Source organism: Bizionia sp. (genome assembly GCF_048259285.1).
GTDB classification, from domain to species: Bacteria; Bacteroidota; Bacteroidia; order Flavobacteriales; family Flavobacteriaceae; genus Algorimicrobium; species Algorimicrobium hallyeonense.
Map to the genome: position 1 here is coordinate 1 of NZ_JBLXHU010000003.1, position 115343 is coordinate 115343.

At 34.0% G+C, this 115343-nt stretch carries 98 protein-coding genes and 2 tRNA genes (1 of these 100 running past the window's edge); 55 read left to right on the forward strand and 45 right to left on the reverse strand.

The genetic code is table 11. From position 1 onward, the window contains the following. Nucleotides 1-101 precede the first annotated feature (101 nt). The 16 genes from tsf to ACN0QX_RS01985 all read left to right on the forward strand — a co-directional run bounded on the left by tsf (nt 102) and on the right by ACN0QX_RS01985 (nt 16605). Nucleotides 102-1067, forward strand: coding sequence for a translation elongation factor Ts (gene tsf / locus ACN0QX_RS01910; RefSeq protein ID WP_417195237.1), 966 nt, complete (start codon nt 102-104; stop codon nt 1065-1067). Nucleotides 1068-1369: 302 nt separating this feature from the next. Further along, nucleotides 1370-2926 (forward strand): hypothetical protein, encoded by a 1557-nt coding sequence (locus tag ACN0QX_RS01915; RefSeq protein WP_417195238.1) that lies wholly within the window; start codon nt 1370-1372, stop codon nt 2924-2926. Between the two features lie 21 nt (nt 2927-2947). Next, nucleotides 2948-3538: a DUF6705 family protein gene (locus ACN0QX_RS01920; RefSeq protein WP_417195240.1), complete on the forward strand. Its 591-nt coding sequence runs from the start codon at nt 2948-2950 to the stop codon at nt 3536-3538. A gap of 51 nt (nt 3539-3589) precedes the next feature. Then, nucleotides 3590-4192, forward strand: coding sequence for a DUF6705 family protein (locus ACN0QX_RS01925; protein ID WP_417195241.1), 603 nt, complete (start codon nt 3590-3592; stop codon nt 4190-4192). 234 nt (nt 4193-4426) lie between these two features. Continuing rightward, entirely contained in the window at nt 4427-5053 is a 627-nt protein-coding gene (locus ACN0QX_RS01930; RefSeq protein WP_417195242.1) for a glycoside hydrolase family 19 protein, read from the forward strand. 15 nt (nt 5054-5068) lie between these two features. Then, the gene (locus ACN0QX_RS01935; RefSeq protein ID WP_417195244.1) at nt 5069-5485 is read left to right on the forward strand and encodes a hypothetical protein; all 417 of its coding nucleotides are present in this window, start codon (nt 5069-5071) and stop codon (nt 5483-5485) included. 79 nt (nt 5486-5564) lie between these two features. Then, nucleotides 5565-6143, forward strand: coding sequence for a DUF6705 family protein (locus tag ACN0QX_RS01940; protein WP_417195245.1), 579 nt, complete (start codon nt 5565-5567; stop codon nt 6141-6143). A 124-nt stretch (nt 6144-6267) separates the two neighbouring features. Further along, a complete protein-coding gene (locus tag ACN0QX_RS01945) occupies nt 6268-6885 on the forward strand; it encodes a DUF6705 family protein (protein ID WP_376858758.1) in 618 nt (205 codons plus the stop codon). Nucleotides 6886-6930: 45 nt separating this feature from the next. Next, on the forward strand, nt 6931-7527 hold the full coding sequence (locus tag ACN0QX_RS01950; protein ID WP_417195246.1) for a DUF6705 family protein: 597 nt from the start codon (nt 6931-6933) through the stop codon (nt 7525-7527). 176 nt (nt 7528-7703) lie between these two features. Continuing rightward, nucleotides 7704-8411 (forward strand): UMP kinase, encoded by a 708-nt coding sequence (gene pyrH / locus ACN0QX_RS01955; RefSeq protein WP_417195247.1) that lies wholly within the window; start codon nt 7704-7706, stop codon nt 8409-8411. A gap of 63 nt (nt 8412-8474) precedes the next feature. Then, complete coding sequence (frr, locus tag ACN0QX_RS01960) at nt 8475-9029, forward strand: ribosome recycling factor (protein WP_417195249.1); 555 nt, start codon at nt 8475-8477, stop codon at nt 9027-9029. 57 nt (nt 9030-9086) lie between these two features. Beyond that, entirely contained in the window at nt 9087-10364 is a 1278-nt protein-coding gene (locus ACN0QX_RS01965) for a hypothetical protein (RefSeq protein ID WP_417195251.1), read from the forward strand. Between the two features lie 59 nt (nt 10365-10423). Next, nucleotides 10424-12850, forward strand: a complete 2427-nt coding sequence (locus ACN0QX_RS01970) for an efflux RND transporter permease subunit (RefSeq protein WP_417195253.1) — start codon at nt 10424-10426, stop codon at nt 12848-12850. Between the two features lie 81 nt (nt 12851-12931). Then, on the forward strand, nt 12932-14365 hold the full coding sequence (asnS, locus tag ACN0QX_RS01975; protein WP_417195255.1) for an asparagine--tRNA ligase: 1434 nt from the start codon (nt 12932-12934) through the stop codon (nt 14363-14365). A gap of 174 nt (nt 14366-14539) precedes the next feature. Beyond that, the gene (rpoN, locus tag ACN0QX_RS01980) at nt 14540-16000 is read left to right on the forward strand and encodes an RNA polymerase factor sigma-54 (protein WP_417195257.1); all 1461 of its coding nucleotides are present in this window, start codon (nt 14540-14542) and stop codon (nt 15998-16000) included. After that, nucleotides 16000-16605: a hypothetical protein gene (locus ACN0QX_RS01985; protein ID WP_376858744.1), complete on the forward strand. Its 606-nt coding sequence runs from the start codon at nt 16000-16002 to the stop codon at nt 16603-16605. The genes rpoN and ACN0QX_RS01985 overlap by 1 nt, the downstream gene beginning before the upstream one ends. On the opposite strand, the gene ACN0QX_RS01990 is transcribed toward ACN0QX_RS01985, so the two are convergent. From ACN0QX_RS01990 to ACN0QX_RS02035, 10 genes are all read right to left on the reverse strand, one after another. Then, on the reverse strand, nt 16600-17277 hold the full coding sequence (locus ACN0QX_RS01990) for a porin family protein (protein WP_248397531.1): 678 nt from the start codon (nt 17275-17277) through the stop codon (nt 16600-16602). The two genes, ACN0QX_RS01985 and ACN0QX_RS01990, sit on opposite strands and share 6 nt — an antisense overlap. A 122-nt stretch (nt 17278-17399) precedes the next feature. After that, nucleotides 17400-17882, reverse strand: coding sequence for an ExbD/TolR family protein (locus tag ACN0QX_RS01995; protein ID WP_248397529.1), 483 nt, complete (start codon nt 17880-17882; stop codon nt 17400-17402). A 16-nt stretch (nt 17883-17898) separates the two neighbouring features. Then, nucleotides 17899-18534: an ExbD/TolR family protein gene (locus ACN0QX_RS02000; protein WP_248397527.1), complete on the reverse strand. Its 636-nt coding sequence runs from the start codon at nt 18532-18534 to the stop codon at nt 17899-17901. A 2-nt stretch (nt 18535-18536) separates the two neighbouring features. Further along, nucleotides 18537-18989: a hypothetical protein gene (locus ACN0QX_RS02005; protein ID WP_248397524.1), complete on the reverse strand. Its 453-nt coding sequence runs from the start codon at nt 18987-18989 to the stop codon at nt 18537-18539. Nucleotides 18990-19016: 27 nt separating this feature from the next. Beyond that, on the reverse strand, nt 19017-19793 hold the full coding sequence (locus tag ACN0QX_RS02010; protein WP_248397522.1) for a MotA/TolQ/ExbB proton channel family protein: 777 nt from the start codon (nt 19791-19793) through the stop codon (nt 19017-19019). 226 nt (nt 19794-20019) lie between these two features. Next, nucleotides 20020-20107 (reverse strand) — tRNA-Ser (locus ACN0QX_RS02015). 72 nt (nt 20108-20179) lie between these two features. Further along, complete coding sequence (locus ACN0QX_RS02020; protein WP_248397520.1) at nt 20180-21211, reverse strand: asparaginase; 1032 nt, start codon at nt 21209-21211, stop codon at nt 20180-20182. A gap of 2 nt (nt 21212-21213) precedes the next feature. Then, nucleotides 21214-21981: a TatD family hydrolase gene (locus ACN0QX_RS02025; RefSeq protein ID WP_248397518.1), complete on the reverse strand. Its 768-nt coding sequence runs from the start codon at nt 21979-21981 to the stop codon at nt 21214-21216. A 90-nt stretch (nt 21982-22071) separates the two neighbouring features. Then, nucleotides 22072-22809: a tetratricopeptide repeat protein gene (locus tag ACN0QX_RS02030; protein ID WP_417195262.1), complete on the reverse strand. Its 738-nt coding sequence runs from the start codon at nt 22807-22809 to the stop codon at nt 22072-22074. Nucleotides 22810-22811: 2 nt separating this feature from the next. After that, complete coding sequence (locus ACN0QX_RS02035) at nt 22812-23393, reverse strand: RNA polymerase sigma factor (RefSeq protein WP_248397514.1); 582 nt, start codon at nt 23391-23393, stop codon at nt 22812-22814. Nucleotides 23394-23537: 144 nt separating this feature from the next. On the opposite strand from ACN0QX_RS02035, the gene ACN0QX_RS02040 reads away from it, so the two are divergent. The 6 genes from ACN0QX_RS02040 (at nt 23538) to ACN0QX_RS02065 (ending at nt 31137) form a co-directional block, all read left to right on the forward strand. Further along, complete coding sequence (locus ACN0QX_RS02040) at nt 23538-23981, forward strand: hypothetical protein (RefSeq protein WP_417195265.1); 444 nt, start codon at nt 23538-23540, stop codon at nt 23979-23981. A gap of 296 nt (nt 23982-24277) precedes the next feature. Further along, the gene (locus ACN0QX_RS02045; protein WP_417195267.1) at nt 24278-25303 is read left to right on the forward strand and encodes a hypothetical protein; all 1026 of its coding nucleotides are present in this window, start codon (nt 24278-24280) and stop codon (nt 25301-25303) included. Between the two features lie 75 nt (nt 25304-25378). Beyond that, complete coding sequence (locus ACN0QX_RS02050; RefSeq protein ID WP_417195269.1) at nt 25379-27337, forward strand: PKD domain-containing protein; 1959 nt, start codon at nt 25379-25381, stop codon at nt 27335-27337. 39 nt (nt 27338-27376) lie between these two features. After that, nucleotides 27377-30007, forward strand: a complete 2631-nt coding sequence (locus ACN0QX_RS02055; RefSeq protein ID WP_417195271.1) for a CHAT domain-containing protein — start codon at nt 27377-27379, stop codon at nt 30005-30007. Next, on the forward strand, nt 29979-30434 hold the full coding sequence (locus tag ACN0QX_RS02060; RefSeq protein WP_248397504.1) for a retropepsin-like aspartic protease: 456 nt from the start codon (nt 29979-29981) through the stop codon (nt 30432-30434). The genes ACN0QX_RS02055 and ACN0QX_RS02060 overlap by 29 nt, the downstream gene beginning before the upstream one ends. Before the next feature lie 64 nt (nt 30435-30498). Beyond that, complete coding sequence (locus tag ACN0QX_RS02065; RefSeq protein WP_248397502.1) at nt 30499-31137, forward strand: response regulator transcription factor; 639 nt, start codon at nt 30499-30501, stop codon at nt 31135-31137. Nucleotides 31138-31779: 642 nt separating this feature from the next. Here the strand turns inward: ACN0QX_RS02065 and odhB are convergent. Both odhB and ACN0QX_RS02075 read right to left on the reverse strand, forming a co-directional pair. Continuing rightward, the gene (gene odhB, locus ACN0QX_RS02070; protein WP_248397500.1) at nt 31780-33060 is read right to left on the reverse strand and encodes a 2-oxoglutarate dehydrogenase complex dihydrolipoyllysine-residue succinyltransferase; all 1281 of its coding nucleotides are present in this window, start codon (nt 33058-33060) and stop codon (nt 31780-31782) included. Between the two features lie 27 nt (nt 33061-33087). Continuing rightward, nucleotides 33088-35865: a 2-oxoglutarate dehydrogenase E1 component gene (locus tag ACN0QX_RS02075; protein ID WP_417195274.1), complete on the reverse strand. Its 2778-nt coding sequence runs from the start codon at nt 35863-35865 to the stop codon at nt 33088-33090. Between the two features lie 113 nt (nt 35866-35978). Between ACN0QX_RS02075 and ACN0QX_RS02080 the strand changes: the two genes are divergently transcribed. Then, nucleotides 35979-36521 carry an alpha-ketoglutarate decarboxylase gene (locus ACN0QX_RS02080; RefSeq protein WP_417195276.1) on the forward strand — a complete coding sequence of 181 codons (543 nt, stop codon included), beginning with the start codon at nt 35979-35981 and terminating at the stop codon, nt 36519-36521. Nucleotides 36522-36529: 8 nt separating this feature from the next. Here the strand turns inward: ACN0QX_RS02080 and ACN0QX_RS02085 are convergent, their stop codons facing one another. Both ACN0QX_RS02085 and ACN0QX_RS02090 read right to left on the reverse strand, forming a co-directional pair. Next, nucleotides 36530-36880, reverse strand: coding sequence for a hypothetical protein (locus tag ACN0QX_RS02085; protein ID WP_417195277.1), 351 nt, complete (start codon nt 36878-36880; stop codon nt 36530-36532). After that, nucleotides 36880-37854: a polyprenyl synthetase family protein gene (locus ACN0QX_RS02090; RefSeq protein ID WP_417195278.1), complete on the reverse strand. Its 975-nt coding sequence runs from the start codon at nt 37852-37854 to the stop codon at nt 36880-36882. Before ACN0QX_RS02090 ends, ACN0QX_RS02085 begins: the two co-directional genes overlap by 1 nt. Before the next feature lie 122 nt (nt 37855-37976). Here ACN0QX_RS02090 and ACN0QX_RS02095 point away from each other — a divergent pair, with 122 nt between their 5' ends. The 9 genes from ACN0QX_RS02095 to ACN0QX_RS02135 all read left to right on the forward strand — a co-directional run bounded on the left by ACN0QX_RS02095 (nt 37977) and on the right by ACN0QX_RS02135 (nt 49978). Continuing rightward, on the forward strand, nt 37977-38594 hold the full coding sequence (locus ACN0QX_RS02095) for a TetR/AcrR family transcriptional regulator (RefSeq protein ID WP_376858711.1): 618 nt from the start codon (nt 37977-37979) through the stop codon (nt 38592-38594). A gap of 8 nt (nt 38595-38602) precedes the next feature. Then, on the forward strand, nt 38603-39946 hold the full coding sequence (locus ACN0QX_RS02100) for a TolC family protein (RefSeq protein WP_417195279.1): 1344 nt from the start codon (nt 38603-38605) through the stop codon (nt 39944-39946). 22 nt (nt 39947-39968) lie between these two features. Next, the gene (locus ACN0QX_RS02105; protein WP_248397487.1) at nt 39969-41159 is read left to right on the forward strand and encodes an efflux RND transporter periplasmic adaptor subunit; all 1191 of its coding nucleotides are present in this window, start codon (nt 39969-39971) and stop codon (nt 41157-41159) included. 10 nt (nt 41160-41169) lie between these two features. Further along, nucleotides 41170-44649, forward strand: a complete 3480-nt coding sequence (locus ACN0QX_RS02110) for an efflux RND transporter permease subunit (protein WP_417195280.1) — start codon at nt 41170-41172, stop codon at nt 44647-44649. A 143-nt stretch (nt 44650-44792) separates the two neighbouring features. Then, on the forward strand, nt 44793-46547 hold the full coding sequence (aspS, locus tag ACN0QX_RS02115; protein ID WP_417195281.1) for an aspartate--tRNA ligase: 1755 nt from the start codon (nt 44793-44795) through the stop codon (nt 46545-46547). A 56-nt stretch (nt 46548-46603) separates the two neighbouring features. After that, nucleotides 46604-47152 carry a hypothetical protein gene (locus ACN0QX_RS02120; protein ID WP_248397482.1) on the forward strand — a complete coding sequence of 183 codons (549 nt, stop codon included), beginning with the start codon at nt 46604-46606 and terminating at the stop codon, nt 47150-47152. Continuing rightward, a complete protein-coding gene (locus tag ACN0QX_RS02125) occupies nt 47124-47936 on the forward strand; it encodes a tetratricopeptide repeat protein (protein WP_248397480.1) in 813 nt (270 codons plus the stop codon). The genes ACN0QX_RS02120 and ACN0QX_RS02125 overlap by 29 nt, the downstream gene beginning before the upstream one ends. Beyond that, on the forward strand, nt 47937-49739 hold the full coding sequence (locus tag ACN0QX_RS02130; RefSeq protein ID WP_417195283.1) for a chloride channel protein: 1803 nt from the start codon (nt 47937-47939) through the stop codon (nt 49737-49739). Between the two features lie 2 nt (nt 49740-49741). Further along, nucleotides 49742-49978, forward strand: a complete 237-nt coding sequence (locus tag ACN0QX_RS02135) for a hypothetical protein (RefSeq protein ID WP_417195285.1) — start codon at nt 49742-49744, stop codon at nt 49976-49978. Here the strand turns inward: ACN0QX_RS02135 and ACN0QX_RS02140 are convergent. Together ACN0QX_RS02140 and ACN0QX_RS02145 are read right to left on the reverse strand one after the other, a co-directional pair. Beyond that, entirely contained in the window at nt 49975-50424 is a 450-nt protein-coding gene (locus tag ACN0QX_RS02140) for a nucleoside deaminase (RefSeq protein WP_376858696.1), read from the reverse strand. The two genes, ACN0QX_RS02135 and ACN0QX_RS02140, sit on opposite strands and share 4 nt — an antisense overlap. A gap of 64 nt (nt 50425-50488) precedes the next feature. Next, nucleotides 50489-53170, reverse strand: a complete 2682-nt coding sequence (locus tag ACN0QX_RS02145; protein ID WP_417195287.1) for a T9SS-dependent M36 family metallopeptidase — start codon at nt 53168-53170, stop codon at nt 50489-50491. Nucleotides 53171-53307: 137 nt separating this feature from the next. Between ACN0QX_RS02145 and ACN0QX_RS02150 the strand changes: the two genes are divergently transcribed. Beyond that, on the forward strand, nt 53308-55080 hold the full coding sequence (locus ACN0QX_RS02150) for a 1-deoxy-D-xylulose-5-phosphate synthase (protein ID WP_417195288.1): 1773 nt from the start codon (nt 53308-53310) through the stop codon (nt 55078-55080). On the opposite strand, the gene ACN0QX_RS02155 is transcribed toward ACN0QX_RS02150, so the two are convergent. Both ACN0QX_RS02155 and ACN0QX_RS02160 read right to left on the reverse strand, forming a co-directional pair. Continuing rightward, nucleotides 55077-55208: a hypothetical protein gene (locus tag ACN0QX_RS02155; RefSeq protein WP_256476089.1), complete on the reverse strand. Its 132-nt coding sequence runs from the start codon at nt 55206-55208 to the stop codon at nt 55077-55079. The two genes, ACN0QX_RS02150 and ACN0QX_RS02155, sit on opposite strands and share 4 nt — an antisense overlap. 100 nt (nt 55209-55308) lie before the next feature. Then, nucleotides 55309-56652, reverse strand: coding sequence for a deoxyguanosinetriphosphate triphosphohydrolase (locus tag ACN0QX_RS02160; RefSeq protein ID WP_417195291.1), 1344 nt, complete (start codon nt 56650-56652; stop codon nt 55309-55311). 185 nt (nt 56653-56837) lie between these two features. Here ACN0QX_RS02160 and ACN0QX_RS02165 point away from each other — a divergent pair, with 185 nt between their 5' ends. The 3 genes from ACN0QX_RS02165 (at nt 56838) to ACN0QX_RS02175 (ending at nt 63415) form a co-directional block, all read left to right on the forward strand. Beyond that, nucleotides 56838-59651: a TonB-dependent receptor domain-containing protein gene (locus tag ACN0QX_RS02165; protein WP_417195292.1), complete on the forward strand. Its 2814-nt coding sequence runs from the start codon at nt 56838-56840 to the stop codon at nt 59649-59651. 40 nt (nt 59652-59691) lie between these two features. After that, entirely contained in the window at nt 59692-60888 is a 1197-nt protein-coding gene (locus tag ACN0QX_RS02170; RefSeq protein WP_417195294.1) for a multidrug transporter, read from the forward strand. Nucleotides 60889-61114: 226 nt separating this feature from the next. Continuing rightward, nucleotides 61115-63415: an anion permease gene (locus ACN0QX_RS02175; RefSeq protein WP_417195296.1), complete on the forward strand. Its 2301-nt coding sequence runs from the start codon at nt 61115-61117 to the stop codon at nt 63413-63415. Between the two features lie 283 nt (nt 63416-63698). On the opposite strand, the gene ACN0QX_RS02180 is transcribed toward ACN0QX_RS02175, so the two are convergent. The 5 genes from ACN0QX_RS02180 to ACN0QX_RS02200 form a co-directional block, all read right to left on the reverse strand. Next, the gene (locus ACN0QX_RS02180; protein WP_417195297.1) at nt 63699-64430 is read right to left on the reverse strand and encodes a hypothetical protein; all 732 of its coding nucleotides are present in this window, start codon (nt 64428-64430) and stop codon (nt 63699-63701) included. Between the two features lie 274 nt (nt 64431-64704). Then, nucleotides 64705-65190, reverse strand: a complete 486-nt coding sequence (locus ACN0QX_RS02185) for a hypothetical protein (protein ID WP_417195299.1) — start codon at nt 65188-65190, stop codon at nt 64705-64707. A 9-nt stretch (nt 65191-65199) separates the two neighbouring features. After that, nucleotides 65200-66969: a hypothetical protein gene (locus ACN0QX_RS02190; RefSeq protein ID WP_417195301.1), complete on the reverse strand. Its 1770-nt coding sequence runs from the start codon at nt 66967-66969 to the stop codon at nt 65200-65202. Nucleotides 66970-67458: 489 nt separating this feature from the next. Beyond that, nucleotides 67459-69945, reverse strand: coding sequence for a ribonucleoside-diphosphate reductase subunit alpha (locus ACN0QX_RS02195; RefSeq protein ID WP_417195303.1), 2487 nt, complete (start codon nt 69943-69945; stop codon nt 67459-67461). A 178-nt stretch (nt 69946-70123) separates the two neighbouring features. Beyond that, nucleotides 70124-71104, reverse strand: a complete 981-nt coding sequence (locus ACN0QX_RS02200) for a ribonucleotide-diphosphate reductase subunit beta (RefSeq protein ID WP_248397458.1) — start codon at nt 71102-71104, stop codon at nt 70124-70126. Between the two features lie 633 nt (nt 71105-71737). On the opposite strand from ACN0QX_RS02200, the gene ACN0QX_RS02205 reads away from it, so the two are divergent. The 4 genes from ACN0QX_RS02205 (at nt 71738) to ACN0QX_RS02220 (ending at nt 76062) form a co-directional block, all read left to right on the forward strand. Further along, complete coding sequence (locus tag ACN0QX_RS02205) at nt 71738-72472, forward strand: LytR/AlgR family response regulator transcription factor (protein WP_248397456.1); 735 nt, start codon at nt 71738-71740, stop codon at nt 72470-72472. Between the two features lie 6 nt (nt 72473-72478). Then, a complete protein-coding gene (locus ACN0QX_RS02210; RefSeq protein WP_417195305.1) occupies nt 72479-74431 on the forward strand; it encodes a tetratricopeptide repeat protein in 1953 nt (650 codons plus the stop codon). Nucleotides 74432-74780: 349 nt separating this feature from the next. Continuing rightward, nucleotides 74781-75329, forward strand: a complete 549-nt coding sequence (locus ACN0QX_RS02215; RefSeq protein ID WP_248397452.1) for a sigma-70 family RNA polymerase sigma factor — start codon at nt 74781-74783, stop codon at nt 75327-75329. Between the two features lie 4 nt (nt 75330-75333). After that, on the forward strand, nt 75334-76062 hold the full coding sequence (locus ACN0QX_RS02220; protein WP_417195306.1) for a tetratricopeptide repeat protein: 729 nt from the start codon (nt 75334-75336) through the stop codon (nt 76060-76062). 3 nt (nt 76063-76065) lie between these two features. Here ACN0QX_RS02220 and ACN0QX_RS02225 read toward each other — a convergent pair whose 3' ends face one another. Together ACN0QX_RS02225 and ACN0QX_RS02230 are read right to left on the reverse strand one after the other, a co-directional pair. Continuing rightward, nucleotides 76066-79101: a CHAT domain-containing protein gene (locus ACN0QX_RS02225; protein ID WP_417195307.1), complete on the reverse strand. Its 3036-nt coding sequence runs from the start codon at nt 79099-79101 to the stop codon at nt 76066-76068. Between the two features lie 105 nt (nt 79102-79206). Next, a complete protein-coding gene (locus ACN0QX_RS02230; RefSeq protein ID WP_248397447.1) occupies nt 79207-79773 on the reverse strand; it encodes a DUF3109 family protein in 567 nt (188 codons plus the stop codon). 158 nt (nt 79774-79931) lie between these two features. On the opposite strand from ACN0QX_RS02230, the gene ACN0QX_RS02235 reads away from it, so the two are divergent. Continuing rightward, nucleotides 79932-80135: a hypothetical protein gene (locus tag ACN0QX_RS02235; RefSeq protein ID WP_248397445.1), complete on the forward strand. Its 204-nt coding sequence runs from the start codon at nt 79932-79934 to the stop codon at nt 80133-80135. Further along, nucleotides 80135-80737 carry an FAD-dependent oxidoreductase gene (locus ACN0QX_RS02240; RefSeq protein WP_417195309.1) on the forward strand — a complete coding sequence of 201 codons (603 nt, stop codon included), beginning with the start codon at nt 80135-80137 and terminating at the stop codon, nt 80735-80737. Before ACN0QX_RS02235 ends, ACN0QX_RS02240 begins: the two co-directional genes overlap by 1 nt. Nucleotides 80738-80799: 62 nt before the next feature. Here the strand turns inward: ACN0QX_RS02240 and ACN0QX_RS02245 are convergent, their stop codons facing one another. The 9 genes from ACN0QX_RS02245 to ACN0QX_RS02285 all read right to left on the reverse strand — a co-directional run bounded on the left by ACN0QX_RS02245 (nt 80800) and on the right by ACN0QX_RS02285 (nt 90510). Next, nucleotides 80800-82389 (reverse strand): S41 family peptidase, encoded by a 1590-nt coding sequence (locus ACN0QX_RS02245; RefSeq protein ID WP_248397441.1) that lies wholly within the window; start codon nt 82387-82389, stop codon nt 80800-80802. After that, nucleotides 82386-82820 (reverse strand): deoxycytidylate deaminase, encoded by a 435-nt coding sequence (locus tag ACN0QX_RS02250; RefSeq protein ID WP_248397439.1) that lies wholly within the window; start codon nt 82818-82820, stop codon nt 82386-82388. Before ACN0QX_RS02250 ends, ACN0QX_RS02245 begins: the two co-directional genes overlap by 4 nt. Nucleotides 82821-82913: 93 nt before the next feature. Continuing rightward, nucleotides 82914-83504 (reverse strand): HupE/UreJ family protein, encoded by a 591-nt coding sequence (locus tag ACN0QX_RS02255; RefSeq protein ID WP_248397437.1) that lies wholly within the window; start codon nt 83502-83504, stop codon nt 82914-82916. A gap of 114 nt (nt 83505-83618) precedes the next feature. Continuing rightward, nucleotides 83619-84518, reverse strand: a complete 900-nt coding sequence (locus ACN0QX_RS02260) for a mechanosensitive ion channel family protein (protein ID WP_248397435.1) — start codon at nt 84516-84518, stop codon at nt 83619-83621. 131 nt (nt 84519-84649) lie between these two features. Then, entirely contained in the window at nt 84650-86104 is a 1455-nt protein-coding gene (gene cls, locus ACN0QX_RS02265) for a cardiolipin synthase (RefSeq protein ID WP_417195312.1), read from the reverse strand. Nucleotides 86105-86244: 140 nt separating this feature from the next. After that, the gene (locus ACN0QX_RS02270; RefSeq protein ID WP_248397431.1) at nt 86245-87636 is read right to left on the reverse strand and encodes a flavin-containing monooxygenase; all 1392 of its coding nucleotides are present in this window, start codon (nt 87634-87636) and stop codon (nt 86245-86247) included. Nucleotides 87637-87967: 331 nt separating this feature from the next. Beyond that, nucleotides 87968-88870 carry a DMT family transporter gene (locus tag ACN0QX_RS02275; protein WP_376858658.1) on the reverse strand — a complete coding sequence of 301 codons (903 nt, stop codon included), beginning with the start codon at nt 88868-88870 and terminating at the stop codon, nt 87968-87970. A 103-nt stretch (nt 88871-88973) separates the two neighbouring features. Then, entirely contained in the window at nt 88974-89750 is a 777-nt protein-coding gene (locus tag ACN0QX_RS02280) for a glucose 1-dehydrogenase (RefSeq protein ID WP_417195314.1), read from the reverse strand. 13 nt (nt 89751-89763) lie between these two features. Beyond that, nucleotides 89764-90510, reverse strand: a complete 747-nt coding sequence (locus ACN0QX_RS02285; RefSeq protein WP_417195316.1) for an SDR family NAD(P)-dependent oxidoreductase — start codon at nt 90508-90510, stop codon at nt 89764-89766. A gap of 254 nt (nt 90511-90764) precedes the next feature. Between ACN0QX_RS02285 and ACN0QX_RS02290 the strand changes: the two genes are divergently transcribed. Then, nucleotides 90765-92843, forward strand: a complete 2079-nt coding sequence (locus ACN0QX_RS02290) for an amino acid carrier protein (protein WP_417195317.1) — start codon at nt 90765-90767, stop codon at nt 92841-92843. A 48-nt stretch (nt 92844-92891) separates the two neighbouring features. Here the strand turns inward: ACN0QX_RS02290 and ACN0QX_RS02295 are convergent, their stop codons facing one another. The 9 genes from ACN0QX_RS02295 to ACN0QX_RS02335 all read right to left on the reverse strand — a co-directional run bounded on the left by ACN0QX_RS02295 (nt 92892) and on the right by ACN0QX_RS02335 (nt 101016). After that, nucleotides 92892-94631, reverse strand: a complete 1740-nt coding sequence (locus ACN0QX_RS02295; protein ID WP_417195319.1) for an amidohydrolase — start codon at nt 94629-94631, stop codon at nt 92892-92894. Next, nucleotides 94628-95077, reverse strand: a complete 450-nt coding sequence (locus ACN0QX_RS02300; RefSeq protein WP_417195321.1) for a GNAT family N-acetyltransferase — start codon at nt 95075-95077, stop codon at nt 94628-94630. Before ACN0QX_RS02300 ends, ACN0QX_RS02295 begins: the two co-directional genes overlap by 4 nt. Nucleotides 95078-95288: 211 nt before the next feature. Continuing rightward, a complete protein-coding gene (locus tag ACN0QX_RS02305; protein WP_376858648.1) occupies nt 95289-95927 on the reverse strand; it encodes an HdeD family acid-resistance protein in 639 nt (212 codons plus the stop codon). Nucleotides 95928-95983: 56 nt separating this feature from the next. Beyond that, nucleotides 95984-96400 (reverse strand): DUF2141 domain-containing protein, encoded by a 417-nt coding sequence (locus ACN0QX_RS02310; RefSeq protein WP_376858646.1) that lies wholly within the window; start codon nt 96398-96400, stop codon nt 95984-95986. An 11-nt stretch (nt 96401-96411) separates the two neighbouring features. After that, on the reverse strand, nt 96412-97419 hold the full coding sequence (locus tag ACN0QX_RS02315) for an NAD-dependent epimerase/dehydratase family protein (protein ID WP_248397415.1): 1008 nt from the start codon (nt 97417-97419) through the stop codon (nt 96412-96414). Nucleotides 97420-97534: 115 nt separating this feature from the next. After that, on the reverse strand, nt 97535-98347 hold the full coding sequence (locus ACN0QX_RS02320) for an SDR family oxidoreductase (RefSeq protein WP_417195323.1): 813 nt from the start codon (nt 98345-98347) through the stop codon (nt 97535-97537). 37 nt (nt 98348-98384) lie between these two features. Next, complete coding sequence (locus ACN0QX_RS02325; protein ID WP_417195325.1) at nt 98385-99458, reverse strand: hypothetical protein; 1074 nt, start codon at nt 99456-99458, stop codon at nt 98385-98387. A 100-nt stretch (nt 99459-99558) separates the two neighbouring features. Further along, complete coding sequence (locus ACN0QX_RS02330; protein WP_417195327.1) at nt 99559-100416, reverse strand: META domain-containing protein; 858 nt, start codon at nt 100414-100416, stop codon at nt 99559-99561. 108 nt (nt 100417-100524) lie between these two features. Beyond that, a complete protein-coding gene (locus ACN0QX_RS02335) occupies nt 100525-101016 on the reverse strand; it encodes a GbsR/MarR family transcriptional regulator (protein WP_417195329.1) in 492 nt (163 codons plus the stop codon). Nucleotides 101017-101216: 200 nt separating this feature from the next. Between ACN0QX_RS02335 and ACN0QX_RS02340 the strand changes: the two genes are divergently transcribed. The 3 genes from ACN0QX_RS02340 to ACN0QX_RS02350 are packed head-to-tail and all read left to right on the forward strand — an operon-like array spanning nt 101217 to nt 102134. After that, nucleotides 101217-101615: a VOC family protein gene (locus ACN0QX_RS02340; RefSeq protein WP_417195331.1), complete on the forward strand. Its 399-nt coding sequence runs from the start codon at nt 101217-101219 to the stop codon at nt 101613-101615. A gap of 50 nt (nt 101616-101665) precedes the next feature. Further along, entirely contained in the window at nt 101666-101968 is a 303-nt protein-coding gene (gene hpf, locus ACN0QX_RS02345) for a ribosome hibernation-promoting factor, HPF/YfiA family (protein WP_376858632.1), read from the forward strand. 19 nt (nt 101969-101987) lie between these two features. Then, the gene (locus ACN0QX_RS02350; protein WP_248397403.1) at nt 101988-102134 is read left to right on the forward strand and encodes a hypothetical protein; all 147 of its coding nucleotides are present in this window, start codon (nt 101988-101990) and stop codon (nt 102132-102134) included. A 241-nt stretch (nt 102135-102375) separates the two neighbouring features. On the opposite strand, the gene ACN0QX_RS02355 is transcribed toward ACN0QX_RS02350, so the two are convergent. Continuing rightward, a tRNA-Leu gene (locus tag ACN0QX_RS02355) sits at nt 102376-102455 on the reverse strand. A gap of 157 nt (nt 102456-102612) precedes the next feature. Between ACN0QX_RS02355 and ACN0QX_RS02360 the strand changes: the two genes are divergently transcribed. From ACN0QX_RS02360 to pth, 3 genes are all read left to right on the forward strand, one after another. Continuing rightward, a complete protein-coding gene (locus tag ACN0QX_RS02360) occupies nt 102613-103554 on the forward strand; it encodes a ribose-phosphate pyrophosphokinase (protein WP_248397376.1) in 942 nt (313 codons plus the stop codon). A 53-nt stretch (nt 103555-103607) separates the two neighbouring features. Then, nucleotides 103608-104252, forward strand: coding sequence for a 50S ribosomal protein L25/general stress protein Ctc (locus tag ACN0QX_RS02365; RefSeq protein ID WP_376858627.1), 645 nt, complete (start codon nt 103608-103610; stop codon nt 104250-104252). A gap of 142 nt (nt 104253-104394) precedes the next feature. Further along, nucleotides 104395-104961 carry an aminoacyl-tRNA hydrolase gene (pth, locus tag ACN0QX_RS02370; RefSeq protein WP_417195423.1) on the forward strand — a complete coding sequence of 189 codons (567 nt, stop codon included), beginning with the start codon at nt 104395-104397 and terminating at the stop codon, nt 104959-104961. A 50-nt stretch (nt 104962-105011) separates the two neighbouring features. On the opposite strand, the gene ACN0QX_RS02375 is transcribed toward pth, so the two are convergent. Then, nucleotides 105012-108041, reverse strand: a complete 3030-nt coding sequence (locus ACN0QX_RS02375) for a reprolysin-like metallopeptidase (RefSeq protein WP_417195334.1) — start codon at nt 108039-108041, stop codon at nt 105012-105014. A 206-nt stretch (nt 108042-108247) separates the two neighbouring features. Between ACN0QX_RS02375 and ACN0QX_RS02380 the strand changes: the two genes are divergently transcribed. The 6 genes from ACN0QX_RS02380 to ACN0QX_RS02405 all read left to right on the forward strand — a co-directional run. Next, complete coding sequence (locus tag ACN0QX_RS02380; RefSeq protein WP_417195336.1) at nt 108248-111055, forward strand: choice-of-anchor J domain-containing protein; 2808 nt, start codon at nt 108248-108250, stop codon at nt 111053-111055. An 83-nt stretch (nt 111056-111138) separates the two neighbouring features. Then, complete coding sequence (locus ACN0QX_RS02385) at nt 111139-112077, forward strand: bifunctional riboflavin kinase/FAD synthetase (protein WP_417195338.1); 939 nt, start codon at nt 111139-111141, stop codon at nt 112075-112077. Continuing rightward, complete coding sequence (locus ACN0QX_RS02390) at nt 112064-113395, forward strand: HTTM domain-containing protein (RefSeq protein WP_417195340.1); 1332 nt, start codon at nt 112064-112066, stop codon at nt 113393-113395. Before ACN0QX_RS02385 ends, ACN0QX_RS02390 begins: the two co-directional genes overlap by 14 nt. A 32-nt stretch (nt 113396-113427) precedes the next feature. Beyond that, nucleotides 113428-114699, forward strand: a complete 1272-nt coding sequence (gene serS, locus ACN0QX_RS02395; protein ID WP_376858617.1) for a serine--tRNA ligase — start codon at nt 113428-113430, stop codon at nt 114697-114699. 158 nt (nt 114700-114857) lie between these two features. Next, nucleotides 114858-114986: a hypothetical protein gene (locus tag ACN0QX_RS02400; protein ID WP_256476084.1), complete on the forward strand. Its 129-nt coding sequence runs from the start codon at nt 114858-114860 to the stop codon at nt 114984-114986. A gap of 169 nt (nt 114987-115155) precedes the next feature. Next, nucleotides 115156-115343 carry the 5' end (the start) of a tetratricopeptide repeat protein gene (locus tag ACN0QX_RS02405; RefSeq protein WP_417195342.1) on the forward strand. Its footprint extends 1582 nt past the window's final position, so only the first 188 of its 1770 coding nucleotides appear in the window; its start codon is at nt 115156-115158; its stop codon lies beyond the right edge, outside the window.

Genomic DNA, 115343 nt, shown 5'->3' on the forward strand with positions numbered 1-115343 from the left:
AAAAACTTAAGTAAAACAATACTAGAAAAGTCGTTTGATACCGTTTCCGTAAAGAAAACACGTTAAACGACTTTTTTAAATTTAAAATACATTTTCAAGCTATGGTAAAAGTAACAGCCGCAGAAGTAAATAAATTAAGACAAGCCACAGGTGCAGGTATGATGGACTGCAAAAAAGCTTTAGTAGAAGCTGAAGGCGATTTTGATAAAGCAATTGACGTATTACGTAAAAAAGGTCAGAAAGTAGCCGAAAAAAGAGCCGACAGAGAGTCCTCTGAAGGTGCTGCAGTCGCTAAAATTAACGATGCAAACACTGTAGGTGTTGCGCTTGTTTTAGGTTGCGAAACTGATTTCGTAGGAAAAAACGAAAGCTTTTTGGCGTTAGCGAATGAGCTAGCAGATGTTGCTATCAACTTTAATACTAAAGAAGACTTTTTAGCAGCCGATTTTAAAGGCATGACCGTTGCTGAAAAATTAGTTGAACAAACAGGTGTTGTTGGTGAAAAATTAGAAATCACCGCTTTTGAAAAATTAGAAGCACCTTACGTTGGGCAGTATGTTCACATTAATAAGATTGCAGCTTTAGTAGGATTAACAAAAGAAGTTGATAATGCTGAAACATTAGTAAAAGATGTTTCTATGCAAGTTGCTTCTATGGGAGCAACCTCATTATCTTACAAAAATTTCGATCCTGCTTATATAGCCTCAGAAACTGAAGCGCGTATTGCAGTTATTGAAAAAGATAATATTGAATTAGGTCGTTTAGGTAAAACACTTAAAAACGTACCTCAATATATTTCTATGGCACAATTAACACCAGAAGTTTTAGCACAAGCAGAAGCCGATGCAAAAGCAGAATTAAAAGCAGAAGGTAAGCCAGAACAAATTTGGGATAAAATTCTTCCAGGAAAAATGGAGCGTTTCATTTCAGATAACACCACGTTAGATCAAGAACAATGTTTATTAGATCAGCGTTTTATTAAAGATGAAAAACAAACGGTTGCACAATATGTAGAGTCTTTTGGCGATGTTGCCATTACCGATTTCAAACGTGTAACAGTAGGATAATATTTAAATTATCACGATATGCTAAAGCCTCTCAATTTTATGAGAGGCTTTTTTTATACTCTTTTTTCGGCAAAAACGAAAAGTAGCAAAAAGACAAAAGTGCTGAAACTGTAGCATTTTACGGGAAAACCGTAATGGTTTTTTTGGTTTTCGATGAACGGCACAACATCCACCAAAAAATCTTGTCTTAATCGATTTTTTTTTTTAGTAGGTTTGGATTTATACGGAATAATTTGGTTCAAAATATAGTGTGAATCGGTTATTTAAATAGAATTTCACTAACTTTAAAATCCATAGAACCTATGAAACAAACCCAAATTGCAAACTATTTAAAACTGGGAATTCTGCTCTTTGGAATTTTATTAATTGTGGCCAGTTGCCAGAAAGACGATTTTACGAATCAATCAAATGAAAGTTCAAAAACAGAATCGGATTTTAAAATTACTACGTTACGTAAGGATAAAATTCTTGAAAAGAAAAGTTTACTTACCAAATTGGAAAAAATTGAAACAAAATTAAAAGTGCAATCTAAAGCAACATCTATTAATGGTCGCGAAGTTTATAGTGAAGAAAATGGATTTACCATCAACACGGAATATTGTAAAGAAATTTTTGATGGTACAAAATACACATATACATTTCCTGTTTTCAGAGATGAAGATAATGGTCTTTTAGAAAACCTTTGGTTAATAGAGGAAGCAGACAGCACCTATACAGCCTATTTAGTTCAATATGAATTTACCGCTGAAGACATTACAGCCCTTAATTTCAGACAGCAAATAAACGTTGAAAATAAGATAACGTATATTGAACTAAATGCAGATGAATTAGTTGGTGATATATTCGGTAAATACTATTATAATGGTGCGTGTTACGAAGATTTATGGACTTATCAAGAGGGAACTAGGTGTCGGAGTACAAAACACACTTTTGCTCAAGGAAATGAATGTGATTATTGGGGCACAACCGATATGGCTACAAATGGCGGTTACGTTCTTTTACCTACTTTAGTTCCTTGTGGTGATGGAGGTGGCGGTCCAAGCAACGGCGGAAATCCTCCTGATTATAACCCAACAAATCCAAATAGTAATCCTAATCATGGAGGCGGTAATCAAGGTGGATCAACAACGCCTGTTACTTGTAAGTTTTGTCCTGAATTAGAGCCTCCCATTGATAGCAATGATGAGGGTAACGATCCTTGCGATAACCTAAATAATGTCACAAACTCTAATGATATAAGTCCTGATATTGACTTTTTAAAGGTTAAATCACATACATTACAAGAATATGCGTATGAAATTGAGTACAAATACAATAGTGCTGATCAAGCTTATGAATATAATGGAATTCAAGTAACATCAGGTCAAAACTTAACTGTTGTTGTAGGCACAGGCGGACATATTCAAGGACAGGCACATAATCATCCTACAAATGGACAGGCTATTCCATCTTGGATTGACCTCAATTGGATGCTAACGCAAGAAAACAATAACAGTCCTTTTCATAATGGCAATACATATAATATCGTTGTAGTTCAGGATCTAGTCGATCCAACAAAAACTGTTTCTTATGGAGTTACCATAAGCGATTTGAGTGCATTACAAACAGAAGTGGATTTTGAATTGAGTCAACCTGAAATACAGGCAGAAACAATAAGAGAGAATAAATTAGATTTGATAAATAAAAAGTTCGGTAAAAAATTTCAACGTGTTCAACATGATAGTGAAGCTATGGAAAAGAAGTTTTTAGAAGTATATGCCGATTATGGCGTGTCTCTTTTTAAAATGAATGATGATACAAACAACTGGGAAGAACTTAAATTACAAGGTAGCGAGGTAATCCCAGTCCCTTGCGATTAAATAATACAAATAAATATATATATGAAAATTTTAAACATTTTAATACTCTTCCTTTTAATAGGAACATCTTGCAAAGCACAATCACCCATCATAAACATAGAAGATGATGATGGATCTGCCATTGTAAATGCTTATTACAAAGACACTAATAATCTGTTAGATCCTTTTGTGGGAACTTGGATATTTGATGATGGAGCGCAATATTTAAAAATTGTATTCGAGAAAAGAACGATGATTTATAATGGAAAATATTATGAGGATTTACTAATTGGTGAGTTCCAGTACAAAGAGAACAATGTGGAATTAACCAACACATTAAATAATCTTTTAAATTCCTTACCTCATATATATCAATACAATATTAATGGGAATTATATTCAAACCAATTCTTCTCCTTTTGAATCATATACTTCTGATAATTTTAGGGTTGGTTTAACAATGAGCGAACCTAATGGTTGCGCAAGTAATTTAGATGTGAGGACAGGTGTGGTAAATGGACAAGAAGCTATTCAAATATTTAAACGTGGAGGAATGGTTACATTAAGACCAAGCGATCCCGTACCTCCTGAACCTATCATACCTGGAGGTTTTTACTATTTAATTAAAGAGTAAAAATTAATTTTAGCATTTAATAAAAAACAACATTAGTTTTAACTAAAAGGAATGAGAACACCAATTTATGTAATACTCTTATTTATTTTCTCAATAGTTTCTTGTAAGGCCCAAACCGTTATAGTTCCTATTGGTAGTGGAGACGCAATGCAAAACAATCCAAATTATTATCTAAAAGATGTTAATAATGAATTTGGAAAATTTGAAGGGACTTGGATTTATCAAAATGGAATGACTGAATTAACCTTGATATTAAAAAAAGAAGATCACTATCAAATATCTAGTTCATCTGACTTTGAAGACGTATTAGTCGGTGAGTATCAATATATAGAAAATGGTACGGAGAAAATAAATACACTTTTAGATATTGAAGATGCATTTATTACTGGCTATGAACACGCTATTAGTGGTGGTGTTTTTATGCATAAATTACCTAACTTTTGTACAGATAATAGCGCTATTTCAGAAATAAAAATTGAACTACTTATTGATAATCCAGCAAATGAATTTGCCGAAGGTCGCGTTATACTTCGTTATGTAAATGATAATGGTATTGAAAAACTAGAAGCTTGTATCTATGATTATACCATAATGGGCGATAATGTGGTGAAATTAGATATTCCTGATGGCTATTATGTACTAGTTAAGCAATAGCAACTATCATATCAAATGCGAAAATCCATCAGATTATAATCAAGAAAACTCAAATAATAATCCCCACCATGGAGGTAGTAATCAAGGTGGTTCAACAACGCCTGTTACTTGTAAGTTTTGTCCTGAATTAGAGCCTCCGATTGATAACAATGGTGAGGGTGAAGAGGATGATTGTAATACATCCAAGGATGAATTAAAAAAATATTTCCTAATATATCTGATACAAATGCAGAATTGTTAGCCTCAATAATTAATGATAAAGGAAAAGATTTTGGTATCAATAGTGATGAAGATTTATGGCACTTTTTAAGTCAAGCTGGACATGAAACGGGAGGATTTAATACATTGAATGTAACAGAAAGCACTTATTGGACTACAGCGAGTAAATTAGCTGGGACATATTCTAGATTTACTATGGACTCTCTACAAGCTTCTTTAAATGAAAATATATATTTTGCTCCGGATTATTTACAAAATTCTTCTGGAGTGGCTAATGTTGCAATGTGTTGTAAATATGGTAATGGGGATGTAGCTAGTGGGGATGGTTATAAATATAGAGGGAGAGGTATTTTCCAACTAACATGGAAAGATAATTATACAGCTTTTAAAACATGGTATAATAATAATTATAATCCAGATATTGACCCTGTAACAGAGCCTGAAATAATTGCAAGCAACGACACACTAGCTGTATTAAGTGGATTATGGTATTACAAAACTAGAGTCATTAATGAGATAAATATTGATAGTAGTACAACTGTAGATAATGTAACTGTAAAAATAAATAGCAAAAGTAAGAAAGGATTAACTGACAGAAAGGAGCGTTTTCAAAAAGCGAAAGATTCAATAAATTGTTTGTAAACTTTAAAAATAAAAATGATGAAAAATAATAAAAGAGTTTCAAAAATATTAAAATTACTATTATTAATGGTAATTTCATATAGTTGCAAGGCACAAGTATTACCACCTATTTCACAACCTAATTGGGGAAATGAAATCATTGGTACTTGGATTTCTAATGATGATTTAGATTACAAAATTGAATTTACTAGCAATGGCGTACAAAAAGAATATATAGGGAATGTACTTCAGGATGGCACCTATAATTACGCTCTTACCATGTCTTGTGGTTCAAATATAAATAATGGCTTTGATGTATATTTGAAAAGAGATATTAGTTCCAATGATTTTGTTTGTGATGTAATAAATAATATTCATACAGATGATAATGGTGTTAAAACATTATCCATCACAACTGAAAGTGGAAAACTTGAAATTTATACAAAGCAATAAATAAAGTAAGTAGAAACAGCAGAAACTCTTAATTTCTGCTGTTTTTATACCTTACCAACATTAGTTTTAACAGAAATAAATGAAATCACCAATTTATTTAGTAATAGTATTTATTCTTACAACCATCTCTTGCAAAGCACAAATTATCCCAGTGGAGCAAGTCGTTGATAATTTCGAGAATGTTGAAGAAGGTTTAACCACCTATATAAAAGATGTAAATAATGTTTTAGATGCTTATGTAGGAACGTGGACAGGTACTGAAAATGGTAAAGATTACACATTTATTATCACTGAAAACACCATTGTTTTTGATGAACAATATAATATTAATGCCGATGTATTAATAATGAAGCATCTAATTGTAGAAAGTAATACTTTAAGAGTTATTGAAGATACTAGGTTAGTTTCTGATGAGAATGCACCTTGTGAAGGTGCGTTTTTTAGACAATTTTCAGGATCTGGTTTGTCATATGCATTCTTTTATGACGGCGAAGACTATTTTTGTGGTCAAAATGGCGAAGTGTATGTCACTTTAAAAAATAACAATACCCAAATGTTTTTAAAATTAGGAGCAAATCATGAAAAGTATAGTCAATGTCAAACAGGTTGGGCACATCAAGTACTGCCTGAAAACGGCATTTTATTAACCAAACAATAAATCATAATTCAACAAATATAAACAATATCAAACCCACAAAACCTCTCCAAATTCGGAGAGGTTTATTTAATTTCAAAAAATTACTACTATCTTACACTGAAACCCAAGTCTACATTTTCAAAACATGAAAACACCAATTTATATAATACTCTTATTTCTTTTTTCAATGAGTACTTGTAAAGCACAAGTACCGCTTATTGAAAAGTATGGTAATATTACTAACGGAATTTACTATCAAGACACCAATAATGATTTAGGCAAATTAGAAGGTGTTTGGTTATTTGAAAATAATAATGAAATACTTAAAATACAATTAATGAAAAAAGAACAAGATTTGGTGTCATATTCGAATGTATCATATTTGGAGGATGTGCTTTACGGCGAATACCAATATGTTAATGCCAACAATGTTCAAGTAGTTAATACTTTAAGTAATATATTTGCTTACACGGATGTTTCGGAGCATTTAATATACGGTAATTATATAATGGAAGCCACGCATGTACCCGTTTGTAATGACTGCTTGCCAGATGAGCGTCGTGTGGAAGTATCTATTCAAGACCCAGCGCGCGACTATTTTGATTATAATATGATAATCAGGCATGTTCCCGCACAACAATCTGGAACACCAGAGCATATAATAGTTCGTATTAAAATGTCAGATATGGGTTTGTACCCAGAAGGGCAACCCACAGATGATAGGCTACCATTAAGAAGAGAATTAATCTTATATAAACAATAAAAACAAATTACGCCAAGGCTAGTTATTAGCCTTGGTATTATAGGTATGAAAAATATAATATTTATAATAACCTTAAGTATTTCGACATTAGCTTGTAAAGCACAAACACCTATAATTTCTTTAGATGATAGAAACGAATTTGTAAATGGCGCTTATTACAAAGATTTAAACAACGAACTAAATAAATTTGTTGGTACTTGGGTATATACTAACGGTAACACCTCTTTAACTGTTATTTTTCAAAAAAAAGTACAAGTTTATAACGATGAATGGTATGAAGATTTACTAATAGGCGAATATAGTTATACAGTGAATGGGAGAGAAATTGTAAATACTTTACTAGATTTAAATATTGCAGACCCATATTACCATAGTATAGCAGGAAATGAAATAATATATAAAAACAATAGGCCAAGTTGTTCAGCATGTACTCCAACAGAAAGGCGAGTTTTAATGTTTTTCGATGATCCAGATCCAAACAGAAAATATTTAAGTAGCTATTTAGCAATTAGGTATATTGAAGATAATGGTATAGAGAAAATTGAAGCAAAGCTAGTTAGTATAGGTACAACAGCAATACCAGAAGGATCGCCAACTGAACCAAGAGTGCCTTATGGAGATTACGTTTTGGTAAAACAATAAAACCATCATTCAATAATTATAACAAAAACAAAACCCACAAAACCTCTCCAAATTCGGAGAGTTTTTTTTACAAATTCCATTAAAATTTCACAATTCAAAAAATAAAAAATTTATGTAGCTTTGCAAAACGCTTTATTCCTACCAATCATAGGAATCTTATATATCTTAACTAGCTCATGAAATACAACAGAATTCTTTTAAAATTATCAGGCGAAGCTTTAATGGGTAATCGCCAATATGGAATTGATCCCGTTCGTTTAGCAGAATACGCAACTGACATAAAAGAAATTACAGATTTAGGAATTCAAGTTGCCATAGTTATTGGTGGTGGCAATATTTTTAGAGGTGTTGCTGGTGCTAGTAATGGTATGGATCGCGTACAAGGCGACCACATGGGAATGTTGGCAACCGTTATTAATGGTTTAGCCTTACAAAGTGCATTGGAAAATGCCGATGTGCCAACCCGTTTGCAAACCGCTATTCATATTGAGCAAGTTGCTGAACCTTTTATCCGAAGAAAAGCCATGCGTCATTTAGAAAAAGGTCGTGTTGTTATTTTTGGAGGTGGAACTGGAAATCCGTATTTTACTACCGATTCAGCAGCCGTTTTAAGAGCTATTGAAATTGAAGCCGATGTTATTTTAAAAGGCACACGTGTAGATGGTATTTATACAGCAGATCCTGAAAAAGATTCGCAAGCCATTAAATTCGATCATATCACCTTTGATGATGTGTTACGAAAAGGATTAAAGGTTATGGATACAACTGCTTTTACCCTAAGTCAGGAAAACGAATTGCCAATTATTGTTTTTGATATGAATAAAAAAGGCAATTTATTAAAAGTGGTTTCTGGCGAAAATATTGGCACAAAAGTTAATTTATAATATTACATTTACGGTTTGGCTTGTTTTTTGAAACACGTTTAAAACTTATAAAATTCTTTAAAGATGGAAGACATTCAATTTATATTAGACTCGGCAAAAGAGTCTATGGATTCGGCAATTAAGCATTTAGAAAAACAATTAGTAAATATTAGAGCTGGTAAAGCCAGTCCAGCCATGCTTGGTAGTGTTATGGTAGATTATTACGGATCTCAAACACCTTTAAGCCAAGTAGCCAACGTAAACACACCAGATGGTAGAACCATTACCGTTCAGCCATGGGAAAAAAATATGCTTCAAGAAATTGAACGTGGTATTATGCATGCTAACTTGGGTTTTAACCCAATGAATAATGGCGATACGATTATTATAAACGTGCCACCATTAACGGAAGAACGCAGAATTAATCTAGCCAAACAGGCAAAAGCTGAAACAGAAGATGCTAAAGTAAGTATTAGAAGTGCTAGAAAAGATGCCAATACAGATATTAAAAATCTTGAGGACACCTCTGAAGATCTTCAGAAAAATGCTGAAACGGATATTCAAAAGATGACCGATAAATACGTTATGAAAATAGACAGTATTTTTGAGGTCAAGGAGAAAGAAATAATGACTGTTTAAATTTAAAAAGCGACACAAAACGTCGCTTTTTTAATAGAATTAACGTGCCAACTATTCATGTGGAAATATTTTCTAACTGTTTTTTGTATTCTATGTGTTTTGCGTGTGCAGTCTCAAACACCTATTGCCTCTAAAGACACGGTTGTTGTTCAGCAAGATTCCATAAAAAAAAGAGATTTATTAAGGCAACTGGGTAATGGTTTTTTTCCAACCAAGTACTTTGATATAGATCTGCGTTATCTTATAAAATATAATCAATACGAAGGATTCCGAACGGGCTTTGGAGGTGCAACAAACGATGGGTTTTCTGAAAAATACCGCGTGCGTAGCTATGTTGCTTATGGATTTCGTGATAATCGTTTTAAATACGGTATTGGTGGTAGTGCGCGATTAAATGCCAATGGTCAAACTTGGTTGAATGTTAATTATACGGACGATTTGCAAGAAACAGGTAGCTCCAAATTCTTAACCGATAAGCGCTTCTTTAGCTTTTTTGAACCCCGATTGTTGAATATAGATTTATTCTATAAATTCATAAAACAATCCGTTTCCATTGAGCATGCTTTAACACCAAAAATCCTTTCGGAATTACAGTTTGCGGTCAGCAACATCAACCCAACTTATAATTATCAATATTTGGATGGTGGCAATACCTATTCGGAATTCAATTTAAGTACCGCTATTATTTCCTTTCAATTCAATCCGTTTAGCGAGTACACATTAGTAAAAAACCGGTTAAGAGAAACAACAGTAGGTTTCCCTAAATTTTCACTTCAATTTACTCAAGCGGTTAGCGGTGTTTTTAAAAGTGAATTAAATTTTTCGAAAATTGATTTTCGCACCCTTTATGAAATAAAACACCAACCGGAATCCTTTACGCGATTTGTACTAACCGCAGGATATGCCAACGGTAATGCGCCATTATCGCATTTATATCACGCCTACCCAAATAACATTAATAAAGAAACTATTTTACAGCGATTTTCAGTTGCTGGCATTGATAGTTTTGAAACCATGTTTTTTAACGAATTCTTTTCAGATAAGTTTACAACCGTTCAATTTCGCCATTACTTTAAACCCTTCCAAATTGCTAGTCGCTTTAAACCACAATTGGTTTTAATATCTCGATTTGCCATTGGAAATATGAATAATATTGATAAGCACCAAGGTATTACCTTCGGCACACTAGATAAAGGGTATACGGAGTCTGGTTTTGAAATTAACAAACTCCTTTTTGGTTTTGGTTTAAGTGGCACCTATCGCTATGGTGGCTATCATTTACCTGAATTTGAAGACAATATTGCGGTAAAGTTCACTTTTAACGTGACATTATAAAGCAATATCATCTGTAATACATCGCTTTTCCTTACCTTTGCGCCTGTTTTTAATAGCGTATGTTTAAATTATTTTCAAAAAATTTCTGGGATGTTGTTGCGCGACTTATTTTGCGGAACAAAATCGGTATTCTTATTAGTATCCTTGCAGTAACTATCTTTTTTAGCCTGCAGTGGAAAAACATGCGTTTTACTTACACCGAGGCCAACCTGCTACCCGATGATCATGAAGTAAATGTTGTATATCAAAACTTTCTTGATATTTTTGGTGAAGAAGGCAACCTGATTGTTCTCGGTATTAAAGATTCAACTTTATTTACCGTTGAAAACATGAACGCTTGGAACGCTTTATCCGATCGTTTTAAATCCTTTGATGCGGTTGATGCTGTCATTTCTTTAAAAGATTTACAAAAGCTTGTTAAAGATGATGTTAATGAACGCTTTGTATTAGAACCGTTTATTAAAGACTCCATTCATTCGTTATCACAAATTGACACCCTTCAAAACGAGCTCTTTAACCAGTACCCATTCTACGATAATTTCTTATTTAATAAAGAAACCAAAACAATCAGAACGGCTATTTACATGAATAAAGCTATTGTAAATACAGCAGCACGTAAGGATTTTGTTTTTGATGAGTTAATTCCCATAATTAAAGCGTTTGAGGAAAAAACCAATATGGACGTTCGGGTTTCTGGTATGCCATATGTACGGACCTTAAATGCCCAAAACATTGTAGACGAAATAGGTATTTTTATTGCTGGTGCACTTTTAGTAACGTCGCTAATCTTCTTTTTGTTTTTCAGGTCCTTTAGAGCAACGCTCATATCCATGCTCGTTGTTTGTTTAGGCGTTATGTGGACCTTTGGTATCATTGGGCTTCTGAATTACGAGATTACGGTTTTAACAGCTTTAATTCCGCCTTTAATTATCGTTATCGGAATTCCAAACTGCATTTTCTTAATTAACAAATATCAACTTGAAGTTAAACTGCATGGAAACAAAGTTCGGTCCCTTCAACGTGTAATTACCAAAGTTGGAAATGCCACGTTATTAACTAACTTAACAACGGCATCTGGATTTGCCACCTTTATCTTAACAGAAAGTACCCTATTAAAAGAGTTTGGTATTGTAGCTTCCTTGAGTATTATTGCTATTTTTATTTTATGCCTTCTTATAATCCCTATTATTTACACCTTTTTACCCTATCCAAAAGATAGACATCTAGAACATTTAAACAAGCGTTGGATTGGTGGTTTTGTAAATTGGATGGAGCGTATGGTAAAAGAACGCCGTATTACCATTTACATTACAGCCATTGTTTTACTCGTTGTAAGTATGATTGGTATTTATCAGATAAAAATTTCTGGTAGTCTGATTGAAGATATGTCCAAGGAAGCTGAATTCTTCGAGGACATCCGCTTTTTTGAAGAAGAGTTTAGTGGTATTATGCCTTTGGAAATTTTAGTGGATACCAAACGTAAAAAAGGCGCAACTAAATTGGCCACGCTAAAACGTATGGATGAATTAGAACAGCTCATCCTAGAAACACCCGAATTATCAAAACCAATTTCTATTGTAGGGTTAGCAAAATATGCGAAACAAGCCTATACAAATGGAAATCCAAAATATTATCAATTACCGACGAGTCAGGAAAATTTATTTATTTCATCGTATATAAAAAATTCGTCTTCCAATGTTAATCTATTAAAAAGTTTTGTAGACAGTACAGGTCAATACGCCCGTATCACAACCTTCATGAAGGATATTGGCACGGATAAAATGGAGCGTATTGAGGAAAATCTTCAAACCGAAATAGATAAAACATTCCCTGAAGAAAAATATGAAGTCACCATAACCGGTAAAGCACTTGTTTTCTTGAAAGGAACCAAGTTCTTGGTTAAAAACTTAGCTATTTCATTATCATTAGCCATTTTATTGATTTCTCTTTTAATGGCATATATGTTCCGATCCTTTAAAATGATTATTGTATCATTAATCCCAAACCTATTGCCTTTGGTCATTACGGCAGGATTAATGGGTTATTTAGGTGTCCCAATAAAACCATCAACTATTTTAGTATTTAGTATTGCGTTTGGTATTTCGGTGGATGATACCATTCACTTTTTGGCAAAATACAGACAAGAACTTCAAGCCAATAACTGGAAAATCAAGAAATCTGTTTATGCCGCTTTACGTGAAGCTGGTGTAAGTATGTTTTACACCTCCATTGTATTGTTTTTCGGGTTCTCTGTATTTACCATTTCTAGTTTTGGTGGAACTGTTGCACTAGGCGCATTAGTATCTGCAACACTCTTGTTTGCTATGCTATCCAACCTATTATTATTACCGTCCCTTTTATTATCCTTGGAACGAAGTATTGCCAATAAAGAAGATTTAAAAGAACCAAGTATCAATATTATTCCAGATGATGATTATGATGATGAAGAAGATGCCATCGAAAAAAATGCTTCTGGCTTAAAATAAATAGCGAAACAATTTCAAAAATTGCATTTGATTTTTGACTTGTAAAACTAGTATCTTTGTACCCTCTAATTTTTTATAAAAATGAAAATGCAAACCGTTGCTGAATTATTAAAAAAAGGAAACACCCTTCAAGAAGTTACTATTAAAGGATGGGTAAGAAGTTTCCGATCCAAACGATTTATAGCCTTAAATGATGGCTCCACCTTACATAATATCCAATGTGTTGTTAATTTTGAAGAAACAGAAGAAACGCTATTAAAGCGTATTACAACAGGTGCTGCTGTTTCCATTACCGGTGAATTAACGGAAAGTCAAGGGCAAGGTCAAAGTTTAGAAATTCAAGTGAAAAAAATTGAAATTTTAGGCGATTCGGATCCGGAAAGTTACCCAATTCAACCTAAAAAACACTCCTTCGAGTTTTTAAGAGAAAATGCCCATTTACGCACCCGTACAAACACTTTTGGGGCCGTTATGCGTTTGCGTTCATCCTTATCATTTGCCATTCATAAGTATTTTAATGAAAATGGCTTTTACTATATGCACACACCAATTATTACAGGGAGTGATGCCGAAGGTGCTGGCGAAATGTTTCGAGTAACCGGTTTAGATCCTAAAAATCCACCATTAACAGACGATGGTAAAGTGGATTACTCCAAAGATTTCTTTGGAAAAGAAACGAACTTAACGGTTTCTGGTCAGTTAGAAGCTGAAACCTACGCCATGTCTCTAGGTAAAGTGTATACATTTGGTCCTACCTTTAGAGCTGAAAATTCCAACACGTCACGCCATTTGGCCGAATTCTGGATGATTGAACCAGAAGTCGCTTTTATGGATTTAGCTGGCAATATGGATTTAGCTGAAGATTTTATGAAATCCGTTTTAAGCTATATTTTAGAGCATAATAAAGAAGATTTAGAATTTTTGGACCAACGTCTTTTAGACGAAGAAAAAACAAAACCACAAGCAGAGCGCTCGGAAATGTCGCTTATTGAGAAAATTAAATTTGTGGTTGATAATAATTTTAAACGTGTAAGTTATACGGAAGCTATTGATATTTTAAGAAATAGCAAGCCTAATAAGAAAAAGAAATTTAACTATATTATTGAAGAATGGGGTGCTGATTTACAAAGTGAACACGAACGCTTTTTAGTTGAGAAGCACTTTAAATGTCCTGTTATCTTATTTGATTATCCGGCAAACATTAAAGCATTCTATATGCGTTTAAATGAAGATGGAAAAACGGTTCGTGCCATGGACATCTTATTTCCTGGTATTGGAGAAATGGTTGGTGGCTCGCAACGTGAGGAACGTTTGGACGTTTTAAAAGAAAAAATGAAAGCCCTAGATATTGACGAAGAGGAATTATGGTGGTATTTAGATTTGCGTAAATACGGAACTGCCGTACATTCCGGTTTTGGTTTAGGCTTTGAGCGTTTGGTCATGTTTGCAACAGGAATGGGTAACATTCGCGACGTGATTCCATTTCCAAGAACACCTCAAAATGCGGAGTTTTAAATTTAGGTATGTCATTCAGAACAAAGCGAAGAAATCTTCAGATTCAGCGTAGCTAATCTTATTTTTAAAGACTTCGTTATAAAATTGAACTCAAAATAATTTTATAAAACAATCTGCGTTAATCCATAAATGTAGATTGTTTTTTTTATTTTTATAGAAACCCAAAACACACGCATGCTCAAGCAATTTTTACAATTTAAATTATCACAGAAGCTTTCGCCGCAGCAGATTCAATTAATGAAATTGATTCAGTTACCTACGCAGGCATTTGAGCAACGCTTAAAACAAGAGTTAGAAGAAAACCCAGCACTTGAAAGTGGTAAAGAGTCTTTAGAAGATGAGTACGATGATGATTTTGATAACAGTCAAGACGATTATGATGATACTGAAACCATCAACACCGAAGACATTAATGTTGATGAGTATTTAAGTGATGACGAAGTTCCCGATTACCGTACTCAAGCTAATAATTACAGTGCTGATGATGAGGAAAAGACCATGCCGTATGCCGCAGGAACCTCCTTTACGCAACATTTAAAAAACCAGTTAAATACGTTTCGTTTAAATGACGAAGAGCGTGAAATAGCGGAGTTTTTAGTAGGAAGTGTTGATGAAAGTGGTTATATCCGACGGGAATTAATAGATATTACAGACGATTTAGCCTTTACACAAAATGTGTACACCACAGAAGATAAAATTGAAGCCGTATTAAAAGTGGTCCATCAATTGGATCCTGCAGGTGTTGGTGCGCGTAATCTGCAAGAATGTTTAAGCATTCAATTGCATAGAAAACAAAAAAATCCAGATGTAGAATTGGCCATTGAAATTATTGACACTGCCTTTGAACAATTCACCAAGAAACACTACAAAAAACTAATTCAAAAGTTTGATATTACAGAGATACAACTAAAGGATGCCATTCATGTGATTGAGCATTTAAATCCAAAACCTGGTGGATCTTATGCAGGAAATAACCGCATAGTGGAACATGTGGTACCCGATTTTGCGATTCGTATTGTGGACGGCGAACTCGAGTTAACACTTAATGGCCGAAATGCGCCTGAATTACACGTTTCGCGCGAGTATAGCAACATGATGAAAGGCTATAAGGAAAGTAAGGAGAAATCTAAATCACAAAAAGATGCCGTTCAGTTTATCAAACAAAAATTGGATGCAGCCAAATGGTTTATTGAGGCTATTAGGCAACGACAGCAAACGCTATTTGTTACCATGAGTTCTATTATGCATTACCAAAAAGAGTACTTCTTAACAGGTGATGAGCGCAAATTACGCCCAATGATCTTAAAAGATATAGCTGACGAAATTGAAATGGATGTATCAACCGTTTCGCGTGTAGCAAACAGTAAATATGTGGATACACCGTATGGAACAAAGTTGATTAAGGAATTCTTTTCGGAGTCCATGACCAACGATCAAGGTGAAGAAGTATCAACCCGAGAAATTAAAAAAATATTAGAGACGGTTATCGAAGATGAAAACAAACGAAAACCCATGACAGACGACGCTTTAGCCAAAATACTCAAAGAAAAAGGCTATCCTATTGCCAGACGAACCGTTGCTAAATACCGTGAACAATTAGACATTCCTGTGGCTAGGTTACGAAAGAAAATCTAATGAACTTTATATTAAGAAGTGTTTCGTTTATTTTCCACCCTATAGTGATGCCATTGCTTGGTGTGATTTTCTATTTTTCAAAATCACCAAGGTATTTACCTATGGAAATCATTCAAGCAAAAGTGGTTTCCTTATTTATACTTACCATCTTACTGCCTATTTTGTTATATTTCTTATTAAAGTCTTTAGGTAAAACGGATTCTATTTATCTACAATCTACAAAAGAGCGCATTTTGCCGCTTATTTTAAACGCTATCATAACACTCTTAATTGTTATTCGCGTTTTACCGAGTCATGAAATAATAGAATTGTACTATTTTTTTGTAGGTATATTACTTTCCACTTTAAGTTGCCTCATTTTAGCTGTCCTAAAATTTAAAGCTAGTATTCATATGATGGCTGTATCTGGGGTGTTTATGTTTTACTTGGCCTTAAGTATTCATTTCAGTATAAATATTAATGGCACGTTGGCATTAATGGCCATCCTCATGGGCGCTATAGCCACTTCTAGATTACATGTAAAGGCACATACCTATCCTGAATTAATTACAGGCATATTCATTGGCCTTGTTCCTCAAATAATACTAGTGAATTATTGGTTATAGAATGTAAAATATGAGTCCCACTTTAACGGCGTTCATATCAACCGACTCATTGTTTACTCGTGCATTATTGAAAATAGGGTTCAAACCATAATACACAAATATATTCCAGGTATTATATCCTGCACTCATAGTAAGACCGTATTGAAAATCGTTAAAGGAATCAATTTTACTATTTTTAATAGTTCCCAAATCACCACGAAATTTAGAGGAATTGTATAATACATAACCTACATTAATACCTGTGTATATGCGCCAAAATTTATATTCTTCAGCTGTAGAGGTTCGCCAACGCAGTTGTAATGGCATTTCTACCATATACATAGTGAACTTATTTTTACTATAATTAATATCACTTTTATCCAACACCAGATAATCCAAATTACCAGAAGCATCTTTGGTAATTAAAAAATTATGATTAAAGGAGTTAGAAGACAACCCTAAACCTACTCCAAATGCCACATTTCGACGTTTGTTAATAGGTATATCCCGAATAAACCCCAAATGAAAACCACTTGAAAAACCACTTTGAGATACACCTTCTGGCCTATTGCCTACCAGGTTATAGGTAATACCTAAATAGAACTGATCTTCCCGATATTTGCTATCTACTTCTTGAACTAAAGAGTCCTGTACTTGTTCTTCCACCTGCGAAAACATCATGTGCAGTGACATAAAAAAAATTAATAATAAAAGGCGGTTTTTCATGAATACATTAAAAAAAGTGTCGGGTTTAATTTACAAAAAAAGGCGTTTAGATTTCTCAAAACGCCTTTATTTATAAAATTAAGAGTACTTTATTGATTTAGACTTTGTATGGCATCGCCTTTTCTAGTCTTATAATTTATTTTAAGAGCGTTTACTTCACGCAATTTTTGTTTTACATCAGATACAAGACCCATGTTGGTTTCCTTATCTACGCTTAAAACAGTAGTTAAGAAAGGAACTTCTTCCTCACGTTTACTGTCACGTTCGGCTGCTATAAACGCTGGAATTTCTGAAACGTCAGCAAACTTATCATTTAACTGAATACGTGCTTCTGATCCAAACTGCTTATAGGCACTACTTGGTTTTCCTGCATAGATATACATTAATAAGTTTCGTTTCGCTAACTTTTCAACTTGATCGGCTGCGGGCAACGTATTTTGAATTTTTAATGTATTCTGACGCATAACCGTAGCAACCATAAAGAAGAATAACAACATAAATACAATATCAGGTAATGATGCTGTAGATATAGCTGGTACGCCACCATCTTTTTTCTTTTTAAATTTAGACATAAATAATATGGTTTATCTAATTAGATTTTTTAGGTTCTGCTTCTGAAAATTTCTGCGGTATTAAAAGTTTAATTTCTTCAATTTTATCTTTTAATTGTGCTTTTCTTTCAGACGATGTTCTAGCATCGTTAAATTCAATATCGGCTTCTACAAAGTTAATACCTAAATTACCATAACGTTGTTCAAACTCACGATTACGCAACACATTATAGGCTGCTATAATCTCGTTTTGAACCGCTATATAGGTTTCGTAACTTGTACTTCTATCATTTTGTAAAGAAATAATTGCTTTCTGGAAATTATCTGAAGATTGCGGATTACGCTTTCCTTTACAAGCTTTACAAGCATCTTCTCCCGTTCCACCACCATTGTCTAAAAAGGCAACAGCAGCTTTTCGTAAATCTTTAAGCTTGATTAAATCTCCTTCACTTCCCGCTGCTTTCAAAAACAATTCATTGTTTCCATTCACGGTTAATTGAAAAATATTTCTTTCTTTAATAATAGGTGGTTCCGTTTCTTCAATTGGCGGCAACTTTCGGTTAAGACCAGAGTCTATCTCGATGGTTGTTGTTACCAAGAAGAAAATTAATAGTAAGAAAGCAATGTCGGCCATGGAGCCTGCATTAACTTCCGGTGCTGCTCTTTTTGCCATAATTATTTATTCGTTAGTTTTTTAACGCCCGATAATAACATAATTACCGCAGCTGAAGCTATTAGTATATAAAACGCTATTAATCCAGCGCCTACCAATTGCGATTCTCCCGAAGTTGCTTCTACGCCATTATAAAAATAAGGCGTTGTATCACCACCTGAAACCACATAAGCCACTATTAAAACAGCTGCAAAAATACCCACACTAATTAGGGTGTTTTTAAGCGTAGCTGTATTTGTAAATAGGTTCTTTAAAACGAAAACTACTACAAGCAGAACGGTTATAAACATAATAACATATGCTATATATGCCAGAGGATCTACAATACCAGTGTCGCCACTTAATGCGCCAGCTTTTATCGCTTCATCACCTTCAGATATTATTCTTACCAAGAACACCACACCTAAAAGGCCAAGGATTCCTGCTAAGATTTTTAAAATTTTGTGTAAATTCATAATTTAAAAAATTATTGCTGTTAATTATTACTTCTTGTGTCTAATCAATAAATCCATTAAAGTAATGGATGCATCTTCCATATCATTAACAATACTGTCAATTTTGGCAATGATGTAATTGTAGAAAACTTGAAGAATAATAGCAACAATTAAACCGAATACGGTTGTTAAAAGTGCTACTTTAATACCACCAGCAACTAAAGATGGTTGCATATCACCAGCAGCTTGAATTTTATCAAATGCTTGAATCATACCAATTACCGTACCCATGAATCCTAACATAGGAGCCAATGCGATAAATAATGAAATCCAAGATACATTTTTCTCTAACTGTCCCATTTGAACACCACCATAAGCAATAACCGCTTTTTCGGCAGCTTCTAAACCTTCGTCTGTTCTATCTAAACCTTGATAGAAAATAGAGGCAACAGGTCCTTTTGTATTTCTACAAACTTCTTTTGCTGCTTCAACACCACCTGATTGTAATGCATCTTCTACGTCTTGAGTTAATTTTTTTGTATTTGTTGAAGAAAGGTTTAAAAAGATAATTCTCTCAATAGCTATTGCTAAACCTAGAATTAAACATAATAATACAATTCCCATAAATCCTGGACCACCTTCTATGAAACGTTTTTTTAGTTCCTGATGAAATCCTAATGACTCTTCTGCTGCAACATCTTCTGTTGCATCGTCTTGAATTGAAGTAACAACTGTGTTTGCACTTGAAATTGCATTTGTAGTTGCGTTAGCTGTTCCGAATGCCACAAAACACATGATGGCGAGGATAGAAAATAATCTTTTCATTTGTTCTTGTTCTTAATTTTATTAGTTAAAGTGTTAAAGATATAAAAAAATTGTAATTAAAAAATTAAAATTAGAGCAGAGTTATTAGAGCTATTTTGTTCTAGCCCATTAAAAACACTACAAAAACCAAAGTAATTTATGATTTTTACCTGACAATTCACAACATTATTGTTTGTAATTTTTCAATAATTATATGCATTTCAAATTGTTACCAAAAATACTTTTGCAGAGAGGAAGGGATTCGAACCCTCGATACCCTTTTGAGGTATACACGCTTTCCAGGCGTGCGCCTTCGACCGCTCGGCCACCTCTCTGTTTTAAGTTTTCTTTTACAGGCAGCCAAATAACGAAAAATCTTTAAAAGGCGAAAATTTTGTAAGTTAATTTTATGCCATTTCTCCTCTTAATGCCGTTTCGAAAACCGTTTTAAAGGTTTTATTGGATATTTTCTCACCTAAAAGATACATTAACTTGGTAATTGCCGCTTCGGTTGTGATATCTTTTCCCGAAATAACACCAATTGTTTTTAACTGTGAACTGGTTTCATATTGACCCATATTAACACTCCCTCCTGAACATTGGGTAACATTAATAACTTGAACACCTTTTTTAATGGTATCTTTTATCAATTGTACAAACCAATCTTCTGTGGACGCATTTCCTGCGCCATAGGTTTCTAAAACAACACCTTTAATATGAGGATTGTTCAAAATACCTTCTAAAATGGCTTTAGAAATACCGGGAAATAGTTTAATAAGTGCAATATTGGTATTAAAATTTTTATGTACCAGCAGTTTTTTTCTAGCATTCGGCACAAAAAGCGCATCGTGGTTAATAGTAATATGCACACCAGATTCTGCTAAATGCGGATAGTTTAAACTTTCAAACGCTTCAAAATGCTCGGCATTAATTTTTGTTGTTCTATTTCCTCTATAAAGTTTGTATTCAAAATATAAACCAACTTCTCGTATAACTGGACGGTTTCTTACTTGTAAGGACGCCATTTGTATAGATGTAATTAAATTCTCTTTAGCATCTGTCCGTAAATCGCCAATAGGCAATTGCGATCCGGTTAAAATTACAGGTTTTGCTAAATTCTCCAACATGAAACTCAAAGCTGAAGCCGTATAACTCATCGTATCACTACCATGAAGTAATACAAATCCATCAAAAGCCTCATAATTGGTTTCAATAATTTCTGCCATTTGCACCCAGTATTCTGGACTCATATTAGATGAATCTATAGGGTCATCAAAGGATATGGTTTCAATATCGCAAGTAAGTAGCTTTAATTCGGGAATCCGTTTAAGGAGATTATTAAAATCGAACGTTTTTAAAGCGCCCGTATTGGGGTTTTTAATCATCCCAATGGTACCTCCTGTATATATTAAAAGAATTTTTGGACTCGTGTTTTCCATAATTATATATTAAAAATGGCTTTTGAATTTTGGGTTGTTATCTCAGCAATTTCCGCTTTTGGCACATTATACAATTCCGACAGTTTTTCTAATACCTTTATAATGTATCCACTTTCATTGCGTTTCCCACGGAATGGTTTTGGAGCAAGATAAGGCGAATCTGTTTCCAAAACAATGTGTTTTAATGGGATTTGATTCAGGAATTGATCTATTTTTCCATTTTTAAACGTTACTACACCACCTATTCCCAACTTCATATTATAAGAAATGGCTTGTTTAGCTTGGTCTAACGTTCCGGTAAAACAATGAAAAATCCCAAATAAATCATCCGATTTTTCGGTTTCAAGAACTTCAAAAATTTCATCAAATGCATCACGACAATGAATAACGATTGGTAATTTATATTTTTTGGCTAGTTGAATTTGATGTTTAAAAGCAATCTTCTGGATGTCTAACGTAGACGTATCCCAATACAAGTCAATGCCAATTTCACCAATAGCAAAAAAGGAGCGCTTGGACAATAAATCTTCAACATGAGCTAATTCGTCCTGATAGTTTTCTTTAACAGATGTTGGGTGCAAGCCTGTCATTAAATACACGTAATCTGGATAATCCGTTTCCAATTGTAACATGGCTTTGGTATAAGACGAATCTATTGCAGGAATAAAAAATCGTGAAACGCCAGAATCTAGAGCGCGTTGTATCATTTGGCTTCTATCGTCATCAAAAGCATCACTATATAAATGCGTATGTGTATCGGTAACTATCATGTTGCAAAAGTAAAAAAGTAACCACCAATGTGATTACTTTCTACTTTATAATTTTAATTTCTTCTGAAACGCGTCGGAAAGCATCTACTACTAATCTAATTTATGTAATAACTTTTGTGCTTGCTCATAATCTTCAGCATCTTCAGGAATTGATTTTAATATCTGGATACAGGATTCTTCATCCTTTTGTTTCAGTTTACTTAAAGCCAAATACCATGTTGCTTTGTGCTTATAAACGGAAGGTGTTTTCATAATTCCGTTGAAAAGCGCATCTGCTTGCTTATATTGATTCAACTCTACCAATGAAACAGCTTTATACAGTTGGTATTCTATATTATCAGGATCTGATTGTAATAGTTCTGAAAAATAGGTTTCAGCATCTTTATAATTATGATTATTAAAAGAGGACTCTGCCTTGGTTAACACCTCATCTTGATTGCCTCTAACGGTTAAGCTAATTGTGCCATAGTTGGCGAAATCATCATAAATAGGATTTGAAAATTGCTGACCAATAAAAAACCCGATAATTAAAATAGCTGCAGCCGCTACCGAATAAAACCATGGGTTTATACGTCTTACTTTAGACTTTGAACTTGGCTTATCTTTAAAATAATTATTTGAAACGGTTTCTAACGTCTTCTTAAAGGCATCCGTTTGTTCGGCATTTTTATAATGATTTTCTACAAATTGGGATGTTTTTTTATAGATTTCAAAGGCGTCATTATAAATAGGGTCTGTTTCTAATTGCTGTTCAAAAGCTTGTTTGCTTTCGTCATCCAGGTTTCCCGAGAGATAGTCTTCAAATAAAATATAATCTTGGTCTTTCATGGTTACGATTTTAGGTTGTTAAAACGAGGCGCTTCTTGAACCATTTTGCTAAGCTTACCAATACATAAAGATTTCTTTTTTCTGGCATAAGCGTAGCTTACACCTAAACTTTCCGCTACTTCCTCCATGGATTTAATTTTAAAGGTAGCTTTTAATAAATCTTTACAGGCTTTTCCTAATTTTTGAAACATTTCAGTAAATAATTCATGTTGTTGTTCAAATAATGTCGTTTCAAAAGCCAGTTCTTGCGCATCATCATCTTTAGATAACACCTCTTCATTAATTGTTACCTCTTTATTGCCAATTTTTTTTAATTGATTGAGCCATTTGCGTTTACAAAGCAGAAAAAAATAGGCATCAAATGGACAGGTTAGTTTTAAATCCTTTTCAATAGCTTGATTATAGATAGTAATTATGGTTTCTTGAATAACATCTTGTGCATGCGACTCATTACCACTATTCATTTTAATATAGTTTATCACTTTAGGCGCAAACGTATCATATATAGATTGTATAATGAATGGATTGTTTTGTACCAAACCATCAATATATTTTTGATCTTCATGAATTATTTTTTGGCTCATAAACCCTTGTATTTTCTACTAAAGTAAAAAAACTTTCAAATGTACGGGTAACAAAATGAAAATGATTTTGATATAAGGTTGTAAGCGTTAAAAAGCTTGCAAGCAGAAATTAAAAAATTTATTAATCCATTAAAACTATAGGTCATGAAAAATTCAATTTTAATTATCGCACTGGTGGCTTTTTCCATATTGCAAGTGAATGCCACTGACAAAAAACCCTTACTAAATTTAGAAACTGCCATTGCTACGGCAACATTAAAAAAAATAGTTCAAGTTTACGATTGGAATGTTACAACTACTAAAAATAGCTATTCAGGAACATCGCCAAATTTAGAACACGCCAACAAAATGATTGGTTTAGTAAGTTCTGGGGAAGTTGTTTTAAACAAAAAAATAGAGAGCTATTACATGTTTCAAAACCAAGCTAACAACAACAATAACCGCCTTTATTTCTGGGAAGTTACCAGTAGTAAAGGATACGCTCGAGGCTTCTCCTCTACAGAAGCAGATGCATACAACATGATAAAGCTTGTGGCTTCGGGTGACATTATTACGTCAAAAGTTATAATAAGTGGTGTTATAGAGTAAAACCAAAAACATATAAAGATGCTATTAATTGAGGGAGCTGAGAACTTCAACTCAGCTAAAAAAGAGCCTTTCATTCATTTGAAAGGCTCTTTTAATTGACGGCTCATTTCCACAAAAATATTAACGATAAGCAGTTTTTAAGGTTTTTAAAATAGCATTAAAAAAAATTATAATTAAAGTTTCAGCGGAAAACCACTGTAAAACATACACTTTTAAAAATAATTTTAAAAATAGGGTAACAAATAACAGACACTGTTTATATAAGTATGAATAACAATTTTAAAACTCAATGTATTATGAAAACAACAAATCAAAATCACGAATATTTATACACTTTAAATAACGTGAGCAAACAAGTAAAAACATTTTTTGGCATTGCAGCCATTGCATTATTAACCTTATCAAGCTGTACATCTAATGATGATAGCGAAATAACACCAAGTTCTGTTTTAGAAATTCCATCAGGACAAGATTTTGCAAATATTAGAAGTGAAGCTTTGAGCAACATAACCCAAAACTTCCAATTTAATGCCGATGATGGTCTAATTTCTTTAACATCAGAAAATGGTGTAGCCATTTCAATCAATGCAGGATGTTTAACTAAAAATGGGAATCCTGTTACCGGAATGGTAGATTTAGAATATGTTGAAATATTTGAAAAAGGTAATATGTTAACAACCAACAAACCAACTATGGGATTGCGGGATAATGGTAACAAAGCCCTATTAATTACAGGTGGCGAATTTTTCTTTGAAGCAACGCAAAATGGTGTGGCTTTAGAAACAACTTGTGCCATTCAATTACAAGTTCCAACTAGTTTGACAGGATCTGACGACCCAGACATGATTTTATGGAATGGTGTTATTGATGAAAACGGGGACCTTACTTGGGAAGAGGAAGCATTGGACGGTCAGCAAGGTGTTTTTGCCGAAGGTGGTTTATACTATGCTTTTTTAAACAATTTTGGCTGGACAAATATTGATCGTTTTTATAACGACCCTAGACCAAAAACAACTATTTATGCGCAAGCACCTATAGGTTATAACTTTTCAAATAGCGCCATTTATTTATCTTATGATGGTGAAGGGCCAGGACTAGCAGCTTTAGATACCTACGCAAACGGATTGTTTAGTGAACATTACGGTGAAATTCCAATTGGATTAGAGTGTCACGTTATATTTGTAACAGAAGTCGAAGGCGCTTGGAGATATGCCATAAAACCATATACTATTGAAGCCAATCAAGTTATTACGTTTTCTATGATGGAAACTGCCATAGCTAGTGAAGCCGATTTGATATCTATGATTAATGATTTGCCTTAATTTAACCTAGAGAAAGGCGATGGTTGTAATGACCATCGCTTTTTGTATTTTAGCAAGTACCTAACCCATTTTACTATGAGAACCTGTTTAACACTTTTCGTTTTTAGCTGTTGTTTTCATTGGCTTTCTGCACAAGAGATCCAAGCTCCAGATAGTATTCCGCGTGTAGCAACTATTAAGCATCGTGTAGAGAATAACGCCATACAATTTACACCAGAAACACCAATTTTAGAACAAATTGCAGGAGCTCCAAAAGCGTTCTATTCTTATTATTGGGAGTTTGATGATGGGACTTACAGCAAAGAAGAAAACCCAAAACACAACTTTAAAAAACCTGGCGATTATGAGGTAAAACTTTGGGCAACCAATCATTATGACACCGGAAAACCACCAAGCACACGACCTAAAAAAATAACAGTTTCCCAAACCAATAACGATTTTCAAGATGAAGCCTCCATGAGTGAGGATTTACTTTTAGAGCGCAATAGAGAACCTATGCCAAATGAAAATATGGTGGTAATTATGCGTTATAAAAACTACCTAAATTATAAGACTAATGGGAAACTCTATTTATTTTATAATGAAAAAGCGTATAAAACCGATAATTTTGAATTATTAGAAACCCGAACCTATCATAATGAAAAGCAACTCATTACTCCTGAATTTGCTTTTACTAATACAGTGGATGATGCCGATCAAACCTTAATGGCTTCAGCAGAAAATGGATTGTTTCACCTCAAAGCCAAACCACAAGATTCTACTATTAAAACCAACTTACCTCTAACGTTGGAAGAAAGCAAATCCTATTATAGAAATTCACAGCAATTGGCGTTTAATGATATGGAACCTAATGAGGAACGCAATGTTTTTTTCACCTTAAGAACACCGCCTGAAATGTTGAAGGATACGAGCGCCATAATTTCTATTCGCGGTGTGTATGTCCCAGACTCTAATTATGACAATCATAAAGTGAAAGACATGGAAATGGAAATTGTAACATCTCATGACCCTAACAAAATGGCGAGTAATGGCACCTTTATGAATTACCGTTTAGTCCGTTTTAAAACCTTAAAGTATAAAATAAAATTTCAGAATAATGGCGAAGGTCCAGCCAGAACCATCCGCTTGGAAACAGATATTCCAGATATGTTAGATAAATCTACCATTGAAGTTACCGATATGTATCCAAAATGTAAAATTTGCCCTAAAAACATAGAAGTACGCTACAGTTGTTTAGATACAACGTTTACAGATACGCAAGCAATCTTTACTTTTAAGAATATATATTTACCTGGTAGCGAACAAAAAAACGTGAAGGCATATGATTCCACCAAAGGTTTCGTAAAATACAATATTAAATTTGCGAAAGATTTTCACAAACAAAAAACCAAGAGTAAAACGGCCATTATTTTTGATAAAAACGATCCAATTATAACTAATTATTCCACCACCAGATTTGTTCCTGGCATTTCCATTGGCGCCAAAGCTGGATATAATTCGTTTTCCGATTTAAAAAACTCTGAAAGTTATTTTGTGGGTGCTACCATTTCTCCATATAAATCGTATCGCTGGTATTGGCAAGTGGAGGTGTTAAACAGTTTTCATAGCTACGATGCCGAAACCCATATTTCCGAACAATTTGTTAGAGAGGCTCAAGGATTTGAGTTTTTAGAACGTACTACTACCAACGCAAGTTATCAAAACATAGACTGGGAGATTCCTGTATTAATGCGTTACAACATTAATAATTATATTGGAATTGGTGCTGGTTTACAGGGAATGTTATCTATCAGCGAAAAAGAAACTGAAGCCCTTTTAGTAGAACAATTTGAAGGTAGAACAGATGATTTTGTTATTAATAGTTTCTCAACTTCCAACAAGGAATCCAATTCCTTTACCAATTTTAAAGCAGGCTTGTTGTTAGATGTTACGGCGGGATTTGCCCGAATTGGCCCTAGTATTGGCGCACGATATGTTATTAATTTCAAAGACGATTTCAACTATTTACAATTATACGCCATCTGGAAGTTTTAAAAATCATTCAAGAATCTATTAGAATTAATGTTTCATTATTTGCAAAATTTCAAAAACAAGCAGCCGTTTGCAATTCCAAAATTTTGGATTTTTGCTGTGTTTTTATGGTTTCAAGTTCAGGTACAAGCCCAAAGTTTAGAGGATGCCATTTATTCGGCAACTGAAACATTTATTGCCCATAAAAACCAACAAACTTTTCAAGTTTTAAGTACGAAAGAAACCACTTTCAAAAATCAGATATCTTCCAAAAATGAGGAATTGGCCTATGTATTTCTACTTTGCAATAAAGCCTATTATTTAAACGAAAACAACCAACTACCAGATGCTATATTAAATTACGAAGCAGCAAGAACACGCTATAATAAAAATCAGCTTTACACCATTTCTGATTATGATATTACAGAGTACTGCTTAAAACCATTGGGTAATTTATATACCAAAACAAACAATTACACCAATGCAGAAAATACCATTAAGCAATATGTTGCTTTGGCAGAAAAAAGCAAAAATAACACACATTATATTTCGGGCATTATTAATCTTTCGGTGTTATACCAAACGCGAGGCATGCATGAATCCGTTTTAAATTTGATTAAAAAAACAGCTAATATTCCTAACATATCAGAAACGCAAAAAAATAAACTGAATACTTTAAAAGCTTCCAGTTCCATAGCTATAGCTGGCACTTCCAATTATAATTTGGATAATGATGTGATATTTTCAAATCAAGATGGGCTGTACAATACCAATCGTTTGGCCTATGAATTAGCTTTAAAAAAAGGTGATTATGAGTCGGCTTTAAAACATTTAAATCTTTCCACAATATATCAAAAACGGGATTCGCTTACTTTGAGGGAAATAGCTAAAAACCGTTTAGAAAAAGGGCAATTACACTATTTATTAAACGATTTTGAACAAGCAAATCAGCAATTACAAGTAGCCTTACATACCTTACTCCCAAATTTGGAACGTAAGGCTGTTCCTGCCAGAACAACTTTATACCCAGAAAACACCTTTATAGATATTTTCGATTTGTTAGCTAGACTTCAATCTGATTCAGAAAAAGCGCTTCAGTATTATGATTTAAGTTTTTACGTTTCGCGTTTAATTACTTCAAATGTAACATCTCAAGAATCTAAAATTGCGAATCAATCTGCCAACCGCAAACGCAGTGAGAATTGTTTGGAGTTACTTTATAAAATTTATCAAAAATCATCTGATCCAACCATTTTTGAGCGCGCCTTGCAATATTCAGAAATGCAAAAAGCTTCAGTTTTAAAAGATATGTTTCAGAAGAAAACACTTTTAGAAGAACATCCAACCGATTCATTACTTCTTAAAGAACAAGCTCTTTTACGGGAACAAGAAGAATTAACTACTATCATGATTAAAAAACAATTGGGTTACCAAGCTATTAAAAATGATAGCCTAAACACCCAGCTTTTAGATATTAGTGTCCAACTAAAAAGACTTCAAAAAACAATTGCAGATCGGTATCCACAAATTGAAAATCGGGTTTCCAGTTCGGAGATTCATAAACAATTACAACAGGATGATGCCAACCTCATCCTATATTTTTATGGCCAACGTGCGGTATATCACTTTATCTTTTCCGAAGAAAATACCGCTTTTATTAAAACACCTATAACAGAAACCTATACGAATAGCATAACAAGCTTTATTCATTTATTTGATGACCCTTCTTTTATTAACAATAATATTAAGGCATTTACCAACCAAGCACACGCCTTATACAAGCAGCTTAATTTAAGTGAAATATCACCTTCTAAAAACCTCATCATTATTCCAGATGGCATCCTCAATTTTATCCCTTTTGAAGCTTTACTAACAGAGCAAATGGAAACGAATAGTTTTAAGGATATGCCATTTATTGTAACGCAACAAGCGGTTGTTTATAATTCTAGTTTGGCATTTTATCTACAACCAAAAAAAACTTCTAAAAACACGAGTTTATTGGGCATTTTTCCGGTTTTTGAAAACACAAATCAACCGCTCACGTATTCCATCCAGGAAGCGGAAGCCATAAAAAAGGAAACGCATGCTTCGCTTTATATGCATACACAAGCTACTAAACAGCGTTTTATGGATGATGCGTCAAAATTTAGTATTTTACATTTATCGACACATGCTACTGGTGGCGATTTTAGCAATCCAGCAAGTTTAGCTTTTTCTGATGAGCCTATGCTACTAAATGAATTGTACAGTTTAAATATACGTCCAGATTTAGTGGTTTTAAGCGCTTGTGAAACAGGAATTGGCAAACTTCAAAAGGGTGAAGGCGCCATGAGTATTGCCAGAGGTTTTCAATATGCAGGAGCTAAAAATGTGCTGTATTCATTATGGCAAATTAACGATGCTTCCACAGCTACATTAATGTCATTTTTTTACAAATCACTTCAAGAAACAAACTCTGTCTTTACCGCTAATAGGCAATCCAAATTAATGTATTTACATGATGATTCAATTAGTAACATTAAAAAATCGCCTTATTATTGGAGTGCCTTTGTATATTACGGTAACGTTGTAGCACCAACAGCAAAAGACCAAACAGTTTATTACATCCTTGGCATTTTAGCGCTTTTAATTATTGTATTTTTGGTAATCAGAAAAGGAAAAACGAATGAGCGAAAAACCAGAAACCAGTCTTAAAGACTTTCTTTTAGAAAAAGGCTACACCAAAATAAAATTAAAGTTAACCAAAACCAATCACTTTGAAATCAAATCGACTATCAACGGTATAAAAGGTAATTTTATATTAGATACTGGTGCTTCTAGTTCTTGTGTGGGTTTTGAAGCTATTGAAACCTTTAAGCTAAAGGTTATTGATTCTGAAGTCAAGGCTGCAGGAGCTGGTGCCATAGATATGTTGACGCAGATTTCGAAAAAAAATCAAATTAAAATTGGCCAATGGAAACAAGATAAGGTTCCGCTAATTTTGTTTAATCTAACCCATGTAAACACGGCATTAATCAATCATAATGCGCAACCAGTGGATGGTATTATAGGTGCTGATATTTTAAAGAAAGGAAAAGGCATAATTGATTATGAAAAGAAATATTTATATTTAAAACTGTAAGATAAAACTTCAACATCTTAAATTTACTTATCTTTATACTAAAGACCTATTAACTAACCACCACATGCAATCTTCAATTATTATAGCGGACGATCACCCACTCATGTTACGTGGGCTTCATGATTTTTTGAAGTCCAAGGGGTATAATATTTTGGGTAGTGGGAAGGATGGTAAAGAAGCCTATAATTTAATTGTTAAACACAAACCAAACATTGCTATTCTAGATATCAGGATGCCTTTTTTAACGGGGCTGGAGGTAGCGGAAGAGTGTTTAAAAAATGGGATTAAGACTAAAATTATTTTAATAACCTTTGATAAAGGTGAAGAGTTGTATGATAAAGCTCAAGAATTAAAAATTTTTGGATATATTTTAAAAGAATTTGCCATTGAAGAAATTGAGCTTTGTATTGAAAGCGTAACCAATAACAAACCCTATTTTAGTGCAGAAATTGCTCAATATTTGAATTCACAAACTAACACCCAACGACCGCATTCCTTAAGCGAATTAACAAAAACAGAGATTAAGGTGTTATCGTTAATAGCTCAAAACAAAACGGCTAATGAAATTGGCAATGCCCTATCTGTATCTGGTAGAACTATAGAAAAACACAAGAGTAATATTATTAAAAAACTAAACCTGGAATCCAAGCACAATAGTCTTTCTCTATTTGCTAAAGAAAACGAACAGTTTTTAGAGTCCTAATAAAAATACGTAGAACTACGTATTTCACAAGACAGAAGGATGGCGTATATTTACAGTGCTATTAATCGGAGACCTTGTTTTACAGTAACAGGTTGAATATCAAAAGGCTTTAAAGGTTTTACCTTTAAGGTCTTTTTTTTTTTGCGCTATAAATGAAAAGCAGCAAAAATACGTAGAACTACGTATTTTTTATATGGTTTATGTAACATACCTTTACCATGCTATTAGTTAGTTATTTGAGGGGATTTAATAGAGGGCTTTTAATCATCTGATTAAAAGCCCTTTTTTTAGATTCTAATGTAAAAATCAAAAAATACGTAGTTCTACGTATTTCTTAAATGATTCTTTATTGTTACCTTTATCATGCTATTAATCAAAGATGTGGAGTTTTCTATTTTTAGATTATTTCTTCTTTAAAAACAAATAAAATGGAACATTCCAATCTACCAAACAACCTTGAAATCATGCAAAATTCAAACATGAGTAAATTTTTCGTTTTCGGGATTATCGTACTAGTCGTTCTTGTTATATCGCTAAATATTCTTGTTTGCTTTTTTTAGTAAGTTAGTTATTATGTATTCAAGAAAAAAGCGCTACTTCTTTTAGAAGTAGCGCTTTCGTATTATATAGAATTGTATTTTATTAAAGCTCTAAAGCTTTCATAACATTATTATCCATTAATAATTCTGTTGGATTTTCTAATGCTTCTTTTACTGCTACTAGGAAACCTACAGATTCTTTACCATCAATAATTCTATGATCGTAAGATAAGGCTACAAACATTATTGGACGTATTTCAACCTTACCATCAATAGCTACAGGTCTTTCAACAATGTTGTGCATTCCTAAAATTCCACTTTGAGGTGGGTTGATAATTGGTGTTGAAAGCATACTTCCAAAAACACCACCATTAGAAATGGTAAACGTTCCACCTGTCATTTCATCTACCGTAATTTTCCCATCTCGTGCGCGAAGAGCCAAGCGTTTCACCTCATTTTCAACACCTCTAAAGGTTAAATTTTCGGTATTTCTAATTACAGGAACCATTAATCCTTTTGGACCAGAAACAGCTATTGAAATATCAACGAAATCATAAGTAATCATTTCGTTTCCATCGATCATAGAGTTTACATCTGGATACATTTTCAAAGCTCTAACAACAGCTAAAGTAAAGAAAGACATAAAGCCTAATCCTACACCATGCTTGTTTTTAAAAGCTTCTTTGTATTCATTTCGCAATGCAAAAATTGGTGACATATCTACTTCGTTAAACGTAGTAAGCATAGCCGTTGTATTTTTAGCTTCCACTAAACGTTCTGCTACTTTACGCCTTAACATAGACATTCTACTTCTAGTGCTTGATCGGTTTCCACCTGTTGGTGTTCCCATAGAAGGCACTGCTTTTACAGCATCATCTTTAGTAACGCGACCGTCTTTTCCAGTTCCTGAAATTTCTGAAGCATCCATATCTTTTTCAGCTAGAATCTTTTTAGCTGCAGGACTAGCAACACCAGATGCGTATGATTTATTAGCAGGATTTGATGCTTTATCATGATTAGATTTCTTCTTATCTGAATCCAAATCTTTAACTAATTCCTCGGTTTCTTTTTTTGTAGCGCCACCTTCATCGCCACCACCTTTATAGGATTCTGGCGCATCCTTTTCTGATCCGCCTCCTGGCTTTTCAGCTGACGTATCAATTAAACACACAACCGCTCCAACTTCTACAGCGTCACCTTCTTCTGCTTTAAGTGTTATGGTTCCACTAGCTTCGGCAGGCAATTCTAAAGTTGCTTTGTCACTATCTACTTCTGCAATAGCTTGGTCTTTTTCTACGTAATCACCATCCGCAACTAACCATGTTGCAATTTCTACTTCTGTAATAGATTCTCCTGGCGAAGGAACTTTCATTTCTAAAATCATCGTGATACTGTTTTAGTTTTTAATATTTTAATGTTGGTTGTTTTTCGTTTTGTCAAACACGAAGTCTATAACTTCTTTATGACGTTTTTTAGAACGTACAGAACTACCAGCTGCTGGTGCTCCATAAGGTCTACGCGATACCGCTCTAAATGTTTTGGCTTCGTCCAAATGCATTAACATGTGGCTATATGCGCCCATGTTTCTTGGTTCTTCTTGAGCCCAAACAATTTCTTCGGCATTTTTATATTTCTTCATTACCCCTCTAATAGCTTCTGTTGGCAATGGGAATAATTGTTCTATTCTTACCAAAGCTATATCTTTACGATTTAAGTTTTCGCGCTCTTCCTGTAAATCATAATAGAACTTACCAGTAACAAATACTAATGATTTTACATCAGTAGTTTTAATTTCCTGATCGTCTATTACTTCTTGGAAACTTCCATTTGCAAATTCGTCAACGGTTGAAACCACTTTAGGGTTACGCAACAAACTTTTTGGTGTAAATATAATTAAAGGTTTGCGGTATTCAGCTTTTACTTGTCTGCGTAATATATGAAACATATTGGCTGGCGTTGTACAGTCGGCCACAAACATATTATCCTTGGCACACAGTTGCAAATAACGCTCCATACGTCCGGAAGAATGTTCTGCTCCTTGCCCTTCATAACCATGCGGTAAAAGCATAACTAATCCGTTTTGAAGTTTCCATTTATCTTCGGCTGCAGAGATGTATTGATCCAACATAATTTGTGCACCATTACTAAAATCGCCAAACTGGGCTTCCCAAATAGTTAAAGTTCTAGGGCTTGCCATGGCATAACCATAATCAAAACCTACAACACCATATTCTGATAGCAATGAGTTATAAATATAGAATTTACCTTGATCATCACTTAATTGATTGTGAAGGATAATTTCTTCCTCACTATCCTCTACTTTTACAACGGCATGTCTGTGAGAAAACGTTCCACGCTCCACATCTTGACCAGAAATTCTAACATCGTTACCATCTAATAATAAGGTTCCATAAGCTAAATGTTCTGCCATAGCCCAATCCAGTTTGTTTTCATCAAACATGGTTTGTCTAGACTGTATTAAGCGTTCAATTTTACGAATGAATTTTTTATCCTTTGGAAGATTTGAAATAACCTTCGTTACTTTTTCTAGATCGGCTTTGCTACAAGTTGTATCAACCGGTTCCATCATTTTATTTTCGTCCGCAGTTGTGTAATCTTCCCATTCGTTTTGCATGAATGGTGTGATTTCCGTTTTATCTTCTTTTCTAGAATCTTCTAAATTTTCTTCTAATTTATTTTTATAGTCTTCTTCCAGTTTTTTAACATAATCCTCATCAATAATTCCTTCAGAAATAAGCTTTTCAGCATAAATATCTCTTGGGTTATGATGTTTTGCAATAGCTTTATACAATTTTGGTTGTGTAAAACGTGGCTCATCCCCTTCATTATGACCATATTTTCTATAGCCTAATAAATCGATAAATACATCGCGTTTAAATTTCATTCTGAAATGCAATGCGAATAACATGGCGTGAACAACAGCTTCCACATCGTCTGCATTAACATGTAATACAGGAGATAGTGTTACTTTGGCAATATCTGTACAATATGTACTAGATCGTGCATCCAAATAATTGGTAGTAAAACCGATCTGGTTATTAACAACTATGTGAATGGTTCCACTCGTTTTATAACCATCTAACTGCGACATTTGAACAATTTCGTACACCAAGCCTTGACCTGCAATAGCAGCATCACCATGAACAACTATTGGTAATACTTGCGATGGATTATCGGCATATTTATCATCTTGTTTAGCTCTAACTATACCTTCAACTACGGCGCCTACGGTTTCTAAATGCGACGGGTTTGGGGCAATATTTAAATTAATTTTATTGCCGTTATTGGTTTCTCTATCACTGGTCCAACCTAAATGATATTTCACATCACCATCAAAAACCTCCTGCTCATAATCTTTACCGTCAAATTCACTAAAGATATCTTTAGCCGATTTTCCGAAAATATTTGTCAATGTACTTAAACGGCCACGGTGTGCCATTCCCATTACAAATTCTTTCACATCATAATCCGAAGCACTTTCAATTAAGGCGTCTAATGCTGGGATTAAAGACTCACCTCCTTCTAAAGAGAATCGTTTTTGTCCTACATATTTGGTATGTAAAAAGGTTTCAAAGGAAACGGCTTCATTTAATTTTTTAAGAATATGTTTCTTCTGATCTGCATCAAAATTTGGCAGATTATCATTAATACTCAATTTTTCCTGAAACCATTTAATTTCTTCAGGTTTTCTGATATACATATATTCTACTCCTATTGAGTGACAATATATATTATCTAAATGCTTAATAATGGCGCGCAATGTTTTTACGCCAGAACCTATGGTGTCTCCTGCATTAAAGGTGGTATCCAAATCGGATTCTGATAGTCCGAAATTTTCAATAGCCAAAGTAGGCGAATACGTACGTCTGTCACGAACAGGGTTTGTTTTTGTAAACAAATGTCCACGATTACGATACCCATCAATTAATTGTAATACCTGAAATTCTTTGGTGACACTAATAGAAACATGTTCGCAGGAAACATCCGTTCCCATAACTTGCTCTGTTTCCACCTTGTCTGTTATGCCATAGCTTTCACTACCAAAGTCGTAACCTTGAAAAAAGGCTCTCCAACTTGGCTCGACAGAATCTGGGTTTTGTAAATATTGGTCGTATAAATCAGCAAAGTATGCTGAATGTGCTGCGTTTAAAAAAGAATATTTATCCATAAATGAATTAAAACTGAATCGTTCAGACTAAATTTATACAAAAGTACAACTTTTACTAAAATTAGATATGGTTTTCTTACATTTATAACATGTAATTAACTAAAATTTTGAAAATGAAACAGGATTCTTTATTTCATAAATTAAATAGTTTCTTCATAGGTTTTTTCTGCCTCATTACTATGAGTGTTACCGCACAAAATAATTCAAATGATTTTTGGAGTCATGTTCGCTTTGGTGGCGCCGTTGGATTAAGTTTTTCTGGTGATTACTTCAGCGGGACGTTGGCACCAAGTGCTATTTATCGTTTTAACCCGCAATTTGCCATGGGTGTTTCACTAAACGGAACCTATTCTTCTAGAAAGGACTATTACAAATCTACTATTTTAGGTGGAAGTGTTCTTGGACTTTTTAACCCTATCCCACAATTGCAGCTTTCAGCTGAATTTGAAGAATTAAATGTGAGTCGGAATTGGGAAAATAGACTTCTAATTGCAGACGAGAACTATTGGTATCCGGCATTGTTTTTAGGCGCTGGTTACACCATAAGTAGTGGGCGCGTGTCTACAGCTATTGGAATTCGTTATGATGTGCTGTATGATAGAGATAAGAGTATTTATGGAAGTTCTTGGATGCCGTTCTTTAGAATTTATTTTTAAAAATAAATTTATGAATACTTATTTTTAAACCAAACCTTTTGCCACTCGCGCTGTAGCACTAAAAAAGCCACCTGTTCTGCCATAATAATGGTATCTGAACCGTCCAACTCGCGAACTTTGGTTTCAGAAACATCAATAATGTAGAGCAGATTTAAATAATCCATGAACTTTTCTTGGATTAATTTATAAACCATTTCATGCAACATGAATTTTAAACTAGTTGGGAGTATTTCCAGATCCAATTCCAAATCCACATTTGCCAAAGCTAAATCCTTATTCAATTGCTGAATTAACTTCTGATAGAGTTCGAACTGATTGGCTTCATCAATTAAATCGGTAAAAGTTGTAGGTAATTGCATTATACATTCCTGTTCATTAACTGCTGACCAAACGTTTTTAATAACATCTTTTTTTCTTCAGAAATTTGTAGCTGCTCTAAAATACCAAAAGCTTTATTGGTATATTCCTCTATAACCTGCTTGGTTGCTAAACTAGAGCCAGAGGTGTTAAAAATATCTTTAATGGTTTCTATTTTATTGGTCTGGTCGGTAGGTTTTAAACTGAATAAATGTAAAAGCTGCTGCTTATCATCATCACTAGAAAACTCCAAGGCTTTTAAATATAAATAAGTTTTTTTGTTTTCAATAATATCACCACCAACTTGTTTTCCAAATGTTTCGGGATTGCCAAATGCATCTAAATAATCATCTTGTAGTTGAAAGGCAATTCCTAAATTTAAACCAAACTCATACATATTGCGTTTATCTTGTTCCCGAACCTGCGCAACAATTGCACCCATTTCCATAGCAGCACCAACCAAAACGGCTGTTTTGTATTCAATCATTTTTAAATATTCAGGAATAGACACATCGTCACGGGTTTCAAAATCTACATCATACTGCTGACCTTCACAAACCTGTAAAGCTGTTTTGCTAAATAATTTAGCAAGTGCTTGAAACGTTTCGGGCTCATAGTTTTCAAACAACTGATACGCCATAATTAGCATGGCATCACCGGATAAAATCCCCGTGTTTAAATCCCATTTCTCATGAACGGTTTCTTGACCCCTTCGCAGAGGTGCATCATCCATAATATCATCATGAACCAATGAAAAATTATGAAAAACTTCAATACTTAAAGCCGCATTTAACGCTTTGGTATAGTGACAATCAAAAATCTCTGCAGTCATTAAAGTTAAAACAGGACGCAAGCGTTTTCCACCTAATTGTAATATATAATTAATTGGATTGTATAACGATTTTGGTTCTTTTTCTTGAATATACGCATCCAAGTAATCCACAAAGGCTTGCTGATAATAAGGTGTGTTTTGCATAAAGCAAAAATAAGGCAATTCATTTAATTATTACAACACCTTTCTCCAATATTAAGAAAAGGTTAATACTATGGAAACTTTTTTGGTTTTTAAAGTTTCCTTTGATATATTTGCACCTTATTATGAAAGATAAAATTCTTAAAAGTTCGGCTGATTTGTTTTTAAACTACGGGTTTAAAAGCGTGACTATGGACGATATTGCCAATGAAATTGGTGTATCGAAAAAAACCATATACCTACACTATGCAACGAAAACGAAATTAGTTCAGGCAACAACCTTATATATGTTTGAATTTATTTCGCAAGGTATTGATTGTATTTGTGCTTTAAATCAAAATCCTATTGATGAAATTTTTGAAATCAAGAAATTCACCATGACCCATTTAAAAGATGAAAAATCATCACCACAATACCAACTTAAAAAATATTATCCTAAAATTTTCGAATCACTAAAAAACGATCAATTTCACATCATGCAAGATTGTGTAAAAAATAATTTAATTCGTGGTGTATCAGAAGGACTATATCGTGAATCCATTGATGTTGAATTTGTATCCCGACTCTACTTTAATACCATGATGAGCTTAAAGGATGTTGATATATTTCCAACCAATGATTTCCCCATGAAACAGTTAATGGATAATTATTTAGAATATCATATTCGCGGGATTAGCACCAAAAAAGGAATTGACAAATTAGACACCATATTAAGTGACAGCTCAAAAATAAAAATAGACTAAAACAAACAATGAAACATAAATCACTATTAATAGTCAGCCTATTATTTTCCACTTGGTTAATAGCGCAAGAAACGCCAAGTACATTAACCTTACAAGAAGCGATAGATTATGCCTTAATAAATAACCGATCCGTTAAAAATGCTGTTAGAGATATTGAAGCTGCCGAAAAACAAAAATGGGAAACCACAGCTACAGGTTTGCCACAAATAAATGGCGCTGTAGATTACCAAAATTGGATAAAACAACAAGTTTCCTTACTTCCAGCAGAACTTGCAGGTGGTACGCCAGGCACATTTGTACCTGTTGAATTTAGTCCAAAGCAAAGCATAAACGCTACGGCTACTTTAAGTCAGCTACTTTTTGACGGCTCGTATTTGGTTGGGTTACAGTCTGCAAAAGTGTTTCTAGAAATTTCAGAGAATGCTAAAATCAAAACCGATTTAGAAGTAAGAAATGCCGTAATCAACGCGTATGGAAACGTGCTTTTAGCCGAAGAAAACTTGAACATTGTCAATAAAAACATTGAGGTGCTTGAAAAAAATCTTTTTGAAACTACCAAAATATATCAAAATGGTTTAGCTGAAGAAGAAAGCGTGGAGCAATTGCAAATTACTTTAACGGGTTTAAAAAACTATTTAAATAATGTCAAGCGTTCTAAAGATATAGCCTATCAATTATTTAATATTACGTTGGGAATTGATTTAAACACGCCCATTTCTCTAATAGATAGTTTAGAAACTCTCACGCTCCAAAACATATCATTAGAGCTCTTGGAGGCAGATGAAAATATTGAAAACAGTATTGATTACCAAATTGCAAAAAATCAAGAGGAATCTCAAGAATTACTTTTAAAACTTGAGAAAAGCAGCTTTCTACCAACCTTAAGCGCATTTATAAACGGTGGATATAGTGGTTATGGTGAAAAATTTAATTTTGCTAACAATAATCAAGAATGGTATGGGTCTTCTCTTTTTGGTGTAAATATGTCCATTCCCATATTTAGTTCTGGTATGCGGAGTGCCGCAACCCAGCGCGCTCGAATAAATTTAGAAATAGCCCAAGAGGAACTAACAGAAACCGAACAGCAGTTAAAATTTCAAATATCAGCTGCAAAAAGTGACTACCAGTTTGCCATTGAAGAATATCAAAACAAGCAACAGAATTTAAATTTAGCAGAACGCATTGAAGAAAAGAACCAAACTAAATTTTTTGAAGGTATAGCGTCTAGTTTTGATTTAAGGCAAGCACAAACACAACTGTATACGGCTCAACAAGAATATTTGCAGTCTATGTTTAATGTTATTACCAAAAAATCTGAACTAGAAACCGTACTAAACACACTAAATTATTAAGCCAATCCATCACAATAAAATCATGAAAAATATAAAAATCCTAATTATTCTTGCCCTTATCATATCGTCTTGTGGCAGTAAAAATGAAAAATCGCTTGATGCTGTTTTAGCATCAAACAATTTATCTGAATTAAAAGAAAGACGTTCGCAAATTGATACCAAGCAACAAGAGCTTAATGACCAGATGGCCTTATTAAATGAAAAAATAGCAAAACTAGATACTATTAAAAAAGTACCTTTAATAACTACTTTTAAGGCAAAAGAGGAGGTTTTCAAGCACCAATTAGAAATACAAGGTAATGTTACCACTAAAGATTTATTAGTTGTAACGCCAGAATACAATGGTATTTTAACCAAGGTTTATGTAAAGGAAGGTCAGCAGGTAAAAAAAGGACAAATTCTTGCTAAAATTGATGATGGTGGTTTAAGTCAGCAACTAGCACAATTAGAAATTCAAGCAAATTTGGCCAAAACAACCTTTGAACGTCAAAAGCGTTTGTGGGATCAGAATATTGGCAGTGAAATCCAATATTTACAGGCTAAATCTTCTTCAGAATCGCAAGCAGAAGCAGTGAATCAACTAAAACAACAAATTTCAAAAACCACGGTTACTGCACCTTTTTCTGGTACCATAGACGATATCATTACCGAACAAGGAAGTGTGGTTATGGCAGGACAAAGTCAACTAATGCGTATTGTAAATCTAGATAATATGTATATAGAAACGGATATTCCTGAAAGCTATATTGGCAGTGTAACAAAAGGCAAAGATGTTACGGTTGAATTTCCAATTTTAGGAGAAACCATTGAGACTAAAGTGCGTCAAGCTGGCGATTATATTAATCCTGCGAACCGAACCTTTAAAGTAGAAGTGAGTGTGCCAAATAAGGACAATAATATTAAACCAAACTTAACAGCGCGTCTTAAAATTAACGATTATACAAGTGAAAAGGCCTTACTAATTCCACAAAGTATTATTTCTGAAAATGCAGATGGCGAGCAGTACATTTATATTCTTTCTAATAAAAACAATAATGGTGAAGGAGACGTTAAACGCGTTATTATAAAAACAGGAAAAACACAAGGAGACGTTATTGAGGTTTTAGAAGGCATAGAAGATGGTGCTGAAATTGTTCAAGAAGGCGCTAGAAGTGTTAAAGATGGTCAAACCGTTAGAGTTGTAGATATGCAAACTGAAAGCACTAACAACTAAAAAGAAACTAATGACTAAAAAGAAAAAACAAGTCGATAAAGAATTTGGTTTATCATCATGGGCAATCAACAACAAGACCACCATGTATGTCCTAATTCTAGTGATGTTTTATTTAGGTGTTGCTGCATTTTTTGAAATGCCTCGTGAAAATTTTCCTGAAGTAAACGAAACTAAAATATATGTTAGCTCAATATACCCTGGAAATACAGCAGAAGATATTGAAAAACTTATTACAGACCCACTTGAGGACGAACTAAAAACCGTTAGTAATGTGGTGGAAATAACCTCAACATCACAAGAAGATTTCTCCATGATTATTGTGGAATTTGATGAAAATCTTACCGTTGAGCAAGCCAAACAAAAGGTAAAGGATGAAATAGACACCAAAACGGCAGGCGAGGATTGGCCAATGTCCAATGGTGCCAAGGTAAAACCTGATGTGTTTGAATTAAGCCTTTCTGAAGAAATGCCCATTTTAAACATTAATATTTCGGGCGATTATCCTATTGAAAAACTTAAAGAATATGGCGAAGTACTTCAAGATGAGATAGAAGATTTATTAGAAATCAAGAAAGTGGATATTCGTGGTGCTCAAGATAAAGAAGTTGAAGTTGCCGTAGATATTTATAAAATGATGGCTGCCGATGTTACTTTTAACGATATTATAGGCGCTATTAATAACGGAAACGTAACCATGTCTGCTGGAAACTTAATAGCCAGTGGTCAGCGTAGAACCATTCGTATCCTTGGTGAAATAGAAACACCAAGTGAGTTAGAAAACTTTGTAGTAAAAGCAGAAAAAGGTAAAGCCACGTATTTAAAAGATGTAGCAACAGTAACATTTCACGAAGAAGATAAAACAACATATGCGCGTGAGTTTGGTGAACCTGTTGTTATGCTAGACGTTAAAAAACGTGCTGGAAAAAACATGGTTGATGCTGCTGAACAAATTAGAGTTATTGTTCAAAATGCCATTGACAATAAGTTTCCACAGGATTTGAAGGTGAGCATCGCTAATGATCAATCGCCAGTAACTATTGGTCAAGTGGACGACTTGGTAAACAACATTATTTTTGGTGTGATTCTAGTCGTTCTGGTTTTAATGTTCTTTTTAGGATTTAAGAACGCCATATTTGTTGGGTTTGCCATACCTATGTCTATGTTTATATCTCTTATGATATTGAACCTTTTAGGCCAAAGTTTAAATACCATGGTTCTTTTCGGATTAATTATGGGTCTTGGGATGTTGGTAGATAATGGAATTGTGGTAGTAGAAAACGTGTATCGTTTAATGGACGAGGAAGGCATGAGCCGTATTGAAGCGGCTAAAAAAGGTATTGGCGAAATTGCCTTTCCTATTATTATTTCTACAGCCACAACGGTTGCCGCATTTATACCTTTAGGTTTATGGCCAGGCATTATGGGACAATTTATGATGATATTGCCCATAACACTTTCCGTAGTTCTAGGTTCATCCTTATTTGTTGCTATTTTCTTTAATTCGGTTTTAGTCTCGCAGTTTATGAGTACCGAAGATAAAGATATGGAACTTAAAAAAATTATCCGTAACACGTCTATAATAGCAGGTTTCGGTATTTTGATACTTATTTTTGGTGGCGAATATCGCGGTTTAGGAACACTAATGATTTTCACCGCTATAATGCAGTGGGCTTATAGATTATTCCTTCGTAAGTGGGCCAACAACTTTCAAACTAAAACCTTGGTACGTTTAGAGCGTTGGTATGAAAATCAGTTGCGCTGGGCTTTATCTGGATGGCGTTTATACGGTTTAACCATTGGAACTTTTGTGCTTTTAGTTTTTTCTTTTGTGGCTTTCGGGATATCATTATCTACACAACGAACCAAAGTAGAATTTTTTCCAGACAATAAGCCAAATCAAATTATTGTTTATATAGAATATCCACAAGGAACAGCTATTGAAAAAACAAATGCCATAACCAAAGAAATTGAGAAGCGCGTTTACGCCGTAGTTAATGATGAACAATACCGTGATGGTGATTATAACTACATGGTAGAAAGTGCGGTTTCACAAGTTGGTGAAGGTGCAGGAAATCCACAAACAGATAGTGGGTCATCGGCTGAAATGCCACACAAAGCAAAAATTACAGCATCCATGCGCGAGTATAAATATCGCCAAGGTGAAGATAGTGAGTTGCTGCGTCAAAAAGTTCAAGAAGCATTAGTTGGCATTTATCCTGGTGTTCTTATTTCTGTTGAAAAAGATGCCAATGGACCACCAGCTGGATCTCCAATTAATATTGAAATTGAAGGCGATGACTATGATGAGCTGATTAATACCGCTGAAAGCATGCGCGAATTCATTAATACTAAAAATATTTCGGGTATTGACGAATTGAAAATTGATGTGAATAAAGATAAGCCATCCATGCGTGTTATTATTGACAGAGAAAAAGCAGGAGAATTAGGTATTAGTGCCACTCAAGTTGGCCAACAATTACGTAATTCTATTTTCGGAACCAAAGCAGGTATTTATAAAGAGGATGGCGATGATTTTGATATTTACGTGCGTTTTAATGAAGAAAACCGCTACAATACCAGTGCTTTATTTAACCAAAACATCACGTTTAGAGATAACACTGGGCAATTAAAAAGTATTCCTGTATCTGCGGTTACTAAACATGAAAACAACTCTAGTTTTAGCGCTATAAAACATAAGGCTACTAAACGTGTGGTTACCGTTTATTCAGCCTTGTCCCCAGGCTATACCGATGCGGGCGCCATTGTTAAGCAAATTCAGAATGAAATGAAGGGTTACAAAAATCTTCCAGCAGACATTCACATAGATTATACCGGTCAAATTGAAGAGCAAAATAAACAAATGGCATTTTTAATGGGTGCATTTGGTACAGGTTTAGGATTGATTTTCTTTATTTTAATATTTCAATTCAACTCCATTTCTAAACCAACCATTATTATGCTCGCCATATTTTTAAGCCTGATTGGTGTATTTGGTGGTATTGTAATGACGGGAAGTGCTTTCGTTATTATGATGACCATGGTTGGTATTATTTCTTTAGCTGGAATCGTTGTAAATAACGGTGTGGTATTGCTCGATTATGCGCAATTATTAATTGACAGAAAGAAACACGAATTAGATTTAGAGGACCATGAGTATTTGAGTAAAGAAGATTTATTCGAAAGTATTGTAAGAGCTGGTAAAGCACGTTTACGTCCAGTTTTACTAACGGCTATTACAACTATTTTAGGATTAATTCCATTAGCAATTGGGTTAAATATCAATTTTTTCACGTTATTTAGTGAATTAGACCCAAATATTTACATGGGTGGAGATAATGTGGTATTTTGGGGTCCATTAGCATGGACGGTAATTTACGGCTTGCTAGTTGCAACATTTTTAACCTTGATTGTGGTTCCAATTTTATTCTTTTTATCCATGCAATTAAAAATGTGGTATCGGAAGAAAACAACAAAAACAGAAAATATTTAAGGCCAATTCTTGTACCCTCAAATAAAAGATTGGCTAATAGCGGGAAGCCTCAACAAATGTTGAGGCTTTTTTTATTTGATAATCGGTTAACTTGCTTAAATTTGCATCCGCATATACCTGTTAGGTATAAAAACAACAAATTTATGTATAGAAGTCATACCTGTGGTGAATTACGAGCATCACATACCAATACCGAAGTAACCCTTTCTGGTTGGGTTCAAAAATCACGCGATAAAGGTTTTATTGTTTGGGTCGATTTACGCGACCGCTATGGTATTACTCAACTCGTTTTTGATGAAGAACGCACACCAAAAGCCATGATGGAAAAAGCACAGAAATTAGGGCGTGAATTTGTTATTCAAGTTACAGGAACCGTTATTGAGCGCGCTTCTAAAAATGCCAATATCCCAACAGGTGATATTGAAATATTAGTATCCAAAATGGATATCTTAAATGAATCTTTACTACCACCTTTTACTATTGAGGACAAAACGGATGGAGGCGAAGATATTCGTATGAAATATCGCTATTTAGATATTCGTCGTAATCCCGTTAAAAACAACCTGATTTTTCGTCATAAAGTGACACAAGAGGTTAGGAACTACTTATCAAAAGAAGGTTTTATAGAAGTGGAAACACCGTACTTAATCAAATCAACGCCAGAAGGTGCTCGTGACTTTGTGGTGCCTTCCAGGATGAATGAAGGGCAATTTTATGCACTTCCGCAAAGCCCACAAACCTTTAAGCAATTGTTAATGGTTGGTGGTATGGATAAATACTTTCAGATTGTAAAATGTTTCCGAGATGAAGATTTACGAGCTGACAGACAACCCGAATTTACACAAATTGACTGCGAAATGGCTTTCGTAGAACAAGAAGATATTTTAAATGCTTTTGAAGGTTTAACCAGACACCTTTTAAAAGTAGTGAATGGTGTTGAAATTTCAGAATTCCCACGCATGCTTTATGATGATGCCATGCGTTTATATGGAAATGACAAACCAGATATTCGTTTCGGAATGGAATTTGGCGAGTTAAATGATGTTGCTCAACATAAAGACTTTGGTGTTTTTAATGATGCCGAATTAGTAATTGGTATTGCTGTTCCTGGTGGAAATAGTTATACGAGAAAAGAAATTGACAAACTGATTGATTGGGTTAAACGCCCGCAAATTGGTGCTTTAGGCATGATATATAGTCGTTGTAATGATGATGGCACGTATAAATCATCAGTAGATAAATTTTTTGACCAAGACGATTTAGCTAAATGGGCAGAAAAAACAGGAGCTAAACCTGGGGATTTAGTCTGTGTACTTTCTGGACCTACAAATAAAGTGCGTACACAATTAAGCGCACTACGTATGGAATTAGCAGAGCGTTTAGATTTGCGTAAACCAAATGAATTTGCACCACTTTGGGTTATGGATTTTCCACTTTTGGAATGGGATGACGAAACGGAGCGTTACCATGCCATGCACCATCCGTTTACATCACCAAAACCTGGACAGTTAGAACTATTAGAAACCAATCCTGGCGAAGTAAAAGCCAATGCTTACGATTTGGTATTAAACGGAAACGAAATTGGAGGTGGCTCTATACGTATTCACGATAAAAAAATCCAAGCCTTAATGTTCGATTATTTAGGTTTTACAAAAGAAGAAGCTAAAGCCCAATTCGGCTTTTTAATGGATGCCTTTCAATATGGTGCGCCCCCACATGGTGGTTTGGCATTTGGATTGGATAGATTGGTTGCTATTTTGGGTGGTCAAGAAACCATTCGTGATTTCATTGCATTCCCGAAAAACAATTCAGGACGTGATGTCATGATTGATGCGCCTGCGCCACTAGACAATAAACAACTAGAAGAATTGAGTTTAAAGCTGAACTTAAAATCTTAAAATTTATAATTTGTCCCGATAGCCTATCGGGACAATTTTTTTAGTAGTTTTAACTAATGAAGTGGAAACGCGTTTTTAAAATTATTATGTATGTTGTTTTAGGGCTTACCATTGCCTTATTTGCTTTATATGGTTATGCCTATTATGTGTTTAATTATAAGTTTGTACCTGAACAAAAATATACACATGCCGTTGAGTATATTGAACCTGAAACAGCTTTGTTAAGCAACGGTTTTGAAGTTTGCAATGAAAACTATATTTTACAATATTATAATCCAGAACGCGCAACTTATAGCAAAGGTAAAAATGGTTTACGCACCTTTATTCTTTCAAATTATAAAAACGAGAATTACACAGATTCAGGATATTTAAACATCCGATTTGTTATAAATTGTAAAGGGGAAGCTGGACGTTATGTTATCCATGAAAATGATTTAGACCTACATCCTAAAACCTTTAACAAACGGTTGGTAGACCAATTATTTCAACTTACAACAGAACTTAAAATATGGAATCCAAATTATGTACATGATGATTTTAGAGATTCCTATATGTATATATCCTATCGAATAGAAAATGGCGAGATTACGGAAATTATCCCTTAGTATCTTTGTAGTTCTTTGTCTGTTTTCATGTAAATCAAAGCGTGAGAAAGCCGAAGAAGCCTACAGTTTTGGTGTTACCAATTTTGGACAAGGTTCAGCTGGTAGCATTAACGGTATTGCACGCGCTATTGAAATAGATTCTACGTATGAACAAGCAGTTTATGAACTTTCCGTTGCGTATTTAAAACGAGGTATACCTCATAAATGGAAAGAACAATATGATAAAGCTATTCCATTAGATTCTGTGACCCGTATTCCTTGGCGAGGGTATTTATATTTGTGGTTTTATAGAGATTATAAAAAAGCCATTGCCGATTTTGATGCCTCTGATACCTTAACACCAAATTTTGTGGATCAGCCGCAAGGTCATAGTGTAGACTATTGGCGAGGCATTGCCTATTTAGGCCTAAAGGATTATGATAATTCTATTTTTTATTTTGACACATACATTAATCAAGAAATAGAAGAGTCAGGCGAAGACTGGGTAGAGCTTACCGCATTTTTATATCGTGGCATTGCCTATTACGAATCTGGAGATTTTGATAAAGCGACATATAATTTTGAAAAACGCCTAGAGCACGGTCGAGGCATTAGTGCCGACGCAAATTATTATTTAGCTTTAATAGCCCAGCAAACAGGAAATATAGCTTTATCAGAAACGTTAATCAATACGGCTATTGAACAATTCAAACAAGGCTATTATAACAAAAGACCGTATGTGGAAACCTTACGACAAATATATTTAGAGGATTTACTAGTCACAAAAGCGGAATTACTACAATAAATGAATATTAAATCGGCCATAAAACACGCTATGATTTGGAGGTATAAATATATCTCTCAAAAAAACTTTGTTTTATTGTTAAGTATTTTTGTTGGTTTATCTACAGGTATCGCTGCTTTAACCTTAAAAAACATCACCTATTCTATTCAACTGTTTTTAGACAAGGGAATTGTTTTTTCTGAAAATCAACTCTATTTTATTTTACCATTTATAGGTTTATTTCTGGTTTATTTATTAAAAAAATATGTGTTTAAAAAAGCCATGACGCCATCTGTCCCTCCTTTTATTAAACGTGCTGTGCCATCGCTTTTATATTCGCTTTTAAGACAAAAAGGACTGTTATCCTATAAGTTAATCTATCATCCAATAATCATGGCGCCATTAACCGTTGGGTTTGGTGGTTCTGTTGGTTTATTGGGTCCAGCTATTACGTCTGGTTCGGCCATCAGTTCTAATTTAAGTAGATTGATGCATATTGATAAAAAGACACGAACATTATTAATAGCCTGTGCTACTGCTGGCGCGATAGCTTCAATGTTTAAATCACCTATTGCAGCTATTGTTTTTGCTGTTGAAGTATTCAGTTTGGATTTAACTTTTGCTTCATTATTACCTTTGCTTATTGCTTCTATTTCTTCGGTTTTAACCTCGTATTTCTTTTTAGGAGATGAGGTGCTTTTCGATTTTACAGTTACTGATAAATTTACCATTAGAGATACCGCTTTTTATATCATTTTAGGTTTGGGTACGGCCATTGGCTCCATTTACTTTACTAAAATTTATTTCGCTGTTTATGCATTTTTTGATCGATTTAAATCCAAATTCACGAAACTACTTGTCGGTGGTTTTGCAATTGGTGTTATGCTTTACTTTATTCCGCCGCTTTACGGTGAAGGTTTAAGCTTTACCAGAGACCTTTATGATGGAAATTACCTCCATGCATTGGGTTCTACTTTTTTTGACAAGTATCTTGATAACATTTGGGTTGTAATTGTCTTATTAATTGGCTTTACTATTTTTAAAGCTATTGCTATGACCACGACATTTGCCGCAGGTGGAGTTGGAGGTGTTATTGTTCCAACTATGGTTATGGGAAGTGCTTTGGGGAATGTCGTGGCTAAAATAATCAACAATATAGGTTTCGGGCATCAGGTATCTGAATCAAACTTCACATTGGTTGGAATGGCCGGACTTATTGCAGGTGTTATTCACGCCCCTTTAACTGCCATTTTCTTAATTGCTGAAATTACCGGTGGATATGTTTTATTTCTTCCCTTAATGATTACCGTAGCCATTTCATATATGATTACGAAAAACTATATGGAACATACTATTTATACCCGAGAATTAGCTGAAAGAGGTGATTTGCTTACCCATGATAAAGATCAAAATGTGCTGACATCTATGGATATTGATAGTGTTATTGAAAAGAACTTTATAGCGCTTCGTCCGGACATGTCTCTAGGAGAGATGCTTCATGAAGGTGTTGCCAAATCGAATAGAAATATGTTTCCTGTTATAAACGAAGACAACAACCTTGTTGGTATTATTTTGTTAGATGATATAAGGAATATTATGTTTGATCAAGCATTGTACAATACTACTTCGGTTGAAACTTTTATGCATTTACCTCCAGGCTATATTGATTATAAGATTGATAATATGAGAATGGTTATGCAAAAGTTTCAAGACACGAATGCTTGGAACCTACCTGTTATTAAAGACGGAAAATATTATGGATTTGTATCTAAATCAAAATTATTAACCGCATACCGAACTAAACTTATTAATATTACTAATTAGTTATGAAATACATTATTATAGTTTTACTAATCACCTCATTAACTGCTATTATTTGTGGTTTAATACTGGATTTAGAATACGCTCCTAAATTAGTTGGAGGCGGCGTATTAGGCTTGTTTTTTATCGTTTTTCCGCTCTTTTCTTGGTATCGATGGAAAGATAAGAAAATGAGTGACTACATGCTTACACAAGAAAATCTAGATAAAATGCGCGAAAGCCAAAAGCGAAATAAGTTTTAATTTAAATTTCTTCTTTCAATAAAAAAACGCTTTAATAATAAAGCAGCTTCATCTGCCAAAACACCTCCTTTTATAAGTGTTTTAGGATGTAGTTTGGTTTGTAAGTTTATGCAACCACGTTCTTCATCACGAGCGCCATAAACAATATTACTTATTTGACTCCAATACAATGCACCAGCACACATTTGGCAAGGCTCTAACGTAACATATAATGTGCAGTTGTGTAAATATTTACCACCTAAAAAATTTGCAGCGGCTGTAATGGCTTGCATTTCGGCATGAGCAGTAACATCATTTAGCATTTCGGTTAAATTATGACCTCGAGCTATAACTCTATTATCAATTACAATAACAGCACCAACTGGAATTTCGCCTTTATCAAAAGCTATTTCAGCTTCCATTAAGGCTTTCCTCATAAAATAAGCATCATCAAAACGTATCTCCATTTTACAAAAATAAAAAAGGCAACTAAATTACTAGTTGCCTTTTTAAAATATCGTTTAAAAATTATTAGTTTTTAATAATTTTATGGTTAGCATCAATATTCTGGCCTTTCATGTTTAATATATAAATACCAGATTGTAGTGTATTCATGTTAACTTCAACTGTTCCAAATAAATCAACTTTCTGACTGTAAACCTGTCTTCCGTTAATATCTGTAATAGTCATAGTTACTTGACCAAAACTCTTATTCGTTTTAATAAACAAGTTATTATTTGTTGGGTTTGGATACACTTTGTAATCGCTTTGTTTAAATTCGTCCACACTTAAGCTAGTACAGTTTTGTAACGTAGGATCTGTTTCTAGAGGCATATCGAAATTCTCAACTTGATCTGTTCTACTAAATTTACTACCACCAGATGCATTAACACCTAGACCTCTATTAGAGAATATTTCCCAAATCATACATTGGTCTTCACCTCCAGTAGTTGCCATATCGGCAGCTAAAATCGCATCACGACCTTCAATAAAATCAGGGTTACAAGGTTGTAATTTAAGTGCATCTATTACTAATTGCATTACTTTATTATTTCCGCCTGTTCCATTGTAAATATCATCATCAAAACCATATTTAGAAACATAAGCCTCCGTTAAATCATATAACATCGTGCCCCAAATAAAGCCAATACCATGTGGTTGTGACACTTGAGCCGTATTATTGGTGTCTCCATACGTGAAACCATTTACAGAAAAATCAGTTGCATATTTAGCATTTCTAATACCTATTCCATTTACGCCTTGCCCAGAAGCATAAGTTACCATACCACGTCCAGCAGCATAGTCTTCAGTTCCTTGTAAGGTAATCATCATAGCAAACCAATCAGACCAACCTTCACCCATCTGAGTTTCGTTTGTTAAACAACCTGCTTGGCTAGGCCCACCTGTTAAACGATTTGAAATACCATGACCATATTCATGTGCTACAATCATGTTATCCAAGCTGCCATCAAGCATAAAAGGACTTGGTCCTTGCAAAGTAACATTAACGGTTTCTGTTTGCATTGCTGCTAGTAGAATTTCACCATCATCAAAATTCATAAATACAGATGGAATTGAGAATACTGGATTTGCTTCTCCTGCCATGTTTACATACGGAACGTAATCTGGATCATTAGTTGGGTTGTTATGATTAATAACTATAACCGCAACAGCACCTGCATCCTGCGCATTTTGAATTTTATCTACAAAAGGACATGTACCTCTTCTGATTACGGCAATTTTACCGGCTACACTTGCAATAGGATTACAGCCTTCTGCTGGGTTTGCAGAGCCATCATTAACTAATTGTAAATCAGCTGTAACAGGTGTCACGCCAATTCCTGGTATGTTGTTTGGTGCTGCGGTTGCTGGATTAACGGCTGTATATGTTCCAGCTACAGCACTATTATTTACAGTAACTAAATCTTGTAAACCTGCAACAGGTGACCATAAAAACATACGCATACTTGGATTAGAACCATCTGGTGGTGTTCCAAAAAAGGCATTGTTAATAGAATTTCCAACACCATTACCATCTTGCCCATCAGCACGAACATAATCATTACCTGCACCACCATTTCCATAGTTATTAGCTTGGAAGTTTCCGCTTGCTTCATCAAAACCATACTGATACCATATATCATGCATCACATTATTTATATAAAATAAGTTGGTTATGGATGCATCTTGGTACCCTTCAGGCTCCTGATTAAAATCTAACGGAAAGTCAAAATTTAGTGTAGCTGTTCCATTTGGAGAATATCCAAAACCATCATTTCCATTTCTATCTTCCATGGCCCAAACATTATTTCCACGTGCATTGGTAAACTCCGCACCAGAAATGCCATCCGTATCATGCCATCCAAAAGGAGAAGCATTAAGGTTAGCTGGTTCAGATAACAAAGTTCTATTACCATGGTTTGGACTTTCTACTGGAAGCGCAAACACATTATATTGAGAACCATCAGCCATAAAAGAAGCGTTCTTAAATAATGTAAAATTAGATTCCACTTGAACTACAGGATTTGAAGCATGACCGTGATTCTCATGTTGGGAATCACCAAAATCACAAGCTAAAATCCAATCGTTTTGATTAATAATTTCACCTGTAATTGCATCAACACGAACACTGTACCAATTAGCACCATCCAAAGTATGAATACTTAAATCCCATGAAAGGGTTAAGTTTCCTGCTTCGTTTTGAAAATACACTAATTTAACTGGAATGGTAGTTTGAGAAACAGAACCATTTGAATACAGGTAGATATTATTATTCTTTTCAATTAAATCTAAACCCTGTACAGCGCCCAAATTTAATTGTGCCGCAACATTATGAATTGCTTGTTTTGCCGTTAATTGTGGAGATGTTGTATTAACTCTTTGATTAACATTACCTGTAAATCTATTAGCATAATAAAAGACAGCATTCCCTTTAATAGCAACACTTGACAGAGCATTTAAAATCGGAATACCTTGGTACCTTTGATTAACATAAACATGCGTAATTTTGTTGTTTTTTGAAAGGAATTCATTATCTACTGATAAATCTGAAATATCACTTACTGTTAAGCCGTATTTTTCTTTATTTTGATTCAGATAATTTTGAATTACAGAGGCGTAATTCGATTCCATTAAGTTACTTTGCGCATAAACCAAATTGGCGAACACCAAAACGGCTAAAAAAAGCAACTTTTTTGCGTAGTTATTTTTCATTTTTCAGAATTAAAAATTAGAGATTTTAATTTAATTCATCAAATATAAGGAAGTTACTATGAGTAATTATTCTAAATAATCAGAAAAAATAAAAATATATGGGCTATTTTAATAATTTTACAACATATTCCTCATAAATGAATTCAATTATTCTCGATACAATTAATAATCCAGCAGATTTACGCGCATTAAATCAAAATAAACTACCTGTTTTAGCTAAAGAATTACGTCAATTTATTATTGATATTGTGGCTACCAAAGAAGGCCATTTAGGTGCTAGTCTAGGTGTTGTGGAATTAACTATTGCCTTGCATTATGTATTTAATACACCAGATGATGTATTAATTTGGGATGTTGGACACCAAGCTTATGTTCATAAAATACTAACGGAAAGAAAAGCCAATTTTGACACCAACCGCCAACTACATGGCATTAGTGGCTTTCCCAAACGGTCTGAAAGTATCTATGATATGTTTGGCACAGGACATTCATCTACCTCTATTTCGGCAGCATTAGGCATTGCTATTGCAGCACAAATTCAAGGTGATTTTAAAAAGCATCATATAGCCGTTATTGGTGATGCCTCCATTGCCAGCGGAATGGCTTTTGAAGGTTTAAACCATGCAGGCGTTACCAATGCCAACTTGCTCGTTATTTTAAATGATAATGCCATAGGAATAGACCCAAGTGTTGGTGCATTAAAACAATATTTAACCAACGTAAAAAAGGGCACTCAAAAACAAGATAATATTTTTGAAGCCTTAAATTTTAATTATTCAGGACCTATTGATGGTCATGATATTTTTAAAGTGATAACAGAATTAGAGCGTTTAAAAACCATTGAAGGCCCTAAATTCCTTCATATAATCACAACTAAAGGCAAAGGCTTAAAACAGGCTGAAGAAAATCAAGTGGTTTATCATGCGCCTGGAAAATTTGACGCTGTTACGGGAGATATTCCTGCTAAAACGAACACCTTACAAGCTCCAAAATACCAAGATGTTTTTGGTTTAACCCTGGTAGAATTAGCAGAAATAAACAATAAAATTGTTGGTATTACACCTGCTATGCCAACTGGAAGTTCCTTAAAATATATGATGGATGCTTTTCCCAATCGCGCATTTGATGTTGGTATTGCCGAACAACACGCCGTAACACTTGCAGCTGGTATGGCCACCCAAGGTATGATTCCGTTTTGCAACATCTACTCTACTTTTTTACAACGTGCTTACGACCAAATAATTCATGATGTAGCCTTACAGAATTTACCAGTTATTTTCTGTCTAGATCGTGCTGGTTTGGTTGGTGAAGATGGCGCCACACATCATGGTGTTTTTGATATAGCCTATTTACGTTGTATTCCGAATATGATTATTGCAGCGCCAAGAAATGAAATTACCTTAAGAAATTTACTTTATACGGCACAGCTCGGAAAACTTTCAAATCCTTTAGCTATAAGATATCCAAGAGGTCGAGGAAACAATGTAAATTGGCAAGTACCTTTTGAAAACGTAATAATGAGCAAAGGCGAACAATTAAAACAAGGTGAAAAAATAGCGATTTTAAGTATTGGTAGCGTCGCCAACAACGTATGCGAAGCGATTTATGATATATCCATTTCCCATTACGATATGGCGTTTGTTAAACCACTTGATATAGATTTATTGCATACTATTTTCAACAAATACGAAACTATTATTACCGTAGAAAACGGAACCATTATAGGTGGATTTGGAAGTGCGATTGCCGAATTTAAATCGCAATTTAATTATAACAATACGCTGAAAGTATTGGGTATTCCAGATCAGTTTATTGAACAAGGTTCTGTAGAAGAGCTAGAAGATATAGCAGGCATTAGCCCTAAAAAAATTAGAGCCTTTGTATTAAAAAATTATGGTGATGTAAACTAGTAATCTTCTGCGTAGAATTGGGTTGAATCAATGTCAGAATCATTGTTATTTGATAACTCACTTAAGGCTAATAAACTAGCAAAGGTTACAAAAAATATAACGATAGCACCTAATATATTTTTTCTCATTTTAGTTAAGTTCAATTAATTTTATAAGCTAAATATAAAAAACACATCGTTAATATGCAAATAATTTCGACTAATAGCTGATTTTGAAAGTTTTATCTTACTAAAAAGCCATTCCCTTTATTTTCTTATAAATTAGAATTGCGCGACTATCTGATAAAGACGCTACATAATTACAAACATTTAAAAGTCGTTTATAAATTAAATCTTCTTGAATATTGATACTCTCGGATAAGGTGTTTAAAATTAATGTATCGTAATTGGAAGCTGTGCCATTATGAGCATTGTTAACAGCAGACACATAAGTTTCCAATAATGTATTTATAACACGGTATCCCATTATTTCCTTTTCTAGAACTTCCTTGGATTGATAGACGTTTTTAATACTAATATTAATAATATCGGTAATTTGTGCTTCATACTTACTTTTATCCAATAAGGCAGTTTGGAAGGTATCATTTAAAATAGCTTCCTCATTTTCAATAAATACAGAAACGGCTTCATTTATCAATGTATTTATTGCCAATGCTCGTAAATAACTAATGCGGTCTTGGGTAGTTGATAATTGGTAGTATTTATTGGTTTGTATATTATCTCGAACCAATTTAATTAAATATTCCAAAGCAAACTCCTCTTGAATAAGACCTAAATTAATACCATCTTCAAAATCGATTATGGTGTAGCAAATATCATCAGCTGCCTCTACCAAAAAGGTTAATGGATGCCTAGCATAGCTTATATTATCATCCGTTCTCCTCGTAATTAAACCCAACTCACTTGCCACATCTTCAAAAGCGGTTTTATCTGCTTGAAAAAAGCCATATTTCTTATCGGCAATATGTTTAGTTGGCTTTTTAGGCAAGGATTCTTTAGGGTATTTTGTAAAAGCACCAAGCGTAGAATAGCTTAAACGTAAACCACCTTCGCGACCAATACGGCTTTCCGTTAGGATTTTAAACCCATTGGCATTGCCCTCAAAATCACATAAATCTTGATATTCTTTATCAGTCAATTCCGACTGGAATGTTTTGCCTGCACCTGTTTTAAAAAATTCACCTATGGCTTTCTCTCCTGAATGTCCAAAAGGTGGATTTCCAATATCATGAGCCAAAGCGGCAGCGGCTACAATAGCACCAAAATCGTTTGGTTGATAGCCATGAATATTTTGTAAATGTGGATATTTTTCAATTAACTGTTTGCCTGCTAGTCGTCCAAGTGTTCTTCCAACCACACTGACTTCCAAACTATGGGTTAATCGTGTGTGAACAAAATCTGTTTGGGATAAGGGAATAACCTGCGTTTTATCTTGTAAACTTCTAAATTCTGAAGAAAATATGATACGATCATAATCAACTTCAAAACCTAAACGTGTTTCATCTTGCTCTTTTCGCAAGCGTTTATTCGTATCGCCAAAACGCTTTAATGATAATAATTGTTCCCAGTTCATTGTACAAATCTATTGACTTGCAAGATAGTATTTTTTCAATGTTAAGAAACCGTTTCGAAATCAGATTATTTAGAAAATCTCATAACTTTTAGGTAATGTTTTTATGATACAGGTTTAATACCTAGTTAACCGTGAATTTACATCTCTACAGTTTCTTTGCCGTAAGAAATTTTGTAAAAAACCACATGAAATATTTACTTCTTAATCTACTATTATTTACAACGCTAATAACCTATTCTCAAAATACGGGTTCCTTAGCTGGCAAAATTGCTGACAAAGAATATAGCAATGAGCCGCTTCCTTTTGCCAATGTTTTAATTAAAGGAACTACAAAAGGTACTACAACCGATATGGATGGTTTATATCTAATAGACAATTTAGAAGTTGGCACATACACCATTGTTTATAGTTTTGTTGGCTACGAAACTCAAGAGGTAGAAGCAACTATAATTGCCGGAAAGGTTACTGAAATAAATTTACCTATGGCTGCAAACGCAGCATTATTAGATGAAGTTGTTATAACAACTACAACCAAACGAGAAAGTGAAGTAGCTTTATTATTGGAACAGAAAAAAGCCGTTGAAATTAAACAAAGTATTGGCGCCGAGGAGTTATCACGTAAAGGCGTGAGCAATGCGGCAGGAGCTGTTGCCAAAATATCAGGGGTTTCTAAACAGGAAGGTTCCAGCAACGTATATGTTCGTGGATTGGGCGATCGTTACTTAAACACTACCATGAATGGTTTATCGCTTCCATCCAATGATGTGAATAAGAAAAACATGGATTTAGACTTGTTCTCCTCCGATATTATTGAAAACGTCTCTATCAGTAAAGCCTATGCGGTTGGTTTTTATGGTGATTTTTCGGCGGGAAATGTCAACATCAACTCTAAAGACTACAATGGAAATGGGTTTTTAGATGTTTATATGGGAAGTGGTTTTAATACCAATGCCATTGATAAAGATTTTGTGAAAAGCGAAGGAACTGGGTATTTCGGATATTATGGTCGCTATGATCACAACCCGTTTGCTGTGGTATTATCCCATGGTATCGATCCTGTTTCTGCTGGAACACCTATAAATGTAAGCTATGGTGCTTCTACTGGAACATCGTTTCATTTTAAAAATGGTTCGCGCTTAAGCATTTTTGCTACCGGTTCTTTTGAAAACAATTTTGAATACCGCCAAGGAACTACAAGAGATTTTACGCTTACCGAGAAAAAAGCCTTTGTGGATAGTGCTGAAGAGTATGAATATGGCACAACAACAACAGCTATGGCAAACGTAAACTACAAAATAGACGATGCCAATTCCGTTAAATACAGCTCGGTTTTTATTAATAACGCATCCGATGTTGTTGGGTATTTTGGCACCAATGGAAATGGAAGAAACAGAGATGCCATTCAAAATACAGATGAAGGTTTCTACCAAATGAATGTACAGTTTGACCAAACTAAAATGTTTGTTAACCAATTATTAGGTAATCATAAATCGGGAAAAATTGAAGTGGATTGGGGGTTTGGCTATAATTATGTAAATGCCGATCAGCCAGACCGTAAACGAATCAGTTTAGAAAACTACCATTTAGCTTTTGATAACAATCCCAATACAAACCCAATTTTTTATAGCAATGTGGATTATGATAATCAACGTTACTTTCAAAGTATTACCGATGATGAATATAACGGAAACTTAAATTTCGCTTATCAAGCTACCGAAAAACTCACATTAAATATTGGTTATAATGGTAAAAGCAAAACGCGTAATTTTAATAACATTCGTTATGGTTATGATATTGTTCAAGGTAATTATCCCGTTACGGATGTCAATAATTTCAACAGCATATTTTCATTAAATAATCTTCAAGTTAATGAAAACAGCGGTGGACTTTATGAAATAAAAGTAATTAAACCCATTCCTGGATACACCAACACCAACAGACCTGGACTTCCAGAAAACACCTACCAAGGCCGATTAGATATTTATGCAGGTTATGTAAATGCCGAAATTAAAGCAGGCGATAATTGGTTGTTTGTTCCAGGTGTCCGTTTAGAATCTATTGAGCAAACTATTGCTTTTGATGTAATAAATTTAGGATTACGAGGCACTGATGAAATTACTTCCAAAAATAACTTATTCTTGCCAAGCTTAAATATTAAATATAGCCTGAATAAAGACCAAAACTTACGGTTTTCGGCCAGCCAAACAGCATCCCTACCAGAGTTTAAAGAAGTAGCTCCATTTGTTTACGAAGATATTTCAGTTCGTGTTGGTGGAAATCCAGATTTGCTAGAAGCAGGCTATTCTAAAATTTATAATTTGGATTTAAAATACGAATGGTTTTTCAGCAAAAGTGAAATTTTATCGCTTGGCGCTTTTACAAAAATTATTAAAGACCCTATTAATTTAGTTGTTGGTGCGGATGCTACAGGAACACAACGTTATTTTAGAACGGGTGATAAAGCTAATGTTTACGGCATTGAATTGGAAGTCAGAAAAAATTTGATAACCAATGAAAATGATGACACCGATTTATCTATTGGACTAAATGCCACGTATATGTACACCACTCAAGATTTGTATGAGCGTATTGATGGCGATTTTTACGATGTGAGTTTTAATAGAACAAAAGACCAACTTCAAGGTGCCTCACCTTTCTTACTGAATGCAGATATTAGTTATTCTCCAACATTTAAAAACTACAAACCCGTTGCCAATTTAGTATTCTCATACTTCTCGGACAGAATTGATGCTTTAGGTTCTGGACAATTAGGAAATGTAATTGAAAAGGGTGTTCCAACGCTAGATTTTATTTGGAAAAACACATTTAGCAACACGTTTGAAGTCAACTTAAGTGTCATGAATTTATTAAATCCAACCGTTACATATATTAGAGAAACCACTTTAGGAGATGTTGTGGTTAATTCAGCAAATGGCAAAGGCGTATCAGATTACAAACGCGGCATGGATATAAGCTTACAACTTAAATACACATTTTAACAATCACTTTAACAATAGAAATTAATTAAACAAAAACACAATGAAAAACAATGTAATTTTAGGATTAGCAATTGTAACCATGCTTTTCTCTTGCTCATCAGATGACACCGCAGATATTGTTATTAATGACAGTAGCAGTGTGGTAAATAACAATGGCAATGGTAATGACAATACGAACGATTTATGTACCACTATTCCAGCTGCCGAGTACACGTCAGATTTAGAATTAGAAGCTAACAAATGCTACCGTATTAGCGGCCCTGTAATCATGGCTTCAGGAACGAATCTCATCATTAACGAAGGTGCAACAATTTATGCTGAAGCTACAGGAGCTGATGTATATATTGCTATTTCCCAAGGCGCAAAAATTATTGCAACTGGAACGGCAAATAATCCAATTGTCATGACATCTAATGCGCCATCGCCAGCTGCTGGAGATTGGGGTGGATTAATTATTTTAGGTAAAGCGCCTATTAACTCCGTAACAGGTTCTGGAACATCAACATCTGAAATTGCTAGTTTACCTTACGGTGGAAATATGAGTAATGATTCCTCTGGAACGTTACGTCATATGCGTGTAGAATATTCCGGTGGTGCGGCAGACGGTCAATCTGAAAATAACGCGTTTTCATTTTATGGTGTTGGAAACGAAACCGTTGTTGAGTACATTCAAGCCTATGAAGGAAAAGATGATGGTGTTGAGTTTTTTGGCGGAACGGTTAACGTAAGCTATGTATCCGTGATTAACGCCCAAGACGATTCTATTGATTGGACTGAAGGTTATACGGGAACCATTACAAATGCCTATATTAAACATGGTTTTGAGCATGACAAAGGCATTGAAGCCGATGGGTATAACACAGACTTTAGTAATGAAGGCGGTTATTACTCAAAACCAACGGTTACCAATTTAACAATTATCGGTTTAGGAACTGCCAATGATCCAGATAGCGAAGCCATTCGTTTAAGAGCTGGAACACAAGGGATTTTTAACAATATACTTATTCAAGGTTATGGAGAGGGCTTTGATTTAGATGGTGATTTAGGGGATAATCCAACAGGAAATGGCGTAATAAATGGTAATTTACAGGTTACAAATGTCACATTTACTGACGTTACCCTTACCATGAAAAACGACACACAAGTTCCATTTGAAGAAACTGATTTTATATCAGGAGCCACAAACGGAACAGGAACAGATTATGCTACTTGGGGTGCACTATGGACTGCTGAATAAAAAAACAGAATTAGTTTAGAGTATGGAAAGACTGCCTGAAACTTTTAGTTTCGGTCGGTCTTTTCGGGTTATGCACCTTAACTTATTAAGCTTTAACCTTGTTTTACAGTTTTCTGTTTTCAAAAATATTTCACATCAAAAAATATGAAACGCCTAAAAGTTAACATTTAGGTAACATTACAATTCCAAACACTATAGATATTTGCAAACTATTTTAAAGTAACGTATGGATAATATATACTTATTAATGATTATTGCCTTGGCCGTATTAGCAGTTGCTGATTTGGTGGTAGGTGTGAGTAATGATGCGGTGAATTTCTTGAATTCAGCCATAGGCTCAAAAGCCATTTCATTTAAAACAATCATGATTGTTGCTAGTGTTGGTGTAGCCGTTGGAGCCGTTTTTTCTAGTGGTATGATGGAAGTTGCCCGAAAAGGTATTTTCAACCCACACGAATTTATGTTTGATGAAATCATGATCATCTTTATGGCTGTCATGATTACAGACATCCTATTGTTAGACTTTTTTAATTCAGTTGGGATGCCAACATCTACAACGGTATCCATAGTATTTGAATTATTAGGAGCTTCCGTTGCAATGTCTTTAATTAAAATTGGTCATGATGGAGGAAGTTTCACTGATTTAGTAGACTACATCAACACCTCAAAGGCGGCAGAAATTATCTTTGGAATACTCCTATCCGTCGTCGTCGCATTTTCTATTGGTGCAGCTGTTCAGTGGGTTGCAAGGCTATTGTTGTCTTATAACTTTGAGAAAAAAGCTAATTGGGTAGGTGCCTTTTTTGGAGGTATAGCTTTATCATCTATTACCTATTTTATTTTTATCAAAGGTTTAAAAGGTACTTCATTTGCAGATGATGCTTTCGCAATTCTAAATGGCGATACGATAAACGAATTTATTGAACACCAACTTACCTATATTTTACTTGCTAGTTTAGTACTTTGGTCATTAATATCATATCTATTTATCACTGTTTTCAAAGCAAATATTTATAAACTCATTATTTTAGTGGGAACCTTTGCTTTAGCATTGGCTTTTGCTGGAAACGATTTAGTTAACTTTATTGGTGTTCCAATTGCTGGCTGGCTTTCTTACAGTACTTGGGTCGCTTCAGGTCTTCCTGCAGAAACGTTTAGTATGGGCTTCCTAGCCGATAAGGTAGCAACACCTACTTATTTATTAGTTGGTGCAGGTTTAATTATGGTTGCCACATTATGGTTTTCTAGTAAGGCGAAAGGTGTTGTAAAAACCTCATTAGATTTATCAAGTCAAGGTGAAACAAAAGAACGTTTTCAACCTAACTTTTTATCGCGAGGGTTTGTGCGTTTTGCCGTTTTAGCATCGCAAATGTCATCTTATATTTTACCAGAATCATGGCAGAAAAAAATTGATAAGCAATTTGAAATACCTGTTTTAAATTTAAAAAAGGATAAAACCTATGAGTTACCAGCTTTCGATTTAGTTCGTGCTGCCGTTAACCTTATGGTTGCTGCTGTATTAATTTCTATTGCAACCTCTATGAAATTACCGCTTTCTACCACTTATGTAACGTTTATGGTTGCTATGGGTACATCATTAGCGGATCGTGCTTGGGGAGCAGAAAGTGCCGTATACCGAGTAGCTGGTGTTTTAAATGTTATTGGAGGTTGGTTCTTCACGGCGTTTATTGCATTTATTGCTGCAGCCTTAATTGCTTATTTATTGAATTGGAACGTGAATGTTATGGTTCCTGTTTTATTACTTTTCGCTACGGTTTTATTAGTAAGAAACTATATTTCTCATAATAAGAAATCTAAAGAATTAAAAGCTGAAGATAGTTTAACGCGTGCTGAGAGTAGCTCTATTCAAGGTGTAATTCATGAAAGCACCAACAATATTGCCAACGTTATAAAACGTGGTAACCGTATTTATACCAATGCAATTAATGGTTTAGCAAAACAAGATTTATCCTTACTAAAGAAGAACAAAAAACAAGTTGTTAAACTTGGAAATGAAATTGATGAATTGCGTGATAATATCTTCTATTTCATTAAGAATTTGGATGAATCCAGCGTAGCCGCTAGTAACTTCTATATTAATGTGTTAGGTTATTTACAGGATATTACACAGTCTTTAGAGTACATCTCTAAAATCAGTCACAAACACGTTAACAACAACCATAAGAAACTGAAATTTAGCCAAATTAAAGAGCTGAAGGAAGTTGATGAGCGTTTTGAGCGTCTATTCGTTAATACCAAAGCCGCCTTTGACACCCGTTCTTTTGAAGAAATTGGCGTTATATTAAGTAGAAAAAAGGAGATTATGGATATGGTAACGCATAAAATCCAGAAACAAGTAGAGCGTACTAGAACTGAAGAATCTAGCCCGAAAAATACCACTTTGTATTTTAGTGTACTTTTAGAAACGAAAGATTTACTAAATGCTACTATGAATCTGTTAGAAGAATATCATAATGCACATGATAGCTCTGTAGAACCTGCAACGGTTTCAGAGACTGACGATTAATATATAGTTAAGTTCTTATTTAAAAAAAGCATCTCGATTGAGATGCTTTTCTGGTTTTTATAGATTGAAAAACATTAGAATTCAAGCTAAAACCTAACAGGTTTTTGAAACCTGTTAGGTCTGGATAGCAAATTATCAAGCTATAAAAAAACACATCCACGACAGCTCTGTAGAACCTGCTAATTAACCAAAAAAATATTCTTTTGGGTTTGACCTAATAACCTGGATGTTTCGGGATTGAAATTAAATAATGTCAGAGCAATCCAATGGATTGGTTTTTTTATCAGGCACAGCCTAAATTGTCAATATCATCAATAACCCATTTGCCATCTACTTTTTTTACAAAAACTTGAAAACTACAGCCACACAGTTTTCCACAATTAAAACCTACATTGAGAAATCCATAGGTTTTATCACTATTGAAATAAACCTGGTAAAGATAAAGCATTCCAGAAAATTGATGTAAATGTCTATTTTCTTTGTTTGGGTATTTTTCCCATTCCTTAAATCTTAATTCTTCTAAAGATTCAGAGTATTCTGATTTATATTTTAATATATAATCATTGGGCATTTTTATTTTCGATAAATCTAATTTAAAAGACGGTTTAAACTCTAACGTCTCTATAAATTGAGAATTCTTTAATTTAGAATATCGTTTTAACTCATTTTTTGAATAGCCTTTTACAGAATCAGAAACGATAACAATCAAGGGAACGAAATTTGTTGTATCTAAATATTTACTATGATTTTCACGGTATTGTTTAAATACTAAATCCATCTCCTCTTTGTCTTTATATTCTCGGGTATACTTCCTCCTAATAGTATCATTAGGATTTGGTGGTGCTGGAAGTGGTGCCATCATTTTTCTAAAATCCTGAAACCTTTTATTTACCAGTTCTGGAAAAATGTCCTGATAAACAGTTTCTTCTAAATCCGTAGATGTGGAGTTTTTACAACCAAAATTTAATAGAATGATACAAGAAATTAAGCTGAACAACAATTTTGTTTTATACATAAATAAATAATTTAATAATCACAATCGTTTTCATGGTTATCAGTTAAAACACCAGCGTTCAAAATATTAAAATTACGCAATTCTTGATTAGTTAAAGACAATTAATCTTTTGGATAAGACCTAACAGTCCCGATGTTTCGGGATTGTTAGGTCTGGATAGCAAATTATTACCTCACAAAAAAACACCTTTTTCAAGGTGCTTCCTTTAAGGTAAAACTCTCACAAAAAAATAGCATGATAATATATTCATGATATTTTTTTTATAAAAGATTTATCAATTTGATAAATCCGTTGGAACTATATTTTTTCTAGTGCCTTCATAAATCATAGGTAATATGTAATAATTTATATCATATTTCCCTGTTGAAGAATTAAATTTCCCTTCTTTCTTCTCGATCAAAAAAATCTTTTTTCTCAAACTCAAATCGTTATGAACTTCCCAAAATGCATTATTCTTGGTTAAATCAGAAATTGATACAAAATCAATGGAATCAGGAGAAACTGCTTTTCGTATTTCTTTTAAAGTATAATATTTTGTGTTCCCTAAAGAATCAATTCCTTTCAAATTGACTATATCAAAATGATAGTAATCCGTTAAGAAGCGTTTATCTTCACTTTTTACTGCAAAGCCATAACATAAACTCTGTTCCTTACAAAAGGCAAACATCGGCTTGTCAACCATAAGATAAAGAATATCCGTTTTTTGACTAAAACTATTTAGAAAGTAGAGAGAAAAAAGTAATAAAAATATATTTTTCATAATATTCAATTAAATACAAGTATTAGTATATTCAGTATTAGCAGCACCCATTATATAGTTTTGCTTTGCCAAATTAGTCGGATTGTTTTGAATAGTATTAATAAAATCTTGAGTACCCTCTAAACCTATCCAACTTACATTGTCCATTAATTGTTGTAAAGTAAAATTACCAAATGAATTTAAAAGATCATTATTTACATTTGTCAAAAAATCGTTATTAGTATCATTTAAACTAGGATGTATGTCTAATAAATTTTGAATAATAAGTAACCTATAATTTAATATAGTAAATAAATTATGATTCCATTCAGTATTTCCACCAGTGTAGGTTGTATAAAAATTTACTATTAGGGCAAACAGCTCTTCATTAGAGTTATATGTAACTGATGTATTTGTGAAATTAGGATATCCTGCCGAATTAAAAGTATCTATAATACCCAATTCAACGCATCTATCTAATAATTCAGCATGCAAACTTTCATGAATTAATAATAGTGCAATTTCAAGTGTAGATGAGTTCGCTACACCACTAGGATTCAATTTTATCTCATACAAACGAAAATCAGTTCCGTTTGCTGAACCTCTGGTGAATGCCGCTTCTCCATTAGGAGTTGGCGAAACGCTAAACCTAATGTGTGCATTCTTGGAACTGCCAAAATTATCATCAATTATATCATTAAATATTGTGTTAGATAAACCTTTTAATTTATCATAAACACATTTAACTTTTTGATTACTTAAAACTGATGGATCTAATATAACGTGATTTTCCCAATCTACCTCACCATCAATTAACCATGCTTCAACAGCAGCTTCTGCAAAATTTTCATTACCACCAAGCTCCAAATAAGTATCAACATCGTCTTTATGGGACAAATTATTCAATAAAAAACATATTTCGCTTTGTGATAAGTGTAAATCTGCCGAAGGACCTGTTAATGATTCCGTGCCTGAACATTCAAAATCCATATCATCAGGTACACAATTACCTTTACAAGAAGTAGTAGGAGATGACGTATTCCCACCAGTACTGCCATTACCATGACCGTTACCAGGATTATAAGGTGGAGGCGTACCTCCATTGCTTGGCGCTCCACCTTGTGGATTTCCACCTGGCGCACACAACAATTCAGTAATAGTAATCTCACCAGAATTTGGTGCTGGGTTGGTATTGGGATTACCATCATCCTCATCATATTCACATGCTTCCCCATAAACATGATTGCCTGAACTACAAGTGTCTGGTATATATTCCATAAGTGTACAATCATCTTGAAAGAGTACTTTAGAAAATAATTGCTCACTAAATCCCCCTTCAATTTCCGTCATTGTATAACGGTTTATTAAATTAACTATTTCGCCATCATCTAAACGTACTATTTCATCATCTGTAATATTGTAATGAACAAGGAACTCTTTATAACTTCCATCGTCTTGCAGACTTAATAATATATTCTGTAATCCTTCTCCAGCAGGCGTGTTGGTTACCAAAAAAGTGTAGGAATGATATCCGTTTTCAAATTCTATGTAAGTAGCAAAATCAGTATCAATGGATAAACCTGTTTCATTGGAATGAACAGTTCTATTTTGGCTCGTTTTACTAAATTCAGCTAATTCAGTTTTTAGGGCACCTATTTTAGACCATACTCTATTATTGTCTATAAACTGATTTTGAGGAATAGTTGATACTGTTACAGGTCTGTCTACTTTTTCTTCTGTAATTACAATATTTTGAATATCATCATCTTTTTGACAATTATAAAAAATTAGGCATGCCAATAAAATTGTAAACTTTAAAAATACTAGTCTAGTATTTGTTTTGTTTTGTTTTGTAAATCCATAATTTAAATTTAAGTAGGTTAAGCAACAAACCTAAAACTTATTTCTAACTTTTATACTACGTAGTTCTACGTAATTTTTGGGTTTTCGATGAACCGTAAAGCGTTTAAAAATAAGTACGTTATCCTACAAAATAACTCTAACAGTCCTTTATAGTCGAAATAAAACAATCTACAAATTGCCTACAAAGGTGTTTTAGTAAAAATACGTTTTGCTTTTTATGGGTTTTGGAAATTACAAACGTACACAACTGTAAAACAAATTTAATTTACCATATTAGTTTTCATATACAAACCGTTTCAGTAACATTTAGATATTGACAAACTGATAAAATTTTGGTTTGGCAAAAGCAATTTCAATAAATCCTCAAATAAAAAAAGCACCTCTTTCAAGGTGCTTTTCAATATAGTAATTACATCTTTTAAATCATTAAGATCCACACATCAAGCAATCATCACCTTCTGCTTCTTTTGCTTGGGCAATAAGCGCTTTCATTTCATCTGCAGACATGGGCTCCACCTCTTCCGGAGTTTGCTTTTCAGCAAATTTAGCAGCTGTTTTTACGGCCTGCTGTTTTTGTTGGGCCATAACTGTATCAACCATTGGTGTGGACTCTATAATGGCTTCAGCAACTGGTTGTTCCTTTTTCTTATTATCCAAGGTAAACTTAATAGCATCTACCGCACTTTTCGTGCGTAAATAATACATACCTGTTTTTAAACCACTCTTCCAAGCATAGAAATGCATAGATGTTAATTTTGCCATAGTTGCACCTTCCATAAACAGGTTTAAGGATTGAGATTGGTCAATAAAATAACCTCTATGGCGTGACATATCAATAATGTCTTTCATACTTAATTCCCAAACCGTTTTATAAAGCTCCTTAATATCTTGAGGAATAGACTCAATACCTTGAATTGATCCATTAGCACGCATGATATCTTGTTTTAAACCTTCGTTCCACAGACCAAGTTCTACTAAATCTTCCAGTAAGTGTTTGTTGACAATAATAAATTCACCCGATAGCACACGACGCGTATAAATATTAGACGTATAAGGCTCGAAACATTCATTATTACCCAAAATTTGAGAGGTACTTGCTGTTGGCATTGGTGCAACTAACAAGGAGTTTCTAACACCATGTTTTTTAACCTCTCCACGCAGTTTAGCCCAATCCCATCGACCACTTAATTCGTTATCATTAATTCCCCAAAGGTTGTGTTGAAATTCCCCTTGACTTATTGGCGATCCTTCATATGTTTGGTAAGGACCATCAGCTGTTGCCTCTTCCATACTAGCTGTTACTGCTGCAAAGTATAGAGTTTCAAAAATTTCTTGATTTAATTTTTTAGCAGCATCACTTGTAAAAGGCATGCGTAATTTTATAAACGTATCAGCCAATCCTTGAACACCTAAACCAACAGGTCTGTGACGGAAATTAGAATTTTCAGCCTCTTTTACAGGGTAGTAATTTCTATCAATAACACGGTTTAAGTTTTTGGTAACGCGTTTGGTAATTTTATAAAGTTCTTTATGATCAAACTCGCCATTTTTAATAAACATTGGCAACGCAATAGATGCTAAATTACAAACAGCCACCTCATCTGGGGAGGTGTACTCCATAATTTCCGTACATAAATTAGACGACCGAATGGTGCCTAAATTTTTCTGATTGGACTTGCGGTTAGCGGCATCTTTATACAACATATACGGCGTTCCCGTTTCAATTTGCGATTCGAGGATCTTTTCCCAAAGCTCACGAGCCTTAATGGTTTTTCTACCTTTGCCTTCCGCTTCGTATTTTAAATATAAGGCTTCAAATTCTTCACTGTGCACTTCATCCATTCCTGGACATTCATTCGGGCACATTAAAGTCCATTTGCCATCTTCTTGAACACGCTCCATGAACAAATCAGAAATCCACATCGCATAAAACAAATCGCGTGCACGCATTTCTTCTTTACCGTGATTTTTCTTCAAATCTAAAAAATCGAAAATATCAGCATGCCAAGTTTCAAGATACATGGCAAAACTTCCTTTACGTTTTCCACCACCTTGATCTACATAACGTGCTGTATCGTTAAAAACTTTTAACATAGGAACAATACCGTTGGATGTTCCGTTAGTTCCAGAGATATAACTTCCTGTTGCACGAATATTGTGAATAGCTAAACCAATACCTCCAGCTGATTGTGATATTTTGGCGGTTTGTTTCAATGTATCATAAATACCATCAATACTATCATCTTTCATGGTTAATAAAAAACAGGATGACATTTGTGGTTTTGGTGTACCGGAATTAAAAAGTGTGGGTGTAGCGTGTGTAAAATATTTTTTAGACATCAGTTCATAGGTTTCCAAAGCGGCATCTAAATCATTTAAATGTATACCTATAGAAACACGCATCAACATGTGTTGTGGTCTTTCAGCAATTTTACCATTTAGCTTTAATAAATACGAACGCTCAAGTGTTTTAAACCCAAAATAATCATAACCAAAATCGCGATTATAGATAATTGTAGAGTCTAATTTATCTTTATTATCCATAATTACTTGGTAGACCTCATCTGATAGTAATGGCGCATCTTTTCCTGTTCTAGGATTAACGTAGTTATACAAATCATGCATCACCTCACTAAACGTTTTTTTAGTGTTTTTGTGTAGGTTAGACACCGAAATTCGAGCAGCCAAACGCGCATAATCAGGATGAGCCGTTGTCATGGTTGCTGCAATTTCAGCGGCTAAATTATCTAGCTCGCTGGTTGTAACACCATCATAAAGTCCTTCTATAACTCGCATAGCTACCTTTACAGGATCTACTAATTCGTTTAAACCGTAACACAGTTTTCTAACTCTTGCTGTAATTTTATCGAACATCATGAGTTCTTTCCGGCCATCTCTTTTTAATACATACATAATTTTACACGTTTTTTGTTTCCTGTTACACCTTACAGGAAAATGGATTAATTAGCTAAAAGGGTAGTCTAATTTTATAAGAAATTAGAACTTTGAATTTATATAAAAGTCTAGCAAGAACACAGGTAGATGAACATCCACATCATTGTTGCTATTAACTATTATTAAGGGTTGTTATTTAAAAATCAGCGTCAAAACTGAACTTATCTTTATCTTCCTCTTTATTAAGAACACCTGCCTTTTGATATTCCGACACACGCTTTTCAAAGAAATTGGTTTTTCCTTGTAAGGATATCATATCCATGAAATCAAAAGGGTTGGCTGTATTGTATTCTTTTTCACAATCCAACTCACTTAAAAGTCTATCAGTTACAAATTCTAGATACTGCGACATTAATTTGGCATTCATACCAATTAAACTAGCTGGCAATGACTCGGTAATAAATTCACGTTCAATATCTAAAGCATCTATAAGGATTTCACGAATACGTGCTTTTGGTACTTTATTTATTAAGTGGTGGTTGTGTAAATGCACAGCAAAATCACAATGCACACCTTCATCGCGAGAAATTAGCTCGTTAGAAAATGTTAAGCCAGGCATTAAACCACGTTTTTTTAACCAGAATATAGAACAAAAGGCACCAGAAAAGAAAATACCTTCAACGGCCGCAAAAGCAATTAAACGTTCACCAAAACTAGGCGATTCTATCCATTTTAAAGCCCAATCTGCCTTTTTCTTAATAGCTGGAAAATTATCTAAAGCATTAAAAAGCTGATCCTTTTCAACTTCATCTTTTACATAGGTATCTATTAATAGTGAATAGGTTTCGCTATGAATATTTTCCATCATTATTTGAAATCCATAAAAAAACTTAGCTTCACTATATTGCACTTCGTTAATGAAATTTTCAGCTAAATTTTCATTTACAATGCCATCACTAGCAGCAAAAAAAGCAAGAATGTGTTTAATAAAATAACGCTCATCATCATTTAATTTACCTTTCCAATCGGTTAAATCTTGATGTAAATCAATTTCTTCAGCCGTCCAGAAACTGGCTTCAGATTTTTTGTACCATTCCCAAATATCGTTATGTTGAATAGGAAAAATAACAAAGCGATCTTTGTTTTCTTGTAGAATAGGTTCAATTTGTTGAGACATTGTTAGTGTTTTTTTAGAATTAATAATTTGAATGGTAATGTGACTAACAAATATTGAAAATAGTATCTGTAATTGAAAGGTAAATTCAGAAACATTGTCAACAAGTTTTTAACAAACCAGTATTGACGCAGTATGACATACTTTTTCCCTAAAAATCCATTAAATTACTGATTTTCAATAATTTAAATAAAAAAGATGTGCGAAAGAAATGTAAGATTTAACCTATTAAAATCACTCTAACAATAGGCGAAACCTATGTAATAAGCACTAGAAAATAGCTCAATAATTTCCATAAAAAAAGAGCGAGAAATTCGCTCTTTTAATAACTAATTAACTAAATAACTAATGAGATTAAAGTCAAAAAGCTAGAAAAATCTAGCCTTTTGTTGATTAATAGCACATACCCTTTAATAAATGCTTAATCGTATAATAATTTAATAGCAAAGCTAATATCTGAAATTTCTCACCACACCAAGAACACTTTTGTATAGTTGGTATTGAATTATGTGTAATTGGCAAAAAACCAATTTTCGCCCTCATATTTTACGAATTTCCTACTTTTTAAGATTAATTTACTAATCATTTATAACCATTTCAAGTTCAAAATGTTAGAATATTATTATATTTGAAACCATGATACGAGCAGTAATTGTAGATGATGAGCAAAAAGCAATAGAAAGTTTGTCTTGGGAACTCACAAACTTTAGTGATGAAGTTGAAATAATAGCCACTTTTAACAAACCTGAAGAAGCTATTAGTTATTTAACCACCAACAAGCCTGATTGCGTTTTTTTAGACATCAATATGCCAACCATGGATGGATTTCAGTTTTTAGACAAATTAACTGAAAGAGATTTTTCTGTAGTGATTACTACCGCTTATAATGAATATGCTTTAAAAGCATTAAAACACGAAGCCATAGATTATCTTTTAAAACCTATTGACTCTGATGATTTAAAAGAAACCTTGGCGCGTATAAAAAAGCATAATTCTACAGCGTTTCCAGTGGCTAAAATTGAAGAAATCCTTATTAATTTCAACAAGAATTTTAATCAGAAAAAAATAACCTTAAATACCGATGGGAAATTAATATTTTTAGATACAGATAACATTATTTTCATAGAATCAGACGGTAATTACAGCACCTTTGTTATGGCAGACAACCAAAAGATTTTAGTTACCAAAAAACTAAAAGAGGTGAATGCACTTTTACCCGAAAATTATTTTTTCCGAATCCACAATTCTTACATTATAAACCTTAATAAAATTAAGGAATTTATTAAAAATGATGGTTATGTTGTTATGCAAACCAACGAGAAAATTCCAGTGGCCAGACAGCGCAAATCCGATTTTTTAGACAAAGTTTAAGCTACAATGAACACCAAAAACCACTATAGGCTTTTTAAAAACACCATTTTTATTATGCTTTGCTTTGCAACTACAATTAGTAGTGTAGCGCAAGAACTAGATTTAAAATCCTTTTACAAAAAGGTGGATAGCATTTTGATTGAAAGACCAGACAAACCCGCTATTCTGGATTCTGTTTTTCATAATGTGAAATTTGACACCATTAAACTTTCGTATTTAGTTCATAAAAGTCACCAGAAGGATTATTTGGAAGGCGAATGGTTTGCCTTAAATTCACTAGGTAATTGTTTTAGAAACATTTCTGATTACGAACAATCTATTGGTTTATATAAAAAAGCATTTGCCACAGCCAAACAAAGTGGTAATTTGGAAATGGAGGTCATTAGTCTGAACATGCTTGGTGTTGTTTACAGACGTATGGACGCTATTCGTTCTGCTTTGGATTACCATAAACAAGCACTCGATTTAGCCGAAAATGCACCAGAAATTACTTTAGGTTTAAAACGAAGTATTGCCGTTTCTCAAAACAGTATGGGAAATATTTATTTGGCTTTAAAACAATATGATTTAGCACTTATTCAATTCTATAAATCATTAGCTATTGAAGAAGCATTAGACAACAAGCTCGGTCTAGCTATTAACAATCATAATATTGGATATGCTAAAGAAAAAACGGGGTATTATGAAGAAGCGTTGGAATACTACAACAAATCTTTAGATTATAACTATCAAATTGAATCTGAAATAGGCATTGTTATCTGTTTTAATAGCATCGGTAAAGTTTACATTTATCAAGATAAGTTTACAGAAGCGAACACCATAATTAAAGACGCCTTACAACGAGCGATTAAAGAAAACGATCAGTTTTACATTGCTATTTCTTATGTTAATTATGGCTTATCGGAATTAAAACTCAACAATTTAGAATTTGCCAAAACCCAATTAAATAAAGGACTAGAAATTGCCAAAGAATTTAATTTAAAATCTTCAGAAATTGAAGCTTATAAATATTTATCCGAAATTTATGAATTGTCTGGGCAACATGATGCCGCTTTAGATACGTTCAGGAAACACGTAATTTTAGATGAAAGCCTAACAAACGAACGCAACATTCAGTATGTTAATGATTTAATTATAAAATATGATACGGAGAAAAAAACCAATCAGATTAAAGAATTAGCCAGTGAGAATGAAATAGTAAAACTCCGACTAGAAAAAAACAAACGAACCCTATTGTTAAGTCTGTTAGGTGCCAGTTTGGTTTTTATTACCTTATATGTTTTATACCGTCAACGCCAACTTAAAAACGAGAAGAAAATTTTAACGTTGGAACAAGATATGTTGCGCAATCAAATGAATCCGCATTTTATTTTCAATTCCTTGAACTCTATCAAACTTTACATTATAAATAACGAAAAGGAAAATGCTGTTTATTACCTCAATAAATTTTCAAAACTAATCCGAAAAATACTCATTGCATCCACCGAAAAGGAAATATCGCTTCAAGATGAAATTGAAAACATGTCACTCTACATGAATATAGAAAATATCCGGTTTTCCAATGAAATTGACTATCAAGAAAAAATTGATGAAAGCCTAAATACATCCTCTATAAAAGTACCTTCACTTATTTTACAGCCATTTTTGGAGAACGCCATTTGGCATGGATTATCAAGTAAAACTCAAAATAAAAAAATAGAATTAGTTGCTAAAAAAACCCATGACAACCATGTATCAATTACCATAACAGATAATGGAATTGGACGCGTTGCTTCAGAGAAAATTAAAAATGAAAAGAAAATAAAACGTCAATCGGTTGGTTTAAATATTACCAAAGCACGACTTGAAAACTTCTCGAAAACGTTCAAAGAAGATTACAGTATTGATATAATAGATTTATATGATGATAATAATATGGCCTGTGGAACACAAGTAATTTTAAATATTCCTATCAAGTAGGTTTTATTTTATTTTTGCGGTTTTCTTCTATTTCACCATTTTCAGCTAACTCTCTAATGGCTCTATTTTAATAGGTTATGGACTAACGGTATTCGCACAAGAATTCTAATTTATAGATAACATAAAGTATTCTCAACTTGATGTTTTCATATACTTATAGTTTAAAGGCTATTTTTTGTTGCACGGTTTTTAATAACTAATTTTGAATAAAATCTCGAAATAGGATTAATTATTAGCATATTAAAACCTAATTATGTACTATTTGGTGCTATATTTTTAAAAAGGTAAACACCATTTTAATTTTTTATTGAATAATCTTGTTTACTTTTGAATTCCCAATGACATTAATATGATAGATGAAGACATTGTCAAAGCTTTAAAAAAAGGCCATATAGAAACTTTAGAAGCCGTTTATTTGGAGCATAAATCTGCCTTTATTGGATTTGCTAAAAAATATACCGCGGACGAAGACTTGATAACCGACATGTATCAAGATGCCATTATTGCATTGCGAGAAAATGCTATGAATGGAAAGTTGGATAATTTAAAAAGCGAAGTCAAAACCTACCTTTTCAGTATTGGAAAATATAAGATTTTTAAAGCCTTAAAACAGCAACAAAAATTACATTTAGTAAGTGAGCCTGCATTATTTGATAGCTTAAAGAATGAATATGATCTCTCTACAGAATTAATAGGCGAGCTAACCGACGAACAAAAACAGTTACAAGCAGCCTTTATTAATTTAGAAGGGAAGTGTAAAGAAATATTGACTTTATTTTATTACAGAGGTTTTACCATAGACGATATTACGGCCGAATTAAATTATAACAACAAAGATGTTACCAAAAGTCAAAAATCACGTTGTTTAAAAGCTTTAAAAGCAATGATCTTTAATTAATAGCATGAATAAAGAGAACTTAATAGAACACTATTTTTCTAAAACACTTACTGAAGAAACTCAGAAAGCGTTTAACCATTTAATGGAAACAGATCCTGATTTTGCAAAAGCGGTTGCATTTGAAAAAAACCTTAAAACGGTTATTGCCAAAGAAGAGCAAACACAACTGAAAGAAAGGTTTCAAGCATTAGACAACACTGCTAAAAGCGCTTTAAAAAACACGGGCAATCCATATTTAAAATGGGCAATTGCAGCTGTAATTATTATTTTATTAGCAATTCCTAGTTTCTGGATTTACAAACAAAACAATGTGAGTAATCAGGCGCTCTATGCTTCCCATTTTGAACCTTATAAAAATGTGGTACACCCTATTGTAAGAGGTCAAGATACTCATGATTTAATGTCCCAAGCTTTTATTGCTTATGAAGCTAAAAATTATGAGTTGGCGTTAAAGCATTTCAATACAATTTTAAAAGATAATCCAGATACAGTATTATATTTTTATAAAGCAAATGCCCTTTTATATTTGGATAAGAATAAGGAAGCTATTACCATATTATCCGACACCAAAAATATTTCTGAAAATTTTAAAGCGCAACAGCTTTGGTATTTAGCACTTGCATATATTAAAACAGAATCTAATTTAAAAGCAGCAACCACCTTAAAAGCCTTAATTAGCAATGGTACGTTTAAGAAGCAGGAGGCCGAAAAACTTTTAAAACAAATTAATTAAATATTAAGCCGCTTGCTTTTTCTGTTTTCTATAGAAGAGCACAACTAATAAAATTAGAGCGCCACCTCCTATTACATACCAAATTGTATTATTTTTCTTGTCCACGATAGGCGAAATATCTCCAGACATTACAAATCCTGCCCAATAATAAGGATGATCCAAAGACATGTTTTCATTTGCGCTTAAAAAATCTTGTTTCGCCTTTTGTAAAGCTTCAGCTTTATCATTTCCATCTTTTAAATGCTTATAAAATGAAACCATAATTTCTTTAGTAGCATCATCCGGTGCGCTCCATAAACTGGACAAAACTGATGGTACTCCTGCTGCCGTAAAGGCGGTGTTCATAGATACAATGCCTTTTCCTGTTTTAAATTCTCCAACACCTGTATTGCACGCACTTAAAACCACCATATTGGCATTTAGGTTTAAGCCATATAGTTCAGAAATATACAATTCGTAATCGGCCTTCGTATCTGAAAAAACTAAACTACTCAACTCGGAGTCCGCATCATTTAAAAAGGAATGCATAGACAGATGTAGAATAGAATAGTCGTTAGAAAGTGATTTGAAAGCTTCTTTAGAGGCATTATTATTGGTGTAAACATCACTGTTTTCAAATAATTCTGAAATGGAATTCACTTCTTTAATAGCACCATCCAAATAATAAGGCTCACCTCTTACAGCCAACTGCGTATCTGTAGGCGCAAACAGATTGTATGATGGTGCAAATAATGCAATTTTGTCATTCTCTTTATTAATTTCTACAGGCGAATCGATAAAGCTTAATGCCGAAACATAACTAATTTTAGTTTGGTTTAGCAAATAGTCATTGTTGGAAACTAAAAGCTCAAAAGGCAAATAATGCAAAATACCATCTGGAATAATATAGATGTTATTATTACTGGCCAAATCAACGTCGGTAAGTAAAATACTGTGCAAATTTGCTCCGTGTTTTTTAATTTCAATTATTGGAACATTAATATTTTTAGTTTTAGATAGCATTTTAGTGACCTCTGGTTTTATGTCCAAATAACTACCCAGGTTAGTAAATTTAATATTATTGTTATTATAAATAATTCTGAATACTTGATTGTTTACTATTTTATACTTTATTATATAACGATCTTTAAAAATCTGTTTTTGCTTTTGCGAATCCTCTGAATTTATAATTTGAGAGATATAAAAACCTTGCTCTTTTATTTGATCTTTTATAGCATCCAACTTTAAATTTTCTTCAAAAATAAGTTCACGCAAGCTATCCGATTTTTTTTCAATATTTTTCTTTTTCAGATAGGTAATATTAGACCGTAAACGCTGCTCATCATGAATGAGTTCATCCGTTTCATTCAGATTAGATTCCGCCCTGTTGGCAATAAATGTATTCAGCAAATATTTAGCTTCAATAGTTTCCGTAAAATTTAAAAATAAATCAATGTCGCTTTCTGCTAATTGGTTGTTGGATGCTTTTTCAAGAAAGTAAAAACTTATTTTATCGTAGGTCTTTTTTAGTTTTTCATTTAGAAACTCATGATGAAAATTAGATTCAAATTGTTTTAAAGCTATGAGATATAACGTATGTCTTACGGTATCATCTTTAAATGATGATTTTTCAAGATTTTCTATAAGTTCTAAAAGATACTGGATATCATTCAAAACGAGACTTGGTGTAAAATCCTGATAAGCCATTGTTTTAATATCTAAAGCTTTATTTTCTTCAGAAAACCCATGAATTAATTTATTGATATAAGTATATGCTTCGTTATTCTTCTTTTTAAAATTTAATGAGGCATGAAGAACTAATATGTCATTTTCAATGGTTGGACGTAATTTTTCTTCACCTTCAATTTCCTTTAAAAGTTTTTCTGCTTCTACATATCGCTCCTCATCAATTAAAATCTTAATTTTTTCTATTGTAAATTGATCTTCAAGCTTCTTAAAATTTATTTTTTTATGAAATTCTAAACCTTCATTGAGATAGGTCAAGGCTTTTTCATTATTTTTAAAACGGTAATATCTTGCTACGATTAAATAAGCAGTTGCTATAAAATCTGTTTCAATATCGTCCAGTGTGTTTTCTGAATTAATGGTTTTCATTTCCTGAAAAAGCGACAACATATTATCTTCCTGTCCTGTTTCACGATAAATTTTTAGTAAAGATGCCTTAAACTGCAAATCTCTTTTAAAACCTATTTTTCCTCTTCTAGATTCCTGTGCTAAAGCTGCATTATCTTTATATAGTTGAATAGCTTTTTTTAAATAATTTTCTGCTTTCTTATAATTTCCTTCAAGCTCTTCGTAATCGGATAGATTGGTATAAACACCTATAAAGTAGTCCATATTTGGTTTGTCCACACTTTTAAATGTGGCTTCAGACTTTTTAAGATATTTTAAGCGTTTGGATGGAATGTTTAAAAATTCATAGTTATAAACCATGGCCAAGTCTAAATAAATACTAGCCATATTATTGGTGTTTCTCACTTCAGGATCAATATGTTGATACAGATCTTCAGCCTTTTTTAATACCGCAACAGATGCGTTAAGCCTACCAACCACACGAGACACGACACCAGAAGTATGCAAGGTTTTCATTAAAACGACAGAGTCTATTTCTTGACATTTGTAATGATAATCTATAGATTTAGCCACGTATTTATCCGTGTCCCGCATGTTCCTCATGTAATTATGAGCAAAAATATACATGCGTCTATACGCTTGGTAAAGTCTTTCTGGTTCAGCACCAGACTCTTCTAATTCTAAAATTTGTGATTGCAGACTTTTATAGGCTTCAGATTTCAGTTCTGCGTTAGAAGTGGCAAGTTCATTTTTACTCATCTCTAACAATAAATTTAGAAATGGAACCGTATCTTTTTGCTGTGTTTTTGCTATATCAATGGCTTTTTGTCTAGGTTCAATAACATCCTTAAACTGAAAATTAAGCTGTAATGAATCTGCATTTTTGGTGTAGTCTTGCCAAGTAGTTTGGCTAAATAACGCGTGAAAGGTTAACGAGCTAATTAAGAAAAAAATTACTTTTTTCATAAGGAATAGGTCTCATTTGGGTTAAAAATATTAAACGCAATTAGTCTCTAATATAGGCGAGTCTATATTAGAGAATAGATGGACAATATAATATATTTGAGTAAGTTATGACAACTTTTCGGCTACCTTTTCTAAATCGGTATACCAGTCTTCACCAAATTTTCTTATTAACGCCTGCTTAACAAACTTATAAACAGGCACTTGTAATTCTTTACCTAGAACGCAAGCATCATCGCAAATTTCCCATTTATCATAATTTACCGCAGAAAACTCGGAATACTCTTTAATTCTAATAGGATATAAATGGCAAGAAACGGGCTTCTTCCAATCAATAGCACCTTGATTATAGGCCTCTTCAATCCCGCACAAAGCCGTTCCCTTTTTATCAAAAGTTACATAAGCGCAATCCGCACCATCAATAAGTGGTGTTTCTAATTCACCAGTTGCTGTGGTAATAAAAGTACCTTGAGCTTCAATAGCATCTATCCCAATTTGACGTAAAAAGGGTTTTACTTTTGGGTAAATATCCTCCAGGATTTGGGCTTCCGCCTTTTCAAGTGGTGCACCTGCATCACCATCTATACAACAAGCACCTTTGCACGCCGACAGGTTACAGACAAAATCTTTTTGGATAATATCCTCCGAAACTATGGTTTTTCCTAATTGAAACATGCTGCAAAAATAGAGAAACTTTCGGTTACTATAATGATGGAACTTTAGGAATAATGGTCTAATTTTGTAAAAACTATTAATTACGTCATCTTTGTTAGATTCTTTTTGGAATGTTCTTTCGAAAAAATTCAGAAACGTAAACGAAAACTATTTTTATTATGAAAATACTCACGCTTGTTCTATCCATTTTAGCCATTGTTTTAATTGGATTTAATGTGACTAAAATTAATTTTAGCGCACCTTTTGAAGGTGAAAGCATGGTGGCGTTGATTACTATTTTTGCTTCGCTTTGCGCAATTGTACTTTTACAGATTTTATCTATTTCAAAAAAAATTGATCAAAAAGCTAAAAACAATAACTAATGTTTGATGTTTTAATTATTGGTGGTGGTGCAGCTGGTATGTCCTGCGCATTAGTTCTAGGTTCAGCAAAAAAACAAGTGTTTGCGGCAGATAAACATATTGGTATTATTCTTCATCAGAAAACATCGCATTTACAAAACGCCTTATTTAATAATGTTTTAGGTGTAACACCTGGCACTACAGGCGCAGATATTTTAGTTTCCGGAAAAGAACAATTACACACCTTATATCCACATGTGGATTGTATTGAACATGAAAAAGTACAAACTATAGCCAAAACTACTGATGGTTTTTCCGTTATTACTAACAAGGCAACCTACATATCTAAACTAGTAGTTGTGGCTGTTGGATACACGAATTTACTCACTATTTCGGGTTTGGAACCATATATTAAACCGCACCCACGAGCAAAAACGGAGAAAGAACGTATTTGGTTACAAAACGATAACCATCTAATAGAAGACGGGTTATATGTGGCTGGAACGCTTGCTGGTTGGCGCAGTCAATTCGCCATAGCTTCAGGAAGTGGTGCTCATGTGGCAACGGATATTTTAACACTATGGAATTACGGAGAACACGTTAAAGTTCATGATAAAGTTTAGTGGTTAATGAGACTATGAATAATCGTAACCAAAATTGATAACTTTAACTAAAAGTTAAACGGCTATAACTTGGCATCCAATTTTAGAACCTCTTCAATCATCACATCGCTTTTATTGAGCACTTCTTCAAAAGCACCTTTGGTATAAAGTTGTGCCGCCAATGTTGCTTTAATGTACTGTTTTACCTCATCATTATAAGCTACAAAAGTTATATTGGCACTTGTTTTAGAGTTGAGATAATCTTGAAAAGCTAATACAAAATCGTCCGATACGATGAAATTATCAATAAAATCCTTACGCGAAAAATCATCATAAGCATGGCGATTTTTCTCCAATTCTTCAAACACAAAATTACTCACAAAACCACGACGTTGTAAAAAGGTTAAGGTTTCGTTTTGCATGCTTAAATCTAGTGGCACAAAAACGTCTGGAATAATGCCACCACCGCCATAAACCACTTTACCTTTTGGTGTGGTAAACTTCAAGGAATCGGCTACTTCTATTTTTTCAGGATCTAGGAATTCACCACTGCTTAAACGTTCAAAATAATCATCGTAATAATCTTTATTACCATTATTATAAGAACGTTGAATGGAGCGTCCTGTTGGTGTATAATAGCGCGACACGGTTAAACGTACCGCACTACCATCTCCTAAATTCATTTCTCGCTGCACTAGGCCTTTTCCGTACGATCTTCGGCCAACAATGGTTCCTTTATCGTTATCTTGAAGTGCGCCAGCTACTATTTCACTTGCCGATGCAGAATTTTCATCAATAAGCACATATACTTTACTGTTTTCAAAATCGCCTTTTTTGGTAGCATAACTTTCTTGAATACTTCCACGTTTATTTTTTGTGAATAAAATAAGCTTATCATCTTCTAGAAACTCATCCACTATTTGTTCGGCAATGGTTAAAAATCCACCTGGATTACCACGTAAATCCAAGACCAAATCCTGAACATCTAATTTTTTTAAATTTTCTAGTTCTTCCTTAAACTCTTTATAAGTAGACTCTGCAAAACGGTTAATTTTTATATAGCCCAATGTTTCGGTAAGCATGTAAGCCGCATCCACACTCCGAATAGGAATATGATCGCGCTTTACTGTAAAGGTCAGTAATTTTGGTTCGCCTTTTCGGTAGACTTCTAATTTAACTTTGGTATCAATTGGCCCTTTAAGCTTCTTAATTATATCTGAATTGCTTAAATCTTTACCAAAAATGGAATCGCCATCGGCGGTAATAATCCGATCGCCACCTTGAATACCCACTTTATCACTTGGGCTTCCTTCAATAGTTCGGATTACAGTAATGGTGTCATTATAGGTGTAAAAACTAATACCAATACCCACAAAATCACCTTTCATGTTTTCGGTAACCCGTTGCATATCGGCTTTTGGAATATAAACCGAGTGTGGATCTAGATTTTCTAGAATACCGTTAACAGTAATATCTACAATGCTGTCTGTATTAACATCATCTACATATTCATAATCAATATAATCAATTAGCCGATTTAGCTTTTCCTTTTTGCTATTGGAGCTAAATAAACGATCTGGTTTATCAGAAAAATTTAATTTTCCACCTATAAAAATTCCAGCCGCAATTCCTACGCCTAGTATCAGCGGTAAATATTTCTTTTTAAATGTCATTCAGCTGTTAAATCTGTAATTAATTTTAATTCTATTCCTGCTTTTTGTAAAAACTGTAAACCCGAATCATCTTTATAAGCATCCTTATAAACCACACGTGTTATACCTGCTTGATGGATTAATTTACTACATTCTTTGCATGGAGAAAGGGTAATATAAAGGGTTGCACCCATACAGGACTGTGTAGATGCAGCAACTTTTAAAATGGCGTTGGCTTCGGCATGGAGCACATACCATTTGGTATACCCTTCGTCGTCCTCGCAAAAATTTTCAAATCCGGTTGGTGTACCATTGTAACCATCGGAAATAATCATTCTATCTTTTACAATGATGGCACCAACTTGTTTGCGTTTACAATAGGATAATTTTCCCCATTCTGAAGCCATTCTTAAATACGCTTTATCATATTTAAGTTGTTTTTTCTCTTTCATAAACATACTTACTTATAACGAAGATAGTGGCTTCGTATTTTAATTACAACCTCACTATTAAAGATTTATGAAAACTTTAGGCATCAGGCGTCTTTAGGCTATTAAATCGCTATTTAAAATCATAGGAATTACCAATCCAACGACGACTGCTGAAATAACCATAACCCAGTCGCGTTTTGAAAAACGGAAAACAGTTTGCATAATATAACCCAAAAATAGCACCACAAACACAATGATTATTTGGGCCAATTCTATACCAAGAGCAAATTCTAATAAGGTAAGAAGTTTGTTATCCGATTTTCCAACCATCATTTGAAATTCTCGAGCAAAACCTAATCCGTGAACGAGTCCGAAAAAGAGGGTCGAAAAAAATAGCACACCAATTTTCTCTTTTTGGGCGCCTTTTCCTGCAGTAAACACATTAAAAAGAGCAACAATTAAAATGGTAATAGGAATTAAAAACTCTACTAATGCTCCATTAACACTCACAACACCATAGGCAGCAAGCACCAAGGATAAGGTGTGACCTAAAGTAAAAATGGTTACTAAAATGAGAACACGTTTCCAGTCTTTAAATAGGTAAGGAACTGTAAGTACAATAAGAAATAGTACATGGTCATAGGCATTAATATCTAAAACGTGATTGATGCCATATTCAACATTAAACCAGAAATTTTCAAGCATTAGTTATGTAGTTTTTAGGGTGTTTTCAAAGATACAATTTAAAATGAATTGATAAAAAACAAGACCTAAAATTACGCAAACTTTAAAACGAAAATACACCCGTTTTAACGGCGTTTATTCTTTATCCTTATTCTTATAATCAACCGTTACTGGAATACTAGTTTGCGAACCATATAATTTAATTTCAGTAATATCAGCAGGCATATTTAAACCATTTTCCATAATTACTTGTTTCACATTTCTCACAACGGTACTTTTTACTTCCAAGGCGCGTTTTCTATATTCCTTTGTTTGAGCCCAAAAGAGAATTTTTAAATTCACGGTACTTACGCCTAACGAATCGACTACCACAAAACACTCGTGTTCTCCATCCTCAAAAACACCTTCAGAATTTCTAACTGTATCTAAAATAACTTTTTTAGCCGTATCAATATCGTCTTCATAATCTATACCTACCATAAAATCTAGTCTAAAAAACCCATCTTCGGTATAGTTATAAACGGCTTTTTTTATAATATCGCTATTGGGAATATACACATCGCGACCATCAAAAGTTTTTACCTTGGTATATCTGAATTCTAACGATTTAATTTTACCAAAAATATTATCTACCATAATGGTATCATCCACATCAAAAGGACGGTTGAAGGACAAAATAATTCCGGATATAAAATTCTCGCCAACATCTTTAAAAGCAAACCCTATAATGACGGCTGATGCTCCGGCAGCTGTTAACAATCCTGTTGCTACACCTTGTAATCCAGCTACTTTTAACGCCATCATAATAACCAATGTTAAAACCGCTAATTTCACCGTTTTAGACAGGAAATTAACCATTAACGGGTCTTGTGTTTTTAATAGATAGGTTTTTTTAAAAAAACGTGAAATAATATTAGCCAGCAGAAACCCAACAATTATCATTATTATGGCCAGAATAATTTTAGGAACACCCATAATGAAAGATTCCCAATAGGCTTTCAAAGATTCTTTCATAAGCTGAATTGATTCATTCATAAGATTTCTGTTTGAGAATTAATAAGAACTAAAAATACGGTTTTACCAGTAATATATTGAACCATTTGAAAATAATACGGACGGTTACGAAGCGGTCTATAAAACTCGTATCCCCGAACCTGCTTTTAAAATTATAAAAATGGTGATAACAAACGCACCATTTTCTCCCACAAATGAATATATTTTGGTCTATCTAACCAAGCTTGTGCATCCATTAATTCAGAATCTTTTAAATCATTTTCAAAAGCTTCTGTAAGTTGTACCGCTATATTTTTGCTATAAATCATGGCATTGACTTCAAAATTAAGATCAAAACTTCTATAATCCATATTGGCCGATCCTACGATGGCCAAATCATCATCTACAACCATTGTTTTTGCATGCACAAACCCTTTATTATACTTGTAAATTTTTGCACCAACTTGCAACAGCTCTGTATAATAAGCACTTGCGGCGGCATTTACCATTCTAGAATCTGAAACACCTGGGATGATGATTTTAACATCTAATCCGCCTTGAACGGCAATAAGTAACGCATCCATTAAACTTTGGTCTGGAATAAAATACGGACTTGTAATATAAATGCATTTTTTGGCAGAACTAATGGCTTCTAAAAGGGAATAAAAAATAACAGGCTGTAAACTATCTGGACCGGAAGCGGCAATCTGAACCACTTCGTTAGAGATGACTTCTTGTTGGGTGCTATCTATAAAATAGGACTCAGAATACTCAAATGGCGTTGTGCTACAAAAGTTCCAATCACCCATAAATAAATACTGTAAATAGGCCGTGGCTTGACCTTTGATTACGACATGCGTATCTCTCCAAAATAAATGATTTTTAGTACTTAAATCATTTCGGTACTTATCGCTCATATTAATACCACCTACAAAACCAACAACTCCATCAATAACAACAATTTTTCTATGATTTCTGTAATTGATTCGGTTTGCAAATGCATACCATTTTATTTTATAGAATGGTGCCGTTTGCACGCCACCATCTTGTAGTTTTTTTATGAATGACCGCCCTAAACCATGACTTCCAAAATCATCATACATAAAACGAACTTCAACGCCTTGACTGGCTTTTTTTATAAGCATATCGGCAATTTGATTGCCTGTAATATCATCTTCATAAATATAGTATTCTATATGAATGTGCGCTGTTGCTTTATCCAGTTCTTTTAATAATTCTGGAAATTTTTCATCGCCATTTATTAAGAGTTTTACGTCGTTATTTGCGGTTAATGGGCTACTTCCTGCACGACGAATAAACTCAATCAACGTTTCACTTTTTCTTGCAATTAATCCAGAATTACTTATAGCTTCAGAATAGGTGTTCATCCTATTTCTAATGCGTTCTCGCAGCGGTTCGTCTTCCACTATTTTTTTTGAATAGAGTTTTCGTTTTCTGTAGTTTGTTCCCACAGAAAAGTAAAAAATCATACCCAAGAATGGTACAAATACAATGAATAATATATAGGATAAAGCTTTGGTACTACTACGTGTATCGTACAATACTCTAGAAATAACTAAAATAACTATAATGATATAAGCAATTTCTCCAAGTAAAATCCAATTCATATAACAGGTGTTTATGATGCTGTTAAATTAACAAAAAAATAGGCCTTATGCCCATTTGGATAAAGAAAAAAGACCTTACACTAGTATAAAGTTGCAAGGTCTAATTCTTAAAAATATATGCGACTATGGATTTTTAAAGCCTAAATATGTTCTTTTTCAAACGTTTCCTCCAGGGCTTCTTCACTTTGCTCTTGAAACAAATACCGTTCTTTACTATCATCTAATTCATCCATCCATTCGGTATGATGGGTTTCTGCCATCGTACCAGTAACAACGCTTTGGAAAGTTTTATCTCTGTAGGTCAAAATATTTTCATCTTTATCCTGTAGCCATTCTTTAAACATTTCCGCTACTTTTTCTACATTAAAATCCGGATAATCCGATAGGCTTAATAAGTCTTTAATATATGCGGTTTGAAAATCAACATGATCAAAACTCGATTTTAATTTTTCGTTTTCAATTAACCATTTATTTATATCCAAACGGCGTTCAGCTTTTGATGGTAATTTATAACGATCCATCATAAAATCTCGTGCTACCCAAGCTTGAGTATCAAACATATTGAAGGTGTAGTATTGATCTTGCATTCCTAAATAAATCATGTTAGGCACATCATTAAAGAAAACACCTTTATACAAATGATCTGGGTAAAGATTATTTTTTGTCTTCAAGCGTAATTCATCCGGAAGAAATGGGAATTTATGCTGATAGCCTGTACACATAATTACGGCATCAAAACTTTTGGACGTTCCATCTTTAAAATAAGCCGTATTGCCTTCAAAATATTTCAATAAAGGCACTTCTTCAATTCCTTCGGGCCAATTTACACCAATAGGATTACTTCTATAACTTAAAGTTACTGATTTTGCACCGTGTTTATGGCATTGTACACCAATGTCTTCGGCAGAATAACTACTCCCAATTATTAATAAATCTTGATCTTTATATGGATCGGCACCTCTAAAATCGTGGGCGTGTAATACTTGACCAGGGAATTGTTCTATGCCTTCAAAATAGGGCATATTTGGTGTTGAAAAATGACCAGATGCTACAACCAGATAATCAAACTCTTCTGAATAGGTTTTATCAATTTTTAAATTATCTAAAACAACTTTGAATTTTTTAGTGTCTTCATCATAACTTACCCATCGTACCGTAGTATTAAACCGAATATAATCGCGAACATTATTCTTTTTTATTCTGCCTTGAATATAATCGAATAACACCGGTCTTGGTGGATATGAAGAAATAGGTTTCTTAAAATGCTCATCGAAAGAATAATCTGAAAACTCCAAGCATTCTTTCGGACCATTGGACCATAAATATTTATACATACTCCCATGAGCAGGTTCACCATACTTACCAACACCTGTTCGCCAGGAGTAATTCCACATACCACCCCAGTTACTTTGCTTTTCGAAGCACACAACTTCTGGAACTTCTAAACCTTGTTTTTTTGCAGCTTCAAAAGCCCTTAACTGTGCTAATCCACTGGGACCAGCACCAATAATTCCTACGCGTTTTTTATTCATAATATAGCATTAATTTATAATTGCGCATCCATCTAAAAAATTAGATTGAGCGCAAATAGTTATTATTTAAAATTTATTAAAATGCTGCGTTTTTGCAGCGGGGGAAGCAATAAACACGCAATAATTAGAAACGTAATTTCTAATTTAGGACTGCTATTGGTGTTATTTTTCCGAAGCAAATAATATAAGGATTTTAAGTGAGGATATCTAATATTTACACCATTTAATCAGGTAAATTAATGCGTTTCCTTAATATCCCTTAAAGTTAATTATTGAATAACACATCGTCTGAATCCGTAGGTTCCATTTCATAAAATGAAGAACAATAAACCTACGTTCTTGGCACTAGTTTAGGATTTACTTTCTTCTCACGTATGAGATAAATACCAATTAAAATCAAAATACCGCCAAAGACGTACCAAATGGTGAATTTTTCGCCATCAATAATTCCCCAAATCACGGCAACAACAGGCAACAAATAACTTGCTGTACTTGCGAAAACTGCAGATGTGTTTTGAATTAATTTATAATACAGTAACATGGCAATTGCTGTTCCAAAAATGGTTAGAAACCCTAAATAACCTAGTGGTTCTACATATTCTGGTTTCATTTCAAAATTTTGAATAAACCCTGTAAAATACAATATAACCATAGCCGGAATAGCCCAGATAGTATAAACAGCAGCTGTTAACTCTACTGCTTTTACTTCTGAAGTCCGCTCTGTAATTACAACGGCGTTTATGCCATAAGAAGCGCCTGCTAAAACAATGAGCATTGTATATCCAAATTGCGAACCTTCTGTATTTGCATCTGAAAAATATATTAAACTTGCGGCCCCTAAAAAACCAATAACGGCGCCAATTACTTGTGACATTTTACTTTTTATTCCGAACAGTAAAAATCCAAATATTAGAACAAAAACAGGCACTAAAGAGTCCAATATTCCCGCCAATGAGCTGCTTACTTGGGTTTGCGCTATTGGAAACAGAAACATAGGTAAGAAATTACCAAAAAAACCAACTATAGCCACCCAAAGCAATGTTTTTTTAGTCATCTTTTTAATTGCAGGGATCCCAATAATTGCTAATAATATACCAGAACCAACAATTCTAATAGCTCCAATCTCATAAGGTGTAAATGCCACAAGTGATTTCTTTATAAGCATAAATGAACTTCCCCAAGTTAATGTGATGACTAATAATAAAACCCAACGATTATTGAAAAATTTTCCCATATTAAAAAATTAAAGCAGCCATTAAAAACAACTGCTTTTTTAAAACCTCTAGCATACCAAATTAAACATTTTATTGCATGTTTTAATTGGTGTTATTTTAATTCTACTCTAATGTTTGTTCGCCACCTCCATTTACAAAAATGGTTTGTCCACTCACCCATTCTGATATAGGTGAAGCGAAATATAACATAGCTCCCGCAATGTCCTCGGCAGTTCCTAAACGCTTAATTGGTGTGTGCTTTAACATGGTTTGTTCAATTTCAGGTGTTAAAACACTTTCTAAAGCAGCTGTTCTTGTAGCTCCAGGACCAACAGCATTAATGCGTACTTCTGGACCAAAATCGTGTGCTAAATTGGCAACGGTATGATTTACAGCTGCTTTTGAACCGCCATAGCCACTCATATTAGGACTTTTGTTGATACTAGACATAGATGTTGTAAAAACAATAGAACCATAACCTTCTTTTTTCATATGTGGCACAGCCAATTGACATAATCGCCAGCCACTAAACACGTTCAATTCATAATCGCGTTTAATTTCATCTACCGAAATTTTAAAAGGATTTTCGCGTCCACCGCCACCTCCTCCAGCGTTATTAATTAAAATGTGGATTCCACCTAATTCTTTTACGGTTGTGTCTACCAAATTTACCAAATCTGCATCTTTTAACACGTTACATTCTACAGCAATAGCCCTTACACCTAATGCTTCAATTTCTTTTGCTGTATTCTTCGCTTCTTCTAAATTAAAATCGCCAATCGAAATATTAGCACCATGTTTTGCCAGTAATTTAGCAGTAGCTTTTCCTATGCCATTTGCACCACCAGTTATAATAGCTGTTTTCCCTTTTAAGTTGAATAAGTCTGATGTATTCATCATTGTTTTGTTTCTATTATCTTAATTTGATATCTCCCCCATCTGCCATTAGTGTTTGCCCTGTCATATACTGACTATCTTCACTTAATAAAAAGGCGACAATGGGTGCCACATCTTTTTGTGGATCTCCAAAACGGCCCATAGGGTTTTTACTGATGATTTCTTCATATTGCTCTGGAAAATTTTCTTTCCAATGTTTTACACCATCCGTAAATGCTAACGGACAAACAATATTTACACGAATACCATCTTCCGCCCATTCATTAGCTGCTACACGAGATAATCCACGAATAGCTTCTTTAGCTGCCGCATAACTTCCTTGATTTTTCTGGCCTAATAAGCCTGCTCCAGAACCAAAATTAACAATAGACCCTCCGGTTTTTTTGAGCTCGGGATAAGCCGCCTTCATGAAGTTTAAGGTTCCTTTTAAACCTGTGTTCATCGATAAATTCCAATCATCTTCTGTTAAATCCAATATTGGTTTTTGGCGAGATGCATGTGCATTATTTACCAAACTTGTTAGTTTACCAAATTTAGAAAGCGCTAATGCAACGGCTTCCATTGCAACCGTTTCCTTCGAAATATCACCTTTTAAAAACGCAATTTGTTCCGGATTTGAGGCTACTTTTTGCATGCCGGCGTCTTCATTTAAATCTACAGCAACTACGCACGCGCCTCTTTCTGTTAATTCGGTTGTCATAGCGCCACCAATTCCTGCTGCACCTCCTGTTACAATAATTACTTTATCTTTTAAATTTTTCATAATATTCTAATTTATGATAATTCCAAAGATAACGATTACAGCTGCTAAAATTAATTTAACTCGTTAATATTAAGCATATTTTAACAGCTAAATACACCAATTTAGGCGCATTAATACAATAAGATTTACAAGTAATTTATGATGATAAATTATTTAACTATATATCAATAGTCACAAAAAAATTAAGGAAATAGTTTGGGAGAGCTTCGTGTTATCCCTAAATTGTATTTTTCCAGATAAAACTATAAAGATCAATGTTTAAATCACTACTCCTTCTTTTTACTTCATTTTTTCTTATTTCGAGTCTAAATGCTCAAAATGACCTTAATGAAATAATAATTAGTGTTGAATTAAACAATCCATCTTCAGAAATAAACAACGGAACGGCTCAACTAATCGTTAAAGGTGGCAAACCGCCTTACCAATACAAGTGGAGTAATCAAAATACATCTTTAAATTCCAATAGCGCAATTGGTTTAATTGAAGGCATGACGCACTCGGTAATGGTTACAGATGCTAACGGTATGTCGACTTCAAAATCTTTCAAAATACCTGCTGAATCTATTACTGAAATTTTTAATAGTAATGTACAACCTGCGGTAGATTTTCTTGGTGCCATATTATTTTGGGATCCCTTCGCTTCCTTCGGAATATACGATCCCGTGGTTTATATTTCAAAAGACGATATTGGACTCCCACATATAAAAAACACCAATCAAGACTATTTTTTAAAAGAATGGTTAGTTCCTGATGGAGCTACGGTGCAACAGAATCAGGAAATTGCAATCCTTGAAATTAATGGCAACGAAACAGTTGTACGTGCCAATTTTGGCGGAAACCTTAAACATCTCGTCAATAAAAACGCACACATTTCCATAAGTAGCAAACCAACTTCTACTGATGAGCCTTTAATAGGAACAATTCAATTTAAAAATCCACAACCTTTGTTACACCCCAATGGTGATGTAGTTGAAAACACCATTCCGTTTATTGTTATTTGGCTTATGATGGGAAGTGTTTTTTTCACCATACGCTTAAAATTCATCAATATTCGAGGTTTTCGCCATTCTTTAGGATTGGCTAGCGGTAAATATGACGATCCTAATGCGCCGGGAAGTATTACACATTTTCAAGCTATGGCAACTGCCGTATCTGCAACCGTGGGACTAGGCAATATTGCTGGCGTAGCAGTTGCTATTTCTTTGGGTGGAGCTGGCGCAACATTTTGGATGTTTATGGCTGGTTTTTTTGGAATGTCCTTAAAATTTGCAGAATGTAGTATGGGTGTAAAATACCGTTTTATTGATTCGGAAGGTAGAATTTTTGGAGGACCGATGAACTATTTACGCTATGGTCTTGAAAAGCGTAAGTTTAAAAAACTAGGTAAATTTCTAGCAGGACTTTTTGCGTTTTTGGGTGTTGGTGCTTCTTTTGGTGGTGGAAATATGCTCCAATCTAATCAAGCATTTAAAATAATGTCCGAGCAGGTACCCATTCTTCAAGGTCAAGGTTTTTTATTTGGTATTGGTTTTGCTGTGCTTGTTGGTATTGTAATTATTGGCGGAATAAAGAGTATTGCTAAATTCACAGGAAAAGTTGTACCATTTATGGCCATGCTATATATTATTGGTTGCTTGGTGGTAATAGGCAACAACATCGATAATATAGGCGGAGCTTTTATGGCAATTTATGATGGTGCTTTTTCTGCCGATGCCCTAAAAGGTGGTTTTATAGGCGTACTAATTGTTGGATTACAACGTGCTGCATTTTCCAATGAAGCAGGTGTTGGATCTGCGGCAATAGCCCACAGTGCATCCAAAACCAATAATCCGATTGCGGATGGTTTTGCTTCTTTAGTTGAACCTTTAATTGATACGATGTTGGTTTGTACCATGACTGCTTTGGTTCTAATATTTACAGGTATTCATAAAGATGGTGGAGGAATGGGAGGTGTAGAATTGACGTCTGCTGCTTTTGGAAGCGTGGTATCTTGGTTTCCTATGGTTTTAGCTATTGCTGTATTTTTATTCGCATTCTCAACCATGGTGTCTTGGTCTTATTACGGCATGCGTTCATGGACTTACCTCTTTGGGCGAAGCAAAAAAGGAGAATTACTCTATAAATTTATGTATTTAGGCTTTGTGGTTTTAGGAGCTTCTGTAAGCCTTGGTGCCGTATTGAGTTTTGCTGATATGATGATTTTAGCCATGTCGTTTCCAAATATTGCTGGATTATACATTCTAGCACCCGAAATATATGCCGATATGAATGTTTATTTAGATAAACTTAAAAAAGGAAAACTCTACATAGCAGAAAAGTTCGTTAAGGCGTAACGGCACAACCCTTAACTATTTATTTATGTATGAACGTTTAATAAAAAATCAGTTTTTAAAACTATAGGTATATATCGTTTTACCTTCCTTAATGGTTTCTAACACGTGAATATCTTTAATTTCTATTGGCTCTACTTTTAGCGGGTTCTTGTCCAAAATGACAAAATCTGCTAATTTTCCTTCAGTTAAAGTGCCTTTTAAATTCTCATCAAAAAGCTCATAAGCTGCATTGGCCGTTATTGCTTTTAGGGCTTGATACGGTGTTGTTCTTTCATTTTTGCCAATGACCACGCCGGATCTTGACACGCGATTTACCGCTGTCCAAATTGTAAAAATAGGATTGATTGGTGTTACGGTAGCATCCGAATGATTGGTAGGTTTTAAACCTAAACGCGCTGCACTTACCATAGGGCTTAAAAATTCCGCTCTTTCTTTTCCTAAATTCTCGACGTGAATATCTCCCCAAAAATATGCATGATTGGTAAAAAATGAGGGCTCCATTTTATATTTCACAAAGGTTTCTAATTGATCTGGTCTTGCAAATTGTGCGTGAATAATAATGGTTCTTCGGTCGTAATCTAAAGGCTGATTTAATGTTTTGCACGCATTTTCATGTGCTTCAATAATCATATCAACAGTGGCATCGCCATTACAATGCACAAATAATTGGTTATCCGTCTCATAAGCCATTACAAATAAATCGTTTATGGCGGCTTGTGTTAAACTTGGCAAACCTCTGCAATCGTGAGCGCATCCTGGCACTTCAGTTAAAAAAGGCTTGGTGAAAAATGCTGTTTTTCCTTGTGGCGAACCATCGGCAACTATTTTTGTGCCTTGTACCTTAAATCTGTTTTTGTAGGTTTTAAACTCCAGTGTTGAGTCTTTTAAATTAGATGCTAATTCCGCATAACCCGCTAAAGAAATTAAATCGATTTTAAATTTCCCAGCATCTGCTTGACTCTGAAAGAAACGAATGGTATTTCTGTCCGTCATACCATCATGCGCCGTAGTAATACCGTTTGAGGCATAATAGTCTTGAGTGGTATTAAAAAACTCTTCTTGCTTAGAGGCTAGATTTTCAAGCAACAACCTTACAAAAGGATACATGGCTGTTTCTTGAACTAGGCCCGTTGGTTCATTAGAATTTGGAAATCGTGCAATGGTACCACCTTCCGGGCTTTTAGTCTTTGCCGAGACTTCTAATTTTTCTAGTCCTAACGAATTTGCAACGCCCATGTGGCCGCTTGTATGCTGCAAATACACTGGATTATTTGGTAAGACTTTATCGATGTCGTTTTTAGTAGGATGTCGTTTTTCTGCTAACTGACCATCGTCGTAACCCCAACCATAAATCCATTGGCCATCGGGAATGTTTTTATCTTCTTTATACTGTTTTAATTTTTTTAAAATATCATCAATATTAGTGATGTCTCCAACTGGTTCTGGATTCAAACCTACTTGTCCCATAGTGTTAGAAACCATCCCGAAATGACTGTGCGGATCTATAAAACCAGGCAATAAAGTTTTGCCGTTAAGATCAATTTTTGTTGATCCGGGAAAGTGTGATTCGGCTTCGGTTCTCCTACCAACGAAAACAATTTCACCATTTTTCTCAACGACAGCCTCGACATATTCCGGTTGTTCAGAATCCATTGTTAAAATATCACCATTGAAAAATAGTTGCGACGTTTCAATTTCGGCATCCATTTTACCCGTTGTTTTTTCATGTTTGTTACAACTGAAAAAAGCACATAATGCAACTATGGTAAGTCCTATTTTTTTCATCATTGATTGGTTTTTAAGGTCATAATAATTCGGTCTTCATTATCTAAAAAATAGTTATCTAAAACAACATCACCTTCAAAGCCTAAATGCTTGTAAATTTTTATGGCTGCTTCATTATCTGGATAGACCGTTAAGGCAATTTCTTTCGCATTTGCCGTTTTTAAAACCTCAACTAATTGCTCCGTTAGTTGTTTTCCCAACCCTTTACCGCGCCCATCTTGATGAACACCTAAAGACAAGACCCAACCTTGCATATTCTCTGTATTTAATCCACCTAGAACATAACCCAAAATGCTGTTGTCTTCTTTGGCGACTAGAAAATAGTGACCAGAAATATCAAATAATTGGCGAATTACAAAAGCTGGATAACTATCCGTATCAAAAACATGCTGCTCAATGGCAATAATAGATTCCAAGTCTTGTAATTGTGCTCTTTGTATCGTAATCATAACATGTTTTTTGTTTGTAATTTAATTAAATATCCACTTCCAACCATAAAATGGAAATCTGTTTTTAGTCTAAATTGAATGCTGCTTGATTGTTATTAGAACGCTAAAATATAGAAGCCTGTTGATTTAAATAAAATACAAACACGTTTGGTAAGATATTTCATAAACCAAACGTGCCGTATAAAAATATTATTTTAAAATTTAGAGTAAATTAATCATCCCATTCGTCTCGAATTTCCTCCATAAGGTCATCATAACGTTCTTTTAGTTCTGCTGAAATAGATTTAGACGATTTATGAATTTGGCGTAATTGTAAACCCAGATAAATACTGAATAATCCACTAAATAAGAAACTCAATGCCACAAGAATAACAACACTCATTCCGGCAAATATGGGATTCCAAATTAAAATGAATGAAAAGATAATTCCTAAAATTCCAAGTCCTAATAAAATACCCCAATTTTTACTTCCATATTGTTTAATATCGAGCGCAAAACTGATAGCTGCCACGGAACGGAATAGAATAATAAATCCAATATAAAACGCCAGAACTGTTATAGATAATGCAGGGTGAATAAGTAATGACGTACCTACAATAAAAGTAATAATTCCAAACGCTAAAGACCAACCCCAATTTTCTAATTGATGCCTATTGACTACTGAAAATATAATTTCTGATAACCCGCCAAATAAAAATGACAAGGCAAATAAAATGGACAAGGTTAATAATGAACCTGCTGGCGACATAAACACAATAATGCTTACGATAACAAAAAACAGTCCAACAAGCACCGGAATGTACCAATGTTTAATGGCCTCTTTAATAGATTTTAAAAATGTTGCTTCCATAATAATAGTTTTAGTTAGTTAGTTAATTCTATGACGATTATATATTTATTCAATTATTAATCCACTAGCTTGATATTCAAAACTTGATCCCCGATTAATGAAAACTTACAATCCACAAATTTGGGTGCCGAAAATTTGGGTTTAAAATTATTTGAAAAACCATACGGCTCTTTTGGAATCCCTATAAAATTTAGATTACAAATGCCATCCGAGTTTTCATCATGATACATAGAAATAGCATAATCACCCTTTGGCAAATCATTGATAATAAGGCGTTCTACATTTTCTTTTACAGTTAATTTATAGTGTTTAATTTCTGAATCTTTTTCCAGAAACCCTTCTTCTGCGTTGTAAATACCAATAATAATATAGCCTTGAATTTTTTCAATATTTTGAATATTGATTGTTAGTTGTGGTGCATCCGAGGACAAAAACCCAAATATAATTGAGATATACGCTAATAACATGTTCATAGGTTTGGGTTTTAATTAAAATAATGTTGCATCTGTTTTTTATCTTGAGCTTTGTAAGCATCATAAGGTTCAGATTGTTTTAATAAATACCATTTTATAGGTTTTTTAAAAATACAGGCTGCTGTTTTTTTTAAGGACGACACTTTTTCAGCTTCCATACTAAAATAATCTTCTAATGAATCTTCTCTAAAGTTAACAATTTTTTCAAGAGCATCACCATCGGCATAATAACCACAATGAAAATTTTTATCGGCAAAGGCGTGTTTTGGAAAATCAAGTTCCCCTAATCCAAAGATAGCAAAGGAACGTTCTAAAAAATGTTCGTAGCTAATGCGGCAGGTTTCACCACCACCTAAATTAAAAATCTGTTTGGACAAGGCCTTTTCCTTTTCGATTCCGTTTACAAATGCACGAGCGGTATCACGTGGTGTAGCAATTTCCAAAGCTGTATTTAAAGGTTGATGGAACATGAGTTTAGACATTTTATGATTTCCCATAATAGCTGCCAGTCTAAAAATAGTCCAATTTAATTGACTGTTTTGCAAGGTCTTTTCGGCGGCAATTTTTGTTTCTGCATACGCGTCACCTTCACTTGGAATGAGCGGATCGCCCACATGTATATACGGATTCTCAATACGATCTCCATATACAGAAATACTAGAACTATACATAAAGAAAGCATTTGGCGACTCCTTTTCCAATTGAGCAATTAAATTTTGCGTGCCTACTGTGTTTACTTTGTGTGCTAATTCAGGCATCTCATCTGCCAAAGGTGGAATAATAGCTGCCAAATGAATAACAGCATCTATATTACGGATAGACTCTAAATTTAAAGGATTTGAAATATCACCATATATAATAGTAATTTGATCTTTAAAAGGTGCAAACTTTTCAATCGTTGCTTTGGATTTTTTATCAAAAACCGTTACCTGATAAATACCTTTTTCAAGGAGTTGTTTTAGTGCTTCAAAACCAACAGTTCCTGAAGCTCCAGTTAGTAAAACATGTGTTTTGTTCATAGGGCGTTTTATTGTTTACATATTTAACAAGCAAACCTTAAGCCAAAAGATACTTTACATATCATTTTAAGATAATTTTATGCATGGTATTTTTTGGCTTGACACGTTTTTCTATTTAATACATGTTTTTAATGTTTTGAATAACACCACCATCTACCAAAATATCAGTTCCCGTAATAAATCGCGCCGCATCACTAACTAAAAAGTTCACCACATCAGCAACATCTTCAGGCTGACCATTACGCTTTAAGGGTGTAGCTTGTTTAATCTTTGCCATGCGTTCTGGGTGTTCTTCAGCTGCTTTCATGGCCATAGGTGTTTCAATAACGCCTGGGGAAACCGTTACAATTCGCGCCGCTTTTTCACCCCACTTATCTGCATTTTTATGACTTAACAAATGCACACCCCGTTTGGCAAAATTGTACATAATATCTGAATCACCGTTTACAAATTGATTTACGGTTTCAAAAGAATTCTCGGCTTGTGGATTTTTCAAAGCCTCATCATAAGCTTCATTTGGAGGAACGGCATGAGCCATCATGGATGATAACAGAACAGCCACCGAACCTTGACCAGCAATTTTATGAAACGCATCTATTAAAAGTTCTGTAGCAACCAAATCTATTGTGTACACCTTCTTTAAGTCCTTAACCGTTCCGCTGACGCCTGCTGTATGAATTAGCGCTTTAAAAGATCCCTTTTCTGAAACATAGTTTACAAGCTTTTCAATATCACTTGTATTGGTAATGTCGCAGGCAATACCTGAAACATTAAAGCCTTCGTTTTTAAGTGTTTGAACGGACTCATCCACCTTTTCTTGCGAATAATCCGTAAGTATTATGGGCTGATTTTTAAATGTTCGTGCACAAGCTTGACCAATACCACCAGCACCTCCTGTTATTACAATACTATTATTTTGAGTTTTCATATAAATTATTTTTAAAATGATTAATTACAATCTAAATTTAATAACGTGTTACGGCACCAAAGCCATTAAATTTTTTCAATTCACCTTTAGGAAGAAAGACCACATCGCCACCAAAATTCATGTTTAATTCAATCATTTCATCATAAATATCGTCAATCACATCCTTGTCTACGCGTTGATCTTCCGATACATATTGAATGTCATCGTTTTCTATAACTGCAGGTTGAAATAAGCCTTGCTCAATAAAAAGCGTTTGGATTTTTCCATCATTAATGGCACGCCAAATTTCATTGGTGTCACTTAAAAATTTGTTTTCAGTTACAGCCTTTAGTAATTCAGATTTTCTTTTGGCGTTCATTTTACTGTTATGTGCTTCCACTATTTTCCATGCCTCGGTTACTATAGCATGATCCTTCTCATTGATTCTATTTTTATTTAAAAAGGTTTCAAAAATGCTCTGTTTATTATCAGCTATTTTTAAGTATTCTGGGTAATTTTCTTCAACTGTACAGATTAAAACTGGCAATGGATTTTTTGCTCTAATAGCATTTACCTCTTTATCAACTTGATTGAAAAATTCTGCTATTAAATTTCTTTGTCGGGATGAAACAACAGGTTCCATTGTGTTTTTATTATCAAATTGTGTATTTACCATTGGGAATGGCGACTTAAACTCTTTAACAACCTGATCATTTAAAGCCTCAATTAATCGGACATTTTCCTGACTTAAAACAAGCACATAATAATGAGACTCGTTATGCATGGCTCTAACTAAATCTCGGGTTGCAAACGTATTATCTATAATGACACGATCGGTAACTTTAATAGGTAACCTTGTATATTCTGCCACATCCTTATTTACAAAAAGCAACAAACTATCTAGATTCATAGCATGATCAATTTGCTTTACTAGCGCGTGCAGTTTTTCAATTAACACTGCAGCATCGCGTTTGGACAAATCAGTAAGTAAGCGTGTTTCAACTTCTTTAACATGGTTTTTAAGCGCAATTTCATCCTTTAAAGCATCGGGTCTTGTACGATGCGAATTCATGATAATTGTTATACAATTTTCTGAACGAATGTCTTTTAATCTTTTTAATGTTGTGTTCATAACTTCAAGTTTTAGTTAATTAATAAATAGCTTATTGAAAAACCTTTAGAGACATTTTAAGAAACGCTATTAAGGCACTAATTGGCTAACTTGGTAAACGTTAATCCATATATACAGCTTCAAAAACCGCTAAAGGTGCTCGTCTACCAACATTTAAGGATAGAATGTCATCTTTAATTGTATAGTTGTCCGTTAATTCAAATATTTTTAAAAATTCAGATTCATTAACATCAACATCGGGACATGCTTTTAGTGTTGTTGCCATATTAACAAAGCGAATTCTATTACCTTCTTCTAACACAAATTCACCACTCATTGTATTACAACCTGCAAAACCTGTTACTTGGTTGTTATTATTTTTTAAGGTGAAAAATATTTCGCGTTCTTGATTATCGGCCATTGTAACCGCTTGTCCTCCTAACGTTTTTAGTTTCCAATATTTTTCAGTAACTAGATTATCATCCATTTTTACCTTTTTAAATTCTGCTAAAGGTGCTCGTTTTCCTTTGTTTAATGATAAAATATTGTTGGCTATTGTAAAATTATCTGCTGTTTCAAAAATGTTCAAAATTTGCGCTTCATTAATTTTAGCATCTGGACACGCCATTCGCGTAGAACCCATTTGCGAAAAAATAATACGATTTCCGTCGTCCAACTTGTAAGCACCTATAAAATTATTACATCCAGAAAAACCGCTAATACTATTATTTTCAGAATCCAAAATGAAATAAATAATTTGTCCATTTTTTTCCCTGTCGGTCATATCCCGACCTTCTAATTTAGTAATAACCCATTTCGTGTTTTCAATAGTAGTCAACTCATTTTCTGATTTTTCTAGTTCCATCTGATTATTTTCTACTTTAATTTCCGATGGAACAGGTGCATTGGATTTTTTGTCTTGATTACATCCTACAAGGGTTAATAAGAAAATGGCTAATGTGGTAATTTTGGTTTTCATAAATACATGTTCTATTTTATCAAATATACATTTAGTTCGTAACATTACGAACTAAATAAGGCTAAAGTATTGTTAAAGTTTAATTCCTGTAAATAAACCAATTATAGGTTATAATTCCTTTTCGTTCTTACGAAACTGTGAAAGCGACTGTATGGTTTCTTGAACTAGAGATTGGGTTTTTCTTAAATAATCTTGAGTAATTATTCCAACAGACTCTTCTAAAGCAAATTTTTCAGGATGTTGCGCCTTTTTGTATTCATTAATTTTCTCTACCAATTCAATTTCTCGGGTAAGCGATTGATTATAGAGTTCTAAAGATTCTAATTGGTAGTATTTAGCAACTTTAAAGTATCTTTTTCTATCACCAGGCTTGGTATAAAACGTAATATAACCTAACTGCGTTAACACATTTACATTTACAGAAGTAGAACTTTTACTAGCTTCAATAGTTTCTCGAATTTCTTCAAAAGTCAAACCATCAGAAGCTGATAATGTTAATAAGGCATATATTCTAGACGCTAAAGGTGAGATATGAAGGCGTTCTTCCATACGTATCCCAATATCTTCAATAAGCTGTTTACTATCTTTCGTTATTTCCATAATACTACAAATATATGTTTAGTTCATAACAACACGAACAAGTTGATGGTAAAGTTTTGTTATTTTTTAAGTTGGTATTTACTCTAATTTCAACCAACATAACCTACTATCAACCTTATTGTTATTGCGTCAATTATAAATTTAATAGCACTAAAAAAAAGTGTGTATACATCTTAAATTTATTGAAAAAACAGAAAATTATGAATGTACAAGCATATTTAGCCTTTAACGGCAATTGTCAAGAAGCATTAACCTTTTATGGTAAATTATTTAATGCAGAAATTAAAAACCGCCAAACGTATGAGGATCGTAAAATTGATGTACCATCATCTTACAGGCAAAAATTACAACACGCTGAATTAAAAGGAAGCGGAATTCGCATAATGGCTTATGATGCCGCTCCGGACACACCATTTAATCACGGCAACCAAATACACATGAGTGTAGATTGCGACTCCAAAGCCGAAGCCGAAAATCTTTTCAACGCGCTATCCAATGGAGGCAAAATACACCATAACTTCAGAGAGCGTGAATGGGGTTATTTTGGTAGATGTTCAGATGAATTTGGAATTAACTGGATGGTGAATTTTAATAATTAACCCAGATATCCGTAATCATAATTTATCCATTAATACTAAAAACAATATACATGCAAATAATATTTGAATACCACGATGTGGCAAGCAGTGAGGCTTTAGAAAATGAAGCGCGAGAAAAATTAGAACAATTAGGTCAGAAATTTGATATGGTAATTCGTGCCGATGTATTTTTTAAAACAGAAAACACCACGTCTGACGAAACCGGAAAAATCTGCAATATTAGATTAAGTTTACCAGGTCCTAGACTTTTTGCCGAAGCGAGTCATGATAATTTTAAAGACTCTCTATTGGAATCTGTTCAAGATTTAGAGCGCCAATTGCGTAAGGTTAAAGAAAAGATGAAAAATTATTAACGATTAAAAACTGTACCTTATGAAATCTTTATTATTAAATGCAGCCTCTATTTTAATACCAGGTAGAAAAGCAAAAATTATTATCGTTGGATTACAATTGGGTTTTCTGGTGTATAAAGTGCTAGAACAAAAAGATGAAAACAAACATATTGAAACACGAAACTGATTCTTTAGCTATCATTTACAATCCCTTTTTTTTAAAAGCACTGTTTACAATACCTAACAGTAATGTATTGTATAATCGTGATTTGTTTCGTTTTTTTCATTTTACTTTTGGATAATGGACTTATCACTCATGTTTTTACGAAACCCTTATTCATGTTAAAATCTATATATCTTTTCCAAAAAACACCACATAATTAAAAAGCCGTAAAAATCTATAAATTAGATTGTTACGGCTTTTCTAGTACTCAAGGCGGGAATCGAACCCGCACTCCGAAGAATCGGATTTTGAATCCGACGTGTCTACCAATTCCACCACTTGAGCATGCTTAAAATTATAGTAGGTGGCAAAATTATAAAATAAAATGCTTCCAAGCATTAAAAATACACCCTTTTATGCTTTTGGAGTTGAAATAAATTCCTAAATTTGCACCTCGTTAAGACGAACTGAATATAATTAGTTATAATACAACCAATTAAACATGCCAAACGTACAAACAGAAGCAAAAATTTTTACCTGTACTCAAAGTAGAGCGCTCGCGGAAAAAATCGCTGATGCCTATGGTATTCGGATGGGTAACGTTATTACATCTACCTATAGTGATGGTGAGTTTCAGCCGTCTTACGAAGAATCTATACGCGGAACGCGTATTTTTATTATTGGCTCTACCAATCCAGGACCGGAAAACCTGATGGAAATGTTGTTAATGATTGATGCAGCAAAACGCGCTTCAGCCAGACACATTACCGCTGTATTACCATACTTTGGTTGGGCCAGACAAGACAGAAAAGATAAACCTCGTGTGCCAATTGCGGCAAAACTAGTGGCAAAAATGCTAGAAGCTGCCGGAGCAACACGTATTATTACCATGGATTTGCATGCGGATCAAATTCAAGGATTTTTTGAAAAACCAGTAGATCATTTATTCGCATCTACTATTTTTCTACCGTATTTAAAAAGTTTAAATTTAGATAATTTAACCATTGCGTCTCCAGATATGGGCGGCTCCAAAAGAGCCTATGCATATTCCAAAGCATTAGAAAGCGATGTGGTTATTTGTTATAAGCAACGTGCTAAAGCTAATGTTATATCACACATGGAATTAATTGGTGATGTTACAGGAAAAAACGTTGTATTAGTAGATGATATGGTGGATACCGCAGGAACTTTAACAAAAGCAGCCGATTTAATGATGGAGCGTGGCGCTTTAAGTGTTCGTGCAATTTGTACGCACCCTATCTTATCAGGCAGCGCATATGAGCGTATTGAGAATTCGAAGTTGGAAGAACTAATTGTAACCGATTCAATTCCTTTAAAACAACAAAGCGACAAAATACGGGTGTTAAGCTGTGCTAATTTATTTGCTGAAGTGATGCTAAACGTACATTACAACAAATCTATTAGCTCAAAATTTATTATGTAGTACCCTTAAAGTACTACCAAAATTAGAATATTAATAACAATTATATATAAACAATGAAGTCAATTACAATTAACGGATCTAAAAGAGAAAGCGTAGGCAAAAAAGCAACAAAAGCCTTACGTAATGCTGGACAGGTGCCTTGCGTATTATACGGAGGTGACAAACCAGTACATTTTAATGCTGAAGAACTTGCATTTTCAAAACTGGTTTATACGCCTAATGCGCATACAGTTGTGATTTCTTTAGATAATGGTGATGAATTTAACGCAGTTTTGCAAGATATTCAGTTTCATCCTGTAACAGATAGAATTTTACATATCGATTTCTATCAATTATTTGAAGACAAGCAGATTTCAATGGAAATTCCTGTACACTTTGTGGGGAATTCTAAAGGAGTTAAAGCTGGTGGTGTTTTACGTAAAAACGCGCGTAAATTACGTGTGAAAGCATTACCAAGTAACTTACCTGATTTTATTGAAATAGACATTACAGATTTAAAAATCGGTGCTAAATTATATGTTACTGCTTTAGAAAACGAAGCATACAAAATTTTACATACTGATAACACAGTTGTTTGTCAAATTAAACGTGCAAGAGCTGCTATGGTTATTGCTACGGATGATGACGAAGAAGAACTTGAAGAAGGTGCAGAAGCAACTGAAGGAACTGATGCTCCAGAAGCAGAAGGTCAAGAATAAATCTAATCTTAGTATCAATATATTTAAAAGCATTCTGATTTTTCAGGATGCTTTTTTATTTTTTCTATAAATTTGAAGCATGTGGAACCTATTTACATTTTTAAATAAACGCCAAGCTTTTAAAACAGCCGAAACAGATAGCATGAAAAAATTTCTAATTGTAGGTTTAGGTAATATTGGTGATAAATACCATAATACCAGACATAATATAGGCTTTAAAGTACTAGACTTTCTAGCGCATAAAGAAGACCTCACTTTTACTACCGATAGATTAGGAGATTTAACCACCTATAAATTTAAAGGACGCACGTTTATATTATTAAAACCGAGTACTTATATGAATTTGAGTGGCAAATCTGTTTTATATTGGTTAACGAAAGAAAAAATTCCTTTAGAAAACCTGCTTATCATTACAGACGATTTGAATTTGCCTTTTGGAAGTATTCGCCTAAAAACCAAAGGAAGTGATGGTGGCCATAACGGACTTAAAGATATTCAAGACAAATTAAATACCACGAAATACAACCGTTTCCGGTTTGGAATTAGTGATGAATTTAGCCAAGGTCGTCAAGTTGATTATGTGTTGGGTGAATGGAATGAAGACGAAAACAAACGCCTACCTGAACGTTTGGAAAAAGCCGCTGAACTTATTAAATCTTTTGGAACAGCAGGCATTAGCAATACGATGAATAGTTTTAATGGAAAATAAAAAAAGGGAAGCCAAATGAGCTTCCCTTTTTTATAAATTTAATCGCAAAATTATTCAACAATTATTTTCTTGGTTGTCCTTTTAGAACCTTCAGAAACTTGCAGTAAGTACATACCAGATTCTACATTTCCAATATTAATAACTTCGTTAAATTCCGAAATATTTTTATAATCATTGGTATAAACACGACGTCCGCGAATATCAAAAACAGTAATGGTAATAGCATCTGTAACGTTGGACATTTTCACATTAAACGTTCCGTTATTTGGATTTGGATAAACACTAAACTCGGAAACAGCAAACTCATCAACAGATAAAGACGTTAAAACATTTACCGAATAATCTTCAACTTCTCCATCATGACCGTTTTGACATGGTGTTGCAGCAGAACTATATTTAGTTACAACGCGCATAGTAGTCGTTCCTAAAACAGCATCAGCCGGAACTGTTACCGCTAAAGGCGAATTAGCTGCTGGTCCATTTGCAGTGCCAATAGCAGACCCCATATCATACATTTCAGAGCCATCAAAAACACAATCTTGATTCCAATCTATCCACACTGTAGAAATACAAGTAAAGTTTCCGTCTGTATTCATATTTACTACTAAATCATACATACTCTCCCGATTAACATCCGTGGAAATAGCTGTATAATTACTATAACCAGACGGTTTTCCTGAAGCATTATCTATAGTATTAAATTGAACCAAGGTTGTACTAGTTTGATATGAAGTATTAGCAATAGAAGCACAAACTCCATCTACCAATGTTAAAATAACATCAACATTCTTTACTGTACTCCCTGAAGTACCAGACACCGTAATTGTATAGTCGCCAGCTGGTGCTCCACCTAAATTATTAACATCCACTATAAAAGAGCCAGACACATCCAAACTGTTAGGTGTTATTACTACATTACTTCCTGCAGGATTTCCAGAAACGGTAAAACCTGTTGTGTCTGTAAATCCATTAATAGCAAAGTAATCAAATTCATATGAAACAGATGTTCCACCACAAATGGCTTGATCGCCATTTGTGTTTACAAAATAGAAATCTGGGTCATTGGTATTAATATTAAAGTTTGAATTAGAAATGTCATAAAAAATATTATCAGCCGCCTCAACCATTACTCTTGCGGTTGTAGATAATGTTCCACTTGGAACGTTTATATCTTCAGTACCATCATTAGGTGTTGCAGCTGCTAAAGTGTACGGGTATGTGAAACCACCATCAGTTGACAATAATATATTTACAGTTTGACAATTTATGGTTGCATTATCAGTTTGCCCAACATTCCACGTTACAGTTTGCGTGGCTCCTTCTGTCCATACATCTCCACCATTAGGTCCAGCAACTGTAAAAGGATCTACATTTTCTACAGTCACAGTCATTAAATCTGCGTCTGTTTGACCAATGCCTGCTGCAAAACCACTACCATTATCTCTTACTATAAAAGAAAACTCCATGTTTCTAGCAACAGAAGGTGTTACTTCCCATGTTGGCGTTAAATTACCAGCAACAACATCACTTAATTTTGGCATATACCGATTTGGTGAATCGCTTGGTAGAATAGAACGATATAGTGGCCCAACGGTCCATGCTGACTGCGGCGCACCATTTCCTGGTGCACGCTCTGGATCATTTTGACTCCAATTATAAGTAAGAGACGCTTCGCCATCTGGATCTGTTGCCGTACCTCTCAAAACATAAGGTGTGCTTTTAGGGATATTATAATCCGCTCCTGCATTTGCTACTGGAGGCTGGTTAACTAAATCTGTTTCAACATCACAAGAACTACTAACTCCAGTTTGAATATTTGCTGAAATATCCCGAATATTTACATAATTAAAGTGCGCATCACTATTGTTTTGCACATTAGTTGCACAAATACCCGCGTAACCCATAATTGAGCTACCGGAAGCTGGTTCTACTTCAGTAGAGCCATTTCCAGAACGACTGCAGGTATTCATAGAGTGCCACCCATCAAATTGATGACCCATTTCGTGTGCTACATAATCAATATCAAAAGGATCGCCTGTTGGATCTGGTCTTCCAGTATAACCCCTTCCTTTATGAAAATTGGTTTGGGACTGACTAGCGCATACACACCCTAAACATCCAGCACTTCCGCCACCCGAAGTATTAAAATTATGACCTATATCATAATTATTAACACCAATGACATTGTCCAAAGTTTGTGCTGTAGTTGTGTTAAATTCGCCGTTCCATGGATCTGTGGCTGGATTTAAATAAATAACAGCATCATTATTAGCAACAAACACAAGCGTAATAGCTAAATCGCGTTCGTAAATTTCATTAACACGATTTATCGTTAATACCATTTGAGCTTGAACATTAGCCTTTTGCTGTGCAACAGTTCCCGAACCTGCAAAAATCTGTCCATACTCACCATTACAGGATTGTGCCAATCTGTAGGTCCTTAATTTTCTATCGTCTGTATCGGCACGACTTGTAGAACGTTCATTGGTTAAAGAGCCTAAATCTATATTTTCGTCTACAAGGCATTCAAAACCCTGTAAATCTTCACCTAAAGTATTTCTACTATAAACCATATAGGAATTTCTGTTTTCCGTGTATGGATCAATATAAACAGAGCTTCTTTTACCAGATAACATCATGGAATGAAGTCCAAATTGAGTCACACTAAAACGCATGGTGGCTGTAGGATCATCAATACCAACGGCCTTATAAGTTTTAATCATTGGATATCTTTCGGCTAATCCTGGCGCCATAATAGGGGATTCAGACACCATAAATTTCTCAAAAGTGCCATCGGCAACAGGAAATTCAACAACAACATTAGAACGTCTGGAGTTTTCACTTCTTAAAGGCGCATTTTCAATTGTATTTTTAAATGCTTGCAAATCTAAATTAAATACTTCAAATTTTGAAGGTTGTGACGCTCGATGAACTTTATCCGCTTTATTAAAACTGCCTTCCTTTGTTTTACTCCAATAGCTGTTTTTTTGTTGCGCCATCACGGCCGGACCAAATGCTAAAACGAAGACTAATAGTAAAAGTTTAAGCTTCTTAAAATAATAATTTGTAGTTTTTCTCATAACACACTTACTTAAGTTAATTTTGTGAATAAATTTAGTTAAATAATTACGAAAACAATAATTTTCATCATTTATTTTGAGGAATTAGAAATACAACACTTATTTTATACTAATACTTGATTAACCAACAAACCCAAAATATTGCACTTACTTTAGTGTTTTTTTTGCTATTTTTACTCCAATTATTTAATCTCTAAATTATAATCATGAAACAAAACAACTTTAAACTAGTTTTTTTATTACTACTGTTTGTAAGTGTTTTTAGTTTACAGGCGCAGCAAAAATCTGCCTTGACAACTTCAATCTCTAACGAACCGCTTCAATTAACTGAAGAAAACCAAAGACATTTTAACGAAACTGGTTTTGTAAGGTGCGCCACTGTAGAAATGGAGGCTTTACGCAGACAAAACAATCCAAACATTCAATCGGATCAAGAATTTGAAAACTGGTTAGCGCCTTTAATTCAAGAACGTCAAGAACGTATTGCTCTAGAAAAAGCTAATGGAACTTACAGACGTGCCGTGGTTAATATCCCTATTATTTTTCACGTAATAACCGGTTCTCAAGGCGATGCTAACGATATTTCAGCCGCTAGAATCCAAGCACAAATAGATCAGTTAAATTTAGATTTTAACAACCTTTCAGGAAGTACAGATCCTGTTGCAGAATCTGCGGAAATAAACTTTATTCCAGCAGCTGTTGATCCTAATGGAAATGTTTTACCAGAACCTGGTATAAATAGAGTTTACGGTTATACTGGTACAATTGCTACTAATACCATGAACGCGACTATTAAACCAGCAACTATTTGGGATCGTTCTTTATACGCTAATATATGGAGTGCAAATTTAGGAGGTGGTGTTTTAGGATACGCACAATTTCCATCTAACTCAACACTGCCAGGCTTAGATCCAAATGGCGGTTCAGCACTTACCGATGGCGTTGTTGTCATTCCAGGTAGTATTGGCTCTTTAACTAACCCAGGAACTGCAGCACCTTATAATGCTGGTCGTACGTTAACACACGAAATTGGTCACTGGATTGGATTAAGACATATATGGGGAGACTCTAATTGTGGAAACGATTTTTGTGCGGATACTCCAGAAAGTTCAACTTCCAATTTTGGTTGTCCAACAAACAACCAAACTACTTGTGATGGTAATAGAGACATGGTTGAAAATTATATGGACTATACGGATGACGCGTGTATGAATATTTTTACAGCAGATCAAGTAAGTAGAATTTTAACTGTTCTTGAAAATGCGGATGGTATTTCAAATTTACCAAATTCTACAACAGGTAGTGCAGAACCTACTATTCTTATAAGTACTACCCTACCTTCTGGAATTTTAGAAGGTGATGGCTGTGGTTTTCAAGACATTGAAATTACATTAACAGCAAGCGAGGCTGGAAATGCTTCGGCAACAGCAACTTTATCACACTCTGGTACGGCAACCGAAAATATAGATTTTGAACTTATTAATAACTCCGTATCATTTCCTCAAGGTGATACAACGGGAAGCAATACTATTACATTACGCGTATATGAAGATGGTATGGTTGAAACTGATGAAACCATTACTTTAAATGTTAATGTATCAACCACTGGCGATTTAGTGGCCACCACAAATACATACGTTATAACTATTACTAATGACGATACAGCTCCAACTAGTTCAGGTAACACCGTTTTATTTAGTGACGGTTTTGAATCGTACACAGATTGGCAAATTACACCTGTTGGCGCTTGGACTATGTTAGACAATGATGGCGATACAACCTATGCAGCAGATAATAACGATTTCCCAAACGAAGGGTATACAGGAACATTTATTGTTTTTAACCCTAGCCAAGGCACACCTGTATTTGGTGACGGATGGAATCCTCATTCCGGAACAAAAGGCTATTACTGCTTTAACTCAACAGGAAGCTCTAGTGGTACACCTGAAAATGATGATTACATTTTTACGCCTCAAATTTCGTTAGATGGAACGAATAGTGAACTCAAATTTTGGGCACAAAGTTTAACCGATAATTACGCGGGAGGCGAACGTTTCCAAGTAGGTATTTCTACTACGGACACTAACCCTGCTAGTTTCACCATTATTACACCTGCACCATACGTTATTCCACCATTAGAATGGACAGAATACACGTATGATTTATCAGCTTATGATGGTCAAGATATTTACATCACGTTTCATGTAGTTTCCGCCGATGAGTTTGTATTTATGTTGGATGATGTTTCTGTTACTGCAGACACAACTACGGGCGCTCAAACACTAGTTAATACAGCAACTACAGCTGGAATTAATGAGGTTGGAATGGCCTATTTTACAGATACTAACACTGGAAACGTTATGATTGACGTGGACAATACAGGTGGCTTTAACTATGCATGCGTGGACGTTTCAGTTTCTAGAGATGTAGCAACTGCAGGAGCAGCAGCAGTTATGTATGGCGCTAATACCGATCCAGATTCTTTTGTTACCGCTAAAACATTCAATATTACTACAACTAACGTTAGCACATCTGATGCTTCAACTATCAACTTCTACTTCAGTGAAGCCGAACTTGCGGGTTGGGAAGCACTAACAGGAAATTCTAGAAGTGAACTTTTTGTGAAAAATGAACTCACTAATGAAGTGGCAGCTATTACTATTTCTGCTTTTGGATCTGATTCCAAATTAGCAGCTTCCTTTACATCAGGTCTTGAAGGAATTTATGTTTTTGGTACACAATTAGCGTTATTATCTGTTGATGCATTTGAAATGGCTTCCACGTTGTCCGTTTATCCAAACCCAACAACATCTGTTTTAAATATTAAAACTACGGATGCTAACTTGCCTGATAGTTATGCTGTATACAACATGCTTGGTCAAGTTGTTAAAACGGCTACTATTTTAGGCGCTTCAGATTTACAAATCAATACATCTGATATAAGTAATGGCATGTACTTTATTAAAATACGTAAAGACAATTCATCACTTACAATACCATTTATTAAGAAATAAAAAAACGTTTCTTTTAAAACTTAAAAGCGGATTGGTATTTATATCAATCCGCTTTTCTATTTTTGTACAAATACTTTTTTCCATTGAAAATAATACAAACGCATCATAGCGACTTTGAGAATGAAACTGTTGTTACCATTGGTACATTTGATGGTGTTCATATTGGACATCAAAAAATAATAGAAAAACTAGTTACATCTGCTAAAAATAATGCTCTAAAATCAGCTATAATGACCTTTTTTCCACACCCAAGAATGGTGCTGCAGAAAGATACCACCATCAAATTACTCAACACTATAGATGAAAAAGCAGCCATCATGGAAGCTCACGGGTTGGATTATTTGGTTATTAAAAAGTTTACTAAAGCATTTTCCCGACTAAAGGCGGAAGATTTTGTTTTTGACATTTTAGTAAAACAACTGCGAGCTAAAAAAGTTATTATTGGTTACGACCACCATTTTGGAAGGAATAGAACAGCCAATATTGATGATTTACGCCAATTTGGTATTGACTATCAATTTGAAGTTGAAGAAATTTCAGCACAAGACATCAATGATGTTTCTGTTAGTTCTACAAAAATTAGAACAGCACTATTAAATGGAGACATAAAAACAGCCAATAGCTATTTAGGTTATAACTACATGTTGACCGGAACCGTAATTCACGGTAAAGGATTAGGTAAAGAAATAGGTTTTCCAACGGCTAATCTGCATATTGAAGAACACTATAAACTAATACCAGCAGATGGCGTTTATGTGATTAAATCTAAAATAAACAATCACATCTATTTTGGGATGATGAATATAGGCACAAATCCCACGGTAAATCCAGAAAATAATCAGTCCATTGAAATAAATTTCTTTAATTTAGAAGCATCGTTATATGGTTCTAAATTAAAAATAGATATGCTTGAACGCATCCGAGACGAGCAGAAATTTAATTCCGTGACCGAATTACAGGCACAATTAGAAAAGGATAAACAAACCGCTTTACAGTATATAAAAAATCATGCGACTCACTAATTTTCTTTTTAAACAAGTAGATAATTCGGCCTTAATAGTTTTTCGGATTATTTTCGGTCTTCTTTGTTTGTTGGAATCTATTGGTGCCATTTTCACTGGTTGGATTAAGCGAACATTAATTGATCCCCAGTTTACATTTTCTTTTATTGGCTTTGAATGGCTGCAGCCGTTACCGGGTAATGGCATGTATATTTACTACACCATTATGGGTCTTTTTGGCCTTTTTATTATGCTAGGATACAAATATCGTGTGAGTGCTTTTATGTTTACACTGTTATGGACCGGCACGTATTTAATGCAAAAATCATCGTATAACAACCATTACTATTTATTGGTTCTTTTAAGTGCCATCATGATTATTTTGCCAGCACATAAAAATGTTTCAATAGATGCCAAATTAAATCCGAAAATTAAAGAAATAGCGATGCCAAATTGGTGCAGGTATATTTTTGTTTTACAGATGTTTATTGTTTATACCTACGGTTCCATTGCCAAATTATATCCAGATTGGCTAGACGCTTCTGTTATGGCTATTTTAATGAAAAGTAAGGAACATTATTTTTTAATTGGTGAATTCCTACAAAATGAATGGATGCACTATTTTCTAGCTTATGGCGGCATTCTATTCGATGGTTTAATTATTCCTTTACTGCTTTATAAACCAACACGAAAACTCGCGTTTTTTGCTTCTATATTTTTCCATCTGTTCAACTCCTTTGTTTTTCAAGTTGGAATTTTCCCATACTTATCCCTTGCTTTCGCCTTATTCTTTTTTGAGCCTAAAACAATACATCGCATATTTTTAAAACGAAAACCTTTTTATGAAGGTTCTGAAGTAATTATTCCACCCTATAAAAAACCGATGCTTACTGTTTTCGGCATCTACTTTTTAGTTCAAATTTTATTGCCTTTACGTCAACATGTTTTTCCACAATCGGTTTTATGGACGGAGGAAGGCCATAGAATGTCTTGGCGCATGATGCTGCGCTCAAAAAGTGGCCATACCCTTTATCATGTTGTGGATAAAAAAACACAAGTGAGAACCACTATTAATTTAGACTATTATTTAACACCTAAACAAAAGCGTTTAGCCAGTGCTAAAGCAGATGTTATATGGCAGTTTGCGCAAATATTAAAAGAAGATTTTGCTAAAAAAGGACAAGATGTTTCTGTTTTTGTGGACTGTAGAATAAGCGTGAATGGACGCAGTTATATTCCGTTTATTAATCCAAAAACAGATATAGCCGCAACCAAGTGGTCCGCATTTAAGCATAGCGAATGGATTTTACCACCAAAACAAGATTATTTCACACGGTAATTACGTAAATTTGCCGCTTAAAATTTTATCACATGTTACAAGTACCTTTTATTAGAGAGCATAAAGATTTGGTTATTGAACGTTTGGCAAAACGCCAAATTGATGCTACCAAAATGATTAATGAAGTCATTGCGCTGGACGAAAAAAGACGCCAAGAACAAACCTTACTGGATAATACACTATCAGAATCCAATACGCTTTCTAAAGAAATTGGTACCCTATACAAATCTGGTCAGGCTGAAAAAGCAAATGCGCTTAAAGCCCGTACTACCGATTTAAAAAGTCAATCCAAAGAATTAACAGATACATTAAATGAAACTGTTGAAGCTTTAAATCAATTATTATATCAAATTCCAAATGTTCCCAATGAACTCGTTCCAACTGGAAATTCTGAAGATGATAATGAGGAGGTTTTCAAAGAAGGAACCATTCCAACCCTTCACGAAAATGCCTTACCTCATTGGGAATTAGCGAAAAAATATGATATAATAGATTTTGAATTAGGCAACAAAATTACTGGAGCTGGTTTCCCAGTATATAAAGGAAAAGGCGCCAGATTACAACGAGCATTAATTGCTTATTTTTTAGATAAAAATACCGAAGCTGGTTATACCGAATATCAATTACCACTTTTGGTTAATGAAGCCTCTGGATTTGGAACAGGTCAATTACCTGATAAAGAAGGACAAATGTACCATGTAACAGAAGATAATTTATATTTGATACCAACTGCCGAAGTCCCGGGAACCAATATTTTTCGCGATGTTATTTTAAACGAGAGCGAATTACCAATTGGTATTACAGGTTACACACCTTGTTTCCGTCGTGAAGCTGGGAGTTATGGTGCGCATGTTCGTGGTTTAAACAGATTACACCAATTTGATAAAGTAGAAATTTTACGTATTGAGCGCCCTGAAAACTCATATGCGGCTTTAGATACTATGGTGGAACACGTTAAAGGCATTTTACAAGAACTTAAATTACCTTACCGTATTTTACGCCTTTGTGGAGGCGATTTGGGCTTTACCTCGGCTATGACTTATGATTTTGAAGTGTTTTCAACAGCACAAGATAGATGGTTAGAAATTTCATCGGTTTCTAATTTTGAAACCTTTCAGGCTAATCGTTTAAAATTACGTTTCAGAAACAGCGACGGCAAAAATGAATTAGCACACACACTTAATGGTAGCTCATTGGCATTGCCGCGTGTATTGGCAGGTATTTTAGAAAACTATCAAACACCTGAAGGTATTGTTATTCCAGACGCATTAATACCTTATACAGGTTTTTCTATAATTGATTAAAATTGTAGGTTTTATCCTACTTGATTTTCACTAGAATTTATAAAAAATCGTTAAAAAGCAAAAATTACCTGCTGTTTAACGATTTTTTGCTGTTTTATTTTGTTAATTAACAAATATTGTTGAAGTTCGTGTACCCTAAAGTTTTAAACCTACTTATCATGAAAAATCTTACACGACTTTTTCTTCTAATTGTTTTAGCAGTCATAGCCGGCAAAGTCCTTGTTTCAGATTTCGATTTATCCAAAAAAGATCATGCCAATGCAACGGCTTCCGTTGTTTCGGAATAATATTAGTTAAATTACCCAATCAGGTAACTGAATCATTTTGTAATTTACAATGGTTAATAGCACATTTATTTTGGTTGGTAAATGCCTGAAAACTCTTCAGGCATTTTTTTTATAAAAACATTCACATCATCTCCAGCGCACTTTTGCTATATTTACACAAAGTAATATTATGCGTCTTTTTCTTTTATGCTTTTTTCTATTTTCGGTCAGTATGTTTTCGCAAGAAGACTTGCTCGCTAAAGAGTATTCTAAAAACGGTGAGTTTGAAAAAGCGCTCTTGGCATATCAAGAATTACATAGAAATTCGGCTAATAATAATGCCTATTTTTTAGAGCTTATTAAAATGCATCAGCAGCT

Coding starts and splice junctions, on each gene's coding strand:
- ACN0QX_RS02260 (WP_248397435.1), bottom strand. CDS start 84,518: ATGAATGAATCAATTCAGCTTATGAAAGAATCTTTGAAAGCCTATTGG.
- ACN0QX_RS01995 (WP_248397529.1), bottom strand. CDS start 17,882: ATGTCTAAATTTAAAAAGAAAAAAGATGGTGGCGTACCAGCTATATCT.
- pyrH (WP_417195247.1), top strand. CDS start 7,704: ATGAAATACAACAGAATTCTTTTAAAATTATCAGGCGAAGCTTTAATG.
- ACN0QX_RS02275 (WP_376858658.1), bottom strand. CDS start 88,870: ATGGGAAAATTTTTCAATAATCGTTGGGTTTTATTATTAGTCATCACA.
- rpoN (WP_417195257.1), top strand. CDS start 14,540: ATGCTCAAGCAATTTTTACAATTTAAATTATCACAGAAGCTTTCGCCG.
- ACN0QX_RS02325 (WP_417195325.1), bottom strand. CDS start 99,458: ATGAACACAACATTAAAAAGATTAAAAGACATTCGTTCAGAAAATTGT.
- ACN0QX_RS02165 (WP_417195292.1), top strand. CDS start 56,838: ATGAAATATTTACTTCTTAATCTACTATTATTTACAACGCTAATAACC.
- ACN0QX_RS02130 (WP_417195283.1), top strand. CDS start 47,937: ATGAATATTAAATCGGCCATAAAACACGCTATGATTTGGAGGTATAAA.
- ACN0QX_RS02295 (WP_417195319.1), bottom strand. CDS start 94,631: ATGATGAAAAAAATAGGACTTACCATAGTTGCATTATGTGCTTTTTTC.
- ACN0QX_RS02155 (WP_256476089.1), bottom strand. CDS start 55,208: ATGAGAAAAAATATATTAGGTGCTATCGTTATATTTTTTGTAACCTTT.
- ACN0QX_RS02035 (WP_248397514.1), bottom strand. CDS start 23,393: ATGAGCCAAAAAATAATTCATGAAGATCAAAAATATATTGATGGTTTG.
- ACN0QX_RS01940 (WP_417195245.1), top strand. CDS start 5,565: ATGAAATCACCAATTTATTTAGTAATAGTATTTATTCTTACAACCATC.
- ACN0QX_RS02375 (WP_417195334.1), bottom strand. CDS start 108,041: ATGAGAAAAACTACAAATTATTATTTTAAGAAGCTTAAACTTTTACTA.
- ACN0QX_RS02140 (WP_376858696.1), bottom strand. CDS start 50,424: ATGGAGATACGTTTTGATGATGCTTATTTTATGAGGAAAGCCTTAATG.
- ACN0QX_RS02010 (WP_248397522.1), bottom strand. CDS start 19,793: ATGAAAAGATTATTTTCTATCCTCGCCATCATGTGTTTTGTGGCATTC.
- ACN0QX_RS02215 (WP_248397452.1), top strand. CDS start 74,781: ATGATAGATGAAGACATTGTCAAAGCTTTAAAAAAAGGCCATATAGAA.
- ACN0QX_RS02075 (WP_417195274.1), bottom strand. CDS start 35,865: ATGGATAAATATTCTTTTTTAAACGCAGCACATTCAGCATACTTTGCT.
- ACN0QX_RS02320 (WP_417195323.1), bottom strand. CDS start 98,347: ATGAAAACTCAAAATAATAGTATTGTAATAACAGGAGGTGCTGGTGGT.
- ACN0QX_RS02245 (WP_248397441.1), bottom strand. CDS start 82,389: ATGACATTTAAAAAGAAATATTTACCGCTGATACTAGGCGTAGGAATT.
- ACN0QX_RS02240 (WP_417195309.1), top strand. CDS start 80,135: ATGTTTGATGTTTTAATTATTGGTGGTGGTGCAGCTGGTATGTCCTGC.
- ACN0QX_RS02095 (WP_376858711.1), top strand. CDS start 37,977: ATGAAAGATAAAATTCTTAAAAGTTCGGCTGATTTGTTTTTAAACTAC.
- cls (WP_417195312.1), bottom strand. CDS start 86,104: ATGAATTGGATTTTACTTGGAGAAATTGCTTATATCATTATAGTTATT.
- ACN0QX_RS01985 (WP_376858744.1), top strand. CDS start 16,000: ATGAACTTTATATTAAGAAGTGTTTCGTTTATTTTCCACCCTATAGTG.
- ACN0QX_RS02285 (WP_417195316.1), bottom strand. CDS start 90,510: ATGAAAAATTTAAAAGATAAAGTAATTATTGTAACAGGAGGTGCAGCA.
- ACN0QX_RS02400 (WP_256476084.1), top strand. CDS start 114,858: ATGAAAAATCTTACACGACTTTTTCTTCTAATTGTTTTAGCAGTCATA.
- ACN0QX_RS02030 (WP_417195262.1), bottom strand. CDS start 22,809: ATGAAAGACCAAGATTATATTTTATTTGAAGACTATCTCTCGGGAAAC.
- ACN0QX_RS02205 (WP_248397456.1), top strand. CDS start 71,738: ATGATACGAGCAGTAATTGTAGATGATGAGCAAAAAGCAATAGAAAGT.
- ACN0QX_RS02135 (WP_417195285.1), top strand. CDS start 49,742: ATGAAATACATTATTATAGTTTTACTAATCACCTCATTAACTGCTATT.
- ACN0QX_RS02090 (WP_417195278.1), bottom strand. CDS start 37,854: ATGCAAAACACACCTTATTATCAGCAAGCCTTTGTGGATTACTTGGAT.
- hpf (WP_376858632.1), top strand. CDS start 101,666: ATGCAAATAATATTTGAATACCACGATGTGGCAAGCAGTGAGGCTTTA.
- aspS (WP_417195281.1), top strand. CDS start 44,793: ATGTATAGAAGTCATACCTGTGGTGAATTACGAGCATCACATACCAAT.
- frr (WP_417195249.1), top strand. CDS start 8,475: ATGGAAGACATTCAATTTATATTAGACTCGGCAAAAGAGTCTATGGAT.
- ACN0QX_RS02060 (WP_248397504.1), top strand. CDS start 29,979: ATGAGCGAAAAACCAGAAACCAGTCTTAAAGACTTTCTTTTAGAAAAA.
- ACN0QX_RS02100 (WP_417195279.1), top strand. CDS start 38,603: ATGAAACATAAATCACTATTAATAGTCAGCCTATTATTTTCCACTTGG.
- ACN0QX_RS01990 (WP_248397531.1), bottom strand. CDS start 17,277: ATGTCACTGCACATGATGTTTTCGCAGGTGGAAGAACAAGTACAGGAC.
- ACN0QX_RS02250 (WP_248397439.1), bottom strand. CDS start 82,820: ATGAAAGAGAAAAAACAACTTAAATATGATAAAGCGTATTTAAGAATG.
- odhB (WP_248397500.1), bottom strand. CDS start 33,060: ATGATTTTAGAAATGAAAGTTCCTTCGCCAGGAGAATCTATTACAGAA.
- ACN0QX_RS02150 (WP_417195288.1), top strand. CDS start 53,308: ATGAATTCAATTATTCTCGATACAATTAATAATCCAGCAGATTTACGC.
- ACN0QX_RS02105 (WP_248397487.1), top strand. CDS start 39,969: ATGAAAAATATAAAAATCCTAATTATTCTTGCCCTTATCATATCGTCT.
- ACN0QX_RS01950 (WP_417195246.1), top strand. CDS start 6,931: ATGAAAAATATAATATTTATAATAACCTTAAGTATTTCGACATTAGCT.
- ACN0QX_RS02185 (WP_417195299.1), bottom strand. CDS start 65,190: ATGAAAAATATATTTTTATTACTTTTTTCTCTCTACTTTCTAAATAGT.
- ACN0QX_RS02125 (WP_248397480.1), top strand. CDS start 47,124: ATGGCGAGATTACGGAAATTATCCCTTAGTATCTTTGTAGTTCTTTGT.
- ACN0QX_RS02050 (WP_417195269.1), top strand. CDS start 25,379: ATGAGAACCTGTTTAACACTTTTCGTTTTTAGCTGTTGTTTTCATTGG.
- ACN0QX_RS02200 (WP_248397458.1), bottom strand. CDS start 71,104: ATGTCTCAACAAATTGAACCTATTCTACAAGAAAACAAAGATCGCTTT.
- ACN0QX_RS02025 (WP_248397518.1), bottom strand. CDS start 21,981: ATGATAGTTACCGATACACATACGCATTTATATAGTGATGCTTTTGAT.
- ACN0QX_RS02290 (WP_417195317.1), top strand. CDS start 90,765: ATGTTTAAATCACTACTCCTTCTTTTTACTTCATTTTTTCTTATTTCG.
- ACN0QX_RS02145 (WP_417195287.1), bottom strand. CDS start 53,170: ATGAAAAATAACTACGCAAAAAAGTTGCTTTTTTTAGCCGTTTTGGTG.
- ACN0QX_RS01925 (WP_417195241.1), top strand. CDS start 3,590: ATGAGAACACCAATTTATGTAATACTCTTATTTATTTTCTCAATAGTT.
- ACN0QX_RS01920 (WP_417195240.1), top strand. CDS start 2,948: ATGAAAATTTTAAACATTTTAATACTCTTCCTTTTAATAGGAACATCT.
- pth (WP_417195423.1), top strand. CDS start 104,395: ATGAAAAAATTTCTAATTGTAGGTTTAGGTAATATTGGTGATAAATAC.
- ACN0QX_RS02120 (WP_248397482.1), top strand. CDS start 46,604: ATGAAGTGGAAACGCGTTTTTAAAATTATTATGTATGTTGTTTTAGGG.
- ACN0QX_RS02235 (WP_248397445.1), top strand. CDS start 79,932: ATGAAAATACTCACGCTTGTTCTATCCATTTTAGCCATTGTTTTAATT.
- ACN0QX_RS02210 (WP_417195305.1), top strand. CDS start 72,479: ATGAACACCAAAAACCACTATAGGCTTTTTAAAAACACCATTTTTATT.
- ACN0QX_RS02020 (WP_248397520.1), bottom strand. CDS start 21,211: ATGGAAAACACGAGTCCAAAAATTCTTTTAATATATACAGGAGGTACC.
- ACN0QX_RS02065 (WP_248397502.1), top strand. CDS start 30,499: ATGCAATCTTCAATTATTATAGCGGACGATCACCCACTCATGTTACGT.
- ACN0QX_RS02160 (WP_417195291.1), bottom strand. CDS start 56,652: ATGAACTGGGAACAATTATTATCATTAAAGCGTTTTGGCGATACGAAT.
- serS (WP_376858617.1), top strand. CDS start 113,428: ATGTTACAAGTACCTTTTATTAGAGAGCATAAAGATTTGGTTATTGAA.
- ACN0QX_RS02360 (WP_248397376.1), top strand. CDS start 102,613: ATGCCAAACGTACAAACAGAAGCAAAAATTTTTACCTGTACTCAAAGT.
- ACN0QX_RS02005 (WP_248397524.1), bottom strand. CDS start 18,989: ATGAATTTACACAAAATTTTAAAAATCTTAGCAGGAATCCTTGGCCTT.
- ACN0QX_RS02365 (WP_376858627.1), top strand. CDS start 103,608: ATGAAGTCAATTACAATTAACGGATCTAAAAGAGAAAGCGTAGGCAAA.
- ACN0QX_RS02340 (WP_417195331.1), top strand. CDS start 101,217: ATGAATGTACAAGCATATTTAGCCTTTAACGGCAATTGTCAAGAAGCA.
- ACN0QX_RS02085 (WP_417195277.1), bottom strand. CDS start 36,880: ATGCAATTACCTACAACTTTTACCGATTTAATTGATGAAGCCAATCAG.
- asnS (WP_417195255.1), top strand. CDS start 12,932: ATGAAAATGCAAACCGTTGCTGAATTATTAAAAAAAGGAAACACCCTT.
- ACN0QX_RS02280 (WP_417195314.1), bottom strand. CDS start 89,750: ATGATGAATACATCAGACTTATTCAACTTAAAAGGGAAAACAGCTATT.
- ACN0QX_RS02195 (WP_417195303.1), bottom strand. CDS start 69,945: ATGTATGTATTAAAAAGAGATGGCCGGAAAGAACTCATGATGTTCGAT.
- ACN0QX_RS02330 (WP_417195327.1), bottom strand. CDS start 100,416: ATGAAAACCAAAATTACCACATTAGCCATTTTCTTATTAACCCTTGTA.
- ACN0QX_RS02230 (WP_248397447.1), bottom strand. CDS start 79,773: ATGTTTCAATTAGGAAAAACCATAGTTTCGGAGGATATTATCCAAAAA.
- ACN0QX_RS01965 (WP_417195251.1), top strand. CDS start 9,087: ATGTGGAAATATTTTCTAACTGTTTTTTGTATTCTATGTGTTTTGCGT.
- ACN0QX_RS02255 (WP_248397437.1), bottom strand. CDS start 83,504: ATGCTTGAAAATTTCTGGTTTAATGTTGAATATGGCATCAATCACGTT.
- ACN0QX_RS02350 (WP_248397403.1), top strand. CDS start 101,988: ATGAAATCTTTATTATTAAATGCAGCCTCTATTTTAATACCAGGTAGA.
- ACN0QX_RS02225 (WP_417195307.1), bottom strand. CDS start 79,101: ATGAAAAAAGTAATTTTTTTCTTAATTAGCTCGTTAACCTTTCACGCG.
- ACN0QX_RS02380 (WP_417195336.1), top strand. CDS start 108,248: ATGAAACAAAACAACTTTAAACTAGTTTTTTTATTACTACTGTTTGTA.
- ACN0QX_RS02305 (WP_376858648.1), bottom strand. CDS start 95,927: ATGGAAGCAACATTTTTAAAATCTATTAAAGAGGCCATTAAACATTGG.
- ACN0QX_RS02220 (WP_417195306.1), top strand. CDS start 75,334: ATGAATAAAGAGAACTTAATAGAACACTATTTTTCTAAAACACTTACT.
- ACN0QX_RS02180 (WP_417195297.1), bottom strand. CDS start 64,430: ATGTATAAAACAAAATTGTTGTTCAGCTTAATTTCTTGTATCATTCTA.
- tsf (WP_417195237.1), top strand. CDS start 102: ATGGTAAAAGTAACAGCCGCAGAAGTAAATAAATTAAGACAAGCCACA.
- ACN0QX_RS02080 (WP_417195276.1), top strand. CDS start 35,979: ATGAAACAGGATTCTTTATTTCATAAATTAAATAGTTTCTTCATAGGT.
- ACN0QX_RS02175 (WP_417195296.1), top strand. CDS start 61,115: ATGGATAATATATACTTATTAATGATTATTGCCTTGGCCGTATTAGCA.
- ACN0QX_RS02110 (WP_417195280.1), top strand. CDS start 41,170: ATGACTAAAAAGAAAAAACAAGTCGATAAAGAATTTGGTTTATCATCA.
- ACN0QX_RS01935 (WP_417195244.1), top strand. CDS start 5,069: ATGATGAAAAATAATAAAAGAGTTTCAAAAATATTAAAATTACTATTA.
- ACN0QX_RS02315 (WP_248397415.1), bottom strand. CDS start 97,419: ATGAACAAAACACATGTTTTACTAACTGGAGCTTCAGGAACTGTTGGT.
- ACN0QX_RS02000 (WP_248397527.1), bottom strand. CDS start 18,534: ATGGCAAAAAGAGCAGCACCGGAAGTTAATGCAGGCTCCATGGCCGAC.
- ACN0QX_RS02390 (WP_417195340.1), top strand. CDS start 112,064: ATGCGACTCACTAATTTTCTTTTTAAACAAGTAGATAATTCGGCCTTA.
- ACN0QX_RS02170 (WP_417195294.1), top strand. CDS start 59,692: ATGAAAAACAATGTAATTTTAGGATTAGCAATTGTAACCATGCTTTTC.
- ACN0QX_RS02310 (WP_376858646.1), bottom strand. CDS start 96,400: ATGAACATGTTATTAGCGTATATCTCAATTATATTTGGGTTTTTGTCC.
- ACN0QX_RS02335 (WP_417195329.1), bottom strand. CDS start 101,016: ATGGAAATAACGAAAGATAGTAAACAGCTTATTGAAGATATTGGGATA.
- ACN0QX_RS01970 (WP_417195253.1), top strand. CDS start 10,424: ATGTTTAAATTATTTTCAAAAAATTTCTGGGATGTTGTTGCGCGACTT.
- ACN0QX_RS02045 (WP_417195267.1), top strand. CDS start 24,278: ATGAAAACAACAAATCAAAATCACGAATATTTATACACTTTAAATAAC.
- ACN0QX_RS01945 (WP_376858758.1), top strand. CDS start 6,268: ATGAAAACACCAATTTATATAATACTCTTATTTCTTTTTTCAATGAGT.
- ACN0QX_RS02270 (WP_248397431.1), bottom strand. CDS start 87,636: ATGAATAAAAAACGCGTAGGAATTATTGGTGCTGGTCCCAGTGGATTA.
- ACN0QX_RS02040 (WP_417195265.1), top strand. CDS start 23,538: ATGAAAAATTCAATTTTAATTATCGCACTGGTGGCTTTTTCCATATTG.
- ACN0QX_RS02300 (WP_417195321.1), bottom strand. CDS start 95,077: ATGATTACGATACAAAGAGCACAATTACAAGACTTGGAATCTATTATT.
- ACN0QX_RS01915 (WP_417195238.1), top strand. CDS start 1,370: ATGAAACAAACCCAAATTGCAAACTATTTAAAACTGGGAATTCTGCTC.